The sequence below is a fragment of the Variovorax sp. W2I14 genome (assembly GCF_050435205.1).
GTDB classification, from domain to species: Bacteria; Pseudomonadota; Gammaproteobacteria; order Burkholderiales; family Burkholderiaceae_C; genus Variovorax; species Variovorax paradoxus_C.
Genome location: NZ_JBNDJX010000001.1, coordinates 1,128,181 through 1,242,353, shown reverse-complemented (window position 1 = coordinate 1,242,353; position 114,173 = coordinate 1,128,181). Strand labels below are relative to the sequence as shown.

Here is a 114,173-nt window from a genome sequence, read left to right as displayed (position 1 = left end):
ACCTGTGCGTGCCAGGCGCCGTCGAGACGGTGACGGCCTTCTACGATGCCGCCGCCGAGGCTGGCGTCGAAAGGGTCGTGCTTCTGTCGGGCCGCGGCGAACCCGAAGCGCAAGACGCCGAGAAGGCCCTGCAAGCCACCACGCTCGACTGGACCATCGTGCGCGCGAGCTGGTTCTTCCAGAACTTCAGCGAGAACTACTTTCTCGATGAGATCGTCGCCGGTGCGATCACCTTGCCCGAAGGGCTGGCGCCGGAGCCTTTCATCGACGCCGACGACATTGCCGACATCGCCGCCGAAGCACTGGTCGACAGCCGCCACAGCCGCAAGCTCTACGAACTGACCGGGTCGCAGGCCTTCACCTTCCCGGAAGCCATCGCAGAGATCAGCCGCGCGACGAATCGGCGGATCGACTGCAACATCATCCCGATGGACGACTACGCCAAAGCCTTGTCCGAAGCCGGCCTGCCGCCAGACCTTTCGTGGCTCGTCATCTACCTGTTCACCACCGTCCTCGATGGCCGCAACACGCCCGTCGCCCATGGCGTGGAACAGGCGCTGGGCCGCCCGCCGCGCACCTTCGCCGACTACGTGGCACGCACGGCCCCGACCGGCGTGTGGGGAGCGAAGTGATGATGGGCAAGACGGCCACTGTGCTGATCCTCGTCAGCGCCTTTTCCACGGCAATGGTCGCTGGCATCTTCTACGCGTTCTCCTCGTTCGTGATGCCCGCGCTCGCGCGCATCCAGGACAGCGAAGGCATCCACGCGATGAATTCGATCAACGTCACGGTGATCACGCCGAGCTTCATGCTTTTGTTCGTGGGCAGCGCCGTGCTGGGGATCGTGCTCGGCGGCTGGTCGCTGTTCTCCATTTCGCAACTGGATTCGCAACTCGTCCTGCTCGCAAGCCTGCTCTACGTGGTCGGCTGCTTCGGCGTGACGATGGTCCTCAACGTGCCGCTGAACAATCAGCTCGCCGCGACCTCGCCCACCGACGGCCATGTGTTCTGGCAGACCTATCTCAAGACCTGGACGCTGTGGAACAGCGTGCGAACCGCCTCTTCGGCGCTCGCCGCGATCGTCTTCATTGCGGCTGCGTTAAAGCGCGCTGCCGCGTAGCGCTTTGCAGCTTGCGCCTGCGCGCGGAACATGGTTTCATCCAAACGAAACAGGGAGTAAATAGAAGACCGATTCAGGAGAGGATCGAGATGAAGCACCATGACTCGCGCGTGCTCGCGGCACTGGCATTGCTGACCACCTGCATGGCATCGATCGATGCGCACGCAGCCGACGGCACCATTCATTTCACGGGCGAAATCGTCGCAGCCCCCTACGAGATGCGCCTCGCGGCGCACGCGCCGGCACCGGCGCCAACGGTGGCCCACCGCAAGAGCGGCCTGGGCCCCGTCGCCGAACTCTCCTTCGTGCAGCAACGCGTGGACCGCCCCAGCGGCACCGTGCGCATCGAGGGCCTCGGCGCCCTGCCCCTGCGCACCGTGTTCACCGATGCCCAGGGCCGACAGCATCCTTTCGATCCATCACAGGCGCAAGCACTCGGCCTGGACGGGGGCAAGCTGTCCATTGCGGCGCTGCGGCAGCCGCCTGCAGGCCGCGTGGCGGCCGCGATGGTGACGGTCAGCTACAACTGACCACGCACCGGCGCAACCTCAAGCTGCGCGAAGCTGTTCGCGCAGCTTCTGGCCGATCTCGGGCCGCTCGAGGAACGGATCGGCCGGGTTTTCGATCGCCACGATGTTCTCCATCCGGGCGCGCACGTTGCCCAATGCCTTGGGGTGGCTGAACACGTAGAACTGGTTGCCGCTGATGGCGTCGAACACCTTCGCCGCGACTTCGGCCGCGGTGATCTTGCCGCTGCTCACCGCCTTGTTGCTCATGGCCTGGCCGATGAGCTGGCTCTTGGTGAGCTCGCTGTCCTTCGGCGCATTCGGGCGGTTGCGCTCGCTGCTCGTGATGCCGGTCGGCACGAAGTACGGGCACAGCAGGCTCGCGCCGATCTGGTCGGTGACCAGCGTCAGGTCTTGGTACAGCGTTTCGGTGAGGCTCACGACCGCTGCCTTGGCGGCGTTGTAGATGCCCATGTTGGGCGGCGTGAGGAGGCCCGCCATGCTGGCGGTGTTGGTGATGTGGCCGCGGTAGGCCGGGTCTTTGGCGGCCGCCTCGAGCATCATCGGCGTGAACAGGCGCACGCCGTGGATCACGCCCCAGAGGTCCACGCCCAGCACCCATTCCCAGTCGGACACCGTGTTCTCCCACACCAGCCCGCCCGCGCCCACGCCGGCGTTGTTGAACACGAAGTGCGGCGCGCCGAAGCGCTCTTTGACGGCGGCGGCCAGTGCTTCCATCTGCGCGGCATCGGACACATCGACCTTGCGGGCCAGCACCTGCGCGCCGGCGGCTTCCATCTCGGCTGCGGCCTTGTCGAGCGCGTCCTGCTGCACGTCGACCAGCACGAGGTTCATGCCGCGCGCGGCGCCGATGCGAGCGCATTCGAGGCCGAAGCCCGAACCCGCGCCGGTGAGAACGGCGGTCTTGCCCTTGAAGTCCTGAATCATTTGCCGGTGTCCTTCTTGCGTTGAATGTCTCTGACGGTGGAGCCGCTATTGAAGTACGGAACGCGCCGCCGCGCAGTCACGAAGGTGCCCCGGCCGCGTGCGTCTCATACGGAAACGCGTTCAAAAATATCAATCCGTTCACGCTGAGCGTGTCGAAGCGACGCGCGAGACTTCGACAAGCTCAGTCCGGACGGTTCTTGTTGATTGGCCGCCAACTCGTATCAGGCCTCGGCTTTCTTCAGCACATAGCCGATGCGCGGAAAGTGCACATGCACCGTGCCGATGCGATCCTCGCTGCGCTCCAACGTGTAGTGCGTGCGCGTCGCGGCCACCAGCGTGCCCGCCGTTTCTTCCAGGCCGAAGCTCTCGGCCCGGATGGTCACGGCGCTGCCGAGCGCGATGCCGTGGTCGTCCTGGAAGGTGCTGTCGGTCAGCAGCGTGTGCGGCGTCGCAGCCTTGGCCACGGCGATGGCTTCGTCGGCGCTGAACTTCTCGGGCGCACCGTGGCCGATGGCGGCCATGCGGTCCATCCAGTCGACCACCGCGGGCGTGAGGTCGAGGATGGTGCGGACCGATTCGATGCGGCGCGTGTACCAGAGCGGGTGGTAGGCAGCGAAGTCGGTGATGCTCGGCACCTCGCCCAAGAGGTAATGGCGATCGTCCAGCATGTCCGACAGGCGGCGCAGGTACGACTTGTAGGCGCTGGTGGCATCGGCCGGACGCAGGCGCGTCATGTTGCCGGCGCTCATCTTGCCCCGGTCTTCACCGAAGGCCTTGGCGGCTTCGGGCGGCGCCTTGGCGAACACTTCGGCCGCACCCTTGGGCTGCAGGTTCCAGGCCATCGCAGCCCAGAACAATGTCGTGTCGGCCCACTGCGCGAGGATGCGCGACAGGCCCTTCTCGGGTTCGGGGTACAGCGTGGGCTCGGGCTGCAGGTGCTCCAGCACGTCGGCGATGAGCGCGCTGTCGCAGTACATGTCGGCGCCGATCTGCAGGAACGGCGTCTTGCGGTAGCCGCCGGTGAGCAGCTCCACATCGGGCTTGGGCATGATCGGCGGAATGAACACCGACTTCCACGGCAGCTGCTTGGCGCCGAGGATCAGCCGCACCTTTTCCGAGAACGGCGAGGTGGTGTAGTGGTGGAGGATCAGGTCGGCCATGGGTTTCGGTTCCTTGTAGTCGTGAGGCTGAATCCACCCCCAACCGTTCGGGCTGAGCTTGTCGAAGCCGCGCGCGGCACTTCGACAAGCTCAGTGCGAAGGGATTCGCGGGGTGGCGTGAATATCTATAGCGGACTTGCGCGCCGGATGATCGAATCGAAATCGGTGCCCGCGCCCAGCGTGCCGAAGGCATTGCCCCAGTCTCCGCCCAGGCGCGATGCGCAGAACGCACCGACCACCGCGGGCGGTGCGGTCTGTGCAAGCAATGAAGCCTGCACGGCCAGCGCCACGTCCTGTGCCAGACGACGCGCCTCCACCTCGGAGGCCATCGCCTCGATGCGCGCCGGCAGTGCATCGGCCAGCCGGTCGAGCGCGGCGTGTTGGCCACGTGCAGGAGCAAGCTCCTTCGTGAGCGCCACCACTGCATCGCCCTTGCGCAGGCCGCGCAGCAGATCGAGCGCCATGATGTTGCCCGCGCCTTCCCAGATCGAGTTGAGCGGCATCTCGCGGTAGACGCGGGCCATGATGCCTTCGCCACCCTCTTCCACGTAGCCGTTGCCGCCGAGGCATTCCATCGCCTCCTGCGCAAAGTGGCTGCCGCGTTTGCAGATCCAGAACTTGGCGACCGGCGTGAGCAGGCGCGCCATCAGCCGCTCGTGTTCGTCGCCCGGGTGATCGAAGGCACGGGCCAGGCGAATGGCCAGCGCGGTCGAGGCTTCGCTTTCGAGCGCGAGGTCGGCCAGCACGTTCTTCATCAGCGGCTGCTCGATCAGCGGCTTGCCGAAGGCATTGCGCTGCGACGCGTGGTTGATGGCGATGCTCAACGCCTGACGCATCAGGCCGCTCGTGCCGAGCGCGCAGTCGAGCCGGGTCATCGTGCCCATCTCGAGGATCTGCGGAATGCCGCGCCCCTCCTCGCCCACGAGCCAGGCGCTGGCGCCGTGGAACTCGACCTCGGAGCTCGCATTGGCCTTGTTGCCGAGCTTGTCCTTCAGGCGCTGGATGTGAATGGCGTTGCGCGTGCCATCGGGCAATACGCGCGGCAGAAAGAAACAGCTCAACCCGGCCGGCGCCTGCGCGAGCACCAGGAAGGCATCGCACATCGGCGCCGAGAAGAACCACTTGTGGCCGGTGATCGCGTAGCGTTCGCCCCACGCATCGCTGCCGTCGCGCACGGCTTGCGTGGTGTTGGCCCGCACGTCGGAGCCGCCCTGCTTTTCGGTCATGCCCATGCCCATGGTCACGCCGGGCTTGTCCTTGAACGACTTGAGTGCCGGGTCGTACCAGAGGCTGGTGAGCTTCGGGCCCCAGTCGGCGTACACGGCCGCATTGCTGCGCAGCGCGGGCGTGACCGCATAGCTCATCGAGATCGGGCAGAGCATCGACGGCTCCAGCTCGGTGAAGAGCATGAAGCCCGCCGCGCGCATGACGTGTGGCGAAGCCGAGGTGCCGGCCCACGGCGTGCCATGCAGACCGGCGCCCACGGCAGCGGACATCAGCACGTGGTAGCTCGGATGGAACTCCACCTCGTCGATGCGCCGCCCGAAGCGGTCGTGCGTGTGCAACTCGGGCGTGTGGATGTTGGCCAGCCGCGCATGCGTCTGCATCTCGGCCGAGCCGATGGTCACGCCCAGCTCCTGCAACGGCGCCACCTGCAGCTGCGGCGCATTGAATTTCAACGCATCGCGCAAAGGCCGGTTGGTTTCGAACAGGTTGTAGTCCGCCATCGGTGCGGGCTGGTTGAACACCTCGTGCGTCGTTTCCATGGTCGGCTCCTTTGCCGTGCGCTCAGTTCATTTCAGATCAGCTTGACGAGTTGCTTGCCGAAATTCTTGCCCTTCAGCAAACCCAGGAAGGCCTCGGGGGCGGATTCGATGCCCTGCGCGACCGACTCGCGCGGCTTCAGCTTGCCGGTGCCCACCAGCGTGCCGAGCTCGGTCAGCGCCTCGGGTCACACTTCCATGTGCTCGCTGACGATGAAGCCCTCGATCTTCAGCCGGTTGATGAGAATCAGCGCCGGGTTCGCCAGCGGCAGCGGCGCGCCGTCGTAGCCCGCGATCATCCCGCACAGCGCCACGCGCGCAAAGGCGTTGCAGCGCAGCAGCACCGCGTCGAAGATGTAGCCGCCGACGTTCTCGAAGTAGCCGTCGATGCCGTCGGGGCAGGCTTCCTTCAACGCCGCGCTCATCGACTTCACGTCGGGGTGCTGGCGGTAGTCGATGCAGGCGTCGAAACCGAGTTCGTCGGTCACGTACTTGCACTTGTCCGGGCCGCCCGCGATGCCGACCACGCGCAGGCCGCGCGCCTTGGCCAGCGCACCGAAGGCGCTGCCGACCGCGCCGCTGGCCGCCGTGATGACCACGGTTTCGCCGGCCTTGGGCGCAATGATCTTCACGAGGCCATACCACGCGGTCACGCCCGGCATGCCGACCGCACCCAGGTAGTGCGACAGCGGCACATGCGTGGTGTCGACCTTCTTCAGCGCGCCGGGCTGCGAAGCATCGACCACGCTGTACTCCTGCCAGCCGCCGAAGCCCACCACCTTGTCGCCGACCGCGTACTTCGGGTGCTTGCTCTCGACCACTTCGCCGACGGTGCCGCCCTGGAACACCTGGCCCACGGGCTGGTTGGCGGTGTAGCTCTTCGAGTCGTTCATGCGGCCGCGCATGTACGGGTCGAGGCTCATGTAGTGGTGGCGCACCAGCACCTGGTTGTCGGCGAGCGCGGGCGTCTCGACGGTCACCAGCTTGAAGTTGCTCGCGGTAGCTTCGCCTTCGGGGCGGTTGTCGAGGTGGATCTGCTTGTTCGTGGGCATGGGGTTCTCCTGGGGAATTCGTTCGTTCGGACAGTCAGTCGGTGGAAGGCGGCCGCATTTCGTTCGCGCTGGCGGGGCCCGTCGGCAGGCGGCGCTTCACGTACTTGAAGGTGCCGGTGGCATGGGCGCATACACGCTCCTGCTCGTCGTAGATCTTGGCTTCGGTAAACGCCAGCGTCGCGGTGCGATGGATCAGCGTGCCGCGCGCATGCAGCGGGCCGACCGAAGGCTGCATGAAGCTGGTCTTCATCTCGATGGTGACCACGCCCGTCTCGGGCGCCACGCTGCGCGCGGCCGCGGCCATGGTGATGTCGAGCAGCGTCATGCAGGCGCCGCCGTGCGTCACATCGAAGGTGTTCAGGTGCTCGGGCTTGGCGGTGTAGATGATCTCGGACTCGCCGCCCTCGAACTTCGTGAGTTCGAAACCGAGGTGGCGTGCGAACGGAATCTGGCTCGTGTACGAGCGGATGTTGATGTCGGTAGAAGGCTGAGTTTCAGTGGTCATGGATTCCATTCGTGAGACACCGCGGAACCGGCTTCGCCGGGCCGCCGGTGTCGCCCCGGCGAGGGGGTTGGCGCGCGCGACACGAAGTGCGCGCAGCCTGGGGGAGAGCCTTACGCTGCGCCGAGAACAACGCTCACGCCGCCGTCCACCGCCAGCCACTGGCCGGTGATGTGCTTGCCGGCATCGCTCGCGTACAGCAGCGTCAGGCCCTTCAGGTCTTCGTCGTCGCCCAGGCGGCCCAGCGGCGCCTGCGCGGCCATTTTTTCCTCACCCAGCGACTTGATGAGGCCGGCCGCCATCTTCGTCATGAAGAAGCCCGGGCAGATCGCATTCACCGTGATGCCGTACTTGCCCCACTCTGCCGCCAGCGTGCGGGTGAAGCCGATCACCGCCGTCTTCGAGGTGTTGTAGGCCAGCGTCTGCATCTCGGGCGGGTTGCCGTTCAGGCCGGCGATCGAGGCGATGTTGATGATGCGGCCCGTCTTCTTCGGGATCATGTAGCCGTTGGCGACCTGCTGCGACAGGATGAAGTAGCCGCGCACGTTGAGGTTCATCACCTTGTCCCAGGCCTCGACCGGGTGGCTCTCGGCGGGCGAACCCCAGCTCGCGCCGGCGTTGTTGATGAGGATGTCGACCGCGCCCATGCGCTGCAGCGTCTCGTCCGCCAGGCGGCGGGTGTCTTCTTCCTTGGAGCAGTCCGCGGCGATCCAGCGTGCGTCGATGCCGGCGGCCTGCAGCTCGGCGGCGGCCTGCTCCAGATCGTCGGCCTTGCGCGAACTCAGCATGATCTTCGCACCGGCCTCGCCAAGCGCATGAGCCATCTGCAGGCCCAGGCCGCGCGAGCCGCCAGTGATGAGGGCGGTCTTGCCCTTGAGGTCGAAGAGCTGTTGGGTGGTGCGAGCGGTCATGGGTTGTCTCCGGTGTTCTGTGAGAGGTAGGTCGATCAGATTTCGTAATCCATGCACTGGCGGGCTTCGCGGACAGCGCCGATGAAGGGCTTGAGCGCGACGTGCTGCGGATGGTCCGCATAGGCCGCGAGCGCGGCCGCATCGGTGAATTCCGAGTACAGCACCAGGTCGTAGGTGGCCTCGAGTCCGGGCTGGGCAATCGCCACTTCAAAGCGGTGCGTGCCCGGCGAGAGCTTGGCGCAGGCATCGAGCAGCGCCTTGGCCTTCAGCAGGTTGGTCGCCTTGTCGGCACCTTCGGCGTGCTCCTTGAACTTCCACATCACGATGTGCTTGAGCATGGTGCGGGCGCTCCTGCCTACTTCTTGCCGTCGTCCAGGCGCGAGCGCACGTAGATGAGCACGACGCCCACCAGCGCGATCACGCCGCCGGGCACGGCCATCGACCATCCGAGCGTGGCATCGGTGCGGCCCGTGGCGATGCCGAGAATCAGCAGGAACAGGCCGCCGTAGATCAGGATCCAGATCCACTTCTCGAGCCGCGCATGCGGCTTCGGGGGTTTGACGGGGGTGGGAGTGTTGGGGGCGGCGTTGGCCATTGTCAGAAAGCGTCCTCGGGCAAAGCGGTACAGGTCGGATCACGGCTCTCGACCACGTTGAGCCAGGCACCGATTTTCGGCAGCTCGTAGTGGAAGAAATAGTCCGTGGCGCCGATCTTGCCAGCTGTTACCGCCCTCGCCTTGTCCGCGTCGATCTCGAGCGCCCGCCGCGCCACGTCCAGCCAGAGCCAGGCGAGCACCGTGTGGCCGAAGGCCTGCATGTATGGCACGGCATTGGCCAAGGCGTCGGCCGGGTCGCCGGTGGACCAGGCGGCCCTCGGTGGCGCTGCCGATGCGCTGCAGCGCGGCGCCCAGTGCCTTGGCATGCGCCGCAAGCGCCGGCACCTTGGCCGTGCGGGCGATGGTCTCGGTGATGCGGCCGGCCAGCAGTTGCAGGCCGCGGCCCTTTTCCATCAGCACCTTGCGGCCCAGCAGGTCGGCCGCCTGGATGCCGTGCGTGCCCTCGTGGATCATGTTCAGGCGGTTGTCGCGCCAGTACTGCTCCACCGGAAAGTCGCGCGTGTAGCCGTAGCCGCCGTGCACCTGGATCGCTAGCGAATTGGCTTCGAGGCACCATTCACTGGGCCAGCTCTTGGCGATAGGCGTGAGCACTTCGAGCAGCAGGCGCGCGTCGTCGGCCGCCTGCGCGTCGCCGGTCTTCTGCGTGTCGACCAGCCGGGCGCAATACAGCTCCAGCGCCAGCGCGCCTTCGCAATACGCCTTCTGCGCAAGCAGCATGCGGCGCACGTCGGCGTGTTCGATGATGCGCACCTGCGGGCTGGCGGAGTCCTTCACAACCTGGCTGCCTGCACCCGCCTCGGGCTTCTTCACGAGGCGGCCCTGCGGCCTGCTCTTCGCGTATTCGAGCGAGGCGTAGTAGCCCGCCATGCCGAGCATGGTCGCGGCCGTGCCGACGCCGATGCGGGCCTCGTTCATCATGTGGAACATGCAGTGCAGGCCCTTGCCGGGCGCGCCGACGAGGTAGCCCACTGCGCCCGCCTTGTTGTCGACGGGGTACTTGCCCTCACCGAAGTTCAACAGCGTGTTGGTGGTGCCGCGCCAGCCCAGCTTGTGGTTCAGGCCCGCCAGCGCCACGTCGTTGCGCTCGCCGGTCAGCTCGCCCTTGGTGTTGACCATGCGCTTCGGCACGATGAACAGCGAAATGCCGCGCGTGCCCGGCACCAGCTTGCCGTTCTCGTCGGGGATCTTGGCGAGCACGATGTGCACGATGTTCTCGGTCAGCTCATGGTCGCCGGACGAGATCCACATCTTGTTGCCGGTGAGCCGATAGCGCGGGCCGAGCGGATCGTTTTGATAGTCGGCGCCGTCGGGCACGGCGCGCGTGGCCACGTCGCTCAGCGACGAGCCGGCCTGCGGCTCCGACAGGCACATGGTGCCCGCCCAGCGGCCCGAGAACTCGTTCTTCGCGAACACCTCTTTCTGCATCTCGGTGCCATGCACCATCAGCAGGTTGGCGTTGCCGCTGGTGAGCATGTTGGAGCCGATGCTCACCGAGGCCATCGCGAAGAAGCTGTTGGCCGCGGCCGACAGCGTGTAGGGCAGCTGCATGCCGCCGATGTCGTAGTCCTGCGCGGCGCTCATCATTCCCGATTCGACGAAGGCCTTGTGCGCATCGTGCGTAGCCTTCGGCAGGATGACTTTCTCGCCGTCGAAATGCGGCTCCTGCGTGTCGACCGTGCGGTTGAACGGCGCGTACTTCTCGCGTGCGATGCGCTCGCAGGTGTCGAGCACCGCATCGAAGGTTTCGCGCGAATGGTCGGCAAAGCGCTCGCTCTTGTTGAGCGACTCGGCATCGAGCCAGTCGTAGAGCAGGAAGTCGAGGGTGGGACGCAGGCTCATGGGGTGTCTCTTCTGGCTACTTCTTCGAGGATTCGGGCAGCTTCGCGATGGTGCCCTGCGCGAGCGCGCAGAGCTTTTCCATACCGCCGGTCACCGCGAAGATCTCGCAGGTGCAGACGGCTTGCGAGCTGCCGGTGTGCACGGCCTTCGCGCGGGCGATCAGACGATCGCCGACGGCCGGCCGCACGTAGTTGATCTTGAATTCGGAGGTCACCACCGGCACGCGCAGTGCGGTGCCGCCGGCGAAGGTCAGCGCGTTGTCGGCCATGTAGCTCACGATGCCGCCATGGGCGAAACCGTTCTGCTGCTTGAGCTGCCCGGTCAACGGCAGCTGGAGGTCGACTTTTCCCGGCGACAGCGCATGCATTTCCGCACCGATCAGCACGCTGAAGGGCTGCGAGGCGAGAACGCCCCGCCCCATTTCGAGCATGGCCAGGAAGGCTTCGGGCGAGACCTGGGTGTCGCCGCCCGACATGATTACAAGACCTCGAACACGCCCGCGGCGCCCATGCCGCCGCCGATGCACATCGTGACCAGCACCTTCTTCGCGCCGCGGCGCTTGCCTTCGATGAGCGCATGGCCCGTCAGGCGCTGGCCGCTCACGCCGTAGGGGTGGCCGACGGCGATGGCGCCGCCGTCCACGTTCAGGCGGTCGGCCGGAATGCCCAGCTTGTCGCGGCAGTAGATCACCTGCACCGCGAAGGCTTCGTTCAGCTCCCACAGGTCGATGTCGTTGACCGTGAGGCCCAGGCGCTTGAGTACCTTGGGAATCGCGAAGACCGGGCCGATGCCCATCTCGTCGGGCTCGCAGCCGGCCACGGCAAAACCGAGGAAACGGCCGAGGGGCTTCAGGCCCTTTTGCTGGGCGTACTTCTCGTCGACCACCACGCAAGCGCCGCCGCCATCGGAGAACTGGCTGGCATTGCCGGCCGAGATCAGGCCGCCGGGCATGGCCGAGCGGATGCCGCTGATGCCTTCCTTGGTGGTGCCGGGGCGAATGCCTTCGTCGTTCTCGACCGTGACTTCCTTGGTGCGCAGACCCATCACCGGGTCGGCCACGCCGGCCAGTACGGTGATCGGTGCAATTTCGTCCTTGAAGCGGCCGGCTTCCAGCGCGGCAGTGGCCTTCTGCTGGCTGGCTGCGCCGTATTCGTCCATCGCGTCGCGGCCGATGTTGTAGCGCTTGGCGACCTGCTCGGCCGTCTGCAGCATGTTCCAGTAGATCTCGGGCTTGTGCTTCACGAGCCAGGGGTCGGCCAGCATGTGCTTGTTGGCTTCGTTCTGCACGCACGAGATGCTCTCGACGCCGCCGGCCACGTACACGTCGCCTTCGCCCGCGATGATGCGTTGCGCGGCGGTGGCAATGGTCTGCAGGCCCGAGGAGCAGAAGCGGTTGATCGTCATGCCCGAGGTGGTAACGGGGCAGCCGGCGCGCAGTGCAATCTGGCGCGCGATGTTGGAGCCGGTGGCGCCTTCGGGCGTGGCGCAACCCATGATGACGTCATCGACTTCGGCGGCTTCGATGCCGGCGCGCGAGATGGCGTGCTGAACGGCGTGGCCGCCGAGCGTGGCGCCGTGCGTCATGTTGAAGGCACCCTTCCAGCTCTTCGCGAGCGGCGTGCGGGCGGTGGAAACGATGACGGCGCTGGTCATGGTGAGGTCCTTTGAAGATGGAAGGGAAAAGAGGGTGTGGTCGTCATTGCGCCGGAGCAGCGTTGGTGTTGCTCAGGAGCTGGTGATAGAAGCCGATCATCTCGCCGTAGTTGGAGATGGCCAGGCGTTCGTTGTTGCCGTGAAAGCGCGCGAGGTCTTCGCCCTTCACGCGGAACGGCGAGAAGCGGAAGACGGCGTCGCTCACGAGGCTGAAGTGGCGCGAGTCGGTGGCGGCGGTCATGAGGCCCGGGGCCACGACGGCATCGGGAAAGGTCTGGCGCACGGCCTGCTGGATCGCGCGGTAGCCGGTGCTGTCGGTCGGCGACACGGGCGACGGCTCGGAGTTTCCTGGATAGCGCTTGATCTTGATGTCGTCGTTGGCCAGGGCCTTGCGCAGATGCGCCTCGACGCTGTCGATGGTGTCGCCCGGCAGGATGCGGAAGTTGACGGCCGCCTCGGCGCGGCCGGGCAGCACGTTGTCCTTGTTGCCGGCGCGCACGATGGTGAGCGCGGTGGTCGTGCGCAGCATGGCGTTGCTGCTCGGGCTCTTCTCGAGCTGGCCGCGCACCAGCGGCTCGGTGAGCCACAGGTTGGAGAGCATCACGCGGTTGACGCCGCTCATCTCGGGCGCGAGCGCACCGAACATCTGGCCCGCCACGCCCTTGATGCCGCCGGGCATCGGGTTGGCTTCGAGCCGCGCGAGTGCCGCGCTCATGCTGCCGATGGCGCTGTGCTGCGGCGGCATCGACGAATGGCCAGGGGCCGTGTCGAGCGAAAGGAAGAAGGTGCCGTAGCCTTTCTCGGCCAGGCCGATCAGTGCCGCGGGCTTCGAAAGTCCGGGCAGCACGCCGTCGAGCACCAGGAGGCCTTCGTCGAGCACCCAATCGAGGCGCACGTTGCGCGACTTGAGCAGTTCGGCGATGGGCAGCGCGCCGCGTAGGCCGCTCACTTCCTCGTCGTCGCCCATCACGAGGTAGACGGTCTGCTTCGGCTTGAAGCCGGCGCCGATGAGCAGCTCGATGGCTTCCATCTGCGCGAAAAGATTGCTCTTGTTGTCGAGCGTGCCGCGACCCCAGACGAAGCCGTCCTTGATCTCGCCCGCGAAGGGATCGACCGTCCAGGCCTTCTCGGTGCCGGGGGCGATGGGCACCATGTCCTGGTGCGCCATCAGCGCGATCGGCTTGGCCGACGGATCGGTGCCGGCCCATGTGTAGAGCAGCGCCTTGTTGCCCACCACCTCCTTCTTGAGGGTGGCGTGGACCTTCGGGTACTGCTGCTCTAAATAGGCGTGCAGCTTGTCGAACTCGGCCGCGTTGGCGGCCGGGTCATCGAGGCCCGACACCGTGCGGAACGTGATCGCCGTCGACAGCCGCTTGGCGGCGGCCTGCAGGTCGATGTCCAGCTTGGGTGCGGGCGCCACCGCCAGTTGCTGCGATGGCGTGGTCCAGGTCTTGACCGCCACGGCGGCCACCAGCAACACGATTGCCAGCAGCAGCCCGAGGAAGATGCGTTTCAACATAGGCGGTCAGGACTTTCGGATCAGCTGAAGGACTTGCCTTCGGCCACCAGCTTCTGGATCAGCGGCGCGGGCTGCCAGAACTCGGCGTCGTCGCGCGGGTTCTTCGCAAAGCGCTTCATCGACTCGGCCACGTTGTAGAGGCCCACTTGCGATGCGTAGTGCATCGGGCCGCCGCGCCAGATCGGGAAGCCGTAGCCGGTGAGATACACCATGTCGATGTCGCCGGACTTCGAGGCAATGCCGTCTTCCAGGATGTGCGCGCCTTCGTTGACGAGCGCATAAACGAGTCGCTGCACGATCTCTTCGTCGGAAATCTTGCGCGGCGTGATGCCCAGTTCCTTGCGGTGGTCCTCGATCATCTTGTTGACCAGGTCCGAGGGAATCGCATCGCGCTTGCCGGCCTGGTAGTCGTACCACCCTGCCCCGGTCTTCTGGCCGAAGCGGCCCAGTTCGCAGAGCTTGTCGGCCGTGCGGCTGTACTTCATGTCGGCACGCTCGGTGGCGCGGCGCTTGCGAATGGCCCAACCGATGTCGTTGCCGGCCAGGTCACCCATGCGGAACGGACCCATGGCAAAGCCGAACTTCTCGATGGCCTTGTCCACCTGCTGCGGCAGCGCGCCTTCGTCCAGCAGGAAGCCGGCCTGGCGCGAGTACTGCTCGATCATGCGGTTGCCGATGAAGCCGTCGCACACGCCCGAGACCACCGAGGTCTTCTTGATCTTCTTGCCGATGGCCATGACCGTGGCGAGCACGTCCTTGGCGGTGGCCTTGCCGCGCACCACTTCGAGCAGCTTCATCACGTTGGCCGGGCTGAAGAAGTGCATGCCGACCACGTCCTGCGGACGCTCGGTGAACGAGGCGATCTTGTCGACGTCGAGCGTCGAGGTGTTGGAGGCCAGGATCGCGCCCTTCTTGGCGACTCGGTCGAGTTCCTTGAAGACCTTTTCCTTGACGCCGATTTCCTCGAACACCGCTTCGATGATGAGGTCGGCATCCTTCAGGTCGTCGTAGCTCAGCGTGGTGCTCAGGAGCGCCATGCGCTGCTCGTACTTGTCCTGCTTGAGCTTGCCCTTCTTGACCTGGGCTTCGTAGTTCTTCTTGATGGTGGCGACGCCGCGGTCGAGCGCCTCCTGCTTCATCTCGAGGATCTTCACGGGGATGCCCGCGTTCAGGAAGTTCATCGAAATGCCGCCGCCCATGGTGCCGGCGCCGATCACGCCCACGGCCTTGATCTCGCGCTTGGGCGTGTCTTCGGGCACATCGGGAATCTTGGAAGCGGCGCGCTCGGCCATGAACAGGTGGCGCAGCGCCAGCGATTCGGGCGTGAACATCAGCGCGGTGAAGATGCGGCGCTCCTCGGCCATGCCTTGGTCGAACTTCATCTTCGTCGCGGCCTGCACGGCGTCGATGCACATGAGCGGCGCCGGGTAGTTCTTCGACATGCCGCCCACCATGTTCTTGGTGAACTGGAAGTAGGCATCGCCTTGCGGATGCTTGCACGGCAGGTTGCGCACCAGCGGCAGCGCTTCACCCGTCTTGCCGGCCACGCTCTTGGCGAAGGCCACGGCTTCGTCGAACACCGACTCGGCCGATGCGGCGAGCTTGTCGAACAGCTTCTGGCCCGGCAGGCTCGCGAGCAGTTCGCTCTTCACCGGCTCGCCGCTCACGATCATGTTGAGGGCGGTTTCCACGCCGATCACGCGCGGCAGACGCTGCGTGCCGCCGGCACCGGGAATGAGGCCGAGCTTGACTTCGGGCAGCGCGATGCTGGTACCCGGCGCGGCCACGCGGTAGTGGCAGCCGAGCGCCAGTTCGAGGCCGCCGCCCATGCACACGGAGTGGATGGCTGCGACGATGGGCTTGGGGGAGGCTTCGAGCGTGAGGATCACGCTCAGGAGGTTGGGCTCTTGCAGCGCCTTGGGCGTGCCGAATTCCTTGATGTCCGCACCGCCGGAGAACGCCTTGCCGGCGCCGGTGATGACGATGGCCTTGACGGCGTCGTCGGCATTGGCCTTGGCCAGGCCATCGGTGATGCCGATGCGGGTCGAGAAACCGAGACCGTTGACCGGAGGGTTGGTCAGTGTGATCACGGCGACATCGCCGAGCACTTTGTATTCAGCCGTCATGCTGCGTTCCTTGGTGTGTGAAGAAAAAGAAGAAAAAGCACGAGTGTTCTTTTTCGGAAGATTCTAGGCTTTTGTCGCGACGCAACAATGGCATGCAGTCGCTGTCGAGACAAGGCCCCCAACCGTTCGGGCTGAGCTTGTCGAAGCCTGCGCGCGCCCTGGCGGCCCTTCGACAAGCTCAGGGCGAACGGGGTTTGCTCAAACCTCCAGCCACTCTTTGCGAGTGGTGGCGTCGGCGCGGAGGCTGTCCGGCGTGCCGTCGAACACGATGCTGCCGTGGCCCATGACGAGCGCACGGTCCGAAATTTGCATCGCGATGGTGAGCTTCTGCTCGATCAGCAGCACCGAAATGCCCTTGTCCTTCAGCGTGCGCAGGTACTGCCCGACCAGTTCGACGATCTTGGGCGCAAGGCCTTCGGTGGGCTCGTCGATGATGATGAGATCGGGGTCGCCCATCAGTGTGCGGCACAGCGTGAGCATCTGCTGCTCGCCGCCCGAGAGCACGCCCGCTTCGGTGTGCTGGCGCTCCTTCAGTCGCGGGAACATGTTGTACATGTCGTCGAACTGCCAGCGGCTGCCCTTCCCGTTGCCCTTCTGCCCGAGCAGCAGGTTCTGGTGCACCGTGAGCTTGGGGAAGATGTCGCGGTTCTCGGGCACGTAGCCGATGCCCAGGTGGGCGATCTCGTAGGCCTTCTTGCGCAGGATGTCCTGGTCCTTCCAGCGCAGCGTGCCTTCGGCATGCACCAGGCCCATGATGGCCTTGGCGGTGGTCGAGCGGCCCGAGCCGTTGCGGCCCAGCAGCGCGACGATTTCGCCGGGACCGACGTCGAACGAAACGCCATGCAGCACATGGCTCTTGCCGTAGTAGGCGTGGATGTCGTGAAGCTTCAGCATGTCAGTGTCCCGCCTGTGCATCGGCCACCGAGGACCCGAGATACGCCTCTTGCACCCGCGCATTTGCGCGAACTGCAGCGGGCGTGTCGAAGGCGATCACCTCGCCGTACACCACCACCGCGATCTTGTCGGCAAGGCCGAAGACCACGCCCATGTCGTGCTCCACCGTGAGCAGCGTCTTGCCGACCGTCACGTGCTTGATGAGCGAGATGAAGTGCGAGGTCTCCGTCTTGCTCATGCCGGCCGTGGGTTCGTCCAGCAGGATCACGCCGGCACCGCCTGCGATCGTCACGCCGATTTCCAGCGCGCGCTGCTCGGCATAGGTGAGGTTCACCGCATGCACGTCGCGCTTGCGCTCCAGGCCGATCTGCTTGATGAGCTCCTCGGTGCGCGCGTTGGCGTCGTCCAGGTTCGAGAGAAAGCGCAGGAAGGTGTACTTGTAGCCCAGGCTCCAGAGCACGCCGCAGCGCAGGTTCTCGAACACGCTCAGCTTCGGGAAGATGTTGGTGATCTGGAAGCTGCGGGAGAGCCCCAGCCGGTTGATCTCGTAGGGCTTCTTGCCGTCGATGCGCTCGCCGTTCAGCAGCACCTCGCCGCTGGTGGGCGTGAGGCGGCCGCTGATGAGGTTGAACAGCGTCGACTTGCCCGCCCCGTTCGGGCCGATGATGGCCACGCGTTCGCCGGCGTTCACCGCCAGGTCCACGCCGCGGATGATTTCGGTCTTGCCGAAGTTCTTCCGCAGCGCCTTCAATTCCAATGCGTACGCGCTCATTTACGCCGCCTCCCGACGTTTGATTTCTGCTTCTATTTCTTCCTGCGCGCGACCCCAGACGCGCACGAAGCGGCGTCGCGCCACTTCCAGCGCAGCCAGGCCGATCGCCAGGATCACCGCCGCGCCGAGCCAGCTGCCCACGCCTGCCGTGTCGAGCGCCACGCCGAAGAAGTTCAGCGTCGGGCCCATCGCCGCGTTGAGCTGGATGTGATAGATCATCTCGATGAGCGCAGCCGCGCCGATGACCACCGGAACCAGCGCCACCGCGATGGCGAGGTACAGCAGCCAGAAGCGATCGAACTTGCCGAACTTGGCCACGCGCAGGTTCATCATGATCAGGCTCGCGATGCCGCCGGGGGCGAACATCACCATGAACACGAACACCAGGCCGAAGTACAGCTGCCAGGCCTTCGACAGCTCCGACAGCAGGATCGATGCGAACACCAGCAGCACCGCGCCGATGATCGGCCCGAAGAAGAACACCGCGCCACCCAGGAAGGTGAACAACAGGTAGCCGCCCGAGCGGATGGCGTTGAGACTGTCGGCCGCGTTCACGATCTCGAAGTTGATCGACGCGAGACCGCCGCCGATGCCGGCGAAGAAGCCCGCGATGATGAACGCGAAGTAGCGCACGCGCTGTGTGTTGTAGCCGATGAATTCGACGCGCTCCGGGTTGTCGCGCACCGCATTCAGCATGCGGCCGAGCGGCGTGCCGGTGAAGGCATACATGAGCGCGGTGCAGACAAAGCAGTACGCGGCGATCAGGTAGTACACCTGGATCTGCGAGCCGAAGTTGAAGCCGAAGAAAGTCGGGCCGTACACGCGGTCGGTGGTGATGCCGCCCTCGCCGCCGAAGAAGCTCGGGAACATGAGCGCCATCGAGGCCACCAGTTCGCCGATGCCCATGGTGATCATCGCGAAGGTGGTGCCCGACTTCTTGGTGGTGACGAAGCCGAGCAAGATCGCGAAGAACATGCCGGCCAGGCCGCCCACCAGCGGAATGAGCACCAGCGGAATCTGCATGCCGCCCTTCGCGCCCATGTTCATCGCATGAATTGCGAGGAACGAGCCGAGGCCCACATACACCGCATGCCCGAAGCTCAGCATGCCGCCCTGCCCCAGGAGGATGTTGTAGCTCAGGCAGATGATGATGAGATAGCCCATCTGCGAGAGCATCGTGAGCGCCAGGCTGCTCTTGAAGAGCAGCGGCGAGACGATCAGCACGACGGCGAACAGCGTCCAGATCAGGTAGCGCCCGATGTTCCAGGGCTTGAAGCGGTAGTACTGCGTAGAAGTTGCTGTGGTCATGGGGTCAGTCCTCCCGGGTTCCAAGAAGACCCTTGGGCCGGAAGATGAGGATCAGCACCAGGAACAGGTACGGCAGGATCGGCGCAACCTGCGAGATCGTGAGCTTGAGGAGCTCGTAGCCGAAGGTCTGGTCGGTCACCGTCATGCCGATGGCGCGAAGGCCCGTGGCGAGTGACTGGTCCATGGCGACCGCGAAGGTCTGGATGATGCCGATCAGGAGCGACGCGAGGAACGCACCGGCCAGCGAGCCCATGCCGCCGACCACCACGACCACGAAGATGATCGAGCCGACCGAGGCCGCCATCGCGGGCTCGGTGACGTAGGTGTTGCCGCCGACCACGCCCGCAAGACCCGCGAGCGCGGCACCGCCGCCGAACACCAGCATGAAGACGCGCGGCACGTTGTGGCCCAGCGCTTCCACCATGTCGGGGTGCTTGAGCGCCGCCTGGATGACCAGGCCGATGCGCGTGCGCGTGAGCAGCAGCCACACAGAGATGAGCATCAGCACCGCCACCAGCATGATGAAGGAGCGCGACTTCGGGAACTGCGTGCCATAGAGCGAGAACAGCGGTCCTTGCAGTTGCGTAGGCAGGCCGTAAGGCACGGTGGAGCGGCCCCAGGCCAGTTGCACCAGTTCGAGGATGAGGTACGAGAGGCCGAAGGTCACCAGCAGCTCGGGCACATGGCCGAACTTGTGGACCCGGCGGAGGCTATAGCGCTCGAACGCGGCACCCAAGAGGCCCACCAGCAGCGGCGCAATGAACAGCGCCGGCCAGAAGCCGATGATGTTCGACAGCGTGTACGCAATGTAGGCGCCGAGCATGTAGAAGCTGGCGTGCGCGAAGTTGAGCACGCCCATCATGCTGAAGATCAGCGTAAGGCCAGAGCTCAGCATGAACAACAGCAAGCCGTAGCTGACGCCGTTGAGCAGCGAGATGACGAAGAATTCGACGTTCATCGGTCTTTCGAATGCGTGAAAAAGAAAGAGGCCCGAGTGTTGAAGTCGGGCCTCGACCAGCTAGACGACAGATCAGGAAGCCGCGGCGCCGGGTCGCTTCATCTGGCACGTCGTCGGGGTGCTCGAGACGTAGGGCTCGTAGTACTTCACCGGGGCCAGCGTGTAGCCGGTGTTTTCGGGGCTGTACGGGTTCTTGGCGTCGGCCTTCTGCCAGCGCGTGATCCACAGGCCCTGCTGCAGCTGGTGGTCGGCCTTGCGCATCTCGACGTCGCCGTTGAAGCTCTTGAACTTCATGCCTTCCATCGCGGCCGCGACCTTCACGGGCTCGGTCGACTTGGTGCGCACGAAGGCTTCGCTCAGCATCGCGTACACCGTGTAGATGTCGGTGGTGTACAGGTCGTCGTTGAACTTCTTCTTGAACTCGTTCATCAGCGGCTGCACCGGGCCCGGCGCGTTGTAGTGGCTGTAGCCCACCTGGTAGACCTTGCCGTCCGAGGCCGCGCCCATGGCGGTCGGCGTGCCGTTCGTCACGGCGTAGTAGGTGTAGAACTTGACGTTCAGGCCCGAGTCGTTGGCCGACTTGATGAGCAGCGCGAGGTCGGAACCCCAGTTGCCGGTGATGACCGTGTCGGCGCCCGACGCCTTGATCTTGGCGATGTACGGTGCGAAGTCGCGCACCTGTGCGAGCGGATGCAGGTCGTCGCCGACGATCTCGACGTCGGGGCGCTTGGACTTGAGGTTTTCCTTCGCGAACTTGGAGACCTGCTGGCCGTGCGAGTAGTTCTGGTTGATGAGGTAGACCTTCTTGATGTCGGTCTGGTCCTTCATGAAGGTGGTGAGCGCCTCCATCTTCATGGAGGTGTCGGCATCGAGGCGGAAGTGCCAGTAGCTGCACTTGCTGTTGGTGAGGTCCGGGTCGACCGCCGCGTAGTTGATGTACAGCACTTCCTTGCCCGGATTGCGGGCGTTGTGCTTCTCGAGCGCATCGATGATGGCGAGCGCGGGGCCGGAGCCGTTGCCCTGCACGACGTAGCGCGCGCCCTGGTCCATGGCCGAGCGCAGTGCGCTGGTGGTTTCCTGCGGGCTCAGCTTGTTGTCGATGCCGATGACTTCGAACTTCACGCCGGCCGCGTTCTTCTTGTTGAATTCTTCGGCCAGGAACTGAAAGGTCTTGAGCTGGTTCGTGCCCACCGCGGCCATGAGGCCCGAGAGCGGGTCCAGCCAAGCGATCTTGACGGTTTCACCCTTCTGGGCCAGAGCACCGGTGGCACTCGCGGCAAGGATGGCGGCGGTAGCGATTTTCAGAGCGAACTTCACGATCTATATCTCCTGGTCAAACCGAATCAAAAAGCCTTGCACGAGCGTACAAGCGTTCGCAGCCCCTCCCCTCAGGGAATGCCCGTAAGGGGGTGGCCGCAAAGGCCCGTTTCTATCGCGCAGGCGACAGCGCATTTCTCCAATTGCTACCCGGCGGTAGATCATTGCTACCAGCGAGTAGGAATGCGTTTACAAAGACGCTTGGTACGCCGGGCCGGCGTACTAAGGGCGCTTCATCTGGCAGGTCGTCGGCGTGCTCGCCACATACGACTCGTAGTACTTCACGGGAACGTTCGTGTAGCCGGTGTTCTCGGCGTCGTAGGGATACTTGGCGCTCGCCTTCTCCCAGCGCGAGATGTACAGGCCCTGCTGCAACTGGTGGTCGGCCTTGCGCATCTCGACCTCGCCGTTGAAGCTCTTGATCTTCATGCCCTCCAGCGCGGCCGCGACCTTGACCGGATCGGTCGACTTGGTCTGGACGAAGGCTGCATCGAGCAACGCGAACGTGTGATAGATCGACGACTGCGTGAGGTCGTCGTTCATCTTCTTCTTGTAGCCGGCGAGCAGCTTCTGGATCTCGCCGCCCATGTTGTAGTGGGCATAGGCCACCGTGTAGACCTTGCCGGCCGAGGTGGCGCCCATGGCCGTCGGCGTGCCAGCGCCCGGTGCGTAGTAGGTCAGGAACTTGACGTCCAGCCCCGAGTCGTTCGCCGCCTTGATGAGCAGCGAGAGGTCGGAGCCCCAGTTGCCGGTGATGACCGTGTCGGCGCCCGAGGCCTTGATCTTGGCGATGTAGGGCGAGAAGTCGCGCACCTGGGCGAGTGGGTGCAGGTCGTCGCCCACGATCTGGATGTCGGGGCGCTTGACCTTCAGGTCTTCCTTGGCGAACTTCGACACCTGCACGCCGTGCGCGTAGTTCTGCCCGAGGATGTAGACCTTCTTGATGTCGGTCTGGTCCTTCATCCAGGTGGTCAGCGCCTCCATCTTCATGGAGGTGTCTGCATCGAGGCGAAAGTGCCAGTAGCTGCACTTGCTGTTGGTGAGGTCGGGGTCGACCGCCGCGTAGTTCAGGTAAAGCAGTTCCTTGCCGGGATTGCGCGCGTTGTTCTTCTCGATGGCATCGATGATCGCCAGCGCCGGGCCCGAGCCGTTGCCCTGGGTGATGTAGCGCGCGCCCTGGTCCTGCGCCGAGCGCAGCGCGGCGGTGGTTTCCTGCGGGCTCAGCTTGTTGTCGATGGCGATGATCTCGAACTTCACGCCCGACGCATTCTTCTTGTTGAATTCTTCCGCCAGGAACTGCGTGGTCTTGAGCTGGTTGGTACCCACGGCGGCCATCAGCCCCGACAGCGGGTCGAGCCAGGCGATCTTGACCGTCTCGCCCTTCTGGGCAAAGGCGGCCGTCACGCTCACCAACATGGCACAAGCAGCGACTGACTTGAGAGCAAATTGCATGAAGAGTCTCCTGGATGAATGGCGGGTATGAGGCGGGATGCCAGCGTACAAGCGCCCTTTTCTTCGCCGCACAGGGATTGCCCGCAAGGAAGCCCGCCGGAGCGGTCTTCCTATCGCGTGCGCGACAGTGCGGCGGGGCCTTGGCTGCTTCAGAGCGTTGGCAACTTGTAGTCCTTGAGCAGTTCGCGCAGCTTCGTTTTCAGGATCTTTCCGGTGGCGCCGATCGGAATGGCCTCGACGAAGACCACGTCGTCGGGGATCTGCCACTTGGCGGTCTTGCCTTCGTAGAACTTGAGCAGTTCCTCGCGCGTGACTTCGGCGCCGGGCTTCTTCATCACGGCGATGATCGGCCGCTCGTCCCACTTCGGATGGAACACGCCGATGCAGGCGGCCATGGCCACGGCCGGGTGCGCGACGGCGATGTTCTCGATCTCGATGGAGCTGATCCACTCGCCGCCGGACTTGATCACGTCCTTGCTGCGGTCGGTGATCTGCAGGTAGCCCTCGGCGTCGATGGTGGCGACGTCGCCGGTGGGGAACCAGCCGCGGCCCTGCGCATCGGGAATGAGCGGATCGCCGCCCTCGCCCTTGAAGTACTCCTTGACGATCCACGGTCCCTTGACCAGCAGGTCGCCGTAGGCCTTGCCATCCCAGGGCAGCTCGTTGCCGTCGCCGTCGACGATCTTCATGTCCACGCCGAAGATCGCGCGACCCTGCTTCATGCGGATCTGAAGCTGCGCCTCGGGCGACAGCGACTCGTGCTTGTTCTTGAGCGTGCAGAGCGTGCCCAGCGGGCTCATCTCGGTCATGCCCCAGGCGTGCAGCACCTCCACGTTGAACTTCTGCTGGAACGCCGTGATCATGGCCGGCGGGCAGGCCGAGCCGCCGATGACAGTGCGGTTCAGCTTGCTGAATTTCAGGTCGCCCGCCTGCATGTGGCCGAGCATCATCTGCCACACGGTGGGCACGCCGGCGGCGAAGGTCACGCCTTCGGACTCGATCAGCTCGAACACCGACTTGCCATCGAGCGCAGGGCCGGGGAACACGAGCTTGCAGCCCACCAGCGCCGCCGAGTACGGAATGCCCCAGGCGTTGACGTGGAACATCGGCACCACCGGCAGCACCGAGTCGCGTGCCGACAGGCGCATCACGTCGGGCAAGGCCGCGGCGTACGCGTGCAGCATGGTCGAGCGGTGGCTGTAGAGCGCGGCCTTCGGGTTGCCCGTGGTGCCGCTCGTGTAGCACATGCTCGAAGCGGAGTTCTCGTCGAAGCTGGGCCATTCGTAGTCGGTCGACTGCGCGCCCATCCAGCTTTCGTAGCTCACCAGATTGGGGATGCCGCTGTCGGCCGGCAGCTTGTCGGCATCACAAAGCGCAATCCATTTCCGGATCGTGGGGCACTTGGCATGCACCGCCTGCACCAGCGGCAGGAAGGTGAGGTCGAAGCACAGGATCTGGTCTTCGGCGTGGTTGGCGATCCAGGCGATCTGGTCGGGGTGCAGGCGCGGGTTGATGGTGTGCAGCACGCGGCCGCTGCCGCTCACGCCGTAGTACAGCTCCAGGTGCCGATAGCCGTTCCAGGCCAGCGTGGCGATGCGGTCGCTGAAGAGCAGCTGCTCGCCGTCGAGCGCATTGGCCACCTGCCGGGCACGCGATGCGATCCCGCCCCATGTCGTGCGGTGAATATCGCCTTCGACACGGCGCGAGACGATCTCGCCATCGCCGTTGTGGCGCTCGACGAACTCGATCAGCGACGAGATCAAAAGCGGTTGGTCTTGCATCAAACCCAGCATTTACGGATTCCTTTTTTTTCAACAGAAGTCAGCGGTTTCAGAACTACGGCGATTCACGCAATTTATGTGCGTTCGCACAATGACAGAAACCCGCAGTCTTCTGGGCACCGATCTGTCGTCCGGACGACAGCCCACGGTCGTCGGGGCACGCAGGACCGGGTCGCGCCTTGTCCCCCGCGGGACTCCCGCCCCCCCGCGGCGGCGATCGCCGCGGGGGTGAGCCGTTGCCGACGCGCCGGTGTTCGATCAAGGTGCGCTGTTCTGCAGTTGCGTCTTGCTGGCGTCCAGCAAGATCTTGCGTGGCCAGTGGGGCCAGGTCACGCCCAGGCCCGGGTGGTTCGGATTGCCGGTTCGCGCGAACGCGGACAGGCTGCCGACCATCGCATCCGAAAGCGCCTCGCGCCCGGGCCGGTTCGCCTCGCCGAACGAGGGCGAGAACAGATTGGGTCCAAAGTTGTGGAACATGAACGCCGTGTCGAGTCCATGGGTGGCGCCATAGACAGTGTCGAATGGCGCCACCTGCTGGCTCCAGTCGAAGCGGTAATACCAGGTTTGGGTCGGCAGGTGCCTGGCCACCGAGTCGATCTGGGGGAACAGGCCTTTCAGGAAGACCGTTTGTGTGCCCAAGTCCGATAACGCCTTCCAGCCGTCCCGCGCCCTGTCTGCTGGCAGGTAGGGCGCGCTGATCAGGTCCGCCACAGTGAGGGTCGCGGCCGCGTCGGGGTCGAAGCTGTACTCCATGCCGAATTGCTCGTAGGCGCTGAGTTTGAAGCCGCTCCCCCAGCCGGTGAGTTCCCCGAACGTACGACCGAACAAGGTGCCCTCGTCCCGGGTATTGCCGATCAGCAGAGGCATCTTGTTGAACCTTCCGGCATCCACTTCGTCCGGCGAGTTCCGCGGCAGCATGGCGCCGTCCTCGATCGGCCCCGGCGCATAGTGCAGCGCCGGGTCAGCGAGCACGATGGTCAGCAGCCGGTCCGCAGCTACGCCGCGCACATAGGCGGCGATCTGCGCATCGGTCTGCGAAGCCACCCAGGCCTCGAACGTGACGCCGGTGGCTTTGCCTTCGGCGATGGCGATCGCTTTGAGCAGGTCTTTCGCGTAGGTCTGCGCATCGGCGCGCGAGGCAAAGCTGATGCCGCCGCTCAGGGGCACCGCCTTGTGCAGCAGGCCGGTCGACGCCGGCGAGACCACCAGCCCCCAGGTATTGACCGCGCCGGCCGACTGCCCCATCACCGTGACGTTGCCCGCATCGCCGCCGAATGCGCCGATGTTGGCCTGAACGAATCTCAGCGCCTGCATCTGATCGAGCAGCGCGAAGTTGCCCGAGTCGTTCCTCGCATCGCCGGTCTTGAGTTGCGGCAGGTCGAGCCATCCCAGCGCTCCCAGGCGGTAGTTGATCGTGACGACGACGACATTGCCGCGTTTGGCGAGTTGCGCGCCATCGTAGGTCGGATCGGCCGTGTAGCCCGAGATGTTGCTGCCGCCGTGGATGTAGACGATCACGGGGAGCTTGGCAGTGTCGCCGGCCGGGCGCCAGATGTTGAGCGTCAGGCAGTCCTCGTTGCCCACCGGCTTGCCGAAGCCCTCGCGCACCGCCATGCCGAAGGGCGCGTCGTCGGGGGCGGGGCTGAAGTAGCGCCCGCCCTGGGCGCAGGAGTGGCCGAACTTGCCTGCGGCGCGCACGCCCTCCCAGGGCTCGGGATCGGCTGGCGGCGCCCAGCGCAGGCTACCGACCGGCGGCTTGGCAAAGGGAACGCCCTTCCAGGACCAGGTGCCGGTATCGGCACTGTCGTCGACGCCCTCGATCTTGCCGGCGGTGGTCTGGCGCACCATCGGGCCTTCGGCGGCCGATGCTGACGGAGGTGGAGGTGGAGGTGACGGCGCAGCGGGCGGAGGCGGCGGGAGCGCCACCGGGGAGATCCCACCCGGGTCCGATGAGCCGCCGCATGCCACGAGGCCCGTGCTGGCGGCTGCGATCACGGCCATCGCGATGGCGCAGGCCACCCTTGCCTTCTGCCCGGCTGCACCCCGGCCTTGCACCGTTGCCGTTTTTTTCATGTGCTTGTCTCCCCTTGGTTGATCGGAATTCCTGTGGCGGCGCCCGACAGCCACACACCGACTGGCTGGTCCCCGAAAAATTCTAGGAACGGACGCCCTTTCGATCGCTATCGCAAGCGAGCCAATCGAATGACTTCAGGAGCCGATGCCCCTTGCGCACGGGAGCCCACGCGGTCGAGCAGGCGTGCTGCAATGCGGCAGCCATGCGGTACGCCTGCCCGTCCGCATGGCTCGAAGGTGTCCCCGTCGATGCTCGACGCCTGCCACGTCCGGGCGGTACGGCCATCCGCCGCTCCGGACCGGCAAAAGGCTCCTCAAGGCGCGTAAACCGGCGTGGTCCTTTTGGCCGTGAGCGTGGCATCAAACAGCATCTGCGACGGCCACTGCTCCCATGTCGCTCCAAGTTCGGGCGTGTTCGGATTGCCGCTGCGCATGAATGCGCCGACGCTCGCCATGACGGCCTTGGAGAGCGCCAGCCGGCCCTGCTCGTTGGCCTTGCCGCCCATCACATTGCTCAGCCCCGTGCCTTGGAAATTGCCGAACACAAATGGCAGTTCGAAGGCGTGCGCCGCGCCGAAGACATCATTCCAGGGCGGCGGCTCCTGCGCCCAGTCGAAGCGGAAGCTCCAGACGCCGGGCCCGTCGCCGGGCGGCTGCCGTTTACGCAACGTATCGAGCAAGTGGTCGCGACTGAGCTCGAAGCCGAGCTTCGTCATGAGATTCGTGGCTTCGTTGTAGCCTAATGACTTGCCGACCGGGAGATAGTCACCATGGATGATGTCTTTCACCGTGAGTCTTGGCGCCGCATCCGGATCGAAGTCGAACATCATCGAGAAGCGTTGGGCGCCTTTGACCTTCCAGGGGTCCTTTAGATTCAAGCCGATCGTTGCCAGCTGTGACGCAAATAGCTTGCCTTCGTCGCGCGTGGTAGCCGCAAGCACCGGCACCTTCTGGTACTTATCGGCCGCGATGGCGCCGATCAGATCGGGCGGCAGCAGAGTGTTGTCCAGGATGGGCCCAACCCCTCCCAGCTTGGCATTGTTCACAGCGGTCAGTAGCGCCGCCCCGTCCATCGAACGCAGATGCTCGGCGATCTGCGCCGGCGTCCTGACTCCGATCGGGGCCGAGGCCGCATCGAAGGATGTGTCGCCAGCACCGAGCAGCGCCTTCAGGATCGACTCGTCTTTCTTGAGTGAGGCCTCGGCCGACGAAAGCACCGTCAGGCCAAGCGAGGACAGCGGAGGGTCCGAGCGCCAGGTCAGCCATGCCAGCGAGGGAGGCAACACCGAACTCATCGTACCTGTGTAATTTTTTGGAAGCGAGATGCTGCCGCTCATCTCGAAGACCTTGTGGAACAAGCCCTTGGCTCTGGGCGCGGCCATCAGCGCTAGCAGGTTGACGGCGCCAGCCGATTGGCCCGAAAGCGTGACATTGCCCGGATCGCCGCCGAAATTCGCGACGTTGTCACGGATGAATTGCAGCGCCGCCATGTTGTCCAGCAGCGCGAAGTTGCCCGAGTCCTCGCCCGCCGCCCCCTCGGCGCCCCCGAGGCGCAATTGCGGCAAGTTGATGAAGCCCAGGACACCCAGACGGTAGCTGGCGGTGATGACCACCACACCCGCGGCCTTGGCGAGCGCGGCTCCGTCGAGCATCGGGTCGGCGGTGTAGCCCGAGACGTTGCTGCCGCCGTGGAGGAAAAGCAGCACCGGCAGGTTCTTGTCGGCGGTCGCCGGTCGCCAGATGTTGATGTACAGGCAATCCTCGCTGCCGACCGGCTTGTCCAGGCTGGTGCCAATGGCCGCGTCGTAAGTGTTGTTGGTGCCGGGTCCAAAGATCGTGCCGATCTGCAGGCAGGCATTGCCGAACTTTTTGGCGGAGCGAATGCCCCCCCAAGTCTCGGGCTCGACGGGCGCACGCCATCGAAGCTGACCGACGGGCGGCTGGGCCAGGGGAATTCCCTTCCAGAACCAGGTGCCAGTGTTGGCGCTGTCATCCACGCCCTCGATGTTTCCGGCCGCGATCCTACGAACCATGGGGCCGTCGCCGAGCGGCATGGCCGACGAGGTCGTCGGTACGGATGGTTCTGTTGGCGGCACTTCCACCGTGGGCCCCGGCACCGATGAAAAGCCGGAGTCCGCCCCCCCACCGCAGGCCGAGAGCGCAACACAAGCCATTGCCGCCATTGCTCTCGCCACAGTACTTGCCGCCTTCTTTTGCTTCTGGCCCGTATTCACCATTGTTTCTTCAATTTTCATTGTTTGCCTCCCATACCGGGTTAATCGGAATTCCTGCATCGGTGCCCGCTCGCCATACTTCGTCGCCCGGACCCGCCAAAAAATTCTAGGAAGGGACCCGGCTTCAACAGCTATCGCAAGCGAGCCAATTTCATGACTTCAGGAGCCCCCTTAATCCATGTCCAGCGCCGATCGCAGCGCAGACCAGGCTGCACTTTCCAGCCGGACCTTCGGACCAGCTCGGCCGCATGGCTCCAGGGCGTGCTCGCGATGTTCGAAGCCGAGGGTCTGGATGTGCCCTCGCTTCTGCGCGAGGCCGGCTTCGACCCCGGCTCGCTGCAACGTCAGAACGCTCGCATACCGGTGGACGAGATTTCCGTGCTTTGGCAATTGGCCGTGGCGCGCGCCGGCAAGCCCACTCTCGGCCTGCAACGCCACCTGGCCGCCACGCACAGCAAGCTGGGCACGGTTGGGCATGCGATGGCCTGCTGCGCCGACCTGGGCGGGGCACTGGCTCGCGTCACCCGCTACATTGCGGTGATCTCGGACGCGACCGTCCTGTCGATGCACCACGAGGCGCGCGGCTGCTGGATGGTGATGGCGCACACGGGCGGCAGCCTGCCCATTCCGCGGCAGCGCGTCGAATACGCCATCTTGACTGCCTTCATGCAATGCCAATGGCTCACGCGGCGCGCGTTGCAGCCCCTGGCATTGGAATTCGTCTACCCGGCGCCGGCCGACGACCGATCGCACCGCGAGGCCTTCGATTGCCCGATCCGCTACAACGCGCCCGCCAACCGCTTTCTGATCTCGGCGGCCGACATGGCCTTGCAGCTGCCCACCCACCATCAGGCCCTCGGCGAGATGCAGGCGCATCTGCTGGACGACCACTTGAGCCTGCTGGGCCAGGCCACTACCAGCAGCCTTGTCTGCGCCGAGATCGCTCGCCGGCTGCCGCACGGCGAGCCGCGCCGTCATGACGTCGCTGCCGACCTCGGACTCGCCGAGCGCACGCTGCAGCGGCGGCTGCAGGAGGAGTCGGTGTCGTTCCAGTCGCTGCTCGACCGCACCCGCCGCGAACTGGCGCAGCAGTACCTGGCGGAAGACCGCCACACCTTGACCGCCGTGGCCGACATGCTCGGCTTCGTGGACAGCAGCAACTTCTTCCGGGCCTGCAAGCGCTGGTTCGGCCTGCCGCCCGCGCAGTACCGGGCCAGGATCTGGGACACGGACACATCAGCGCTGGCCCACTGAAGCCTTCCGGGCTCCGATGGCCCGCACGGCAAGGGGTTACGCCCGGTGCCGGACAATCCGGACATGAGCCTGCTTGCTGAAGACATGGACGTCGCGGACCTGGGATTGCGCTGGAAACCTGGTTTCCAGTCACTCGGCCCCGCCTTTTTCACCCACCTGCGTCCCACGCCCCTGCCCGATCCGTACTGGGTGGGCCATAGCGAGGCGGTGGCGCGCGAACTGGGGTTGCCAGCCGATTGGCGGCAATCGGACACCACGCTCGCGGCGCTGACCGGCAGCCTGCCGGTCGCCGGTACCAACCCGTTCGCCACGGTCTACAGCGGACACCAGTTCGGCGTGTGGGCCGGCCAGCTCGGCGATGGCCGGGCGATCATGCTGGGCGAAACCGAAGGCGGGCTCGAGGTGCAACTGAAGGGCGCGGGCCGCACGCCCTATTCGCGCGGCGGCGACGGCCGCGCCGTCCTGCGCTCCAGCATCCGCGAATTCCTCTGCAGCGAGGCCATGCACGGCCTTGGCATTCGGACCACCCGCGCGCTCTGCGTGACCGGCTCCGACGCCCGCGTATTCCGCGAAGAGCCCGAGAGCGCCGCCGTCGTGGCCCGCGTGGCGCCGAGCTTCATCCGCTTCGGCCATTTCGAGCACTTCGCGGCCAACCAGCGCGAAGACGAGCTGCGCGCCCTCGCCGACTACGTCATCGATCGCTACTACCCGGCCTGCCGCACCACCGAGCGCTTCAACGGCAATGCATATGCCGCCTTCCTCGAAGCCGTGAGCGAGCGCACCGCCGCCCTGCTCGCCCAATGGCAGGCCGTGGGTTTCTGCCACGGCGTGATGAACACCGACAACATGAGCATCCTCGGGCTCACCATCGACTACGGGCCGTTCCAGTTCCTCGACGGCTTCGATCCGCGCCACATCTGCAACCACAGCGACACCAGTGGCCGCTACGCCTTCAACCAGCAGCCGAACGTGGCGTACTGGAACCTCTTTTGCCTCGCGCAAGCGCTGCTGCCGCTGATCGGCGACCAGGAAATCGCCGTCGCCGCGCTGGAGTCGTACAAGACGGTGTTCCCGAACGCGTTCGAGGCCCGCATGCGCGCAAAGCTCGGCCTCGCCGATGCGGCCGAGACCGACCGGGCGCTGATCGAAGGCGTGCTCAAGTTGCTGGCGGCAGGCAAGGTCGACTACACGATCTTCTGGCGCCGCCTCTCCAACTACATGGCCGACGGCAACGCGGAGCCGGTGCGCGACCTGTTCCTGGACCGCGCGGGCTTCGACGCCTGGTTGCTCTCATTTTCAGAGCGCCATGCGCAGTCGGTGCGTTCGGAAGCCGCCGATCTGATGCTTCGGTCCAACCCGAAATACGTGCTGCGGAACCACCTGGGCCAGCAAGCCATCGAAGCGGCTGCGCAAAAAGACTTCTCGGGTGTGGCAACCTTGCTGGCGCTGCTCGAAACCCCATTTGAAGAACACCCCGGTGCCGACGCATACGCCGGCTTCCCGCCCGACTGGGCTTCCACGATTGAAATCAGCTGCTCATCATGACCACTCCCGTACAGAAAACCGACGCCGAATGGAAAGCCCTGCTCGCTGAAAAAGGCGCGGAACCCGCCGCCTTCGAGGTGACCCGCCACGCCGCCACCGAACGCCCGTTCACCGGCAAGTACGAAGCGCACTGGGACGACGGCACCTACCACTGCGTGTGCTGCGGCGCCAAGCTGTTCGAGTCGGGCACCAAGTTCGATGCCGGCTGCGGCTGGCCCAGCTTCTCGGAAGAAGCGGTGCCCGGCGCCATCAAGAACATCGTCGACCGCTCGCACGGCATGGTGCGCACCGAGAATGTCTGCGCCAATTGCGGCGCCCACCTCGGACACGTGTTCCCCGACGGCCCGACGGAAACGGGCCTGCGCTATTGCATGAACTCCGCGTCGCTCGATTTCCAGAAAAAATAAATGAAGCTGATCCTCGACTTCTTCCCGATCCTGCTGTTCTTCGGCGCCTACAAGCTCGCCGACATCTACACCGCCACCGGCGTGCTGATGGCCGCCACCGTGGTGCAGATGGCCATCATCTATGCGATGGAGCGCAAGCTGCAGGCGATGCAGAAGGCCACGCTGGTGCTGATCCTTCTGTTCGGCACGCTCACGCTGGTGCTGCACGACGACCGCTTCATCAAATGGAAACCCACCGTGCTCTACGGCGCGATGGCGATCGCGCTGGCCGTGGCGCTCTGGGCGCTGAAGAAGAACTTTTTGAAGATGCTGCTGGGCTCCCAGCTCGAACTGCCCGATCGCATCTGGGGCCGCCTGAACGTCGCGTGGATCGGCTACTGCCTCTTCATGGCGCTCATCAACGGCTACGTGGCGGCCTACTTCACCACCGAGGCCTGGGTCAACTTCAAGCTCTGGGGCTATGTGTTCCCGATCGTCTTCCTGGTGGCGCAGGGCCTGTACATCGCGCCGCACCTGAAAGAAGACAAGCCGACCGCATGACGAGCACGACCACTCCCTTGCCGACGCCCGCCGCGCTCGAAGCGGCATTGCGCGAAGCGCTGGCTCCAACGCAGCTCGAAGTGATCGACGAAAGCGCCGCGCACGCAGGCCACACGGGCGCCAATGCGGAGGGCTACGGCACGCATTTCCGGGTGCGCATCGCCTCCCCACTCTTCGAGGGGAAGCCTCGCGTGGCGCGACATCGCCTTGTGTATGATGCCCTCCAAGTTTTTATCGCACAGGGTCTGCACGCCATCGCCATCGAGGTGCTCTGAGTCGTCCGTACTGGTTGCACGGGGTTGCACGCGGTCTTCGCCGCGATGCCCCAGCCCCTCTTTCTTCCCCGTTTTGTTCGTCTCTCTCCGCTTTCTTTCACGCGCCTTTTCCTACACGCGCACTTTCTCCCCAGCCTGATATTCATTCCATGAAAAAACACATCTTGCAGGCCGTCGCGGCCGCAGCGCTGATCGGTGCCATTCCCATGGCGGCTCTGGCGCAGAACGCAGCCATCGTGAACGGCAAGCCGGTGCCCAAGGCCCGCATGGACGTTCTGGCGCAGCAACTGGCCGCCGCAGGCCGCCCGGTGACGCCGGAAATGCAAAGCCAGCTGCGCGAGGAAATCGTGGCCCGCGAAGTGTTCATGCAGGCAGCGCAGAAGCAAGGCCTGGACGCCAACGACGACTACAAGAACCAGCTCGAGCTCGCCCGCCAGGCCATCCTGATCCGCGCGCTGTTCGACAACTACCGCAAGACCAACCCGGTCTCGGACGCCGACGTGAAGGCCGAGTACGACAAGTTCGTCGCGGCCAACGGCGGCAAGGAATACAAGGCCCGCCACATTCTGGTGGAGACCGAGGACCAGGCCAAGAAGATCATGGCCGACCTGAAGAAGGGCGCCAAGTTCGAAGACATCGCCAAGAAGCAGAGCAAGGACCCGGGATCGGGCGCCAACGGCGGCGACCTCGACTGGGCCAACCCCGCGAGCTTCGTGCCCGAGTTCTCGGAAGCGATGATCAAGCTGAAGAAGGGCGAGACCACGCCGGCGCCCATCAAGACGCAGTTCGGCTATCACATCATCCGCGTCGACGACATCCGCCAGGCACAACTGCCGAAGCTGGAAGAAGTGAAGCCGCAGGTCACGCAGCAGCTGCAGCAGCAGCGCCTGCAGAAGTACCAAGAGGAACTGCGCGCGAAGGCCAAGGTCGAGTAAGCCTCGCGCTTCTCTCCCCCATAAAAAAACGGCCTGCGGGCCGTTTTTTTATGGGGCTGCCGCAGCAGCCTTCAGGTGATCAACCCACCCACTTGCGCGCATTGCGCCAGATCTGCATCCAGGGGCTCAGTTCGCTCCGGTCGCCCGGCGTCCAGCTCATCTGGATGTTGCGGAACACGCGCTCCGGGTGCGGCATCACGGCGGTGAAGCGGCCATCCGCCGTAGTCACCGAAGTGAGGCCGCCGGCGCTGCCGTTCGGGTTGAACGGGTACTGCTCGGTCGCGTTGCCGTGGTTGTCCACGAAGCGCATCGCCGCGATGGCTTTGGTCGCGTCGCCGCGGTGCTTGAAGTTCGCGTAGCCCTCGCCGTGCGCCACCGCGATCGGCAGGCGGCTGCCGGCCATGCCCGCGAAGAAGAGGCTCGGCGATTCGAGCACCTCGACCATCGACAGGCGCGCCTCGAAGCGCTCGCTCTGGTTCGTGGTGAAGCGCGGCCAGGCTTCGGCGCCCGGGATGATGTCGGCCAACTCGGCGAACATCTGGCAGCCGTTGCACACGCCAAGGCCGAAGGTGTCTTCGCGGCCGAAGAAGGCCTTGAACTGCTCGGCCAGCTTCGGGTTGAAGGTGATGCTGCGCGCCCAGCCGATGCCGGCGCCCAGCGTGTCGCCGTAGCTGAAGCCGCCGCAGGCGACCACGCCCTTGAAGTTGGCGAGGTCCGCCCTGCCCGTCTGCAGGTCTGTCATGTGCACGTCGTAGGCCTCGAAGCCCGCTTCGGTGAACGCATAAGCCATCTCGACATGCGAGTTGACGCCCTGCTCACGCAGGATCGCGACCTTGGGACGCGACTGCAGGATGGCGGGTGCCGCAGGCTGTGCGTTCGGCAGGAACACATGCATGCCGGGGTCCGAAACTTCGCCAGCCGCGGCGTGCTCGGCATCGGCGCAGGCCGGGTTGTCGCGCTCGCGGGCGATCTTCCAGCTCACCGAGTCCCACACCTGATGCAAGTCATGCAGCGATGCGCTGAACACCGACTTGGCATCGCGCCAGACTTCGAGCTTGCCCTTGCCCGCATCCATGGTCGAGCTGGCAGGCCGCGTCTTGCCGACGAAGTGGCTGTGCGCGCTGAGGCCGTGCGCGCGCAGCACCTGCATCACATCGTTGCGCTCTGCGGTGCGCACCTGCAGCACCATGCCGAGCTCTTCGTTGAACAGCGCCTTGAGCGTGAGCTCCTCGCGCCGCGCGCTGACCTGCTGCGCCCAGTTCTTGGCGTCGCCGGTTTCCATGCGGCTGTCGGAAATGCCGTCGCCTTCGGTGACCAGCATGTCGACGTTGAGCGCCACGCCGACGTGGCCGGCGAAGGCCATCTCGCAGGCGGTGGCGAACAGGCCGCCGTCGCTTCGGTCGTGCATCGCGAGGATCTTGCCGTCAGCACGCAGTGCGTTCACGGCGTTGACCAGTGCCACGAGCTGCGCCGGATCGTCCAGGTCGGGCACGGTGTCGCCGCTCTGGCCGAGCGTCTGCGAGAGGATGCTGCCGGCCATGCGGTGCTGGCCACGGCCCAGGTCGATCAGCACGAGCGTGGTGTCGGCTTCTTCCGCGTCCAGTTGCGGCGTGAGCGTGCCGCGCACATCGGCGAGCGACGCGAAGGCGGTGACGATCAGGCTGACGGGCGAGGTGACCTTCTTGGCCTCATCGCCGTCCTTCCACTGCGTGCGCATCGACAGCGAATCCTTGCCGACCGGGATCGACACGCCGAGCGCCGGGCACAGTTCCAAGCCCACGGCCTTGACGGTCTCGTACAGCGCGGCGTCTTCGCCGGGCTCGCCGCAGGCGGCCATCCAGTTGGCCGACAGCTTGACGCGCGAGAGTTCGATCGGCGCGGCCAGCAGGTTGGTGATCGCCTCGGCCACCGCCATGCGGCCCGAGGCCGGCGCGTCGAGCGCGGCCAGCGGCGTGCGCTCGCCCATGCTCATGGCTTCGCCGGCAAAGCCCTTGTAATCGGCCAGCGTCACGGCGCAATCGGCCACCGGCACCTGCCACGGGCCGACCATCTGGTCGCGGTGGCTCAGGCCGCCCACGGTGCGGTCGCCGATGGTGATGAGGAAACGCTTGGAAGCGACGGTCGGGTGCGCGAGCACGTCGATGGCGGCCTTCTGCAGATCGACGCCCGTGAGGTCGAGCGGCTTGAAGGTGCGGGCGACGGTCTTCACGTCGCGGTGCATCTTGGGCGGCTTGCCGAGCAGCACGTCCATCGGCATGTCGACCGGCTGGACCGCGGCGCCTTCGTCGGCCACCAGCAGCTGGCGCTCTTCGGTCGCCACGCCGACCACCGAGAACGGGCAGCGCTCGCGCTCGCAGAAGGCCTTGAACTGTTCGAGCGACTCCGGCGCGATGGCCAGCACGTACCGCTCCTGGCTTTCGTTGCACCAGATTTCCTTGGGTGCCATGCCCGACTCCTCGAGCGGCACCGCGCGCAGGTCGAAACGCGCGCCGCGGCCGGCGTCGTTGGTCAGTTCGGGAAAGGCATTGCTCAGGCCGCCCGCGCCCACGTCGTGGATCGCCAGGATCGGGTTGGCCGCGCCCTGCTGCCAGCAGTGGTTGATGACCTCCTGCGCGCGGCGTTCGATCTCGGGGTTGCCGCGCTGCACCGAGTCGAAGTCGAGCTCGGCCGCGTTGGCGCCGGTCGCCATCGAGCTGGCGGCGCTGCCGCCCATGCCGATGCGCATGCCGGGGCCGCCGAGCTGGATCAGCAGCGAGCCGGCCGGGAACTGGATCTTCTTGGTCTGGGTGGCGTCGATGCTGCCGAGGCCGCCCGCGATCATGATGGGCTTGTGGTAGCCGCGCTGCACGGTGTCGAGGTCGCTCGTCACCGCCTGTTCGTATTCGCGGAAGTAGCCCAGCAGGTTGGGCCGGCCGAATTCATTGTTGAACGCGGCACCGCCGAGCGGCCCCTCGGTCATGATTTGAAGCGGACTGGCGATGTGTTCGGGCTTGCCGTAGTGGCCGTCTTCAGGCCAGAGCTTGGAGACGGTGAAGCCAGTCAGGCCCGCCTTGGGCTTGGAGCCGCGGCCCGTGGCGCCTTCGTCGCGAATCTCGCCGCCCGCGCCGGTCGAAGCGCCGGGGAACGGCGAAATCGCGGTCGGGTGGTTGTGCGTCTCGACCTTCATCAGCACATGGCTCAGGGCGCTATTTTTCTGATAGCTCTGCGAACCGTCGGCCGGAATGAATCGCTCGATGGTCGCGCCTTCCATCACCGAGGCGTTGTCCGCATAGGCGATGACCGTGTGCTGCGGGTTCTGTTTCTCGGTGTGGCGGATCATCGAGAACAGGCTCTGCGGCTGTGCCTTGCCGTCGATGGTGAACTGAGCGTTGAAGATCTTGTGGCGGCAGTGCTCGCTGTTGGCCTGCGCGAACATCATCAGTTCGACGTCGCTGGGGTTGCGGCCCAGGCGGGTGAAGGCTTCGACGAGGTAGTCGATCTCGTCCTCGGCCAGCGCCAGGCCGAAACCGGTGTTGGCGGCGACCAGGGCTTCGCGGCCGCCGGTTTGCACATCGACCTGCGCCATCGGCTGGGCCGGCAGTTCGCTGAAAAGGCTCGCGGCCTGCTCGACGGTGGCGAGCACCGATTCGGTCATGCGGTCGTGCAGCGGGCCGGCCACGGCGGCGAGCGTGTCGCCCTCGATGACGGGGGCCTTGCCGATCAGCGGCGACTTGAGCTTCAGGTGGTATTGCGTGACCCGCTCGACCCGGCGCAGCGCCAGGCCGCAGTTGTGGGCGATGTCGGTGGCCTTGGAGGCCCAGGGCGACACGGTGCCCAGGCGCGGCGTGACGACCACCGAAGTGCCCGCCTTGGCCGGCGCCTCGAAGGGCTCGCCGTAGGTCAGCAGTGCGGCGAAGCGGTCACGGCCGGCCGCGTCGAGTGCGGCATCGGTGACCACCAAGTGCACGAAACGGGCCGAAATGCCCTCGATGCGCGGTTCGATGGCCTGCAGCTTCGGCAGCAGTTGCCGTGCTCGGAAATCGCTGAGTGCGCTGCCGCCCTCGAACAGGGTTACGACGGGAAGGGCTTGAGGTGCGGGCTGCGTCACGGTCGATGTGGGGCCTCGGGGGCCGCGTTGGGAATCAAGAAATCGAGGGCGGATGGCCGCTGACTGGGGTCATCCGCGTTAACCCGGGATTTTAGGCCAACGCCGGGCCACCCCAAGCGGGCCGCGCTCTCGGTGGCAGCGGGAACACGAAGTGTCCCGCGTTGGGGGCAGGCTCGTTCTCCGATGGGATAATTCGGGCCATGAGCATTACCTACAAAGACGCTGCAGGCATCGAAGCCATGCGCGTCGCCTGCCGCCTTGCCTCCGAGGTGCTGGACTACCTCACGCCCCTCATCAAGCCCGGGATCACGACCAACGACGTGGACCGGCTCGCCGCCGAGTACATGGTCAAGCAGGGCACCACCTCGGCCACGGTAGGTTACATGGGCGCCAGCAGCGTGCCTTTTCCGAAGTCGCTCTGCACCTCGGTGAACCACGTGGTGTGCCACGGCATCCCGAACGACAAGCCCCTGAAGAAGGGCGACATCATGAATGTTGACGTCACCGTCATCAAGGACGGCTGGTTCGGCGACAACAGCCGCATGTACGTGATCGGCGACGCCTCCATCGCCGCAAAGCGCCTGTGCAGCATCACCTTCGAAGCCATGTGGCACGGCATCCTGCAGGTGCGGCCCGGCGCCCATTTGGGTGACGTGGGCCATGCGATCCAGAAGTTCGCCGAGGGCCAAGGCTTCTCGGTGGTGCGCGAGTTCTGCGGGCACGGCGTGGGCCAGCGTTTCCATGAAGAGCCCCAGGTGCTGCACTACGGCCGCCCGGGCACCATGGAAGAGCTCAAGCCCGGCATGATCTTCACCATTGAGCCGATGATCAACGCCGGCAAGCGCGACGTGAAGGAAGACTTCAAGGGCGGCCAGTACGACGGCTGGACCATCGTCACCCGCGACCATTCGCTGTCGGCCCAGTGGGAGCACACCGTGCTCGTCACCGAAACCGGCTACGAAGTGCTGACGCTCTCCGAAGGCAGCCCCCCGCTGCCCTCCTTCGTCACCTCGACAAAAACCTGACGCGCCGAAGCGCGCCCCCGCCGTGATCGAAGCAGCCAAGATCGATGTGGCGACGCTGCGCGAAGCCTATCGCGCGAAGAAGCTCGCCCTCTTCGACACCCTGCGCTTTGCGCGCGCCCCCACGCGCAGCGTCCACACGGTGTTGCGCCAGCTATCGGCGCTGGCCGACCAGACGCTGTGCAGCCTGTGGCAGGAAGCCAGTTTCGGCGATTCGCTGACCTTGGCTGCCGTTGGCGGCTTCGGCCGCGGCGAGCTGTTCCCGTATTCCGACGTCGATGTGCTCCTGCTCCTGCCGCCCGAAGGCCACGAGAGCGAGATCGACCCGGCCCGCATCGAGGCCTTCATCGGCCACTGCTGGGATGCGGGCCTGGAAATCGGCTCCAGCGTGCGCACCGTCGAAGAGTGCCTGGCCGAGGCCGAGAAAGACGTCACCGTCCAGACCTCGCTGCTTGAGTCACGGCTGATCGCGGGCAACAAGAAGCTCTTCGTCGCTTTCCGCCGCCGCTTCACGCGCGCCATCGACCCGCAGGCCTTCTTCGTGGCCAAGTCGCAGGAAATGCGGCACCGCCACCAGAAATTCGACAACACGCCCTACGCGCTCGAACCCAACTGCAAGGAATCGCCGGGCGGCCTGCGCGACCTGCAGACCATCCTTTGGATGACCAAGGCCGCCGGCTACGGCAGCCGCTGGGACGACCTGGCGAAGAACGGCCTGGCCACCTCCTTCGAGGCGCAGCAGATCAAGCGCAACGAGGCGCTGCTCTCGCTGATCCGCGCCCGCCTCCACGTGATCGCCAACCGGCGCGAAGACCGCCTGGTGTTCGACTTGCAGACCGCCGTGGCAGCCAGCTTCGGCTACGAGAGCGAATCGCAGCGCAAGTCCAGCGAGGCGCTGATGCGGCGCTACTACTGGGCGGCCAAGGCCGTGTCGCAGCTCAACCAGATACTGCTGCTCAACATCTCGGAACGCCTGCAGCCCAGCGACGAGCAGCACACGCCGATCAACGAGCGCTTCTACGAGCGCGCCGGCCTCATCGAGATCGCGAGCGACGACCTCTACGAGCGCGAGCCGCATGCGGTGCTCGAGACCTTCCTGCTCTACCAGAAGACCATCGGCGTGAAGGGCCTGTCGGCGCGCACGCTGCGGGCGCTCTACAACGCGCGCCATGTGATGGACAGCAAGTTCCGCAACGACCCGGTCAACCACGAGACCTTCATGCGGATCCTGCTGCAGCCCTACGGCATCACGCATGCCTTCCGGCTGATGAACCAGACCTCGGTGCTCGGGCGCTACCTTCGCGTGTTCCGCAGCATCGTGGGGCAGATGCAGCACGACCTGTTCCATGTGTACACGGTGGACCAGCACATTCTGATGGTGCTGCGCAACGTGCGGCGCTTCTTCATTGCCGAGCATGCGCACGAGTACCCGTTCTGCTCGCAGCTCGCGGCCGGTTGGGACAAGCCCTGGATCCTGTACGTGGCCGCCCTCTTCCACGACATCGCCAAGGGCCGCGGCGGCGACCATTCCACGCTGGGTGCGCGCGACGTGCAGCGCTTCTGCAAGCAGCACGGCATCGCGCGCGAAGACTCCAAGCTCATCGAATTCCTCGTGGCAGAACACCTGGTGATGAGCCAGGTGGCCCAGAAGCAGGACCTGAGCGACCCCGAGGTGATCGGCGCCTTCGCCAAGCGCGTGGGCAACGAGCGCTACCTCACCGCCCTGTACCTGCTCACCATCGCCGACATCCGCGGCACCTCGCCGCGCGTGTGGAATGCGTGGAAGGGCAAGCTGCTCGAAGACCTGTACCGCTACACGCTGCGCGCCCTGGGCGGACGCATGCCCGACCCGGACGCCGAGGTCGAATCACGCAAGCGCGAGGCGTTGGTGCAGCTCGCCCTGCATGCCCAGCGCTTCGAGGCGCACAAGGCGCTGTGGGACACGCTGGACGTCGGCTATTTCATGCGGCACGACGCCACCGAAATCGCATGGCACGCCAAGCAGCTCTCGCGCTTCGTGCCGCCGCCGAACGTGCCGATCGACCCGAAGGCGCCGCCCATCGTGCGCGCGCACCTGTCGCCGGTGGGCGAAGGCCTGCAGGTGGTGGTCTACACGCCCGACCAGCCCGACCTGTTCGCGCGCATCTGCGGCTACTTCGACCAGTCGTCGTTCAGCATCCTGGATGCCAAGGTGCACACCACGAGCAACGGCTATGCGCTCGACACCTTCCAGGTCGTGACCACCTTCCTGCCCGACCACTACCGCGACCTCATCAGCATGGTGGAGTCGGGCCTCGCGCAGACGCTCACCGAGGCCGGCGCCCTGCCCCCGCCGAGCATGGGCCGGGTGTCGCGCCGGGTGCGGAGTTTTCCGATCAAGCCGCGCATCAGCCTCTTGCCCGACGACAAGGCGCAGCGCTGGCTGCTCAACATCTCGGCCAGCGACCGCGCGGGTCTTCTGTATTCGGTAGCGCGGGTGCTCGCGCGCCATCACCTCAATCTGCAGCTCGCCAAGGTCACGACCCTGGGCGAGCGCGTGGAAGACACCTTTTTGATCAGCGGCCCCGAGCTCCAGGGCCAGAAAACGCAGCTGGCCATCGAGAAGGACCTGATGGAAGCGCTGGCCTGAAAGCAGTCAACCTGGGTCGGCATCGCCGCGTTTTCATCAATTTCTGCAAACAAAAAGATTCATTTTGAGTCTTTGACCGTTCAGAATGGCCTTCATGGACCCCTTGCTGCTTCAGCTTTCCGACTCGGTTTCTTCCGCCAGGACCCTGGAAGACCTGACGCGCCCCATGCTCGAGATGCTCGAGGCCGTGAGCGGACTGGAGTCGACCTATCTCACGATGATCGACCTGGACAAGGGCCTGCAGCACGTCCTGTATGCGCGCAACGCAAGGCAGATGCAGATTCCCGAGGGCCTGAGCGTCCCCTGGGACGACACGCTCTGCAAGCGCGCCCTCGACGAGGGCCGCTCCTACACCGGCAACGTCGCCGAGTGCTGGGGCGATTCGGATGCGGCGCGGGACCTCGGCATCCAGACCTATGTCAGCATGCCCGTGCGCACCGACAGCAGCGGCCTCTACGGCACGCTGTGCGCGGCCAGCGCCGCGCAGGTGCCGCTGCCTCCCAATGCAGAGAACGTGCTGGGCCTGTTCGCCAAGCTCATCGGCCAGCATGTGGAGCGCGAGCTGCTTTTCGCGCGCCTCACGCAGGCCAACTCCGAACTGGCCAGCCACGCCGCCACCGACACGCTCACCGGCCTGCCGAACCGCCGCTCGCTCGACGAAGCACTGGACCGCCTGCTCGCGCAGGGCCAGCGCAACGGCACCTGCGTCCTGGTGGCCTTCATCGACCTGGACGGCTTCAAGCAGATCAACGATGCGCACGGCCATGAGGTGGGCGACGAGTTCCTGCTCGCCATGGCCACCCGGCTCAAGACAACGTTGCGCGCCGGCGACATGCTCGCGCGGCTGGGCGGCGACGAGTTCGTGGTGATCGGCGCCGGTCCCGCCTGCGACGCGGCAGGCGATGCGCCGGCCGCCGCGGCCGAAGCGCTCGCCCAGCGCATCATGGCCGCGGCCGTGGGTAAGTTTCAACTGCCGGCGCTGGTCATCGACTACGGCGGTGCGAGCGTGGGGGCGGTGGCGGCCGATCCGCGCGTCACGTCGGCCCGCGACGCCCTGCGTCAGGCGGACGCCGCCATGTACGACATGAAACGGGCGCGCCGCGCGCTCTCACGGGAACGCAACCTGCACGCCTGACCGGCCCCGCCGGCCGCGGCTGCCCCACGCCTCTCCCGCGGTCCACCCGATCGGACCACCCGACCCGGTTCGGCGCCGCTGCGCCAGACCTCAGGTCGGCCGTTTCCACGCGGCCTCTCTTGCCACATTGCGCTCACGCATCACCGATGCGCCGGGCTGGGTACCCACGCGCCGAAAAACTCTTCTCATCCTGAATCCAATCCCGCCGCAGCCACGTATGCGTCGCCAATGGTTTCCATTTTTAGAAACATTGTTTGACATGTGTTGTCGATCGTTATCTGCTCCAACACAATGCCCCAATATGGACATCGAAGAGAACGTTTTCCAGTACTACGAACGTCGGGCATGCAGCGCCCAGTGGCTGGCATTCAACCGGGGCATGGCCGCCGAATTGAGCGCCGGCTTGCCGCCTGAAGACATTCGGCAGCTTTTCTTCCGCATCGGCCAGCGGGTGGCCGATGCCCTCCCCGTCGCGCCCTGCGAGACCCTGGCCGACCTGCAGTCGCAGTTCAATGCGCACTGGCACGGCATCGACTGGGGCTTCAGCAGCCTGCGCGAGGAGGCCGACTGCGTCGCCATCACCCACGCCTGCAGCCTCATCGCGATGGCCTTCGGTCCCGAAGCGACCGGCTGGAGCACCGGCTTCTTCGAAGGCGTCTACCAAGCGTGGTTCGATGCCCAGCGCATGCCGCCTTCGCTGCGCGTCATGGCGCTCGAGGGCGGCGCGCCGGCGGGCCCGGTGGTCGAACTGCGCCTTGGCAGGAGTTCGCCATGAGCCGCGACGACCGCTCCGCCGAAGACGTCGCCGGCCTGTTTCGCAAGTTCGGCGGGGACGCGCACAACTACAGGGAGTTCAGCGCACCGGAGGCGGACGCTCAGGCCGCCGGCAACTGGCCGCTGCTCTCGGGCGGGCCGATCGATCGCCCGCCGGTGGCACCGCCTGCGCCCGCCATTGCGCCGGTTGCGCCAGTTGCAACGGCCGCACCGGCCGTATCGATTGCCTCGTTCGCGCCGTTGATACCGGCAGTGGCCGCCGCTACGCAATCCGCTCCCGCTCCGTCGGCCGGAGCCGCGCCCAGCGAACTGCAGGCGCTGTTCGCCCGCCTCGCGGAGCCTCAGCGCCCCGCAGCGGCGCTGGGCCCCATGTCACGCTGGCGACGGCCGACGTGACGATGGTTGTCGTTCCTGTCATTTCCTCCAAGGGCGGCGTCGGCAAGACAACGGTTGCCGCGAACCTGGCCACGACCCTCGCAGCACGAGGACGCCAGGTGCTGGCCATCGACCTCGATCCGCAGAATGCGCTGCGCTTCCATCTGGCGAACGATCCGCGCGGCTGCGAAGAAGGCCTGGTCGCCGCGGCGAGCGGCCAGTTGCCCTGGACGCAGGCGATGCGCCCCGCGCGTGGCGGCGTGGTGCTCTTGCCCTTCGGCACGGTCGACGACGAGCGGCAGATCGGCTTCGAGCACGACCTCTCGCGCCATCCCGGCTGGCTGGCCGACACGCTCGCCCGCTTCGGCCTGCCGCCCGACATGCTGGTGGTCGTCGACACCCCGCCCGGCCCCACCGTCTACCTGCAGCAGGCCCTGCGCGCAGCCGACCTCTGCGTGATCGCGGTGCTGGCCGATGCGGGCTCGTTCGCCACGCTGCCGATCGTCGAGCGAATGGTCGACAAGTACTGCCGGTCCCGTGCGGATTACCGCGGCAGCGCCTATGTCATCAACCAGGTCGATCCCGGCCAGCGGCTGAACCACGACGTTCTGGCGGTGCTGCGCGCGCGCCTGCAGCCCGAGCTGCTGGGCGTGCTGCACCTGGACGCCTCGGTGTCCGAGGCGCTCGCCTCCGCCCTCCCGGTGCAGCGCTACGCACCCTTGAGCCAGGCGGCCGAAGACGTCTCGGTGATCGCCGACCGGCTCCTCGCGCGCCTCGCCGCCCCAGCGCCTTCGCCAACATCCGCGCACGCCTCGCCGCTGCGCCAGGAAACGACCCGATGAAAAGCAATACCGGCAACTCCGGGTACGTGCCCCGCGAAGCGCCCGGCTTCCTGCGCCTGTGGCCGGTGCGGCTGGTCGGCTGGCTCATCGCGCTGGCCGTGCTGCCGGCGCTGATCATCGCGCCGATGACCTTCGAGCAGCAGCTGGTGCTCTCGATCGGCATCTTCGCGGCGGCGCTGGTGGCGAACCGTTTCCAGGGCCGCTTTGCCGGGCTGGTGATGATCGTGCTGTCGGTCGTCGTGTCCTCGCGCTACACCTACTGGCGGGTGACCGAGACGATGTACATGGACAACCCGCTGGACCTGGTGCTGGGCGCGGGCCTGCTGATGGCCGAGCTCTACGCCTTCGTGGTGCTGCTGCTGGGTTATGTGCAGACCGCCTGGCCGCTGGAGCGCAAGCCGGTGCCGCTGCCCGAAGACACGGCGCTTTGGCCGACCATCGACCTCTTCATTCCGACCTACAACGAGCCGATATCGGTGGTGCGGCCCACGGTGCTGGCGGCCCAGTCGATCGACTGGCCCCGCGACAAGATCAAGATCTTCGTGCTGGACGACGGCCGGCGCGAGGAATTCCGCGTGTTCTGCGAAGAGGTCGGCGTGACCCACGTCACGCGCGACAACAACCGCCATGCGAAGGCCGGCAACATCAATGCGGCATTGAAGAACACCACCGGCGAGTTCGTCGCGATCTTCGATTGCGACCACATCCCGACCCGCTCGTTCATGCAGATCGCCATGGGCTGGTTCGGCCGCGACCCGAAGCTGGGCATGGTGCAGCTGCCCCACTATTTCTTCTCGCCCGATCCGTTCGAGCGCAACCTGGACACCTTCGGCACCGTGCCCAACGAAGGCGAGCTGTTCTACGGACTCATCCAGGACGGCAACGACCTCTGGAACGCCACCTTCTTCTGCGGTTCGTGCGCGGTGCTCCGGCGCACCATCGTCGAGGAAGTCGGCGGCGTCGCGGTGGAAACCGTGACCGAAGACGCGCACACCGCCCTCAAGATGCATCGCCGCGGCTACAACACCGCTTATCTCGCGCTGCCGCAGGCGGCCGGCCTGGCCACCGAAAGCCTCTCGAGCCACGTGGGCCAGCGCATCCGCTGGGCGCGGGGCATGGCGCAGATCTTCCGCATCGACAACCCGCTCTTCGGTCGCGGGCTGCACTGGGCGCAGCGGCTGTGCTACCTGAATGCGATGCTGCATTTCCTGTATGGCCTGCCGCGCCTGATCTATCTCACCGCGCCGCTGGCCTACCTGTTCTTCGGCGCGAGCGTGATCCACGCCTCGGCCTCGATGATCTTTGCGTTCGCGCTGCCGCACATCCTGCATGCGAACCTTACCAACAGCCGCATCCAGGGACGCTTTCGCTACCTGCTGTGGAACGAGGTCTACGAGGCGGTGCTGGCCTGGTACATCTTCCGGCCCACGCTGGTGGCGCTGATCAACCCCAAGCTGGGCAGCTTCAACGTGACGGCCAAGGGCGGCCTGGTGCGCGAGGAGTTCTTCGACACCCTGATCGCCAAGCCCAGCCTGGTGCTGCTGCTGCTGAACTTCCTGGGCGTGGGCGCGGGCCTGTGGCGGCTGACCTGGGTCGATCCGCAGAACATCGCCACCGTGTGGCTCAACCTGGCGTGGACCTTCTACAACCTGATGATCCTGGGCGCCTGCGTGGCGGCGGCCAACGAGTCGCGCCAGGTGCGGGGCGCGCCCCGCGTGGCGCTGCAGGTGCCGGCCACCCTGTACTTCGCGGATGGGCATTCGGTGCGCTGCACCACGTCCGACTTCTCCGCTGGCGGACTGGGCGTGGAGCTGCCGACCGACATGCAGCTTGCGCAGGACGCGAATGTCGTGGTGGCGCTCTACCGCGGCGAAGCCGAGTCGCGCTTCGCCACCACCGTGCGTTTCAGCAAGGGGCGGCGCGTCGGCCTTCGCTTCGCGCCGATGACCCTCGCCCAGGAACGCGCCCTGGTGCAATGCACGACGGCCCGCGCCGACATCTGGGCCGCGCGGTGGGGCAACCACCCGCGGCAGGGCATCCACCGGGTGCTCGGCCACATCGTGAGCATCAGCGGGACCGGCTTTCGCAACATGTTCTCCCATTACTACCGCGCCGCCACCTCCCGGCTGCGCCCCACCGCGGCTTCGTCGTCGAAGCCGCCCGTCGAAGCGAAGGAACCCGTGTGACGACCTCCCTGCAAGCGCCCGGCCGCGATGCACCTGCCCTGCGCCCGGCGCCGAACCGCGGAGCCACTGTGCTGGCGTTCGCCCTGGCCGCCGCAACAACGGGCGGCGCGTGGGCGCAGCCCCAGCCTCAACTCCAGCCCCAACCCCAGGCCCGGCCGGCCATTCCCGTGGCCGCGGCCGCCACACCCGGCGGTGCGGTCCGCGAACTCAACCTCACGCAACTGGGCATCGACTACGCGGTGCAGCTGCGCGGCATCAGCGGCACCATCGGCATTCCGTTCAACGTGCGCGCCGACGAGCTGGTCACCGCCGCGTCGCTCAAGCTGAACTACGCCTACTCGCCCTCGCTCATTCCCGAGCTCTCGCACCTGAAGGTCACGGTGAACGACGTGCTCGTCGCCACGCTGCCGGTGAACCGCGCCGAGGCCGGCAAGCCGCAGACGCAGGACATCCCGATCGACCGGCGCCTGATCACCGAGTTCAACCGCATCAACGTCGAGCTGGTCGGGCACTACACGCGCGAATGCGAGGACCCGGCCCACACCAGCCTCTGGGCGCGCATCGACGCGTCGAGCACGCTCAAGCTGACGGTGTCGCCGCTCAAGCTCACCAACGACCTGGCCACGCTGCCGCAGCCCTTCTTCGACCGCCGCGACGTGCGGCGCGCCCGCATCCCCTTCGTGTTCGGGGGCGCCGAGTCGCCGCCGCTGCTCGAGGCGGCCGGCATCGTCTCTTCGTGGTTCGGGGCGCTGGCGGACTACCGCGGCGCCACTTTCCCGGTCACGCGAGGCGAGCTGCCCGCCGGGCATGCAGTGGTGTTCGTGCTGCCCGACACCCAGATCCCGAACCTTGCGCTGCCGTCCATCCAGGGCCCGGCGCTGGCGGTCGTGGACCATCCGCAGGACCCAGCCTCCAAGCTGCTGCTGGTGATGGGCCGCGATCCGGCCGAACTGCGCACCGCCGCGGCCGCGCTGGCGCTGAACAGCCGCGCGTTCTCGGGCGATCGCAGCAGCATCGCCTCCTTCCAGGAACCGCCGCCGCGCAAGCCCTACGACGCGCCGCGATGGGTGCCGAGCGACCGTCCGCTGCAACTGGGCGAGCTCACCGACGCCGCCGGGCTTTCGGTGTCGGGCTACACGCCCGACGTGGTGCGCGTGAACCTGCAACTGCCGCCCGACCTTTTCACCTGGCGCAGCCGCGGCATTCCGCTCGACCTGCAATACCGCTACACGCCGCGCGTGCGGCCCGACCAGTCGACGCTCAACCTGAACGTCGACGACAACTTCATCGGCGCGCTGCCGCTGCGCTCGGCGAACCCGGCGGGCGACCGCTGGTGGAACCCGCTGGCCGTGAAAGTGATGCCCGACGGCACAGTGGCCGAGAACCGGCAGGTCATGCTGCCGCCGCTCGCGCTGGGCCCGCGCAGCCAGTTGCGCATGCACTACTACTTCGAGCCTTCGGGCGGACGCTGCCAGCCGCTGCTGGACAACGTGCGCGGCGCGATCGACCCGACCTCGAAGATCGACGTGTCCGGGTTCCCGCACTACATCGCGATGCCCGACCTGGCGGCCTATGCCAACGGCGGCTTCCCGTTCTCGCGCATGGCCGACCTCTCGGAAACCGCGGTCATCCTGCCGGACCAGGCCGATCCCGCGGACACCGAAACCTACCTGGGCCTGCTCGGCCAGATCGGACATGCCACCGGCTACCCCGCGCTGCGCGTGAAGGTGGGCCGCGCCGCGGAGGTGTCGCAGTGGGCCGACAAGGACCTGCTGGTGATCGGCAACCTGCAGAACCAGCCGCTCTTCGCGCAATGGGCGGCAAAGATGCCGCTGCAGCGCAACGGCACTTCGCCGCAGCTGAAGCTCGGCAGCTGGCTGGACACCGCCATCGACTTCGTCATCGGCGCGCGCAAGCGCGAAGACCTGGCCGGCGGCATGCAGATCGCGGTGAGCGAGGACGGCCGCGACGCGGTGCTCGCGGGCTTCGAATCGCCGCTGCGCAGCGGCCGCAGCGTGATCGCCGCCGTCACCAATCCGGCCTCGAAGGAAGCGCTGCTGAGCGCGCTGATGACGCCCGAGCGGCTCAAGCGCATCCAGGGCAGCATGGCCATCGTGCGCGACACGCAGGTGCACAGCGTGCTCGGCGAGGACACCTATTACGTCGGCCGCCTGCCGCCGATGGCCTGGCTGCAGTGGAACCTGTCGCGCAGCCCGCTGCTGCTCGCCGGGCTGGTCGTGGCGCTGGCACTGCTCGGCGCGGCGGTGGCCTTCGCCAGCCTGCAATTGCGCGCACGTCGCCGCCTGCGTTGAAAGCGGTCTTCGCCATGCCACCTGCCGCATCGCCGCCATCCATCGAAACGCGCATCGGCAGGCGGCCGCTGCTCGCCGCGGCGGCGCTGGGCTGGGCCGCATCGCGCCCGGCCTTCGCGGCAACGCCGGCCGCCGCGTGCCATCCGGCGTCCGACTGGGCCGCGTTCGCCGCGCGCCACATACAGCGCGACGGACGCGTGATCGACTTCAACACGCCGCAGCAGCAGTCGACCTCCGAGGGGCAGTCGTACAGCCTCTTCTTCGCGCTGATCCACGACGACAAGCCGACCTTCGCGCGCGTGCTCGCGTGGACCGAAGCCAACCTCGCGCAAGGCAGCCTGGCCAGCAACCTGCCGGCCTGGCAATGGGGCAAGAAGCCCGACGGCGGATGGGGCGTGCTCGATGGGAATGCCGCCTCCGATGCCGACCTGTGGATCGCCTATGCGCTCATGGAAGCCGGCCGTCTCTGGAACGAGCCGCGCTACGCGAAGCTCGGACGCAGCCTGCTGGCGCTGGTGGTGCGCGACGAAGTGGTGGCGCTCCCCGGCCTCGGCCGCATGCTGCTGCCCTGGCCCGCGTCGGTGGCGAGCGATCCGGTCTGGCGACTCAACCCGAGCTACATGCCGCTGCAGTTGCTGCACTACTTCCAGCATGCCGATCCACGCGGACCGTGGCGCGAGGTGGCGGACAACACCCTGCGCCTGCTCGACGCCGTCGCGCCCAAGGGCTTCGCGCCCGACTGGTGCGGCTGGTCGCAGACGGCCAATGCCTTCGTCGCCGATCCCGAGAAAGGCACCGTCGGCAGCTACGACGCCATTCGCGTCTATCTCTGGGCCGGCATGCTGTCGCCCAGGGCGCCGGAACACAAGGCATTGATGCAGCGCCTGAACGGCCCGCGCCAACTGCTTGCGGAGCATCGCCCGATGCCCGAATCGGTGGACACGGCCACCGGTGCCGGGCGCGGCACCGGGCCGCTCGGCTTCACCGGTGCGCTGCTGCCTTATCTGAAAGCGCAGGCGCTGCCCGATGTGCTGGCCACCGAGTCGGCCCGGCTCCCGGGCGGACGCGCCGAAATTTCATCGGCGGCGGCTCCGGGCGCCCCGATGCCTCCGATGCCTTACTACGAGCAGGTGCTGTCGATCTTCGGACAGGCCTGGCTGGACGGCCGCTACGAATTCGATCGCAACGGCCAGTTGCAAACCTCATGGAGACTGCTATGTCGACCCGCCCGAGCGGCATGAAGCCGCTGTGTCCACCCTGGCTGCGCCGCGGCCCGGGCCGCATTCCCGCCTCGCAGTGGATGGCATGCCTCGGCCTCCTCGCAGCCGTTTGCGCGAGCAATCCCGCGCGGGCGCAGGCGGATGCCAGCGCCGCACTCGTCGAGCAGGGCAACTACTGGCAGACACAGGGCCGCGCGGACCTCGCGGAAGAGAGCTGGCGCAAGCTGCTGCGGGTCGATCCGCAATCGGCCGATGCCATGTACGGCATGGCGCAGGTCGAGCTGTCGCGCGGCAACGCGGAGCCGGCGCGCAGCTGGATCTCGCGGCTGCGCGCCGCGCACCCGAACGACGGCCGCCTCGCGCGCCTGCAGCAGCAGGCCCAGCAACCCGGCCAGGGCAGCACGCTGCAACGCGCACGCGCGGCGGCGCGCGCGGGCCGCGGCGCGGAAGCGGTCGAGCTCTATCGCAGCCAGTTCGACAACCGCCCGCCGCCCGAAGCCCTGGCGCTGGAGTACTACCAGGTGCTGAGCAGCACGCCGCAAGGTGCCGACGAAGCGCGCAAGGGCATCGAGCAGCTGGTGAAGGACCATCCCGACAACGCGAACTACAAGCTCGCGCTCGCGCAACTGCGCACCTACAGCGAATCGACGCGGCGCGAAGGCATCCGCAGCCTGGTCGAGCTGGCCAAACAACCCACCGTGGGCACGGCCGCGCGCACGAGCTGGCGCCAGGCGCTCATCTGGCTCGATGCGCGCGCGCCCGACATTCCGCTCTACCAGGACTACCTGGCAAGCAACCCGAACGACGCCGCGGTGTCGGCGCGCCTGGAGACGCTGACCTCCGGCAAGACCGCGGCCGCCGCCTCGCCCGGCGTGCCGCTCGGCGAAGGATTCCGGGCGCTGGACCGCGGCGACCCGGCCACCGCCGAGCAGCGCTTCCAGCAGGCGCTGCGCACCAAGGCCGACGATCCCGAGGCGCTCGGCGGCCTCGGCCTGGTGCGGCTGCGCCAGGAACGTTTCGGCGAAGCGCAGGAACTGCTGGAACGCGCCGCGCGCGGCTCTGGCGGCAGCAAATGGAATTCGGCGCTGCAGAGCGCCGCCTACTGGAGCCTGGTCGGCCAGGCCCGCGCGGCGCGCGAGAAGAACGACGCGCGCGGCGCGCAGGCGCTGCTCGAACGCGCGGTGCGCATCGACCCGCGCGAGAGCGTCGGCCAAGTCGCGCTGGCGGACCTGCGCGCCGCCGCCGGCGAACTGCCGCAGGCCGAGCAGGGCTACAAGCGCGTGCTCGAAAGCAAGCCCTCGGACACCCAGGCATTGCGCGGCCTCATCGCCGTGTACGGTCGCCAGGGCCGCGCCGACGAAGCGCTCGCGCTGGCCCGGCAGCTCACGCCCGAACAGGCCAGCCAACTCGGCGGACTGCGCGACATCCAGGTCGAGCAGGCGCGCGCCAAGGCCCGCCAGCAAGCCGATGCGGGCGATGCGCCCGGCGCGCAGCGCACGCTCGAAGATGCGATGCTCGCCGCGCCCGACAGCCCGTGGGTGCGGCTCGACCTTGCCAACATCTACCGCCGCCAGGGCCTGGTGGCCGAGGCGCGCGGCGTGATGGAGGGCCTCCTGATGTCGCAGCCCGACATGCCCGATGCGCTCTACGCGAGCGCCCTGCTCGCCTCCGAGACCGGCGACGCGGCCGGCGGCATCCAGTACCTGGAGCGCATTCCCGCGGCCTCGCGGACGCGCGACATGGCGGCGCTGCAGCGCAGGCTCTGGGCGCAATCGCAGGCGCAGCGCGCGCAGGCGTTTGCCCGTCAGGGCCAGGTGGACGCGGCACGGCAGGTGCTCGGCCAGGCCGAGGCGGCGCTCAGCAGCGACATGCCGACCGAACTCTGGGGCCAACTGGCCGGCGCGTATGCGGAAATCGGCGATGCGCCCCGCGCGCTCGCCATGAGCCGGCAGCTGCTCGCGCGCAGCCCCAACCCGGGCATCGGCGACCGGCTGCTCTATGCGTCGGTGCTGCTCAAGACCAAGCAGGACGTGGAGCTCTCCGCGGTGCTGCGCCAACTGCAGCCCGCGGGCATGACCGCCGCGCAGCGCAGCGACTTCGACAGCCTGCGCATCGCCTTCGCGCTGCGCCAGACCGATGCGCTGCGCGAGGCCGGCAACCTCGAGGCCGCCTACAACGCCATGGCGCCGGTGCTGGCCGAGCGGCCGGACGATCCGCGGGCGATGGCGGCGCTCGCGCGGCTCTACTCCGCCGCGCGCGACGAAACCCAGGCGCTCGCGCTCTACCAGCGCGTGCTGCAACGCAGCCCCACCGACCTGGACGCCCTGCTCGCCGCGGCCGCCAGCGCCAGCGCACTGCGCCAGCACAGCGAGGCCGAGAACTACGTGATGGCCGCGCTGAAGCAGGCGCCCGACCAGTCGCGCGTGCTGGCCGCCGCCGGCCGCGTCTACCGGAATGCCGGCGACAGCCGCAAGGCGGAGCAGTACCTGCGCGCCGCGGTGGAGGCCGACAGCCGCGTCGCGACCGGGTTCGCGCCCGGCGTCGCGCCGGGAGGGCTGCCCGCGGCGAATCCGTTCGCGGGCATGACCGGCGGTGCCCCGGGCACGGCCGCGCCTGGCGCTTACCCCGGCGCGGCCGGCAATCCTTTTGCGCAGGCACGCATGCAGCCGGTGGCCTACGCGGCTGCACCGGCCTATGCACCGGCCTATCCCGCGGCACCACCTGCGTATCCGGTCTATCCCGGCGCCCCCGCGAACCCGGGCTATCCCGTCGCGGGCGCGGCGCCCGGAGCGCTTCCCTGGGCCTCCGGCTCGGCGCCGGCTCCGGCTGCGAACAGCAAGGGCCGGCGCACGGCGACGGCCACGGCTTCGTCGCGCAACGCCGCCGCCCGCAACACGCCGCAGGCTTCGGCCTATGTCGCGCCGCCGGCACCGCAGCAATACCCCGTCGCCGGCATGCAGCCGGTCGCGCCGGTCTATGCACAGGCGCCGCAGGCCGGGAGCTATCCGCAGGCGTATCCGCCCGCCTACCCGTACCCCCAGGCGGGCGGCGCCCCGCTGCCGGTTCCCGGTGCGGGCAACACCGGTTGGAATGCGCCGCTGCGCGCCGCGGCGCCCGCCGATCCGGTGGCCGCCGAACTGCGCGAACTGCAGGCGCAGCGCTCCGTCAGCCTGACCGCCGGCACCGTCTACCGCAACCGCGCCGGCGAAGCCGGGCTCAGCCAGCTGTCGGACTTCCAGATTCCCATCGAGGCGCGGTTCCCGGTCGGCGAAGGCAAGATCGTCGTGGGCGTCACGCCGACGGTGCTCGATGCCGGAACGCCCTCCGCCGACTACCCCACCGGCAGCCGCTTCGGCGGCGGTCCGGGCGCGGCGATCACCGGCCTGCAGAACGGCACCAGCGCCGGCCAGCAGAACGCCTCAGGCGTGGGGCTGAGCGTGGGCTACGAAGGCAAGAACTTCGGCGCGAGCATCGGTACCACGCCGCTCGGATTTCCCGAGACCAACGTGGTGGGCAACGTGTCGTACGCGGGCTCGTTCGGCGATTCGTGGAACGCGAAGGTCGACGTGTCCCGCCGCGCGGTCACCGACAGCCTGCTGTCGTTCGCAGGCGCCAAGGACCAGCGCACCAACGAGCGCTGGGGCGGCGTGGTCGCCACCGGCGTACGCGGCGACCTGGGCTACGACGACGGCACCTACGGCGTCTACGGCTATGCCGCGATGCACGGCATCACCGGCAAGAACGTCGCGAGCAACAGCCGCTTCGAGACCGGCGGCGGCGCCTACCTGCACTTGGTCAACAACCCGAACTCCAAGCTCACGCTGGGCATGAACCTCGGGCTCATGGGCTACGACAAGAACCTGAGCTACTACACCTTCGGGCAAGGCGGCTACTTCAGCCCGCAGAGCTTCGTGAGCGTGGCCTTCCCGGTGGACTGGAGCGGACGCAGCGACCGCCTGTCGTGGCGCCTGAACGCCTCGCTGGGCGTGCAGTCGTTCACCCAGAAGGAGTCGCCCTACTTCCCGACCGACAGCCGGCGCGCGGGCGATGCGGGAAGCGCAGCCGCCTATGCCGCCTCGCTGGGTCTGAGCAGCGCGCCCTTCACCGGCATGTACCCGAAGACCTCGAAGACCGGCCTGGCCTACAACCTGGCCGCGATCCTCGAATACCAGCTCGCGCCCAAGATGTTCCTGGGCGGCTCGATCGGCCTGAACAACGCGCAGAACTACCGCCAGCTCACCGGCGGCCTGTACATCCGCTACGTGTTCGACGGCGCGAGCTCGCTGGGCGTGCCGAGCGGCACCACGCTGCGCCCGCTGGTTTCGCCCTACACGCCGCTGCTTTGAGGCAGCGGCGCTGAAGGCGCGGAGCCCGGAGCGCCGGGCGCCGCCTGCGAGCCCTGGGGCGGCTCCTTGCGGCCCCACGGCGGCGCACGCTCGAACCCGGCCACCCAGCGCTGCATCTGGTCGGCCGCCATCGGCTTGGCGATGCCGTAGCCCTGGGCCAGCGTGCAGCCCATGGCGAGCAAGGCCTCGCCGTGGGCCAGGGTCTCGACGCCTTCGGCCACCGCGGTGCGCCCGAGCGCCTTCAGCAGCAGCAGGATGCCCTGGACGATCGCGCGGTCCGGCTCGCTGTCGAGCATTTCGCGGATGAAGGACTGGTCGATCTTGACCGACGACACCGGCAGCTGGCGCAGGTAGGTGAGCGACGAATAGCCGGTGCCGAAATCGTCGATGGCCACCGCCACGCCGAGCGCGCGGCAGGCCTCCACGAAGCGGGCGACCGTGGCGAACTGGCTGATCGCCGTGGTCTCCAGGATCTCCAGCTCCAGCGCGCCGGCGCCGAGCTTCGGATACTGCGCGAGCTGCTCGGTGAGCCGGTCGACGAAGTCGTGGCGCATCATGTGCAGCGGGCTCACGTTGACGCTCACCGACATCCGAAGGCCCGCCTCGCGCCAGTCGTAGAGCTGCCGAAGCGCGGTGCCGATGACCCACTGGCCGACCTGCTCGGCGAGCATTTCATCCTCCAGCAGCGGCACGAAATGAATGGGCTGCAGCAGTCCGCGCTCCGGATGCCGCCAGCGGATGAGCGCCTCCGCGCCCACGACGACGCCGCGGCGCATGTCGACCTTGGGCTGGTACTCGAGGAAGAACTCGTCCTGCGCCAGCCCCTCCTGGATGCGCTGGCGCTGGCGCACGACCTGTGCGTCGGCCTTGGCCTGCGGCGCATCGAAGTAATGCACCTTGCCGTCCGCTGCGCGCTTGGCGAAGAAGGCCGCATGCTGGGCATCGCGCAGCGCGATTTCGGGGGCCGGACCAGTGCTGTCCATCAGCCGCGCGCCGAGGCTGCCCCCAAGGTTCGCGGTGAGGCCGCGCCATTCCCAAGGCTCGGCCAGCGCCAGGAGGATGCGCTCGAGCACCTCGTGGCATTGCGGAAACCCGAGCCCGGCGAAGACGGCGCCGAACTCGTCGCCGCCGATGCGCGCCATGACCGATTCGCGCGGCAGCTGCGCCTTGATCCGGCGGGCCGCCTCGACCAGCGCGGCATTGCCGCCGGCCATGCCCAGGCGCTGGTTGACTTCGGCGAAGCGGTCGAGGTCGATGTCGCAGACGATCGCCAGGCGCTTGCCCGCGCGCGCCCAGTCGTCGATGAGCGGAGACAGAACCTCGTCGGGAGGAAGGCGCTTCAGCTCTTCGTCCGGCGGCAGGGAAACCAGAGCGTGCTTGTTCGGCAAGTGAATCGGGCTCCGGAAGATGCGGGCTGGTGTTTTCCGGATTCAGCCTGTCCGCTTCCCCGATGGCAAGGGATTTTTCGCCCGCCGTGTGTGCCGATCAAAACCCTGGATTTTTTCCTACGACGAAAGAACTCCTGGCCGGCAGGAGACGGCCAGTTCCGGCCTAGCCGCAATAGACGCCGACGATCCGGCCCGTGGGTTCGACCTGCAGGTTGAGGCGCGCGGGGTCTTGCGCAGTGCTCGCGGTTTCCGTCGCCGGCACCGTGCGGCCAGTCTTGGCGCCCGCACGCTGCATCATTTCCTGCAGCAGGGCCTGGGTCGCCTGCAAGCCGAGCCCGAAGCGAACGGCCGAGGCCTGGCAGGTTTCCGGCGGCGGCGCGAAGCTGGGCGGCTCGGGCACCTCGGAGGTCAGCGGACGGTCCTTGGGCGGGGCTTCGCAGCCCGCCACCAACAGGGCCACGACCGACAGGCACAACCAGCTTCGACCATTCTTCATGCGCATACTTTCTTGCTCCTTGAACTGGACGAAAGCTTAGTCGCCAAAAGCGACATGCCGTCTACAGGTTAATCCGGCCGAACACAAAGCATCAACTAATTCACGATCGTATCGGGGACGCCTTTTCGATGGCGTATCCTGAACGCGATGCATGCAGCCAAGGCCCGATGGGCACCCCCTTCATGACACAGCAGCCCGACACCATGTTCCTGATCGACGTCGACAACACCCTGCTAGACAACGACGGCGTCGTCGGCGACTTGCGTGCCCACCTCGAAGACGCCTTCGGCACCGAGAGCGCGAACCGCTACTGGACCGCCTTCGAGGCATTGCGCAACGAGCTCGGCTACGTCGATTACCTCGGCGCATTGCAGCGCTACCGGGCCGAGGAAAGCAAGCGCGGCATGAGCGATTCGCGGCTGCTGCTGATGTCGGGCTTTCTCATCGACTACCCGTTTGCCGACCGCCTCTACCCCGGCGCGCTCGATGCGCTGAAGCACCTGCGCCGCCACGGCCCGACGGTGATCCTGTCCGATGGCGACGTGGTGTTCCAGCCGCGCAAGGTGCAGCGCTCGGGCCTGTGGGATGCGGTCGAGGGCCGCGTGCTGATCTACGTGCACAAGGAGCAGATGCTCGACACCATCGAGGAGTGCCACCCCGCGGCGCACTACGTGATGGTCGACGACAAGCTGCGCCTGCTCTCGGCCATGAAGGCGATCTGGGGGCCGCGGCTCACCACCGTCTTCGTGCGGCAAGGCCACTACGCGCTGGACGAACAGGCCATTGCCGCCTACGCGCCCGCCGACATCACCATCGAACGGATCGGCGACCTCATTCAAATCGACGACTGGGCACCCAAGACATGAGTCAAAAAACCAATCCCCTCGCGGGCAAACCCGCTCCCCTCGAACTGCTGGTGAACGTGCCGCGCCTGATCTCGGCGTACTACACGGGGCGGCCCGATCCGTCGGTGCCCGCGCAGCGCGTGGCCTTCGGCACCTCGGGCCACCGCGGCTCGTCGTTCGACGACGCGTTCAACGAATGGCACGTGCTGGCGATCAGCCAGGCGATCTGCGACTACCGCAAGCAGAAAGGCATCGACGGCCCGCTGTTCCTCGGCATCGACACGCATGCGCTCTCCACGCCCGCGTTCAGCAGCGCGGTCGAAGTGCTGGCGGCCAACGGCGTCGAGTTGATGCTCTCGAAGGACGACGAATACACGCCGACGCCCGCCGTGTCGCATGCGATCCTGGTCTACAACCGCGGCCGCACGAGCGGCTTGGCCGACGGCATCGTCATCACGCCCTCGCACAACCCGCCCGAGAGCGGCGGCTTCAAGTACAACCCGCCGAACGGCGGCCCCGCCGGCACCGACATCACCTCCGCCGTCGAAGCCGCCGCCAACAAGATGCTGGCGAACAAGCTCGAAGGCGTGAAGCGCATGCCGCTCGCGCAAGCGCTGAAGGCCTCCACCACGCACCGGCACGACTACCTGAACACCTACGTCGAAGACCTTGCGCAGGTGCTCGACATGGACGCGATCCGCGGCGTGGAGATCGACCTCGGCGTCGATCCACTCGGCGGCGCCGGGGTGCACTACTGGCCGGCCATCGCCGAGCGCTACAAGCTCGACCGTCTCATCGTTCTGAACCAGGAGGTCGACCCGACTTTCCGCTTCATGTCGCTCGACTGGGACGGCCGCATCCGCATGGACCCGTCGTCGCCCGACGCAATGCACAAGCTGATCGCGCTGAAGGACCGCTTCGGCATCGCCTTCGCCTGCGACACCGACCACGACCGCCACGGCGTGGTCGCGCGCAGCGCCGGCCTGATGCAGCCGAACAGCTACCTCGCGGTGATGATCGACTACCTCTACACGCACCGCCCGCAATGGCCAGCAGGTGCGGCCGTCGGCAAGACGGTGGTGAGCAGCCAGATGATCGACCGCGTCGCGGCCCGCCTCGGGCGCAAGCTCCACGAAGTGCCAGTGGGTTTCAAGTGGTTTGTCGATGGGCTCGTCGAAGGATCGCTCGGCTTCGGCGGCGAGGAAAGCGCCGGCGCCACCTTCCTGCGCCACGACGGCTCGGCGTGGACCACGGACAAGGACGGCATGGTGCCCGCCCTGCTCTCCGCGGAGATCGCCGCGCGCACCGGGCGCGACCCGGGCGAGCGCTATTCGGAGCTGACGCAGGCGCTCGGACAGCCGGTGTCCGACCGCGTGGATGCGGCGGCGACGGTCGAGCAGAAGAAGAAGCTGTCGAACCTGTCGCCGCAGCAGGTCAGCTCGACCGAGTTGGCGGGCGACAAGATCGAGGCCGTGCTGAGCCATGCGCCCGGCAACGGCGCGGCCATTGGCGGCGTGAAGGTCGTCACCGCCAACGGCTGGTTCGCTGCGCGCCCCTCGGGCACGGAGAACATCTACAAGGTCTACGGCGAGAGCTTCAAGGGTGCGGAGCACCTTGCGCGCATTCTTGAAGAAGCGCAGCAGTTGGTGGACAAGGCGCTGTCGAGCTGAGGGAGAAGCAGCCGGACATGGAAGCCCACGCGCTGCGATTGAACCCGGGCGATGACCTGCGCGGCGCGCTCGATGCGGCGCTCAAGGCGCGTGGCGCCGAAGCGGCTTTCGTGGTCTCCGGCATCGGCAGTCTCCGCGGTGCGCGCATCCGGTATGCCGGCTTGGAAAGCGCTGCGGTGCTCGATGGCGATCTTGAAATCCTCACGCTGTCCGGCACGCTTTCACCGGATGGCGCCCATCTGCACATCAGCGTGTCGGATGCGACGGGCCAAGTGCGCGGCGGGCACGTCGCACCGGGCTGCATCGTGCGCACCACCGCTGAAATCCTGATCGCCTGGCTGCCCGAATGGCGCTTCGCCCGCGAGCACGACCCGGCAACTGGCTATCCCGAACTGGTGCCGCGTCCCAAGGCCTGAGCAGGTTCAGTGCGGCTCTTTGTTCAGGTCGTACTTCATCACGCGGCCATGCCGGCCCTCGATGTCGCGCTCGACCGCATACACATCGCCGCTCGGCGGCTGACGCTGCGCCAGCACGGTATCGAGTGTGGCCATGTCCTCGGCATCGAGCCGCAGCGACAGCACCTTCAGGTGGTCCGCCAGATGGTCGCCACGCCGCACGCCGACGATCACGCCTGCCACCTGCGGCTGCTGCAGCACCCAGCGCATCGCCACGGTGGCGATCGACGTGCCGTGCCGCTCTGCCACCTTCAGCAGTTGCAGCAGCAACTGCTGGAACAGCTCCCATCCGCCGAAGTCATCGATGACGAGCTTGTACTTCACCAGCGACCGGTTCTCGTAAGGCTCCCGCGGCTCGCTCGCACCGAGCCAGCGCTCCGAGAGAAATCCGCCGGCCACGCTGCCGTAGCACAGCAATTGGATGCCCGATGCCGCGCAGTACGGCGCCAGCGTTGGCTGCGGCCGCTGGTCGAGCAGCGAGTACTGCACCTGCATGCAGCGCAACGGCACATCGGCATCGACCAGTTCTCGCACCCGCGCGGTGTCGAAATTGGTACCACCCAGCAATTCGATCTTTCCGGCGCGCTGCAACTCCTGCAGCCAGTGCGCGACCTCGACGTAGCGCGGCACGCCGTAGTCCCACCAGTGGAATTGCACGAGGTCGAGCCGCTCCACGCCCAGGCGCTGCAGCGACCGGTCGATGGTCTGTTCGACCTGGCGCTTGTCGATCTGCGCGAGCGTCGCGAGGTCGGGCACGAACTTGGTGTGCACGCGCAGTTGCGAGAGGCTGTCGCTGCCGTGGCGGGCGATGTGCTCGCGCCGGAAGTCGCCGATCAGCTCTTCCACGCCGGTGTAGATGTCGGCGCAATCGAAGGTGGTGATGCCGGCTTCGTAGTACGCCGCCATGTCGGCGATGGCCGCGGCGCGGTCGATGCCGCCATGGCCGCCGGCCAGTTGCCAGCCGCCCTTGAGCAGGCGGGAGATCGAATAGTTCGGCGCGAGGTCGATGCGTTGCGGTTGGCTCATGGGTTCTGCTTGGAAGCCTTGGAAGGGTGGACCACGGCCGTGGTGTCGGCGTGGCGGAAAACGCGCGTCGCGGTGCGCGTGATGCGAAAGCGCGACGGGCAATGCGGATCGGGGCACGCCACTTCGGCGTCGGTGCTCATCCAGTCGTTGGCGTCGGTGGGCCGCTGCTTGGCCGCGAGCAGCGGCAGCAAGGCGCCCAGCGAGTAGATCGAGAAGCCCTGCCCCTCGGGCAGGTGCAGCATCTCGCCGCGCAGCTCGAAGTAGTCGCCGACCTTGGCGTTGCAGAAGAGCTTCGCGCCTTCGGGCGCGACCACTTCGACGCGCAGGTCGTAGAGCGTGAAGGCGCCGTCGTCCGGCGTTGTCGTGGTGTTCATGCGTCAGGGATTCGGTGGGGTGACGGACAGGATGATTTCGGTCGGTGCCTGCGAGGCGTTGATGTAGCGGTGCGGCAGCCGCGCATCGAAGGAGATGCTCTCGCCGGCCTTCACCGCGTAATCGACGCCCGCCACCTGCGCCACCAGTGCGCCCGCGACGACGTAGACGCATTCGGCGGATTCGTGGCCGCGCGGCTCGTCGGCCGACATCTGGCCCGGTTCGAGCACGGCGCGCAGCACTTCGAGCTGGCCCGCGCCGGCCGTGAGCCGTTCGTAGGCCACCTGGCCCTTGGGCGCGGTGAGCATCACGCGCTGGCTCGGCCGGCTGATCCAGACGGTGGGCGGTGTCGGCTCCGAGAACAGCGAGGACACCGATTCGCCGAACACGCCCGCGAGCCGGCGCAGGGTTTCGAGGCTGGGATCGGTCACGGCGCGCTCGATCTGGCTCAGCAGCGTGGCGGAAACGCCCGCCTGCGCGGCCAGTTCGCGCAGCGACAGGCCGCGGGCCGTTCGCAATTCCTTCAGTCGGTCGCCGATCATGAACTGGGTCTTTCTCTTTTCTTTGGTTGTGCAGTGAAACAGCACAATAGCGGGATGGTATGTACGGTTATGGTGCACGTCAAGCATCTAAATACGCTCGAACCCATCCGGTTAGAAAGCTAGTTTCGCTGTCACCCCTACTTGTGCTCTGTGCATTTTCTCTGCACACTCCGCGCCCAGATCGTGCAGTAATACTTTACAGGAGCATCGAGATGGCCAACCCGCCTCCCCCTACACGCCCCACCCGGCGACGCCTTGGACACCGCTGGCTGCTGGTCTTTCCGTTCATCTGGCAAGCCTGCCTCGCACCGGCCGTGAACGACATCGCGCTCACTCCGTTCGGACTGCCCTTCCCCATGTTCTGGCAGATGGCGGGCATCGTGCTGACCAGCGTGGTCATCGCGATCGTGTTCCGGCTCGATGCCAAAGCCGGTGTGGAGGCCGAGGAAGCCGCCTTCCTCGCCCATAGCCTGAAGACGCATGAGGACGGCGCACCATGAAGCTCGCCATCGTCCTGGCCATCCTGCTCGCGACCGTGGCCGGCGCCATCGCCTATGGCCGCCGCACGCGCCGCGCCAACAACTTCGCCGACTGGGCCGTCGGCGGGCGCAGCCTGGGCACGCTGATCTTCTGGTTCATGAACGCGGGCGAGGTCTACACGACCTTCGCGGTGCTCGGTATCTCGGGCTACGCCTGGGCGCTGGGCGCGCCGGCGTACCTCGCGTTCTGCTCGGTGTCGATGAGCTACGCGGTCGGCTACTGGCTGATGCCGCGGATCTGGCGCGCGGGGCGCATCGGCAAGCTGCTCACGCAGTCCGACTTCTTCGCCGCGCGCTACGAAGCGCCGTGGCTGGGCGTGCTGACCGGCGTGGTCGGCATCGCCTCGCTGGTGGTCTACGTGCAGATCCAGTTGGTGAGCCTCGGGTTGATCGTGCAGCTCACGCTGGGCAACAGCATCACGAGCGAAGCCGCAACCATCGGCGCAGGCGTGTTGATGATCGCCTTCGTGTTCGTCGCGGGCGTGCGTTCCGCCGCCTTTGCCGCTGGCGTGAAAGACGTGCTGATGGTGGTCGTGGTGGTGCTGCTCAGCGTCACCGTCGCGAGCAAGGTGGGCGCGGCTTCGCTGCTCGACCTGTTCTCGATGGCCGAAGCCAAGCACCCGGGCATAGGCAAGTTCCCCGGGCTGGACGCCACTTCGCCGACCACCGCGATCTGGCTCATGACCTCCGCCATCAACATCGCGCTGGGCAACTGGGTGTTCCCGCACCTGTTCCAGATGTCGTACACGGCGCACAGCGCGACGGCGATCCGGCGCAACGCGATCTGGCAGCCGCTGTATTCGCTGGCTTATTTCTTCATCATCCTGCTGGGCTTCGCGGCGCTGCTGGCGCAGACGCAGCCGCCGGGCGGCAACCTCAACGCGGCGCTGCTGCAGTTCGTGTCCGACCGCTATCCGGCGTGGACGGTCGGGCTGCTGGCGGGCACGGGCTTCCTGCTGGCGTTGGCGCCCGGGTCGCTGCTGTTGCTGACGGCCGGGTCGATCTTCACGCGCAATGTGGTGCGGCCGTTCAAGGCCGGATTGAGCGAGCGCGCTTCACTGGCGTTGTCGCGCGGCTCGCTGGTGGTTTTCGCGGCGATCGCCGTGTGGCTGTCGGTGAGCCAGAAAGGGTCGCTGGTGAAGATCCTGCTCGATGCGTATTCGGCCATCGGCATGCTCGCGCCCGGTGTGTTCCTCGGATTCCTCTGGAAGCGCACGAGCGCTGTCGGCGTGCTGGCCGGGCTGGTGGCCGGCTTCGTCGCGCTGCTGGCGCCGTTCGCTGCGAAGTTCTGGGCGGCGACGGTGCCGCAATGGGAAGCGGGCCTGATCGCGATGGCCATCAACGCCGCAGTCGTTGTCGTCGTGAGCCTCGTGACGAAGGCGCCGCAACCCAGGGCCATCGCACTTGGACTGCAGGAAGACAGTCCGCAGAATGCGGCTCAGGTCGGCGCGCTCGCCAGCCTGCGCTCCAGCCACACGCTGTAGCGCGAGAGCCCGAAGCACAGCACCCAATACACGGCGGCGATGAAGAGATAGCCCTCGAGGTAGAACGGCCGCCAGACCGGATCGCCGCCGAGCGCAAGGCCCAGCGCGCCGGTCAGCTCGAAGAGGCCCACGACGGTGACGAGCGAGGTGTCCTTCAACGTGCCGACGACGCTGTTGGTGAGTGCCGGCACGACGAGGCGCAGGGCCTGCGGCAACACGATGTCGCGCTGCACCGGCCAGCGCCCGAAGCCCAGCGCCATCGCCACCTCGGTCTGCCCGCGCGGCACGGCCTGCAGGCCGCCTCGGATGATCTCGGCCAGGTACGCCGCGACGAACAGCGTGAGGCCCGCGAGCACGCGCACCAGCACATCGGGCTGCCAGCCCGCAGGCCACAGCAGCGGCAGCAGGAACGAGGCCATGAACAGCACCGAGATCAGCGGCACGCCGCGCACCAGCTCGATGTAGCTCGCGCTCAGCGTGCGGACCACGGGCCAGCCGGAGCGCCGGCCCAATGCGAGCAGCAGCGCGAGCGGAAAGGACAGCGCCAGTCCCACCACCGCGAGCCCGATGGTGAGCGGCAGGCCACCCCAGCGGCTTGTCGGCACATGGCTCAGCCCCATGACGCCGCCGCGCATCAACAACACGAACAGCACCAGCGCCACGACCCACAGCGGCACCAGCCACCAGCGCCAGCTGCGCGGCCACGCACTCAGCACGGTGACGGCGGACAGCACGACCACAGCGATGGCGGGGCGCCACTGCTCCTCATACGGGAAGCGCCCGAACAGCATCGGCCGCCACTTCTCGGCCACCACGCCCCAGCAGGCGCCGTGCTGCACTGCGCGGCAGGCCTCGGCATCGGCGCGGAACACCGCGTGAACCACGGCCCAGTCGACGATGTGAAAACCGACCCACGCGAGCAGCACGATCAGCAGCACCGTCGCCAGCGCGCGCAGCGGCGAACCCCAGAGTTCGCTGCGCCACGCAATCGGGCCTTGCGACACGTTTCTCATCGCCACCCCCGCAAAGCGACGCGCGCGTTGTAGCGGTTCATGCCGAAGGAGATGGCGAGCGACAGCAGCAGGTACACCGCCATGATGATCGCGATGCACTCGAAGGCGCGCCCGTTCGATCCGATGGTGGTGTTGGCGACCGACACCAGCTCCGGATAGCCCACGGCCACCGCGAGCGACGAATTCTTGACGAGGCTCAGCAACTGGTTGGTGAGCGAAGGAACGATCACACGCAGCGCCTGCGGCAGGATCACGATGCGCAGCTGCTGCACCGACGACAGGCCCAGCGCCTGTCCCGCCAGCACCTGCCCCTGCGAGACCGAGAGGATGCCGGCACGCACGATCTCCGCGACGAATGCCGCCGAATAGAACGACAGGCCCGCGACGATGGTCACGTACTCGGGGCTCAGCGCTGCGCCGCCGCTCACGCCGAAATCGCCGCGCTTGGGCCACTCGAAATGCGTCGGCCACCAGCCGCCCTCGCCCGCCACGGGCCAGGGCACGCTGAGCCCGCCCTTGCTGAGCCACACGCCCGGCAAAAGGCGCACCGGTTCGGTCGGATCGGGCAACAGGTTCGCCATCGCGAAGGCCAGCATCAGCAGTTGCACCAGCAGCGGCACGTTGCGCAGCAGCTCGACATACGCGGTGCAGATACCGCGCAGCAGCACGTGTGGCGCCAACCGGCCGATGCCGATGAGCGTGCCGAGGACGACCGAGAAAATCGCCGCCGGCACCGCCGCCCGCACCGTGTTGATGAGGCCCGCGAGAAAGGCGCGCCAGAACGGCTGGCTGGCGTCGAAATCGAGCCAGCCCTCGCTGATCGAAAAGCCCGCGGGCTCGGTGAGAAAGTCGAAGCCGGACCGGACGCCGCGTGCGCGCAGCACGTCGAGCGCGTGGTGCACCACCCAGAAAGCACCGGCCACGACGGCCAGCACCAGCAGCGCCTGGACGGTCCAGGCCAGCCAGGCGCCGCGGCGCGAGGCCCCCTGGCTCATCGAACCGGTGGTGCGTAGATCAGGCCGCCCTTGCTCCACAAATTGTTGGAGCCGCGCGGCAGCTTGAGCACCGACTTGGGTCCGACGTTGCGCTCGAACACCTCGCCGTAGTTGCCCACAGCCTTGATCGCGCGGAACGACCAGTCCTTGTCCAGGCCCAGCAGCTTGCCGAGGTCTTCGCCGGTGCCGACCAGGCGCTGCTGCGCCGGGTCCTTGCTGCTGGCCTTGAGCGCGTCGGCGTTGGCCTGCGTGACACCAGCTTCTTCCGCCTCGATGAGCGCGTTGGGCACCCACTTCGCGATGGCGAACCACTCGTCGTCGCCGCGGCGCACCAGCGGCGCGAGCGGTTCCTTGGAGATCAGCTCGGGCAGGATGATGTAGTCGTCGGGGTTAGGCGCTTCCTTGTTGCGCAGGCCCGCGAGCGCCGAGGCGTCGGTTGTGAAGGCCTGGCAGCGGCCCGAGAAGAAGGCCTTGAACGAGGCCTCGAAGCTCTCGAAGACGACAGTCTTCACCGGGATGTTCTGGGCACGGAAGTAGTCGGAGACGTTCTTCTCGTTGGTGGTGCCCGACTGCGTGCAGATGGTGGCGTTCTTGAGCTGCTTGGCGCTCGTCACCTTGAGCTTCTTCGGCACCAGGAAGCCCTGGCCGTCGTAATAGGTGATGGTGGTGAAGTTGAAGCCCAGCGAGGCGTCGCGCGTGAGCGTCCAGGTGGTGTTGCGCGCGAGGATGTCGATTTCGCCGGCCTGCAGGGCCGAGAAGCGCTGCTGCGAATTGAGGGGCACGAAGTCGACCTTCTTCGCATCGCCGAGCACGGCCGCCGCAATGGCGCGGCAGGTGTCGACATCCAGGCCCGACCAGTTGCCCTGGGTGTCCGGTGCGGAGAAGCCCGCCACCCCGTTGGTCACACCGCACTTGACGGTACCGCGCTGCTTGACCGCATCGAGCGTCTTGCCCGCGAAGGCCGGCGCGGCGGAGGCAAGGGCGAGCAGGGATGCGGCGGCGATCAGGGCCGGGCGGAATCGATTTTTCATGGGGGTGTTTCTCCTCAACAGACAACAAAAGCCAGTGTACGGGGCGTCGCGCGGCCGCGCCAAAGACAGGTCGGTTGGATGCATATGCCCTTTGCAGCGCCAATACCGCAATACCATACGGCCCTTTATCAACTCTCCCGAACAGGAATCACACAATGTTCAAGTCCGACGACACCGGCAAGCTCGTTCTGCGCCTCGCGCTGGGCATCCTTATCCTGCTGCACGGCGTGGCCAAGGTCACCAAGGGCGTCGATGGCATCGGCGGCATGCTGGCCTCGCACGGCCTGCCGGCGTTCCTGGCGTACGGGGTCTATGTCGGTGAGATCCTCGCGCCCGCGCTGCTGATCGTCGGCCTGTTCACGCGGCCGGCCGCGGTGATCGTGGCGATCAACATGCTGGTGGCGATCTGGCTGGTGCACCGCAAGGACCTCGGCGCGATCAACGGTCAAGGCGGCTGGGCGCTGGAGCTGCAGGGCATGTTCCTGTTCGCGGCGATCTCGCTGGCCTTCACGGGCGGCGGCCGCTTCGGCCTCAGCAACAAGTAAGCGCGACGGCTTAGGCTTCAGTCGTCGTCGGCTGCATCGAGTCCCGGGAACAGGACCTCGGTGTAGCCGAAGCGCGAAAAATCGCGCACCCGCATCGGGTACAGCTTGCCCAGCAGGTGATCGACTTCATGCTGCACCACGCGCGCATGAAAACCGCTGGCAACCCGGTCGATCGGGTCGCCGTACGGATCGAAACCGGTATAGCGGATGTTGGCGAAGCGCGGCACCACGCCGCGCAGGCCCGGCACCGAAAGACACCCTTCCCAGCCCTCCTCCTCGTCCTCGCCAATGGGCGTGATGACGGGGTTCAGCAGCACAGTGCGGGGCACCGGCGGCGCGTCGGGATAGCGGGGGTTGACGATGTCGGTGCCGAAAATCACCAGTTGCTGGTCCACGCCGATCTGCGGGGCCGCAAGGCCGGCGCCATTGACCGCATGCATGGTCTCGAACATGTCGCGCACCAGGAGGTGCAGTTCGTCGGTATCGAAAGCGGCGACCGGCTGCGCAATGCGCAGCAGCCGGGGGTCGCCCATCTTGAGTATTTCGCGAATGGCCATCGCGGGATTATCGCGATGGCCTTAAGCCAGGATCACGGAGGGGCCTGGTTCGAGTTCTTCGAATCCGGCGAGGTCCACAGCCGCGCCCGGCCTTGGGGCATCTGCTGCGGCTGCGAGGGCGTGATGCCCGGAATGCCACCGCCGGCGGTTCCGGGCCCCGTACGACCACCGCCCCAATCGGCCCGCGGAGGACGTGCGGCGGGATAGCTGGGCCTCACCGCCGGATAGCTCGGACGCACGGCCGGATAGCCGGGGCGGCCGTAGTACGGACGGCGGTCGTAGTAACGGCCACGGTCGTAATAGCCCCCGCCCTGGATGTAGACCGGCGCTGGCGAAACGACCACGGGCGAGGGATCGGAGTAGTACGGCTCGGAATAACCGCCGGAGTAGCCGCCCGAGTAATACGGATCGCCGGGAACCGCAACGCAGCCCGTCAGCAGCGCAACGCCACCGAGGGCAATGCTGGCACCAAGAACGCGAATTTTTTGCATGAGGGGCTCCTTGTTGGCCTTCAGTTGTCTTTCAACGCCAGGTTGTAGACCCTGTTGACTGCGCTCCGATGAAGCTAGGTAACGGCCGGTAAAGAGGCCGCCGGTGGCGCTCTCATTCCGTGATGCCGTTCTCGAGAATCTCCAGCATACGCGCCTCGTCGATCACCGCCACCCCGATTTCCCGGGCCTTGTCGAGCTTGCTGCCGGCATCTTCGCCGGCCACGAGGTAATGGGTCTTCTTGCTGACGGAGCCGGCGACCTTGGCCCCGGCTGCCTCCAATTTATCCTTCGCCTCGTCGCGGCCCAGCGTAGGAAGGGTGCCGGTGATCACGAAGGTCAGGCCCGCCAAAGGCTTGGGCGCGCGGGCCGCGGGCTCGCCCTCTTCCCAGGTCAGCCCGCAGGCGCGCAGTTGCTCGACGACCTCGCGGTTGTGCGGCTGGTCGAAGAAGGTGCGCAGGCTCTGCGCCACCACCGGGCCCACGTCGTTGACCTCGAGCAGCTGCTCTTCGGTCGCGTCCATGATCGCGTCGAGCTTGCCGAAATGCTTGGCCAGGTCCTTCGCCGTGCTTTCGCCCACGTGCCGGATACCCAGCCCGAACAGGAAGCGCGGCAGCGTGGTTTTCTTGGACGCTTCGAGTGCGTCGACGAGGTTCTTGGCCGACTTCTCGGCCATGCGGTCCAGTCCCGCGAGCGTGGTGAAGCCGAGCTTGTAGAGATCGGGCAAGGTGCGGATGAGGTTGGCATCCACCAGTTGCTCGACCAGCTTGTCGCCCAGCCCGTCGACATCGACCGCGCGCCGTGCCGCGAAGTGCAGGATGGCTTCCTTGCGCTGCGCCGCGCAGAACAGGCCGCCCGTGCAGCGGTAGTCGACTTCTTCCTCTTCGCGCACGGCTTCCGAGCCGCACACAGGACACTGGTGCGGCATGGTGAAGACCGGCCCGCGTTCGCCCTCCGGCTTGGCGAGGCTCTCGGGCACCACGCCGACCACTTCGGGGATCACGTCTCCGGCACGCCGCACGATGACCGTATCACCCACGCGCACGTCCTTGCGGCGGGCCTCGTCCTCGTTGTGCAGCGTGGCGTTGGTCACGGTCACGCCGCCGACGAACACCGGCGCGAGCTTGGCCACCGGCGTGAGCTTGCCGGTGCGGCCGACCTGGATCTCGATGCCGAGCACGTCGGTCAGCTGCTCCTGCGCCGGGTATTTGTGTGCCACGGCCCATCGCGGCTCGCGCGATACAAAGCCCAGTTGCCGCTGCAGTTCGATGTTGTCGACCTTGTAGACCACGCCGTCGATGTCGTAGGGCAAGGCATCGCGCTGCCGGCCGATGTTCTCGTGGAACGCGATCAGCTCGACGGCTCCGGTCGCCCGCGCGGTCTGCGTGGCCACCGGAAAACCCCAGGCATGGAACTGCTGCAGCCAGTCGAACTGGGTCGGGCATTCCGGCCCGCCCTCCGTGGCCGGCGTGACTTCGCCCAGGCCGTAGGCAAAGAAGCTCAGCGGTCGCGCTGCGGCAATCGCCGGATCGAGTTGCCGCACCGCACCGGCCGCCGCATTGCGCGGATTCACGAAGATCTTCTCGTTCTTCTGGCCGGCCGCGATCTTCTCGCGCTGGCGTTCGTTGAGTGCGTCGAAATCGGCACGCTTCATGTAGACCTCGCCGCGCACCTCGACCACGGGCGGCGCCTTGCCGCTGAGCCGCAGCGGAATCTCGCGCACCGTGCGGATGTTCTGCGTGACGTCTTCGCCGACCTCGCCGTCGCCGCGCGTCGCGGCCTGCACCAGCACGCCGTCTTCGTAGCGCAGGTTCATGGCGAGGCCGTCGAACTTGAGCTCGCACACGTATGACACCTGCGGCCCGTCCTCGGCCAGGCCCAACTCCTTGCGCACACGCGCATCGAAGGCACTGGCGCCGCCGGGCGTGATGTCGGTCTCGGTGCGGATCGACAGCATCGGCACCTTGTGGCGCACCTTGGTGAAACCGTCGAGCACCTTGCCGCCCACGCGCTGCGTCGGCGAATCGGGCGTGCGCAGTTCGGGAAATTCCGTCTCCAGGTGCTGCAGGCGCTGGAACAGCTTGTCGTACTCGACGTCGGGCAGCTCGGGCGCGTCGAGCACGTAATAGAGGTGGGCGTGCTTGTGAAGCTGTTCGCTCAGTGCGGCGGCTTCGCGTGCCGCTTCGTCGCGCGTCGTCATGTGGGTGTCTCCCGAAGGTCGGAGTTAGCTGAAGAGGCGCCGTGCGAGCGGCGAGCCCGCCGCGAGATCACGCGCATCGAGCGTGTCGTAGAGCTGCTCGAGGTCGTTGCCGATGACGTCCATCGTCTCGTCGCGCAGCAACTGGCCGTCGCTGTCGGTCACCACGCCGTCCATCTCGCGCGCGAGCGTCGCGGCTGCTTCGCGCATGCGGCGGAACGGCTCTTCGGCGCGATCGACCTGCGGCACATCGAGGCTCAGGCTGAGTTCGCGGATGGCCGATTGCGCCGGATCGTCGGCCAGCGCTGCTTGCGTATCGAAGGCCAGCCCGAGGACCGGCGGCAGGCCGACTTCGCCGGTCGGCAGCACCATGCGCCCCGGGATGATGCCGGCCACGAAACCAAGCCGCGCGGCATTCTGCTGCACATAGCCCGGGCTCCAGGCCGCGTGCAGCGCACGCAGCACGAATCCGAGTTGCGCGTCGTGCGCGCTTGCGAACTGGTCGAGCTCGCGGGCCCGCGCCACTTCGTCGAGCATCTCGGGAAATTCGGGCGAGCCGTTGACCGCATCGGCGAAGGCCTGTGCCTTGACCACGAATTCGGAGTATTCGATTTCGTTGAGCGCGCCCGTGCGGTTGGCCAGTTGCACGCCGACCTGGAACGCGCTGTAGCGCTGCCCGGCCACGGGCGGCTCCCATTGGCCGGTGTGCTCGTTGAGGCCTTCGATCGCGACCGGCTTGCTCCCCGCACGCCGCGTCGGCGGCATGGCCGCGATGGCGGCGTCGCCTGAGGCGAGGCCGTCCAGCGACACGGGCGCGATCACGTCGATCAGCGGATCGAGCCCGCCGCGCCGCTCGCCGGTGGCGACCGGAACGCCGCTGGGCGCCGGCAGGTCGGGATCGAACAGCGGCTCGTGGCGATCGTGCGCCGAGCGCTGGTTCGGATCGACGTGCAGCATCGGCTCCGCGCCGTCGCCCGACGACGACATCGAGCGCTCCACGTCGGCCAGCGCGGTATCTACCGCATCGGGCTGGCGCGGCGCATTGCGGCGCGACATGAAGGTTTCGTAGCCGACGACGGCCGCGAGGACGAGGCCTCCAAGAATGGAGAGAGCGAGAGTGAGATTGCTCATGCGCGCCGCCAGCTCAAGCGGCCTCGACCATCGAGGCCGCGGCCTCCATGTCCACCGCGACGATGCGCGAAACGCCCTGCTCCTGCATCGTGACGCCGATCAACTGCTCGGCCATTTCCATGGCGATCTTGTTGTGGCTGATGAAGAGGAACTGGGTTTCGCGGCTCATGGCGGTCACGAGTTTGGCATAGCGTTCGGTGTTGGCGTCGTCCAGCGGCGCGTCCACTTCGTCCAGCAGGCAGAACGGCGCCGGGTTGAGCTGGAAGATCGCAAACACGAGCGCAATCGCCGTGAGCGCCTTCTCGCCGCCCGAGAGCAGATGGATGGTCTGGTTCTTCTTGCCGGGCGGCTGGGCGAGCACCTGCACGCCGGCATCGAGGATTTCGTCGCCCGTCATCACGAGCCGCGCATTGCCGCCGCCAAAGAGCTCGGGGAACATGCGGCTGAAATGCTCGTTGACGATCTTGAAGGTGCCGCCGAGCAGGTCGCGCGTTTCGGCGTCGATCTTGCGGATCGCGTCTTCGAGCGTGCCGATGGCTTCGTTCAGGTCGGCCGACTGGGCATCGAGGAAGGTCTTGCGCTCGCTGGCAATCGCAAGTTCGTCGAGCGCGGCGAGGTTCACCGCACCCAGTGCGACCACTTCGCGGTTGAGGCGGTCGATTTCGCTCTGAAGTCCGGTCAGGCGCACCTTGTCGGTCTCGATGGATTGCGCGACGGCCTCGAGGTCGGCACCGGCGTCTTCCAGCAACTGCTGGTACTGCTCGACGCCCAGGCGCGCGGCCTGCTCCTTCAACTGGAATTCGGTGATGCGCTGGCGCAGCGGATCGAGCTCACGCTCCAGCTGCAGGCGGCGCTCGTCGCTGGCGCGCAGCTTGAGCGTGAGGTCGTCGTACTGGCTGCGCGCTGCGCCGAGCGAGGTTTCGCGTTCGAGCTTGAGCGACAGCGCGTCCTGGAGGCCAGCCTGCGCCGCGGCATCGGAGAGCCGGCTCAGCTCGGCGCGGGCGCGCTCGTCTTCGTCGGTGAGCGCCACGACCTGCTGCGAGGCGGTCTCGATGGCGCGATTCAGTTCGGCACGGCGGGCTTCGAGCGTGCGCTGCGAGAAGGTGGCCTCCTGCGCCTGGCGTTCGAGGCTGCGGTGCTGCTCGCGGCTGGCATTGAGCGCCCGGCCGGCTTCGATCACGCGCTCGTCGAGTTGCGCATGGCGCTCCTGGCTGTCGGCCAGTTGCATGTCGAGCTCTTCGAAGCGGCCTTCGGCGGCGATGCGCTTCTCTTGCAGTTCTTCAAGCTGCGCATCGACTTCGCCGAGGTCGGAAGCCAACTGCTGGCTGCGCGCACGCGTCTGCTCGGCAAGCTGGGTCATGCGCAGCGTCTCGACCTGCAATTCGTGGGCGCGCGATTGGGTGTCGGCGGCTTCGCGGCGTGCGGTCACGAGGCGTTGCGCTGCGTCGCCGTAGGCCGCTTCGGCGCGGATCAGCGCGGTGCGCGCCTCTTCGTTGATGAGGGTCTGCGCACGGAGCTGGCGCTCCAGGTTTTCCATTTCCTGCTGGCGGGCCAGAAGGCCGGCCTGCTCGGAATCGGGCGCGTAGAAGTTGACGCTGTGCGAGGACACGGCATGGCCGCTCTGCACATAGATGACTTCGCCCGGCTGCAACGTGGCGCGCTGCGCCAGTGCTTCTTCGAAACTCGCTGCGGTGTAGCAGCCGTGGAGCCAGTCGTTCAGCAAGGCTTGCTGGCCGGCATCGTTCAGGCGCAGCAGGCTCGACAGCCGAGGCAGCGTCGCCGCGCCCTGCGGCGCACCGGCCGACGGCGGGCTGTAGAACGCCAGCTTGGCCGGCGGCGCGTCGTTGCCGAAGGCGCGGACCATGTCGAGCCGGCTGACTTCGAGCGCGCCCAGGCGCTCGCGCAGCGCCGCTTCGAGCGCGCTTTCCCAGCCCTGCTCGATGTGTATGCGGCTCCACAGGCCCTGCAGGCCGTCAAGGCCATGCTTGGCGAGCCAGGGGGCCAGCTTGCCGTCGGTCTTGACCTTTTCCTGCAGCGCACGCAGCGCTTCGAGCCGCGCCGAGAACTCGGCGTGGCGCGCGCCTTCGGTGTTGACGGCCTGCTGCTTCGCGCGGCGGTCGTCGTCCAGTTGCGGCACGGCTTCCTGCAGCTCGTGGAGGCGGGCCTCGGCTTCGCTCGCGGTTTCCTGTGCAGCGGCGAGTTGCTCCTGCATGTCGAGCAGCCTGGCCTCGTCGGGCGCGGCCAGCGCGTTCTGGTCGGCGCGCAGGCGCTCGCTGCGCTGCGTGAGCTGGCGGCTCTGGTCTTCGATGTTGCGCTGGTCGGCGGCCAGAACCTGGATCTGCTGCTGCACCTGCGACACGGTCGTGCGCTGGCTGTTGGCTTCGTTCTGGGCGCGCTGCACGGCTTCTTCGAGCTCGGGCATGCGCGCGTCGTGTTCCTCGAGTTGGGCGGCCAAAAGGATCGCCTGCTCTTCGGCATCGACGCCCTTCCCGGCCAGCGTCTCAATCTCGGCTTCGGCTTCTTCACGGCGGGTGCCCCACTGGCCCATCTGCTCGCGCAACTGCACGAGCCGCTGCTCGACACGCTGGCGGCCTTCGACCACGAAACGAATTTCGCCTTCGAGCCGGCCGACTTCGGCGCTGGCCTCGTAGAGCTTGCCCTGCGCCTGGTTGACCTGGTCGCCGGCCGCGTAGTGGGCCTGGCGCACGGTCTCGAGTTCGGCTTCGATGTGGCGCAAATCGGCGGTGCGCGATTCGAGGTCGTTGATCGCGCGCTCGGAATCGGCCTTGATCTTGGCCTGGTCCGCATCGCTCTCACTGCGCTTCAGGAACCACAACTGGTGCTGCTTCTTCGTGGCCTCGCCCTGCAGCGTGTTGTAGCGCGCGGCCACCTCGGCCTGCTTCTCGAGCTTTTCAAGGTTGGCGTTGAGTTCGCGCAGGATGTCTTCGACGCGCGTCAAGTTCTCGCGCGTGTCGCCCAGGCGGTTCTCGGTCTCGCGGCGACGCTCCTTGTACTTGGAGACGCCGGCGGCTTCCTCGAGGAACAAGCGCAGTTCCTCGGGCTTGGACTCGATGATCCGGCTGATCGTGCCCTGGCCGATGATGGCGTAGGCACGGGGTCCGAGGCCAGTGCCGAGGAACACGTCCTGCACGTCGCGGCGGCGCACCGGCTGGTTGTTGATGTAGTAGCTGCTGGTGCCGTCGCGCGTGAGCACGCGCCGCACCGCGATTTCGCCGAACTGGTTCCACTGGCCGCCGGCGCGGTGGTCGGCGTTGTCGAACACCAGTTCGACGCTCGAGCGGCTGGCCTGCTTGCGGGTGGTCGTGCCGTTGAAGATCACGTCCTGCATCGACTCGCCACGCAGTTCGGAGGCGCGCGATTCGCCGAGCACCCAGCGCACCGCATCCATGATGTTCGACTTGCCGCAACCGTTGGGCCCGACCACGCCGACCAGTTGGCCCGGCAGCAGGAAGTTGGTGGGTTCGGCGAACGACTTGAAGCCCGAAAGCTTGATGGAATTGAGACGCACGACTTGTCGGCCTGCCTAGGCGTTAACGCCAAGGTATTGATTTGTAAGGAAAATTGCACGGGCTCGCTGCTCGAAGCGAGCCGCCGCCCCAGCCGTGGATGATAACGTCAGGGCATGAGTGTTTCTCCGGTTTTACCCCCTTGCGGCGCGACGCACCTGCCTCTTGGCAGGCGCCGCCTCCTTGCTCGGCCTGGCGGGCTGTTCCTCGTTCCGTTCGACCGACCGCGCCGAGCCCTATGCCAACCAGGAATGGCTGCAGTCCGGCGCCAACCGCATCGCGAATCTCTCGCTGCGCGACAACCTGCAGTCGATCCGGCGCGTGCAGACCACGCTCTACCGGCGCAATCCTCGGGAATGGCGCAAGGCGGCCGCGAGCATCGACGAAGCCATCCAGCGCACCTGGGACGCGGTCCTCAAAGGCCCCGACCTGCCCGAACTGCGCGGCGCCAACGGCATCGAGGCCATCCGTCTGGCTTTCGAGACCGGCCCGCAGGCCTACCAGGGGGACCGCGTCGCCGCCCTGGTGGTCGGCTGGGCCGCGATGCTCAAGCAGGCGAACGGCGGCACCTGGGAGCAGACCATGATCGACGGCGTCGACGCCGAGAACAGCTACCGGGCCGCGCGCAATTTCGAGATCTCGCTCTGGCTGATCTCCTCCAAGACCGGTCCTGACGGCCAGCCGCTGCTGCTGGCCACCGAGATCAGCGAGCGCGGCCGCAACCTCGTGGCCGACCGCGAGCTGTCGAAGGTGGTGGCCCGGCTCGACCTGCTGGCCGCGCAGGCCGACGAGAAATACCGCCGCGCGGCACTCGACTTCGGCCAGAACTGGGTGATGGGCGTGGTCATGCCTTTGTTCACCCTGGTGCCCAAATAAGCCGGATAGCCGCGACGTCACCCAGGAAATATATTTCCCAAACTGGCGTTTCCGGTATTATCTTTCCGTGAACAGGCAAGAGCTCATCAACACCCTGGTCGCACGGCGCGATGCGTCGGGCCTCTCGACCGCCGAGATCGCGCTGCGCTCCGGGCTCACCGAGCGCTCGGTCCGCAATGCCCTGAGCCTTCAGGGCAATCCGCAAATGTCCTCGCTGCTCGCGCTGGTCGATGCGCTCGGGCTGGAACTGCAGCTGGCGCCCAAGGGCTTCGGTGAAACCGCAGCCACCGATCCCGGCTACCGCCCTGTCGCCACCCGCGTGGGCCACGCGGTCGCGCAGGCCCCGGCCCCGCCGCCTTACACCGCCACCAACAAGCGACGCTCGCCATGAACGTCAAGATCCTGGAGATCTCGCTCGGCACACGGCGTTTCGGCAAGCTCTTCCAGTACGCCGACCTGTGCCGCTTCGTGGCGGAGCCCGAGCTGATCGCCGCGCCGCCGCAGGAGGTGCTCTCCCTCTCGATGGTGGCGAGCGACCCCGCCACGCAGGCCGCTCTCTGGAGCGACGTGAAGAACCCGCTCTTCAACGCCCAGGGCGGACAACTCCCCCGTTTCTTCCAGAATCTGCTGCCCGAGGGCGTGCTGCGCAGCCACATCGCGCAACTGCGCGGCTGCCGCGAAAACGATCACTTCGAACTGCTCGCGGCCTGTGGCGGCGACCTGCCCGGCGCGGTGAGCGCCAAGCCGGTGTCGGTGGACCGGGGCACGCTGCAGCGGCTCATCACCCAGGACCAGGACGCACTCGAAATGTCCGTGGTCGAACTGCCGATGCCGCAGGGCATTTCGGTCTCGGGCGTGCAGCCCAAGCTCGGCTTGCGCCGCCAGGGCGGCCGCTACGTGGCGCGCACGCGGGCCGGCGCGAGCACGCGCGTGATCGCCAAGCTGCCCGTGGCCGGGCGGCCGCACATGCCGCAGCTCGAAATGCTCTCGCTGCAGATGGCGGGCGCCGCGGGCGTCACGGTATGCGAGGCCGAACTGGCACCGCTCTCGGCCATCAAGGCCGAGCACAGCTACGCACTGCCCGACGAGCCCGACTTCCTGGCCGTCACGCGCTTCGACCGCGACGGCGCGCGCCGCATCCACTTCGAAGACTTCGCGCAGGTGCTCGCCGTCGACCCGATGCACAAGTACAGCGCCAGCTATCTCGACATGGCGCTCGCGATGCAAGCGTTCCCATCGCTGGGCGAAGACGCGGTGCTCGAGCTCGTGCGGCGCCTCGCGGTGAACGACTTGCTCGGCAACCCCGACGCCCATCTGAAGAACTTCGGCGTGCTGTATGCCGACGGCATCGCGCCGCGGCTGGCCCCGGCCTACGACATCGTCGCCTACGCAGCGCTCCAGGGGGTCGACGGCCATGCCCTGCCACTGCTACCGAATGCAGCCGCCACAGCCAAGCGCACCGCCCTCTTCACGCCCACCAATGTGCGTGCCTTCTGCTTCTCGACCGGACTGCACGAACCGCTGGTGCGGCGCGTGGTCTCCGACACGGCACGCCTCGCGCGCAGCCTCTGGCCCGAAATGATCGACGCCTCGACACTGCCGGCGCCGTGGAAAAAGCGCCTGCAGCAACGCTTGCAGGCACACCCCTTGCTGCAAGGCATGGCCAAGCGTGGCAAATAGACAAACAGAAAAACACGCCCCCTAGAATGATTCAGCCCTTCACCCCTCAACCCATTCGAGGCAGCAGCAACTCATGAGCTCCATCAATTTCATCGGCGGCGAAAAAGGCGGTGTCGGCAAGTCGGTCACTGCGCGCGTCCTGGCGCAGTACTTCATCGACCGCAGCCGCCCCTTCACCGGCTTCGACACCGACCGTTCGCACAGCTCGTTCACCCGCTTCTACGAAGGCTTCGCCTCGCCCGTCGTGGTCGACAGCTACGAAGGACTCGACACGGTCGTGAACGGCTTCGAAACCAACCCGAAGCAAAGCGTGATCGTCGACCTGGCGGCCCAGACGCTGGCCCCGCTGTCGCGCTGGATCAAGGAGTCGGACCTCTTCGATGTGTTCGCCGAAATCGGCGTGACCGTCAATTTCTGGCACGTCCTCGACGACGGCAAGGACTCCACCGACCTGCTCGGCACGCTGATCGACACCTTCGGCAACCGGCCGAACTACATCGTGGTGCAGAACTACGGCCGCGGCAGCGATTTCGGGATGCTGCTGGCGTCGCAGTCGCTCTCCAAGGCGAATGCGAATGGTGCGCGGGTCATTGCGTTGCCGCGTCTGCACGAGGCCAGCATGCGCAAGATCGATGCGCAGAACACGAGCTTCTGGAAGGCCGTGAACGACCGCGAAGGCGCGCATGCCTTGGGCCTGCTGGAACGCCAGCGCGTGAAGTCGTGGCTGGCTACAGCCTACGCGGCGTTCGACACGCTGCCGCTGTAACGCCCAGCCACACGCCTCAGATCATCCCGCCGTTGATCGAGATCACCTGCCCGGTGATGTAGGCCGCTTCGTCGCTGGCCAGGAACGAGGCCAGCGCGGCCACTTCCTGCGGCGTTCCCGCCCGCTTCACCGGCACCATCTGGTTGATGACCGCGGGATCGAACACCGCATCCGCCATCGGCGACGCGATGATCCCCGGCGCGATCGCATTGACCGTCACGCCGCGCGACGCCACTTCGAGCGACAGCGCCTTGGTCGCGCTGTTGAGCGCGCCCTTGGCCGCGGCGTAGTTCACCTGCCCCCGGTTGCCCGTGATCGCCGACACCGACGAGATGTTCAGGATGCGCCCCCAGCGCGTGCGCATCATCGGCAGCAGCAACGGCTGCGTCACACGGAAGAACCCGTTGAGCGACACGTCGATCACCTTGTGCCACTGATCGGCGCGCATGCCCGGCAGCACCGCGTCGTCGTGCACGCCGGCGTTGTTGACGAGGATCTGGACCGGCCCGCCTTCCAGGATGCGCGCGCACGCGGCCGCCGAGGCCTCATCGCCGCGCAGGTCGAACACATGGCATTCGGCCTTGCCGCCCGCCGCGGTGATCGACGCGGCCAGTTGCTCGACCGCCTCGGGCCGCGAGTTGGCATGCAGCAGCACCGTCGCGCCGTCCCGCGCGAACCGCTCGGCCATGGCCGCGCCGAGTGCGCCGCTGGCACCTGTGATCAGCGCGCGTTTTCCTTCGAGACTCATGCAGTGCTTTCTGTTGCGAGCGGTGTGTTCAGAACCACCACGGCCCGCCCCTCGGCGAGCGTGCGGCCGTCGTCGGCGTTCACCGCGAATTCGTAGAGGACCTGTCGCTCGTCGCCCGACAGGCGCCGGGCCTGCACGTGCAGCTCGCCTTCAACGTCGTCGAACCGCGCGACGGCCAACCGCACATTGCGCGCGCTCGCGAGAAAACCCGCCGACGGCGTGCTGCCCTCCGCGGCCAGCAGCCCGCCATGCAGCGCCATGGCCTGTGCCGCGTATTCGATGGCATTCGGAGCGAGCAATCCGCCGGTCGTGCGCAGCGGGTTGTCCAGCAAACGGTGCGTGGTCGTGCTGCAGCGGATCACTTCCGCATCCCAGCCGTCCAGCCGCTCCAGCAGGCACATGCTGCCGCTGTGCGGAATGCGCGCGGCGATGCCCGCGCGGTCGAGCGTCTGCGGTGCCGTCAAGCGGCGGCCTCCAGATCGGCGACCAGCAGCACGTTGGCGAACGGGGTGCCTTCGCTCATCGGAATGCTCTGCACGCGGAAACCCAGGCGCTGCAGCAGCGCCGTCCATTCGGCGAGCGGACGGCCCCAGGTCGGCGAGACCTTGTGGCCGCGGATGCGCGTCACCGTGCGGTCGACCCACTGGCTGATCGCGAAACCGCGGCGGCTCGATGCGTCGCCGACGCGCAGCAGCAGCCGCGCCTTCGGGTTGCCGCCGCGCTCGAGCGCATCGCGCACGCGCGTCAGCACGCCTTCTTGAGCTTCGAGGTCCACGTAGTGCAGCACGTCGAGGATCACGACCAGGTCGCAGTCGGGCAAGGCGGCCGAGCACATGTCGGCGCACACCAGGCGCGGCGTCGGCTGCAGATGGCCGACCGATGCCTCGGCGCGGGCCACGTCCTTGGGCATCAGTTCGATGCCGGTGTAATCCGCGGCGGCCGGTGTGGCCGGCCACGCAGCGGGCCAACGCCCCTGCTGCTGCATGGCGCTCATCGACGCCAGCAGGCTCACGAAGAGCCCTTGTCCGCAGCCGATGTCGACCACGCGCCGATGCTGCGCGTCGATCAGCCCGCGTTCGAGCAGGCCACGGAACACCGGGTCGCGCCCGAGCTTGCCGCGGGCGAACTGCCAGGCGAAGGTGCCGCCCTTCTTGTAGGGAACGGTTGCGGCTTCATGCAGTTCGCGCCATGCGTTGTCGGTCGACAGCGACGACATCACGGCACTCACAGCTTCAGCCCTTCAGGCAGGGTCACGGCGCGCAATCCATCGGCGCGCAGGCGTTCGAGCAACAAGGGCAGTACCTCCAGCAAAACGGGTTTTCCTTCGGCGGTGCGCGCGGCGTTGCCGTCGTGCAGCAACAGGATGTCGCGGGCCTGCAGGTTGCGGGCGAGGCGCGCCATCACCTTGGCAGGGTCGCCTTCGCGCGTGTCGAAACCGCGCCGCGTCCAGCTCACGAGCGAGAGGCCCAGGCGATGCAGCACGGGTTCGAGAAACGGATTGCGCAGCCCGGCGGGCGCGCGAAAACAGGTCGGGCGCTGGCCGGTGACCTCGGTCAGGATGTCCTGCGCCCGCGCGATCTCGCTTGCAAAGCCGCGCGGTCCGAGGAACGAGAAGTTGTGGCGGTGCCGCGCCGTGTGGTTTTGGATGCTGTGGCCGCGCGCCACGATCTCGCGCGCCAGTTCCGGATGCGCCAGCACGCGCTCGGCGATGCAGAAGAAGGTGGCGCGCTGGCCGTGCGCGTCCAGCAGGTCGAGCACGCGGGGCGTGACTTCGGGCTCGGGCCCGTCGTCGATGGTGATCGCCACTTCGCGGCGCGCAGCCGCCGCTTCGGGCAGCCGCGTGACGTTGGGTCCCAGCAGGTTGCTGCGCGGCGTGAGGCCGGCGCCGGTGATCAGTGCATGGTTGAGCACGATTGCGCCGACGGCCCACGGCCAGGCGCCCGGCACCAGCACGCCCGCGCCGATGGCGGCCACATGCAAGGCCGCGCTGGCGCGCATGGCTGGCGGCCAGGGCCAGGATTCGGAAGCAGTGACGGCTGCGGAAGACATGGCGGCAGATTTTCCCATCAGGTGCGCCGTGCGGACGGCTTCACCTGCCGGGCAAACGCCGCTGACAGCAGCAGCGCCAGCAACGCCCCCGGGGCCACCACTCGACCGATTGACGACAGCGCCGGGATATCCGATATCGCGATCAAGCCAAAAGACACCACCGTCGTGAGGTTCGCCAGCATCAGCGAGGCCAGCGTGTCTTCATCCGCCCGTCCCGTCGTGCGCAGCTGATCGAAGAACAGCGCGTAGTTCGAACCCACCGCCACGATCAGCAGCAGCCCCACCAGATGGAGGATGCCGAGCGCGGCCTGCGCCAGTGCCATGCCGCCGAGCGTGAGCATCACTGCGAACACCAGCGGCTGGCACACGGCCAGCAGGCGGCGCCACGACCGCAGGTAGATGCCCAGCAGCACCACGACCGCCAGCGCCCCGAGCAGCACCTGCACGAAGGCTTCATGCAGATAACGCTGGTAGAGGCTCGCGAGCTCGCGGCCGACATCGACCACCTGCACGTCGGTCGTGCCCGCGAGCGCGGCTTCGAGCCGGCCCTGGTCGAATTTCGTTCCGGGATGCAGCACCAGCAGCGTCGCCCATCCGCCACCCGGGCGCTGGTACATCAGCGTGTTCAGCACGGAGCCGAGCGGGCCGCCGGCCAGGTCGGCCCGCTGCACGGGCGATTGCTTTCGCGCCGCCTCGACGTCGGCCAGGAACGGCCCGAGCCGCGAAGCCGGCAGCGGCAGGCCCTTCGTCGCTTCAGCCAGGCTGGCTTGCAGCGTGGCCGCGTCAGGCAGGCTCGCGATGCGCGCACGCTGCGTGGCCGCGCTCGGCAGCACGCGCGTGACGGCCTCGTAGCCGACGAGTTCGCCCGTGTCGACCAGCGCATCGAGCTTCGCCGCCGCCGCTTCGGTGTTCTGCAGCGCAGTCTGATCGTCGTCGCCGTAGGCCACGACCAGCACGCCGCCGTCGCTCGCGCCGATGTCGTTGCGCAGCATCTCGTCGAGCTGCTGGGCCGACTTGGGCACCGGGCTCATCGCGCCCAGGTCGGCGCGCCAGAGGTGTCCCCCCTGCCACAGCACCAGACCCAGCGCCGCCACGCCCAGCGCCGCCAGCGGCCAGCGCAGGCGCGGCAGGCCGCGCACCAGCATGCCGGCGAGCTGCGCCATGTACTTGCGCATGCCCATGCCGGTCGCGCCATCGGGCGCAAGCATCGGCAGCACGTAGCGCGTGGCCAGCGCGGCGGAGACCAGGCCGGCGATGGAGAACACGCCCAGTTGCGCCAATCCCGGAAAGCCCGAGAACACCAGCGCCGCGAAGCCGCACACCGACGTCAGCAACCCGAGCCGCACGGTGGGCCAGTTCAGGTCTCGCCAGCGCTGCCAGCCGGTCCCGGCCACGTTGGCGCCGCGCGCCTGGATCAGGTAATAGATGGCGTAGTCCACCGTCTCGCCGATCAGCGTGCTGCCGAAGCCCAGCGTGAGGCCGTGCACCGAGCCGAACACCAGACTCACGCTCGCGGTGCCGATCACCACGCCCGTCGCCACCGGCAGGAAGGCGATGAGCAGTGCGCGGGGAGACGCAAAGGCCAGCAGCAGCAATACGCCCATCACGATGCCGCCGACGATCGCGAGATGGATCGCTTCGGTCTTGATCTTGTCGCGGCTCATCACCGAGAACACCGGGGGGCCGCTCAGCAGCAGCTTGGGCTTGGCCTCCCCCATCTCGCGCGTGGCGGCGTCGAAGGCCGCGTGCACCTTCGCGATGGCCACGGCTTGCGCGTCAAGGTCGCTGCCAGCGGCGCGTGTGGTGGCGATCATCAGCGCGCGCGGCGCACTGCGCGACATCCACACGCCGTCTTCGCTGCGCGGCGCGCTCGCCGGCACCAGCTCCATCGCGATGCGCTGGGTCTCGCCGGTCGGGTCGCGATCGAGAAAAGGCTTGATCACGTTGCCCGCCGGCGTGCCCAGCATCGACAGCGTCTCGTTGATCGCGTCGCGCAGGCCTTCGGCGGTGAAGTGCCCCGGCATGGCCGCGGGCGAGAGTTGGTAGCGGTGCTGGAACACCCAGGTGCCCGCCTCGCTCCAGTCGCCGACGTCGCCGTTCTGGATCAGGTCGAAGAGCTGGCTCTCGCGCATGACCTTCGCCGTGGCACGCGAGGCCGCGGCGCGCTGCTCTGCGCTGCCGCCCTCGATGCCCAGCATCAGCGTGCGCGAGGCGACGCCGCTTTGCAGTTGCTCGATCAGCACACGCTGGCGCAGGTCCGGGCTCTTGGGCAGGAAGGCCGAAAGATCGGCACCGATCTGCGTGCGCGCGATGACGACGGCACCGCACAGCAGCACCAGCAGCCACGCGATCAGCACGACGGCCCTCTGCCGCCAGCCCGGCGGACCGCCGGCCTGCGGCGCCGCATTCACGGTGGTCACGGTGTGGTGCGTCCGGCCGCGCCGGACGGGGCCGCGTTGGTGGCCGGGGCCGCGGGCGCGTTCGGCGAGATGGTCATGACCGAGCGGTCGCCGCCGATGAACTCCATCTCCAGCCCCAGCACGTCGCTCGCGCGGCCGCTGATGCGGATGCTGCGCACCTGCGCGGCCAGCCGGCTGTCCATGGGCGTGAGGTCGAGCGTCCACTTGCCCGGCGCGCCCGTCACCGTGCTCTTGAAATAGCGCTGCAGCGTGGTGCCATCGCCGCTCAGCGTGCCGCGCATGGCTTCGACCAGGCCGAGCAGCTCGGGCATGCTGTCCAGCGCCAGCGTGCGGTTGCGCCCGCCGCGCGACAGGGTCAGCGTGTTGCCGTCGACCGCCATGGTCTCGGTGCGCGGCGACAGCGTGCGGCGCACGAGCTTGTCGGGTGCATCGAAGCTCAGCGTGCCGCTCGCATCGAGCGGGCCTTCCAGGCCGTGCACGAAGCGCTGTTCGGTGAAGCGGGCCTCGCCGCTCTTCTGCTTGGCCAGGAGGCCCATCAACTCGGGCAGGTCGAACGCCCACGCCGGCGCGGCACAGAAAGCCACCGCCAGCACCACCACCTTGCAAAGCCGGTCAAGCCGCATCTTCGAGCCAGAAATCATGAAAATTGAACCAGTTGTACGGATAAGCGCGGCACAGCGCCTCCAGGCGCGCGACGTAGGCCTCGACCGCGGCGCGGATGCGCCGCTCGCGGTCCGCGGCGTCGACCGGCGGCTCGGCAAAGTCGGCCAGCGGATCGAACCGGACATCGTAGCGAGCGCCGCCGCCATAGAGGCCGGCCATGAAGAACACCTTGCGGCGCAGCAGCGCTGCCAGGCGGAACGGCCCATCGTTGAAAGTGGCGGGCTGCCCGAGGAACGGCAGCACGATGCTGTTGCCGCGGTGGTGCGAGGGCTGGTCTTCGCTGCCCGGCAGCGTGCGGTCGGCCAGCATGCCGCCCAGGCCACCGTCGTCGAGCCAGTCGCGCAGCGCGAGCATCGAATTCGGCCGGCCTAGCGCGATCACGTGGGGCCGCATCTCGGGCACCGCGATGTGGTTGAGGATGGCCGTGATGCGCTGTGCGTTGTCCGGGTACATCAGCATCGCGAGGCGCAGGCCCTGCTGCTGCGTGCGGTGCTTGCAGGCACCCATCACCTCGAAGCTGCCCACGTGCGCACCGAGCAGAAAGGCGCCCCGCCCTTCGGCCGCTTCGGTTTCGAGCGGTTCGTTGCCTTCGATCGTGATCTTGAAAAGATCCATGCGGCCGCGGAGGAAATACACCCGGTCGAGCACTGTCGAAGAGAACGCGTGCAGCAGCCGGTATCCGTCGATCCAGCCCGCGTGCGGGCCGATGGCCCTGAACAGGTAGCGCTTGATCTGCCGGCGCGGCGCCGGTGCGAACAACAGGAAGTAAAGACTGATCGGCGGCAGCAGCAGCCGCGTGACGTGGCGCCCGCACACCAGCGCCATGAAGCAGATGAAGCGCAGCGCGAGCATGTTGCTGCGCTCGGGCGCCTGGGTCCAGCCCCCCTTCTGCGTGGTCTGCGCAGACTGGGCAGCCTCGTTGAGGGCGCGCGTTTCAGCGTCGGTGTGCTTCATCACGCGGACTCTTGCACGGCAGTCCAGCGGCCGGTGACAGCCACCACGCCGTCGCAGCGCACGTCGAAGCGCACGCCGCGGCCGGCACCGGCTTCCGGTTGCAGTTCGATGGACAGCGTGCTGCCGGGCCGCACCGGCGCCAGGAACTTGGCCGCTGCGAGCGTCGGACTCACCCCAAGGCGCGCGACCAGCGCCGGCACGCGCTGGATCGCTTCCATGACCTCGGCCAGCACCAGCGCGCCGGGCAGCAGCGGCTGGCCGGAGAAATGGCCGGCGAAAGAAGGATGGTCGACGGGCACGGTGTGTGCGATCTTCACCGGCGTGTCGTCTTCAGCGAGCTGCGCCAGCGCGAATTCGCGCAGCGCCCGTACCGTGAGCTTGCCGGTGCCTTCGCGCGGGAAAGACTTCACCTGCACCACGCGCCGCGGCACGAACACCGGCTCCAGGCGCTGGCGCAGCGCGGCGATGATCTCGCCCGCCGCCAGCGTGGGTGCCACCACGAAGGCCACCGGACGCACCACACCGTCGGCCACTTCGTCGGGCAGCCAGAACGCGCCGTCGTCGACGCCGGGAATGCTGTTGAGGTGGTAGTTCAGGTGCGCGAGCGAACTGCGTCGGCCGGCCACATGGATCAGGTCGTTTGCGCGGCCGAACAGGCGAAACCGCCGGTCGTCCAGGAGCTCGAGCACGTCGGCCATGGGCGTCGGCTCGGGAATGAAGTCGCCCTCGAAGATGAAGCGCTCGGGCCCGTCGCCCTCGCCCGGTTCCGCATGCACGCGGATCTGGCCGAAGTTTTCCCAGATGTCGCTTTCGGTCGTGCGGCGGGTGGCAACCTGGCCCGATTCGGTGCTGCCGTAGATCTCGAGCAGCACCGCGCCCATGGCCTGCTCGGCCTGGAGCGCGAGCTGCGGCGACAGCGGCGCGGTGGCCGAGAGGATCAGGTCCACCGGCGGCAGATCGATGCCCGACAGCAGCAGCGTCTTCAGGTGAAACGGCGTGGTCACCAGCGCGCGCGGGCGCGGCACCGAAGCCAGCGTCTGCGCCACGTCGGCCGGGAAAAAGGGCCGCCCGCTTTCGAACATGGCACCGCCCAGCATCGCCAGCAGCACCGACGATTCGAGGCCATAGCTGTGCTGCACCGGCACGGTCGCGACCAGCGTCAGGCCTTCGAGCGACGGACGGCCGAGGACGCGGCTGAGCCGCTCGACCGCGACAGCCACGTCGCCCACCAGCGTGCGCCAGTTCTTGGCATGCGGTTGCGGCGCGCCGGTGGAGCCCGAGGTGAGCAGGCTGGCCGCGTGCATCGCGCCGTCGAATGCGGGCACGGTCGCGTCCGCGTCGCCTTCGAGGCTGGAGCGGTCTTCGATCAGCACGCGCTGCATGCCGGGCGTCTGCTGCTTCGTGTCGTCGGTGAGCGCGAAAAGGCGGGTGCCGTGGCTTTCGACCAGGCGCGCCAGCGTGTCGGGGCGCGCATCGGGCGGCAGCAAGCTCGCGTGGCCGCGCATCAGCGCGGCACCCAGGCTCACTGCGAAGGCGTAGCGGTCGACGCACAGGTTGACTGCGGGGCCTTCGGCCGGCAGCACCGGCGCGAAGCGAGCCACGTCGGCCAGGAACTGGCGGGTGCTCACAGGCTCGCCTGCACGCCAGGCCAGGGGGGCGTCGGGGTCGCGGTCCGCGAGCAGGGGCAGGAGGGGGTTGTCTGTCGTCACGCGGGCTGCGCCTGTGTCACCGGGGGCCGGCGCCGTTGTCGATCGTCGAGGTGCCGTAGAAAGCACGCACCGCATCGACAAGCCGGGTGCGCTCGAACTCGGGATGCAGCCTGTAGCGCACCAGGTGCTCGCCGACGAACAACAGGGCCACCGACACCGGCGACAGCACATTGGCCAGCAGCGACCAGGCCGAGAACGGCATCGTCAGGTAGACCACGATCGAAGACACGACCACCACCGCGAAATACACGGTCCAGACCCGCGTGAGATGCGTCGTGTAGGACAGCATGTGCCCCTTGAGCGGATGCACGCGCTGCGCGAACTGCGTGATCAGCGGCAGCCCGCGGCCGCGCAGCGTGGAGCCGAACCAGCCGCAGAGCGCGCCGTTGATACCGACGTGCTGCAGCACATAGAGACGGTTCGGATCGCCCGCTTCACCCAGGAAGACCAGCGAGAAGCCGCCGATGCCCAATGCCATTGCGGCCGCAAAGCCCCAGCGGCCGAACCAGCTGGCGGCGAAACCCATGGCCGCAAGCCACAGCGGGCCGAGCAACACCACCACCGCCCACGGCTCGGTGGCGTGGAACAAGGTCATCCAGTGGGAAAGGCCGGCATAGGCCACTCCCACCATCAGCAGGAGTGCTATTCGCCATCGTGACATGGGATTCAGGGGGCGGCGCGGTGCTGGGCGACGTGCGTCGCGAGCGTGCGCAGCGACTGGAAGATCTGCTGGTTGCGTTCGTCGTCCGAACGCAGCTGGAAACCGTAGCGCCGCGAGACTTCGAGCGCGACTTCGAGGATGTCGATGGAGTCAAGACCCAACCCTTCGCCGTACAACGGCTCGGTGGGAACGATGTCCTCGGGCGCAACCTCGAGATTGAGGGCGTTCACGAGCAGCACGGCGAGTTCTTTTTCGATCGGCGACTGTTCTGACGCATCGCCAGCGGCGGGAATGGGGGGCTGAGCAGTCGATGACAAAAAAACCTCCTGAAAACTTTTTCCTGAACCTATCGTGCGGCCGTGGATTATAGGAGTGCAGACTGGGGCCCGTTCACCCTCTGCGGGGGCCCTAGACTACCGGCTTCGATACGACCCGGAGCGCCCCATGGCCGACCCCCTTCTGATCGCACGGCACGACACCATCGAGTGCGCCCTCCTCCCCGGCTTTGCCAATCGCCACGGCCTCATCACCGGCGCCACCGGCACCGGCAAGACCGTCACGCTGCAGACCATCGCCGAGAAGCTCTCCAGCATCGGCGTGCCGGTGTTCATGGCCGACGTCAAGGGCGACCTGACGGGCATCAGCCAGAAAGGCACCATCGGCGGCAAGCTGGCCGCCACGCTCAAGGAACGCGGCATCGACGTGCCCGAGCCCTCCGCCTGCCCCGTGACGTTGTGGGACGTGTTCGGCGAACAGGGCCACCCGGTGCGGGCCACCGTGTCCGACATGGGCCCGCTGCTGCTGGGCCGCATGCTCGATGTGAACGAAACGCAGGCCGGCGTGCTGAACCTGGTGTTCAAGATCGCCGACGACAACGGCATGCTGCTGCTCGACCTGAAGGACCTGCGCGCCATGCTGCAGTACGTGGGCGAGAACGCGAGCCAGTTCACCACCCAGTACGGCAACATCAGCGCCGCCAGCGTGGGCGCCATCCAGCGCGGCCTGCTGCAGATCGAGACCCAGGGCGGCGACAAGTTCTTCGGCGAGCCAATGCTCAACATTGCTGATTTCATGCAGACCGTGGGCGGCAAGGGCGTGGTCAACGTGCTGGCGGCCGACAAGCTCATGAATTCGCCGCGCCTGTACGCGACCTTCCTCTTGTGGATGCTGTCGGAGCTGTTCGAGCAGTTGCCCGAAATCGGCGACCCCGATCAGCCCAAGCTCGCCTTCTTCTTCGACGAGGCGCACCTGCTCTTCAACGAGGCGCCCAAGGCGCTGGTGGAGCGCATCGAACTGGTCGTGCGCCTCGTGCGCTCCAAGGGCGTGGGCGTGTATTTCGTCACCCAGAACCCACTGGACATTCCCGACACGGTGCTGGCCCAGCTCGGCAACCGCGTGCAGCATGCGCTGCGCGCCTTCACCCCGCGCGACCAGAAGGCCGTGAAAGCGGCCGCCAGCACGATGCGCCAGAAGCCCGGCCTCGACATCGAAACCGCCATCACCGAACTCGCCGTCGGCGAGGCGCTCGTGAGCTTCCTCGATGAAAAGGGCCGTCCGAGCGTGACCGAGCGCGTGTTCGTGCTGCCGCCGGGCAGCCAGCTCGGGCCGATCACGCCCGACCAGCGCAAGGCGTTGATCGCCAATTCGCTCGTCGCCGGTGTGTACGAGAAGACGGTGGACCGCGAATCGGCCTACGAAAAGCTCAAGGGCCGCGCCGAGTCCGCACCCGATGCGCCCGCGGCCAAGGCGCCCGCCGGCAAGACCGGCACCGAGGAAGCCGGCTCCGGCATGGGCGGCATGCTCAACGACATGATCTTCGGCAGCACCGGCCCGCGCGGCGGCAAGCGCGACGGCCTGGTGCAGACCATGGCCAAGTCGGCGGTGCGCACCATGGGCACGTCGGTGGGCAAGGAGATTTTGCGGGGCGTGCTCGGCGGGATCTTCGGCAGCAAGAAGCGCTGAAGCCCGGGGGCAGGCTTACCAGCGCAGCAGGCGCGGCCCCAGCGCGGCGCCGACCAGCACCGGCACGGCAATGCCGCTCACGTACCAGATCGCCAGGAACGGCGCGGTGAGCTCCATGCAGTGCAGCGCGTAGACCGCTGCGCCGACACCGCCTGCGAGCGCGCCCGCCGCGGCGCCCGCCAGCGCGGGCCGCGTCGGCGCAAGCCCCTTGAGCGCCACCATCGCGGCCGCGAAAACCGGCAGTGCCATCAGCCCGATGCTCAGCGCGCAGATGCGCCACGACTGCCCCATGAGCGACGGCATCCTGTCCTCGGCCGGCAGGGTGAACCAGGCGATGGCAGCCAGTGTCCAGACGCCGAGCACCGGCAGCACCGCACCGGCCCACGCATGCCGCACCGCGACACCCGGCCGCGCAAGCCGCTGCACCATCACGAAGCCGGCCGCCGCGATGCACAGCGGAAACAGCACCTTGACCCAGAACATCGGCCAGAACATGGCCTGCACCAGGTCGCGCCTGAGGCCGTACTCGGCGAACAGGATCACGAACGACAGCGGCATGCCGACCAGCAGCGCCAGCCACAGCCGCCGGCTCGCCGCGCGGCGCGGCGCCGCGACGGGACCGTTCGCGAGCATCGCGACCAAGTCGTCGGTCTTCATGCGGCAGCGCTCCAGTTGTGGCCGAAGCGCGCAGCCAGTGCCTTGAGCCCGCGGTGGATGCCCACCTTCACCGCCGACTCCGACATGCCCGTGAGGCTCGCGGTCTCGGCGACCGAGAGGCCCTCGATCTTCACGTGCACGATCGGCAGGCGCTGGCGTTCGGGCAGCGTCTGGAGCAGGCCGCCCAGGTCGCGCTTCGCGTCGCTGGCCTCGGTGGCGGAATCGGCGAACACCGCGAGATCGTCGTCCAGCGGGTCATGCAGGTCTTCGCGGACCGACTTGGCGCGCAAGAGGTCGATCATCTTGTAGCGCGCAATCGCATGCACCCAGGCCGTCAGCGGCTGATCGCTCTGGTAGGTGTGGCGCTGGTTGTGCATGGCGAGCAGGCATTCCTGGACAAGGTCTTCCACTTCATCGGGCCAGCCAAAGAGGCGCTTGCCCAGAAAAGCGCGCAGGTGCGCGCTGAGTTTCTGCAGGAATTCGCGGTAGGCGTTCGCATCGCCATCGAGCCCCCGAAGGAACAGGCTCCGCAGCGCCGCTTCCGCGTCGCCCATCTGCATCCTGCTGCTTATAGGGGTTCGTGCCATCGGGCTGGCTGGTTACAGCCGGGTCGAAAAATAGTGCGTTGGATTGTGCCGCGACACGCAAAGTGCCCGCGCCCGCAGGCCCTTCGCGCGCACCTTGGGCTAAGCTGCGCCGATGTTCCGCGGACTCGTCTCGCACCCCTGGGCCTACCCGGCGCTGGAGGTGGTGCACATCGTCGGCATCGCGCTGCTGTTCGGCGGGCTGCTGGTGTTCGAGTTGCGCGCGCTCGGCATGGGCCGCGAGCTGCCCGCACCGCTGCTGGCACGTCTCACGCTCCGCCCCGCGCTCGTCGGCTTCGGGCTGTGCGCGGCCACCGGGCTCACCATGTTCTCGGGCCAACCCGACGAACTGCTCGCGAACAACGCCTTTCGCATCAAGATGCTCCTGATCGCCCTGGCGGGCGCCAATGCCGCGCTCTTTCATTTCCGCAGCGGCGTCGCCGCCGTCGACCGCTTCGGCAAGGCGCAATGCCTTCTGTCCTTGGGGTTTTGGCTCGCTGTCATCATCTGCGGGCGCTGGATCGCCTACCTCTGAACCCTCTCTGAACCGACTGAACCGAAGGAGACCGAGATGATGCAAAGACGCCTCTTCACTGCCGCCTCGTTGGGCCTTGCCCTGCCCGCCTGGGCGCACCACGGATGGAGCAGCTTCGACCAGGAGCGGCCGCTCTACCTTGAGGGCCGCGCGACCAAGGTGCTGTGGCGCAACCCGCACGGCGAACTGGAGCTCGAACTGCCCGACAACCCGGCGCTTCCCGCCGACCTGAAGCAACGCGCGCTGCCCAAGCAGACGACGTCCGTCGATGGCCCCGGGCTCCTCGCCAAGGCGCAATTGCCGACGCGGCGCGACCGCAAATGGCAGGTCGAGCTGGCGCCCCTCACGCGCCTGCAGGCCTGGGGCGTCGAAGAGATCAAGCCCGGCACCCAGGTGGGCGTGCTCGGCTTCACTTTCACCGGCGAGAAAGGCGATGCGGTGCTGCGCGCCGAATACCTGTTCGTCGACGGCAAGGCCTACGGCCTGCGGTCTTCGCCAGCCTGAATGCCGCGGGCGGGGCATGGTCCGCCCCGGCTTGCCAGCCGCACAAGTGATCGGTACATTGCATTTTTTGAGGGCCTGCAATGTCCGTAGATAGCACCCAGATCCCTTCCGCACTCCCGGCCGGCACCACGCCCCTTTCGCCGCTCTCGCCGCTTTCTCCCGTCCCGCCGCTCCTACCGCTGCACCCCTCCTCGTCGACCGGCCACATCCGCCTGACCTCGCATGCCGGCGGCTTCGGCGCCCTGCCCATCCAGTGGGGCGCGGCCACCGCCACCGAGCGCGGCCCCGTCGTCGGCACGACCACAAAGCGCGCGCACCGCAACGTCATCGGCACGCACAGCGGCTCCTACAGCGTGTACCGCGCGCTCGCGGTGGCATCGGGTGCCTTGAAGCGCGAGCACAAGGCCGACCTCACCAACACCGCGCCCACCGACGTGATCGGCCCGTACCCGCAATGGGGCGAGCCCGGCCGCATCGTCTCGCTCGACCCCTGGGGCGCACTCGTGGCCGATGTGTTCTCCACCGAGCTGGCCGCGGGCTACGACATCCGCCCGACCATCGCGATCACCAAGGCGCACGTGATCCTGCCCGAGGTGATCGAGGCGCTGCAAAGCGGCCGCCTGAAGGCCGACGGCCACTTCCTTACGGCGGGCGGCGCCGCGATGGTGACCAAGGCGGCCATCGAGCCCGTGTGGTACCTCCCCGAGGTGGCGCGCCGCTTCGGCTGCTCCGAGACCGACCTGCGCCGCACGCTCTTCGAGGAAACCGGTGGCATGTACCCCGAGCTTGTCACGCGCTCCGACCTTGAAGTGTTCTTGCCGCCCATCGGCGGGCAGACCATCTACATCTTCGGCAATCCGCGCGACCTGGCCAACCCGGAGGTGGAACTCACCGCGCGCATCCATGACGAGTGCAACGGCTCCGACGTGTTCGGCTCGGACATCTGCACCTGCCGCCCCTACCTCACGCACGCGATCGAGGAATGCATCCAGGGCGCGCAGCGCGGCGGCGTGGGGCTCATCGCCTACTCGCGCAAGGAAGGCCGTGCGCTCGGCGAAGTGACCAAATTCCTTGTCTACAACGCACGCAAGCGCCAGGTGGGCGGCGACACGGCCGACCAGTATTTCGCGCGCACCGAGTGCGTGGCCGGCGTGCAGGACATGCGCTTTCAGGAGCTGATGCCCGACGTCTTCCACTGGCTCGGCATTAGGAAGATCCATCGGCTCGTGTCGATGAGCAACATGAAGTTCGACGCGATCGCCGGCTCGGGCATCGAGATCGGCGAGCGCGTGAACATTCCCGATGAACTGATCCCGGCGGACGCCCGCGTCGAGATGGACGCCAAGATGGCCGCCGGCTACTTCACGCCCGGCCCGGTGCCGGACGCCGAGGAACTCAAGAAGGCCAAGGGCCGGGGATTGAGCGAATGAGCAGCAGCAACAGAAACAGCAACGACGAATTTCCGAACATGCCCGCCGATGGCTCGGGCAGCCTCGCGCCCGGCGGTGAGGGCACGGTCGATCCGTCCATCGAATTCGCCGTGGACACGGCGCACCCTGCCGGCGCGGCCTCGCTGCTGCGCACCACCGCCGCCATCCGGGAGCGCGCGGCCGCCCTGCTGGCACGCGCGCGGCGCGGCGAATCGCAGTGGTTCCGCATCGGCAGCGACGACGCGCTCGAAGACGCGGCGCGCACCGTGGCCGAGGTCACGCGCGAGCGCTACCCGTGGGACACCATCCCGTATCACAGCCGCTGGCGCCACTTCGAGGCTGGCGGCATCGACCGGCTGAAGCAGTTGGACGAGCTGCTGGGCAAAGGCATCGACGCCCGGCAGCGCGCCCGCGCGCACATCGACCTCGTGCTGGTGAGCGTGCTGCTCGATGCCGGCGCCGGTGCCGACTGGCACTACACCGAGCCCGCCACCGGCGAGCGCTACACCCGCTCCGAAGGGCTGGGCGTGGCGAGCTTCCACGCATTCACGAGCGGGCTTTTCTCGTCGGACCCCGACCATCCGCTGCAGGCCGACGCGGCCGGCCTCAAGGGCCTTGTGACCGACCGGCTGGGCGACGCCTTCCAGGTGAGCGATGTCAATCCGCTGGTGGGCCTCGCGGGCCGCGCCATCCTGCTGCGCCGGCTTGGCGAGGCGATGAGCGAACAGCCCGAGACCTTCGGCGAAGACGGCCGGCCTGCCGGCATGTTCGATGCACTGGTCGCGCCTTTCGGCGCCGCCTCGCCGCCGACGGCCGAGATCACCGCGCACCAGATCCTGTCGCTGCTGCTCGAATCGCTCTCGCGCATCTGGCCCTCGGCCAACGCGGTGGACAGCATCGCCATCGACGGCAGCGACAACGCCGGCGGCATCCCCTCGGGCGACCCGGCGCTGGCGCTCGGCGACTGCTGGCGCCACAGCGCGGTGCGCGGCCCCGGCCTCACCAACGGCTGGATGCCCTTCCACAAGCTCTCGCAGTGGCTCACCTATTCGCTGCTCGAGCCCTTCGAATGGGCCGGAGTGAAGGTGCGCCAGCTCGATGCGCTCACCGCCCTGCCCGAGTACCGCAATGGGGGCCTCTTGATCGACAGCGGCGTGATCGTGCCGAAAGACCCGGCCTTCCTCACCCGCCGTTGGAAAGCGGGCGACGAATTCATCGTCGAATGGCGCGCCCTCACCGTGGCGCTGCTCGACGAGGTCGCGCCGCGCGTGCGCAAGGTGCTCGACCGCACCGAGGAAGAACTGCCGCTGGCCTGCGTGCTCGAGGGCGGCACCTGGGCGGCGGGCCGTTCACTGGCACAGCGCTTGCGAGACGGAGCGCCACCGCTCCTGATCGAGAGCGACGGCACCGTCTTTTAGACTCGCGGGTTCACTTTTGCAGCAACGGCATAAAAAATTCCAATGAGCAACGTCCACCTCGTCGACCACCCCCTCGTCCAGCACAAGCTCACGCTGATGCGCCGCAAGGACGCGTCCACCAACAGCTTCCGCCGGCTCCTCAATGAAATCAGCATGCTCATGGCCTACGAGGTCACGCGCGACATGCCGATGCAGGACATCGAGGTCGAGACGCCGCTGGAGACCATGCAGGCCAAGGTCATCGACGGCAAGAAGCTGGTGCTGGTGTCGATCCTGCGCGCCGGCACCGGCATCCTGGACGGCATGCTCACGGTGGTGCCGGGCGCCCGCGTCGGCCATATCGGCCTGTACCGCGACCCGAAGACGCTCACGGCCGTCGAGTACTACTTCAAGATGCCCGGCGAGATGGAGAACCGCGACGTGATCGTGGTCGACCCGATGCTGGCCACCGGCAACTCGGCGGTGGCCGCGGTCGAACGGTTGAAAGAGCTGAACCCGAAGTCGATCAAGTTCGTGTGCCTGCTGACCTGCCCCGAAGGCGTGGCGACGATGCAGAAGGCGCATCCGGATGTGCCGATCTACACCGCGGCCATCGACCGCGAACTCAACAGCCACGGCTACATCCTGCCTGGCCTCGGCGACGCCGGCGACCGCATCTTCGGCACGAAATAGGCTCGCCCCCAGAAAAATAGGGCTCGCCCCCAGGCTGTGCGGCACTTCGTGTCCGCTTCTCCTTCCCCCTACCGGGGGCAACACCAGCGGCCCGGCAAAGCCGGTTCCGCGGTGTTTCGCGAAGGACCCCGGGGCCGGGTGGGCACGGAGGTTGCAGGACTTGAATTTTTTACGACCGAGGAGAAGACCGTGACAGCACGCCGTCAGTTGATCATTCGTTCCGCCGCCATCGCCGCGGCACTCGCGGCCGGTGCGCCGGGCATCGCGCTTGCGCAGGCCAAGCTCAAGGTGGCGGCGGTGTACACCGTGCCCTTCGAGCAGCAATGGGTGGGCCGCATCCACAAGGCGCTCAAGGCCGCCGAGGCGCGTGGAGAAATCGAATACAAGGCCACAGAGAACGTGAGCAATGCCGACTACGAGCGCGTGATGCGCGAGTACGCGACCGGCGGCAACCAGCTGATCCTGGGCGAGGTGTTCGGCGTGGAAGCGGCGGCGCGCAAGGTCGCGAAGGACTTCCCGAAGGTCGCCTTTTTGATGGGCTCGTCGCTCAAGCCGCAGGCACCCAATTTCAGCGTGTTCGACAACTACATCCAGGAGCCGGCCTACCTGAGCGGCATGGTGGCGGGCGGCATGACCAAGAGCAACCGCATCGGCATGGTCGGCGGCTTTCCGATTCCCGAAGTCAACCGCCTGATGAACGCCTTCATGGCAGGCGCGAAGGAAACGAACCCGAAGGTGGAGTTCAGCGTGAGCTTCATCAACAGCTGGTTCGATCCGCCCAAGGCCAAGGAAGCGGCCTTCGCGATGATCGACAAGGGGGCCGACGTGATGTACGCCGAGCGCTTCGGCGTGTCGGATGCCGCCAAGGAAAAGGGCAAGCTTGCCATCGGCAACGTGATCGACACGCAGAGCCAGTACCCCGACACCGTGGTCGCCTCGGCCCTGTGGAACTTCGAACCCTCGGCCGACCGCGCAATCAAGCTCGTGAAGGAAGGCAAGTTCGCTGCCGAAGATTACGGCGTCTATTCGCAGATGAAGCACAAGGGCTCGGAACTCGCCCCGCTCGGCACTTTCGAGAAGAAGGTGCCGACCGACATCGTTGCCAAGGTGAAGGCCAGGCAGGCGGACATCCTCTCGGGCAAGTTCACCGTGAAGGTGGACGACGGCCAACCCAAGTCCACCGCAAAGTGAGCAAACAGATGACGATGCGCTGGCGCACCCTTCTCGCGGCCGGCGCGCTGGCCTTCGGTCTCTCGGGCTGCGTCGGCGTCTACAAGGGCACCGGCGTCAGCATCAACAGCAGCACGCGGCTGGACGACACGCCGCGCATCGCGGTGATCTCCGCCTTCGAGCCCGAACTCAAGCTGCTGCTCGCGCGCCTGCAGGGGCCTGCCAAGCACAGCGTGAACGGCGTCGAGTTCACCACCGGCACGCTCGAAGGCAAGCCGGTCGTGCTGTTCCTCTCGGGCATCAGCATGACGAACGCGACGATGAACACGCAACTCGTGCTCAACCGCTTTCGCGTCACCAGCATCGTGTTCAGCGGCATCGCGGGTGGCGTGAATCCGTCGCTGCACGTCGGCGACGTGACGGTGCCCGCGCAGTGGGGCCAGTACCTCGAAGTGCTGATGGCGCGCGAAACCGCGCCCGGCAAGTACACCGCGCCGCCCTTCATCAAGGACGCCACGTTCCCCAACTTCGGAATGGTGCATCCGCGCCCGGTCGAGGTCCGCTCGGCGGCCAAGCCGCAGATCGAGCGCAAGTTCTGGTTCGAGGTCGATCCGAAGATGCTCGAGGTGGCACGCAGCATCCGCACCGTCGACCTGGCGAACTGCAGCGCCGGCAAGTGCCTCGCGCGCAAGCCGCAACTGGTGATCGGCGGCAACGGCGTCTCGGGCCAGGCCTTCATGGACAACAAGGCCTTCCGCGAATACACCTTCAAGACCTTCCAGGCCAACGTGCTCGACATGGAAACCGCGGCCGTGGGCATGGTGGCCTACAGCAACGGCGTGCCGTACATCGCCTTCCGCTCGCTCAGCGACCTCGCGGGCGGCGGCAGCGGCGAGAACGAGATGGGCACCTTCATGGGCATTGCGGCCGACAACTCGGCCAAGGTGATGCTGGCGTTCCTGGCTGCGTGGAAGTGACCCTGCATCCTCTCCCTCCCCTTCCGGGGGAGGGTTGGGGCGGGGGCACGCGGCCTTCGATCGATCGCAGCGGTGCAGCAAGCGCCGCTTGCCCCCATCCCAGCCTTCCCCCGGGAGGGGAAGGAGCAAGACCTTCATGACCAGCACGACCGTTCTTCGCCTCCAAGGCATCACCAAGCGCTTCGGCACCCTCGTCGCCAACGACGCCATCTCCCTCGACCTGCAAGCCGGCGAAGTGCTCGCGCTGCTCGGCGAGAACGGCGCGGGCAAGTCGACATTGATGTCCATCCTGTTCGGCCACTACGTCGCCGACGAAGGCGGCATCGAGGTGTTCGGCGCGCCGCTGCCGCCGGGCAACCCCAAGGCCGCGCTCGCCACCGGCGTGGGCATGGTGCACCAGCACTTCACGCTGGCCGACAACCTGAGCGTGCTCGACAACGTGTTGATGGGCACCGAGCCGCTGTGGCGCCCGGTGTCGCGCCGTGCCGCGGCGCGTGCCCGGCTGCTCGACGTGGCGCAGCGCTTCGGACTGCCGGTGCAGCCCGACGCGAAGATCGGCAGCCTCTCGGTCGGCGAGCGGCAACGCGTGGAAATCCTCAAGGCGCTGTATCGCGGCGCACGCATCCTGATCCTGGACGAGCCGACCGCCGTGCTGACGCCGCAGGAGAGCGAGGCACTCTTCGCCACCCTCGCGCAGATGGTGGCGCAGGGCCTGTCGGTGATCTTCATCAGTCACAAGCTGGGCGAGGTGCTGCGCGTGTCGCACCGCATCGCGGTGCTGCGCGGCGGCAAGCTCGTGGCCGAGGCGCGCACCGCCGACACCACGCAGGCGCAGCTTGCGCTCTGGATGGTCGGCCATGCGGTCGAGGCGCCGCAGCGGCGTCCCGCGAAGTCAGTGGGCGATGCGGTCTGCGTGCTCGATCACGTGAGCACCGCATCGGCAAAGGACGGCGGGCAGGACCGGCTGCGCGAGGTGTCGCTGACGCTGCGTGCCGGCGAAATCACCGCCATCGCGGGCGTATCGGGCAACGGGCAGGTCGCGCTGGCCGAACTGCTCTGCGGCACGCGCCGCGCCGTCTCCGGCACGGCGCAGCTGATGGGCCGCGCGCTGCCGCCCTCGCCCGCCCGGCTCGTACAGCGCGGCGTGGCGCGCATTCCCGAAGACCGGCATGCGGTCGGCGTGGTGGGCGATCTGCCGGTGTGGGAGAACGCAGTGTCCGAACGATTGCGCAGCCCGGTGTTCTCGCGCTGGTCGGTGTTCGTGCGGCGAGCGGCTGCGCGCCTGCACGCGCGGCGCATTGAAAAGGCATTCGACGTGCGCGGCGCCGGGCTCATGGCGCCGGCTCGCTCGCTCTCCGGCGGGAACATGCAGAAGCTGATCCTGGGGCGCGCGCTGCTCGCACCCGAACAGGTGGAAGACATCGACAACAAGAAATACCCGAACCGCGCGCCGCGCCTGATCGTTGCGCACCAGCCGACCTGGGGCCTGGACATCGGCGCGGTCGCCTACGTGCAGCAGCAGCTCATCGCCGCGCGCGATGCCGGCGCGGCGGTGCTGGTGATCTCCGACGACCTCGACGAAGTGCTCACGCTCGGCGACCGCGTGGCGGTGATGCACGGCGGTCACCTCGGCGAAGCGCGCCCTGCCGCCGCGTGGACGCGCGAAGCCATCGGCCTCGCAATGGCCGGCGCCACGAAAGGCGCGCCATGATGCGGCTCGAACGACGCCACGAAACCTCCCGCGCCGCGCTGGTGCTGGCGCCCATCGGTGCGGTCGTGTTCACCATGGTGGTGAGCGCGCTGCTGGTTCTCTGGGCCGGCGCACCGGTCGGCCGTACCTACGCGCTGCTGCTGCAGGGCGGCTTCGGCTCGGTGTTCGCCTGGAGCGAGACGCTCACGCGCGCGATCCCGCTGATCCTCACCGGCCTGGCCGCGACGGTCGCTTTCAAGGCGCGGCTCTTCAACATCGGTGCGGAGGGGCAGCTCTTCGCCGGCGCCCTCGCCGCCGTGGCCGTGGGCGGCATGCATGGCGGCACGGGCTTCGAGCTTTCGCCGTGGGTGCTGTTCCCGCTGATGATGCTGGCCGCCGCCGTTGCCGGCGCCCTGCTGCTGCTGGGCCCGGCGCTCATGAAGAACAAGCTCGGCGTGGACGAGGTCGTCACGACGCTGCTGATCAACTTCATCGTGCTGCTCGGCGTCTCCGCGCTGCTCGACGGGCCGATGAAAGACCCGACCGCCATGGGCTGGCCGCAAAGCGTGTCGCTGCAGTCCGACCTCGAACTGGGCAAGCTCATCGCCCAGACGCGCGTGCACACCGGGTTGCTCTGGGCCGTGTCGCTCGCGGTGATCGTGTGGGCGATCTTCAAGTACACGGTGCTGGGTTTCGACATCCGCGCAGTGGGCGCGAATGCCCGTGCCGCCGCGTTCGCCGGTGTGCCGGTCACGCGCACCGTGGTGATGGTGGCGCTGCTCTCGGGTGCGCTGGCCGGGCTCGCCGGCGCCATCGAGGTGGCGGGCCGCACGAGCTACGTCACGCTCGACATGTCACCGGGCTACGGCTACACCGGCATCGTGATCGCGATGCTCGCCGGCCTGCATCCCCTGGGCGTGATCGCCGCGGGCGTCTTCGTGGCCGGCGTGCTGGTCGGCGCCGACACCATGAGCCGCGCGGTGGGCGTGCCGACCTACATCGCCGACGTGATCGTCGCGGCCTCGCTGATCGCGGTGCTGGTGGCGACGCTGCTGACGCAATACCGCGTGCGGATGACGAAATAAATGACCGATCTCCTCGACATCCTCGCCAACCCCGCCTTCTGGGTCGCGGTGCTGCGCATCGCCACCCCGCTCATCCTCGGCACGCTGGGCGTGCTGCTGTGCGAACGCGCGGGCGTGCTCAACCTGGGCATCGAAGGGATCATGGTCGCGGGCGCCTTCACCGGATGGCTCGCGGTGTATGCCGGTGCGCCGCTGTGGGTCGGCGTCGGCGTGGCGGCGCTCACGGGCATGGTGTTCGGACTGCTGCATGCCTTTCTCACCGTGGGCCTTGCGCTCTCGCAGCACGTCTCGGGCCTCGGCATCACGCTGCTCGCGACCGCGCTCAGCTACTTCGGCTACCGCGTGAGCTTTCCGAAGGTGAACACGCCGCCGACCATCACGCCCTTCGCGCCGATGGACTGGCTGCCCGTGCCCATCCTCAATGCACAGACCGCACTGACGCTGTTCGCATTGCTGCTCGTGCCTGCGGTCGGCTGGGTGCTGTACCGCACGCCGCTCGGCCTGGCGCTGCGCATGGTCGGCGAGAACCCGCAGGCGGCCGAGAGCCAGGGCGTATCGGTCGCGGCCACGCGCACGGGTGCGATCGTCGCGGGCTCGGCGTTGATGGGCATGGCGGGCTCGTTCCTCACGCTCTCGGCCTTCAACGCCTTCTTCTTCAACATGGTGAACGGCCGCGGCTGGATCTGCGTGGCGCTGGTAGTGTTCGCATCATGGCGGCCCGGCAAGGCCCTGCTCGGCGCGCTGCTGTTCGCCTTCTTCGACGCACTGCAACTGCGGCTGCAACAATCGGGCGACGCCGTGCTGCCCTACCAGCTCTACCTGATGCTGCCGTACCTGCTGTCGATCCTCGCGCTGGTGCTGGTGGCGCGCAAGGCGAGCTATCCGCAGGCGCTCATGAAGCCGTACCGCAAAGGGGAACGTTGAGATGATGAAGACGACCGCTGCAACCCTGCTCGCCACGCTGCTGGCTTTCGGCAGCACCGGCGCCCAGGCATTGGGCAGCGACTACAGCTACGACACCTTCAAGACGCCCGATGCGGTCAGCTGGGTGCAGCTGTGCGGCACCTGGGGGAAGGGCAAGGCCCCCCAGGGCACCTACCGCGTGGTCCACGCGGACCAGTACGCGCAGTCGTTCCTCTATGTGCAGTGGATGGCGCGCGATGCCAACGGCGGCCTGCATGCCGAGCACACGGTGGCGATCGCCGAACTCGACAACGACCACGCCGAGATCGCACTCACCGACCTCACCTGCCGCGCCTCGCCGCGCGGCATCGTGGTGACGGCGAAGGCGGCTTCCGGACATGACGACAAGCTGCGGCGGGTGACGATCGAGGTCGGGCCTGCGGCAGGCCAGTATCGCTATCGGGCGCAGCGCACGCGTTGAACCCAGACAGTCCAGGAACTTCCACGATGCTCGACCTCCTCATCACCAACGCCACCCTCCCCGACGGCCGCACCGGCATGTCGATCGCCGTGCAGGACGGCCGCATCGCCGAGGTCACCGAAGGCCTGGATGCCTCGGCGCACGAGAAGCTCGATGCACAAGGCATGCTCCTCGCGCCGCATTTCGTCGACCCGCACTTCCACATGGACGCCACGCTGAGCTACGGCCTGCCGCGCGTCAACGAAAGCGGCACGCTGCTCGAAGGCATTGCGTTGTGGGGCGAACTCAAGCCGCTGCTCACCGCCGATGCGTTGATCGAACGCGCACTGGCGTATTGCGACTGGGCCGTGGCGAAAGGCCTGCTGGCCATCCGCACGCATGTGGACACCAGTGATGCGAGCCTGCTCGCGGTCGATGCGCTGCTGGAGGTCAAGCGCCAGGTCGCGCCCTACATCGATCTGCAGCTCGTCGCCTTTCCGCAGGACGGCGTGCTGCGTTCCGAAGGCGGCGTCGAGAACCTCACGCGCGCGCTCGACAAGGGCGTGGACGTGGTTGGCGGCATTCCGCATTTCGAGCGCACCATGGCCGACGGCGCCGCGAGCGTGAAGCTGCTGTGCGAGCTGGCCGCCGAGCGCGGCAAGCTCATCGACATGCACTGCGACGAATCGGACGATCCGCTCTCGCGCCACATCGAGACGCTGGCCTTCGAAGCGCAGCGCCTGGGCCTGCAGGGCCGCGTGACGGGCTCGCACTGCACCTCGATGCATTCGATGGACAACTACTACGTGAGCAAGCTGCTGCCGCTCATCGCGCAGAGCGGCGTGGCGGTCATCGCCAATCCGCTCATCAACATCACGCTGCAGGGCCGCCACGACACGTATCCCAAGCGCCGCGGCATGACGCGCGTGCCCGAGCTGATGGCCGCCGGCGTGAACGTCGCGTTCGGCCACGACTGCGTGATGGACCCCTGGTACGGGATGGGCTCGGGCGACATGCTCGAAGTGGCGCACATGGGCCTGCACGTCGCGCAGATGACGAGCCAAGCCGGCATCCGCCAATGCTTCGAGGCGGTGACGACGAACGCCGCGCGCGTGATGCACCTGCAGGGCTACGGCATCGAAGCGGGCTGCGATGCGAGCTTCGTTCTGCTGCAGGCGCGCGACGCGGTCGAGGCGATCCGTCTGCGCGCGACGCGGCTCAAGGTGTTCCGCAAGGGGAAGCTGCTGGCGGAAACGCCGACGGCCACGGCGACGCTGCATGTGCCGGGGCGGGTGCAGGCGACCAGTTGGATGAATCCCAAGGCCTGAGTCCATGCAGGGCCTCGCGTTCCGGCCGATGCAGGCGTCCGACCTGCCACTGCTGCGCGAATGGCTGGGCCGGCCGCATGTGACCGAGTGGTGGGGCCCCGCGCCTTCGCAGGCGGAGGTCGATGAAGACTACGCGCCGATGCTGTCGCCGGAATCGACCGACCGCGCCTACATTGCCCTGCTGGACGAGGCGCCCATCGGCTACATCCAGTCCTACGTCGTCATGGGGTCGGGCGACGGCTGGTGGGAGGACGAGCGCGATTCGGGTGCGCGCGGCATCGACCAATTCCTCGCGCATGCCGAACAGTTGAACCGCGGCCTCGGCAGTGCGATGGTCCGCGCATTCGTGGACCAGTTGTTCGAGGACCCGGCGGTGACGAAGGTGCAGACCGATCCTTCACCGACCAATCACCGCGCGATCCGCAGCTACCTGCGCGCCGGTTTTCATGAACAGGGCGAAGTGGCCACGCCCGATGGTCCGGCCCTGATGATGGTGCGAACCCGATGAATCATCCCTGGAGACAAACAACATGAAAGTCCACGGCAGCTGCCATTGCGGCCAGATCACCTACGAGGCCGAAGTCGATCCCGACAAGGTGAGCCTCTGCAACTGCGCCGATTGCCAGGTGCTCTCCGGAACGGCCTATCGCGTGTCTGCGCCCGTGCCGGCCGAAAACTTCCACCTGCTGACTGGCGAGCCCAAGGTCTACGTGAAGACCGCCGAAAGCGGAACGCGCCGCCGCCAGAGCTTCTGCGCGCACTGCGGAACGCCGATCGCTTCGAGCCCCGACATCGATCCGCCGCCCGCCTACTCGCTGCGCATCGGCAGCATCGCGGAGCGCGACCGATTGCCGCCGCAGAGGCAACAGTGGTGCCGATCGGCACTCGGCTGGTCGCAGGACCTCAGCGGGCTGCCAGCCCAGCCGACTCAATAGAGTTCATCCGCGCCCTGCCCCTTCGAGGTCGCACCACATGTGCACCTTGGCCAGCAGCGCGCCATCGAGCGCAATGGCCATCGGCTCGACGCCGAAGACCTGGAAGCCGCAGCTTTCGTACAACGTCTGCGCGGGCGCATTGCCCTCGGTCACCGTGAGCTGCACGAGCCGCAACCCGCCGTGTGCGCGCGCGTGGTCGAGCACGGCCTCCACCAGCCGGCGGCCGAAGCCCGCGCGGCGCGCCGACGCCATCACCGACATGCCGAACAGCGTGGCCTTGTGGCGCGCGCGCTCGCGGTCCTCGAAGCTCAGGCCCGCGGCACCGACCAGCGCGCCCTTGTCGTCGAACGCACCGAAGACCACGCTCGACGCATCCGCCTCGGCGCCCAGGCGCTTCTCCCACCAGCTCAGTGGCAGGCTTCCGCGCTCGCCGACCGTGGAGGTGAAGGCACTGGGATGCGTGGCGTAGGCATCGAGCATCACGGCGCGACAAGCGGCGGCATCCGCGGCTGTCAGGCGGCGGACGATGTTGCTGTCCTTCACTGTGTTTTCTTCAGGATCTTCAAAAGCGGACACAGACGGATTGCCTTTCCTGCAGCACGGCCTCCTGGCCGAAATTCTTGCGGTACGTGTCGATGATGTTGGCGATGGCGGCGGCGTCCTTTGCGTTGCGCGGATGCAGCAGCACGACGAGCTTGGAAGGCTCGCGCACCACGCCGCCCGAGGCACCGCGCCATTGGCCGACGGCGTCGAGCACCGTGAGCCCTTGCGGGAACGCGGGGGTCACGATGGTGTCGAGGAAGCCGGCCCACTGCGCATCCGACACCTGCCCGCCGGCCGGTATGGCACGGCCGAAGAAGAGCGTGTCGCGCTCGAAGGCGTCGAAGCCGGGGCCGCAGGCCTTGCCGGCCGTCGATGTGGAAGGCATGGCGCCGCAGCCTGCGAGCGCGCCGATCATGACGGCCGCGAATGCCAATCGGGCGCGGGAAATACTTGTCATGGCGTTCGCCCTCGCGATCAGCCTGGTCGAAAGAGGAGCGGCGCAGGCGCCCCTTCTTTTTCCGGCGTACCGAAATCGAGCAGCCGCCATCCCGGCTCCCACCGCTGCACGCGCCCCTCGGCGATGGCGGCTTCGAGCACGGTCTGGGCTTCTTCCGGGTGCTGCCAGTCGAGCGCCAGGGCGCGCAGGTCCCAGTCCCACCACGGGCAGGCCCGGATGCGTTCGATGAGCGCATCCGGAAAGCGCTGGCGAATCACCCGCGCCGGCACGCCGCCGACGATGGTGAAAGGCGCAACGTCCTTGGTCACGATGGCCCCGGCGCCGATCACCGCGCCATCGCCGATGGTCACGCCGCCGCGGATGCTCACGCGCGAGCCGATCCACACGTCATGCCCGATGTTCACGCTCGAATGCGACCAGAACCCGCCGACCGGTTGATGCCGGTACGGCTCGGGAAAATTCGGCGCGAAGCTCAGCATGTGCGTGGTCAACCAGTCGGACGGGTGGTCCGACAGCACCTGCACGCCGTCGCCGATCGAGCAGTAACGCCCCACATGCACCGCGTTGAGCGCAGCGCCCGGCGAGAGCGTGGTGTACGCGCCCAGCGACCCGCCGATGACGCGCACCGCATGCCAGATGCGCACCGGCGTCTCGAAGCGGAACGGTATCGACAGCTGGACACCCACCGAAAGGAACAACCCGTGTTCCTCCAGGCCCGTGGAAAGCTCGGGAGTGATGGTGAGGTTCTTGTCCATGGGCGGGTGTGCGTGAATGTTCAGGCTTCGGGCGCAATGGCTTCGGCGTATTCGTAGAGCGCGCCGAGAATCTCTTCGCCGCGTTCGTCCGCCGTTTCGGACAGCGCATCCACTTCGCTGAACAGCTGCTCGATGGTGCGCGCCCCGCCCTCTCCGTGGAACAGGCGCGCCACGCGCAGCGCCTCCCAGCGTTCGGTCTCTTCGGGCGCGAGCGATTCGGGCCAGTTGCGAGCGCGGTAGCGGAACACGATCTCTTCGAGGCGGCCATCGTCGAAACCGGTGCGGTCCTTGGCCAGCTCGCCGGCGGAAAGACCACGCAACTGATTCAGGCGCCGACGGTCGGCGTTGCCGACGAAGCCGCCGTAGAGGTCTTCATCGACATCCGGCGTGGCCTCCTTCGGCCGCGCGTACACCTGCGACCAGATCGCGCTCATGTCGGGCAGGTCGCGTGCGATGGCGGCGTGACGCATCGCAGTGTCGAGGTCGATGCCCCAGCGCTCGGCCATCGGTGGTGCGAGCGTGCGCAGGTTGCCGACCACCATTGGCGACTTGTTGAGATGGATGCCCTTCACAGGCAAGCGCAGCACGCCTTCGGGCAGGTCGGCGGTGCGGGTGAAGAGCCGCAGGCGCAGCGTTTCGACATCGAGGTCGCGCAGCTCGCTCGGATCGTGGGCGAGGTCCCAGGCAAGCAACTCGTTCTTGTTGGTCGGATGGCTCGCGAGCGGCCACATCACGGCGATACAGCCGCGCTCCACTGAGAACATGCCTGAGACATGCAGGAAGGGCTTCGCGGTTTCACGCATCGCGGGCAAGCCGAGCTCGCTCGCCACGCGGTCCTTCTTGTGCAGGCCGAATGCAAAGTCGAACAGCTTGGGCTGCTTGTCGCGGATGAGCCGGGCCAGTGCGATGGTCGCGCGTACGTCGGAGAGCGCATCGTGCGCCGACTCGTGCAGCAGGCCGTTGGCGCGCGCCAGGTCTTCGAGCTTGAAGCTGGGCTTGCCGTCCTCCTTCTTCGGCCACTGGATGCCATCGGGGCGCAGCGCGTACGTGAGGCGCACCACATCGAGCAGGTCCCAGCGGCCGCAATCGTTCTGCCACTCGCGCGCGTACGGATCGATCAGGTTGCGCCAGAAGAGGAAGCGCGTCACCTCGTCATCGAAGCGGATCGTGTTGTAGCCCACGCCGATGGTGCCGGGCTGCGAGAACGCACGCTCGATCTGCGCGGCGAAATCGTGCTCGGGGATGCCGCGCTCAAGGCACACCTGCGGCGTGATGCCGGTGATGAGACAGGCCTCGGGGCTGGGCAGGTAGTCCGGCGCGGGCTTGCAATAGATCATCAGCGGCTCGCCGACCTCGTTCAGCTCGGCATCGGTGCGGATGGCGGCGAACTGCGAGGGGCGGTCGCGACGCGGCACGGCGCCGAAGGTTTCGTAGTCGTGCCAGAGAAAGGTGTGGTTCATTCAGAGCAAGGGTGAAAACAAGCGCGCAATGGAATCGCCGAGGCGACGCCAGAAATTCTGTGGCCGGTTGGCGCGCACCGCGCCGGAGCTGTGCAGGTCGGTCTCGAACTGCGCCGCAAGCGGCTTGGTCAGTTCGGGGCCATAGACCACCGCGCTGACCTCGAAGTTGAGCCGGAAGCTGCGGTTGTCGAAATTGGCGGTGCCGATCATCGCGCAATGGTCGTCCACCACCAAGGTCTTGGAGTGCAGCATCCGCGCCTTGTACTCCCAGACCTTGACGCCCGCGGCGATCAGCTCGTCGAAGTACGAGCGTGCGGCGGCGCTCACAATGGCCGAGTCGCTGCGGCGCGGCACGAGCAGGCGCACGTCGACACCGCGAAGCGCGGCGCTCGTGAGCGCCATCAGCGCGGGCTCGCCGGGCACGAAGTAAGGCGTGGTGAGCCAGGCACGGTGCGTGGCCGAATGGATCGCCTCCACATGCATGCGGTGGATGGGCTCGAGCATGTTGTCGGGACCGCTCGTCACGATCTGCACCGGGATGTCGCCGGCATCCAGTTGCGGCAGCATCGCGGCCATCGCGTCGTCCATGCCGCGCGGGTCTTCGCCGGTGGCATAGGTCCAGTCTTCGAGGAAGGTGGTCTGCAGCCAGCGCACCGCGCTGCCCTCGATGCGCAGGTGCACGTCGTGGTACGCGTCGGGGTTGGTGCGCTTGTCTTCCTCGTCGGTGATGTTCACGCCGCCGGTGAAACCCACGCGGCCGTCGCACACCACGATCTTTCGGTGGGTGCGGTAGTTGGTCACCGGGCGCAGGCGCCGGCCGATCTTGGTGTCGTGAAACAGCGCGACCTTCACGCCCGCCTCCAGCATCGGCGCCATGAACTTGCGTCCGACGCGCTTGGAGCCGAGCGCGTCGAGCAGCAGGCGCACGGTCACGCCCTCGTTCGCGCGCTCGACCAGCAGGTCGCGCAACGCGGTGCCGATCTTGTCGGGCTCGAAGATGTAGTACTCGAGATGGATGTGGTCCTTCGCCGCGCGTACCGCATCGAAGATGGCGTCGAAGGTGCGCGCCCCGCCCGAGAGCAATTCAACGTCGGACGCGCTCGACACCGGCAACCCGCAAGCCGCGGTGCCCAGCCGCGCCATCTGCTGCAGCGCCGGCGGTGCGTTCTCCGCCGCATCGCGCAACCGGGCGACATCAGCCTGCGCCGACGCTCCGGCGCGGCTGCGCAACCGCTTGATGCGCTGTTTGCGAAGGCGCTGCGGGCCAAGGAAGTAGTAGATGACGAAGCCCGCGAACGGCAGCAGCGCGAGCGACAGGATCCAGCTCATCGTGGACACCGGCGCGCGCTTCTGCATCACGATCCAGATCGACAGCACGGCGATGTAGCCGCTCCACGCGAGGGAGAGGCCGGTTTTCCATTCGGGGCTGAGGACGGGGAGGATCAAGGCGGAAAGTGCGAGCGGTTGAGCGTGCGGGGTTCGGGCCGCGCAAAGAAAAAGGCCGGCAGCGCGATGCTACCGGCCTTTGGAGGCGGTTCCGCGGCCTCATTGGCCACGGAATGCCCGGTTGGTTAGCCTGCGGCGGCCTCTTCGGCCTCAGGCTTGGACTTGCCTTCCTTCTTCGGCAGCGGCTGGATGTCCAGCAGCACTTCGTCCTTGTCGTCGAGGTCGACTTCGAGGCGTCCACCGTCGGTCAGGCGACCGAACAGCAGTTCGTCGGCCAGTGCACGACGGATCGTGTCCTGGATCAGACGCTGCATCGGACGCGCGCCCATCAGCGGATCGAAGCCCTTCTTCGCCAGGTGCTTGCGCAGCTTGTCGCTGAAGGTGACTTCCACCTTCTTCTCGGCCAGCTGCGTTTCGAGCTGCAGCAGGAACTTGTCGACCACGCGCAGGATGATGTTCTCGTCCAGCGCCTTGAAGTTGACGATGGCATCCAACCGGTTGCGGAATTCGGGCGAGAACAGGCGCTTGATGTCGCCCATTTCGTCGCCTGCCTGACGCGGGTTGGTGAAGCCGATGGTCGCCTTGTTCATGGTCTCGGCACCCGCATTGGTCGTCATGATGATGATGACGTTGCGGAAGTCGGCCTTGCGCCCGTTGTTGTCGGTCAGCGTGCCATGGTCCATGACCTGCAGCAGCACGTTGAAGATGTCCGGATGCGCCTTCTCGATTTCGTCGAGCAGCAGCACCGAATGCGGCTTCTTCGTGACGGCTTCGGTCAACAGACCGCCCTGGTCGAAACCAACGTAGCCCGGAGGCGCGCCGATCAGGCGACTCACCGCGTGGCGCTCCATGTACTCCGACATGTCGAAGCGGATCAGCTCGATGCCCATGATGTAGGCAAGTTGCTTGGCCGCTTCGGTCTTGCCGACGCCCGTGGGACCGGAGAACAGGAACGAGCCGATCGGCTTGTCGCCCTTGCCCAGGCCCGAACGCGCCATCTTGACCGCGGAGGCCAGCACTTCGAGTGCCTTGTCCTGACCGAACACCACGCTCTTCAAGTCGCGCTCGATCGTCTGCAGCTTGCTGCGGTCGTCGTTGCTGACGTTGGCCGGGGGAATGCGCGCGATCTTCGCGACGATTTCCTCGACTTCGGTCTTGCTGATGGTCTTCTTGCGCTTGCTCGGCGGCAGGATGCGCTGGGCGGCACCGGCTTCGTCGATGACGTCGATCGCCTTGTCGGGCAAGTGACGGTCATTGATGTACTTGGCACTCAGCTCGGCCGCAGCCTGCAGGGCCGCCACCGCGTACTTCACGCCGTGGTGTTCCTCGAAGCGCGACTTCAGGCCCTTGAGGATATCGACGGTTTCCTGCACCGACGGCTCGACCACGTCGACCTTCTGGAAACGGCGCGACAGGGCCGCGTCCTTCTCGAAGATGCCGCGGTATTCGGTGAAGGTGGTCGCACCGATGCACTTGAGCTGGCCGCTCGAGAGCGCGGGCTTCAACAGGTTCGACGCATCGAGCGTGCCGCCCGAAGCTGCGCCCGCACCGATCAGCGTGTGGATTTCGTCGATGAAGAGCACCGCGTTCGGCTTGTCCTTCAGCGACTTGAGCACGCCCTTCAGGCGCTGCTCGAAATCGCCGCGGTACTTGGTGCCGGCCAGCAATGCGCCCATGTCGAGCGAGTAGACCTGCGCCTCCGCGAGAATCTCGGGCACATCACCCTGGGTGATGCGCCATGCCAGGCCTTCCGCAATCGCGGTCTTGCCGACACCGGCCTCGCCCACGAGCAGCGGGTTGTTCTTGCGCCGGCGGCACAGGATCTGGATGACGCGCTCGACCTCGTATTCGCGGCCGATCAGCGGATCGATCTTCCCGTCCTTGGCGAGCTGGTTGAGGTTTTGGGTGAACTGCTCGAGCGGCGATGCCTTCTCGTTTCGCTCGCCGCCGCCCTCCTCGCCTTCACCTTGAGGCGCTTCGCCGCTGCCCTTGACGGCTTCGGGCGGATCGCTCTTCTTGATGCCGTGGGCAATGAAGTTCACCACGTCGAGGCGGGTCACGCCCTGCTGGTGGAGGTAATAGACGGCGTGCGAGTCCTTCTCACCGAAGATCGCGACCAGCACGTTGGCGCCGGTGACTTCCTTCTTGCCGTTGCCGGTGGACTGCACATGCATGATGGCGCGCTGGATCACGCGCTGGAAACCCAGCGTGGGCTGGGTGTCTACATCGTCGGTACCCGCCACTTGCGGCGTGTTGTCCTTGATGAAGTTGGTGAGCGACGCCCGAAGGTCGTCGACGTTCGCCGAGCAGGCGCGCAGAACCTCTGCGGCGCTCGGGTTGTCCAGCAAAGCGAGCAGCAGATGCTCCACGGTGATGAACTCGTGGCGCTGCTGCCGGGCCTCGACGAAGGCCATGTGCAAGCTGACTTCCAGTTCCTGGGCAATCATGTGATTTCCTTTTGCCTTGCTGTAAATAAGTACTCAGATGGGTTGGAGCTTGCGCAATTCAACAGGTTCACGCAACTGGCTCACTGACACATTGCAGCGGGTGCCCAGCCTGCTGCGCGGCCTCCATGACCTGATTCACTTTAGTGGCTGCCATGTCGCGGGAATAAACCCCACAGACGCCGCGGCCATCGAGGTGGATCTTCAACATGATCTGCGTCGCGGTTTCGCGGTCTTTGCTGAAGTATTCCTGCAGCACCACGATCACGAACTCCATGGGGGTGTAGTCATCATTCAGCATGACCACCTGGTACATCTGGGGCGGCGCAGTTTTCTGCGGCCGGCGCTCCAGAACGACCGAATCTCCGTCATCCCCGGCCGGTTTTTGGGCCGGAGGGGTTGGGGGAGTCTTGGGAATTCTCGTTGCCATGAAAAAGATTCTATAGAGCGTGCAAGCACCGTGCCGACGCGAGAAGACTTGGTGGCGCATATTCGACAAATCAAGGGCCTTGCGCCGCGCACGACAGCACGGGCACGAAATAAATCGGCGAATTGCCGACCTGCTCAGATATTGCGCAGGATTGGCTTATTTGGCGCTGAGATTTTTCTGCCTCGCGACCGGACCGGAGGCGGTAAATCGGGCGGCAATGCGTCGATTTCTTCGTCGGTGAGCTCTCTTTCGAGCTCCTCTGCCACAGCGACAGGCACCGGCTGCGGCCGGTGGACGCTCGTTGCTTCATGCGCATCTGCAGGAGTCGGGGGTGGCACAGGTGCAGATTTTTTTCCCGGCTCATGACCCGATGGCTGCCCCGCGTTCGGCTTCGGAGGCGTGGTGGGCCTGGGAGTAGTAACAGGCTCAAGCAGCAGCGCGCGCCATTCGGCTTGCCTCTGATCTTCCTGTTCCGCCTGCCAGCGCTTCTGTTCGCGCAGCAGCTCCCTGTGGCGCTCCGTGTGCTGCCGCCCCAGAAGCTCCAATTCGATCCGAGCTGCCTTCTGGACCCATTGCGGCACGCACAGCAAGGCCTGCTGCAAGTCCCTCTGGACTTTCTCGCTGGCGAGTTCGAAGGCCCGCCGCTGTGCCTTCAACTGCGCGCGAGCCGTCTGCGAAAAGACCCAGGCGCCCAAACCCGCGCCGAGCGCTCCCAGGACGATGCAAGCCAACAGAAAGCAGATCTGCATCTCAAGCCTCATCAAACACGTTCCCCCTCTGAATCCCATTTCTGCAACAGATCGAGCGGAATGGCATTGGCCACCAGCGCGAAACGCTGGCCGACCATGCGCTCGGCCTGCTTGAGCAACACCGCCACCGGGCTGCTGGGTTCGTGGTTTTCGAACCACTGGCGCGCGCTGCGAATCGCCTGAAGCACGTCGTCGCGTGGAACGAGACCGGAAACACTCGGGTGCGGGACGCCTTCGCGAGATGAGACGGGCTCGGCGCGGTGGATCGCGACGATTTCGTCGAATGGTTTCAGGAGATCGATCAGCGCCTGGAGCGAAGGCGCGTCCCCACCCAGTTGGCGTACTGCCCAGTCAGCGATCTGCCGGGTTGCCCGCAGTGCCTGCGACAACAGGTTCACCGGCGCATCGGCATCTCCATTCGCAGCCAGACGCAGTTGGCCGAGTTGCTGGGCGACCGATTCAGGACTTGGCGCGTCGGACAGTCGCGGTACCGACCACGCACGCTCGATTTCGCGCACCGTCAAATGCCTCACGGCATTGGCCGCGACAACGATCTCCCGCACATCGCCCAGCAATCCATCGGGGTCCGCCAGCGCCGCCAGGGCGTTGGCGCGCACGGCCGGATCGGACTCCCCCTCGACGACGAGCTGCGGATGTACCGCATCGGGCCAGCGCTCCAGCACCTCGGACAGCACTGCCAACGACTGCGCAAGCCCCGCGGCCTGCGCCACCCTTGTGCGTGCCCGGCACAGCCAGACGAAGAGGTTGATGTCCCGGGTCCGCAGCAGCAGGCGACGGCAATCACGCTCGATCTCGGCCCAGTTCGGCGCTTCCGGCGTTCCGACGAACTGCCCGTATTGCGCATCGCCGCGCGGTGACATGCGCGAGAGCAGCACGGCGTACTCCGCGTCGTATTCGAGGCTGGGGCCGCAAGGATCGCTGGCGTTCAAGGGCCGGAGCTCGACGGCTGGCACGAGGGGGCTGTCAACGTAGGTCATGGATGGCGGGGAAAAAAGTCAATGAACGGCCTGGGTGGCCTGGGTGGCTTGGGTATCGCTGCGATGGCGCGAGCTGATGTATTGCTCCGGCTCGAACACCATTCCCACGGTGAAGCCGACGACTTGCGCAGCCTGGCCCTTCGAACCGCCGAGCCATGTGGACCACCCGAGCTTTTCCGAATCGTCGAGCTGGGCGGGCGGCGTGCTGTCGTTGCGCAGGCGCAGCTCGACCTCCCAGACAAACTCGTGGCCGATGAAGCCCCGAACCCATTCGACGAGCAACGGGAGATCTCGCCCGTGGGGGGTGAAGCGCAGGTACTGGTCGAGCGTCAATGGACCGATCACCAGCCGGAACTTGTTCTGCCGATCGGCCACGACCTCCCCCGCAATCGCCCCCACTGCCATGACGCTGGACGCGCGGGCCTGGCCCAGCAGGCACTGGTCTTCGTCGTCAATGCGAATCCAATGCAGCACGAACTCCTGGAGCTGCACGGGCACCGCGAAGAAACGAGCCAGCGTGGCAGCCAATCCGTCGGGGTTGCGTGCCTCCCGGGTCAGGTGCGTCGAGGCCGCGAGGCGCGCATGCGTTGGCAATGCCGAGTCGCGGATCTCCAGCGGGTCATGCCCCGTGAGGCGAGCTACGTAGCGACTGAAGGCCTCGTCCTCAGCACGGTCCAGCCCCGCCGCAGCCTGGCTCTGCGCCCATGCGCGGTACATGTGCGTCAGGTAGCGGTGGTGGAAAAGGTCCAGGAAATCCGCCAATGTGCTGTCGTTGTAGTTCTCGACACGGTCGCGGATCAGCTCCGTGTAATGCAACGGAAGTGGTCCGTTGGGACCCAGCAGGCCCAGACCGTACACGCGCACCGTAGGGACGTTCGGGTTGTTTCCCGAGCGTGGCAGCGCCGCTCCCGGAAAGGCTGGTTGCTGCTCGCCCGGCAGCGCCGCGCCGGCGATTTCGCGCGGTGCGAATATCAATGCCGCCGCCTGTCCCAATCGGAAGGACTCCTGTTGTGGCCGGCTGGCAAGCCCTATTGGAGGCTGTGACGAGCAAGCGGCACCGATGCGCCGCAATACAGCGAAGAAACCGAACTTCCACGGCGCGTCGCGCAATCGCACGAACATCTCCTGCAGCGCGGGTCTTGCAGGCAACTCCTTCACAGAACGCTCTCGCGATCGTTGCCGCCATGGCTGGCACCTGCGCCGGCTGATCCGATCCGGATATGGCTGTCCGGCGAGAGGTCGTGGTGCTCGCGCCGCGTCAGGCTGGGCAGCGGGACCTTGGCCTCGCGGGCGAGCTCCGGCGCAAACATGCCCAGTAGCTCCTGCGAGGGCTCCACATCGAGGAGCCCCGATCTCGCGAGCGGTT

General features: G+C 67.0%; 101 protein-coding genes and 2 pseudogenes (2 of these 103 only partly in view). 44 read left to right on the top strand and 59 right to left on the bottom strand.

What is annotated here, in order from left to right:
• The 3 genes from QF040_RS05825 to QF040_RS05815 all read left to right on the top strand — a co-directional run.
• A protein-coding gene (locus QF040_RS05825) for an NAD(P)H-binding protein (RefSeq protein WP_429610199.1) crosses the window boundary here: on the top strand, window positions 1-632 show its 3' portion. The gene continues 220 nt to the left of window position 1, outside the view; the window shows 632 of its 852 coding nt (coding positions 221-852); its start codon lies off the left edge, out of view; it ends in the stop codon at window positions 630-632.
• The gene (locus QF040_RS05820) at window positions 632-1,120 is read left to right on the top strand and encodes a DUF1772 domain-containing protein (RefSeq protein ID WP_429610198.1); all 489 of its coding nucleotides are present in this window, start codon (window positions 632-634) and stop codon (window positions 1,118-1,120) included. The genes QF040_RS05825 and QF040_RS05820 overlap by 1 nt, the downstream gene beginning before the upstream one ends.
• A gap of 89 nt (window positions 1,121-1,209) precedes the next feature.
• Complete coding sequence (locus QF040_RS05815; protein ID WP_429610197.1) at window positions 1,210-1,650, top strand: hypothetical protein; 441 nt, start codon at window positions 1,210-1,212, stop codon at window positions 1,648-1,650.
• A gap of 18 nt (window positions 1,651-1,668) precedes the next feature.
• Here the strand turns inward: QF040_RS05815 and QF040_RS05810 are convergent, their stop codons facing one another.
• From QF040_RS05810 to QF040_RS05705, 22 genes and pseudogenes are all read right to left on the bottom strand, one after another.
• Window positions 1,669-2,574: an SDR family oxidoreductase gene (locus QF040_RS05810; RefSeq protein WP_429610196.1), complete on the bottom strand. Its 906-nt coding sequence runs from the start codon at window positions 2,572-2,574 to the stop codon at window positions 1,669-1,671.
• Window positions 2,575-2,795: 221 nt separating this feature from the next.
• Window positions 2,796-3,734, bottom strand: coding sequence for a glutathione S-transferase family protein (locus QF040_RS05805; protein ID WP_429610195.1), 939 nt, complete (start codon window positions 3,732-3,734; stop codon window positions 2,796-2,798).
• Window positions 3,735-3,859: 125 nt separating this feature from the next.
• Window positions 3,860-5,500, bottom strand: a complete 1,641-nt coding sequence (locus tag QF040_RS05800) for an isovaleryl-CoA dehydrogenase (RefSeq protein WP_429610194.1) — start codon at window positions 5,498-5,500, stop codon at window positions 3,860-3,862.
• Window positions 5,501-5,532: 32 nt separating this feature from the next.
• Window positions 5,533-6,549 (bottom strand): annotated as a pseudogene (locus QF040_RS05795) (NADP-dependent oxidoreductase).
• 34 nt (window positions 6,550-6,583) lie between these two features.
• Window positions 6,584-7,054: a PaaI family thioesterase gene (locus QF040_RS05790; protein ID WP_306879542.1), complete on the bottom strand. Its 471-nt coding sequence runs from the start codon at window positions 7,052-7,054 to the stop codon at window positions 6,584-6,586.
• A gap of 110 nt (window positions 7,055-7,164) precedes the next feature.
• Complete coding sequence (locus tag QF040_RS05785) at window positions 7,165-7,962, bottom strand: SDR family oxidoreductase (protein WP_429610193.1); 798 nt, start codon at window positions 7,960-7,962, stop codon at window positions 7,165-7,167.
• Between the two features lie 35 nt (window positions 7,963-7,997).
• Window positions 7,998-8,300: a Dabb family protein gene (locus QF040_RS05780; RefSeq protein ID WP_013541594.1), complete on the bottom strand. Its 303-nt coding sequence runs from the start codon at window positions 8,298-8,300 to the stop codon at window positions 7,998-8,000.
• A 17-nt stretch (window positions 8,301-8,317) separates the two neighbouring features.
• Complete coding sequence (locus tag QF040_RS05775) at window positions 8,318-8,557, bottom strand: hypothetical protein (RefSeq protein ID WP_429610192.1); 240 nt, start codon at window positions 8,555-8,557, stop codon at window positions 8,318-8,320.
• Between the two features lie 2 nt (window positions 8,558-8,559).
• Window positions 8,560-10,417: pseudogene (locus QF040_RS05770) on the bottom strand (acyl-CoA dehydrogenase).
• 16 nt (window positions 10,418-10,433) lie between these two features.
• The gene (locus QF040_RS05765; RefSeq protein ID WP_429610191.1) at window positions 10,434-10,892 is read right to left on the bottom strand and encodes a PaaI family thioesterase; all 459 of its coding nucleotides are present in this window, start codon (window positions 10,890-10,892) and stop codon (window positions 10,434-10,436) included.
• Between the two features lie 2 nt (window positions 10,893-10,894).
• Window positions 10,895-12,070: an acetyl-CoA C-acyltransferase gene (locus QF040_RS05760; protein ID WP_307599827.1), complete on the bottom strand. Its 1,176-nt coding sequence runs from the start codon at window positions 12,068-12,070 to the stop codon at window positions 10,895-10,897.
• A gap of 43 nt (window positions 12,071-12,113) precedes the next feature.
• Window positions 12,114-13,589, bottom strand: a complete 1,476-nt coding sequence (locus tag QF040_RS05755; protein ID WP_429610190.1) for a M20 family peptidase — start codon at window positions 13,587-13,589, stop codon at window positions 12,114-12,116.
• A 20-nt stretch (window positions 13,590-13,609) separates the two neighbouring features.
• Window positions 13,610-15,715, bottom strand: coding sequence for a 3-hydroxyacyl-CoA dehydrogenase NAD-binding domain-containing protein (locus QF040_RS05750; protein WP_429610189.1), 2,106 nt, complete (start codon window positions 15,713-15,715; stop codon window positions 13,610-13,612).
• Window positions 15,716-15,913: 198 nt separating this feature from the next.
• Window positions 15,914-16,609: an ABC transporter ATP-binding protein gene (locus QF040_RS05745; RefSeq protein ID WP_429610188.1), complete on the bottom strand. Its 696-nt coding sequence runs from the start codon at window positions 16,607-16,609 to the stop codon at window positions 15,914-15,916.
• A gap of 1 nt (window position 16,610) precedes the next feature.
• The gene (locus QF040_RS05740; protein WP_429610187.1) at window positions 16,611-17,381 is read right to left on the bottom strand and encodes an ABC transporter ATP-binding protein; all 771 of its coding nucleotides are present in this window, start codon (window positions 17,379-17,381) and stop codon (window positions 16,611-16,613) included.
• Window positions 17,382-18,689, bottom strand: coding sequence for a branched-chain amino acid ABC transporter permease (locus QF040_RS05735; protein WP_307507236.1), 1,308 nt, complete (start codon window positions 18,687-18,689; stop codon window positions 17,382-17,384).
• Window positions 18,690-18,693: 4 nt separating this feature from the next.
• Window positions 18,694-19,647: a branched-chain amino acid ABC transporter permease gene (locus QF040_RS05730; RefSeq protein WP_176657545.1), complete on the bottom strand. Its 954-nt coding sequence runs from the start codon at window positions 19,645-19,647 to the stop codon at window positions 18,694-18,696.
• A 72-nt stretch (window positions 19,648-19,719) separates the two neighbouring features.
• On the bottom strand, window positions 19,720-20,964 hold the full coding sequence (locus QF040_RS05725) for a branched-chain amino acid ABC transporter substrate-binding protein (protein ID WP_429610186.1): 1,245 nt from the start codon (window positions 20,962-20,964) through the stop codon (window positions 19,720-19,722).
• A gap of 222 nt (window positions 20,965-21,186) precedes the next feature.
• Window positions 21,187-22,416: a branched-chain amino acid ABC transporter substrate-binding protein gene (locus QF040_RS05720; protein ID WP_013541606.1), complete on the bottom strand. Its 1,230-nt coding sequence runs from the start codon at window positions 22,414-22,416 to the stop codon at window positions 21,187-21,189.
• Window positions 22,417-22,565: 149 nt separating this feature from the next.
• Window positions 22,566-24,209, bottom strand: a complete 1,644-nt coding sequence (locus QF040_RS05715) for a 3-(methylthio)propionyl-CoA ligase (protein WP_429610185.1) — start codon at window positions 24,207-24,209, stop codon at window positions 22,566-22,568.
• 246 nt (window positions 24,210-24,455) lie between these two features.
• On the bottom strand, window positions 24,456-26,045 hold the full coding sequence (locus QF040_RS05710; protein WP_429610184.1) for a carboxylesterase/lipase family protein: 1,590 nt from the start codon (window positions 26,043-26,045) through the stop codon (window positions 24,456-24,458).
• Window positions 26,046-26,584: 539 nt separating this feature from the next.
• Window positions 26,585-28,525, bottom strand: coding sequence for a carboxylesterase/lipase family protein (locus QF040_RS05705; RefSeq protein ID WP_429610183.1), 1,941 nt, complete (start codon window positions 28,523-28,525; stop codon window positions 26,585-26,587).
• A gap of 132 nt (window positions 28,526-28,657) precedes the next feature.
• Here QF040_RS05705 and QF040_RS05700 point away from each other — a divergent pair, with 132 nt between their 5' ends.
• The 6 genes from QF040_RS05700 (at window position 28,658) to QF040_RS05675 (ending at window position 33,460) form a co-directional block, all read left to right on the top strand.
• Window positions 28,658-29,758, top strand: a complete 1,101-nt coding sequence (locus tag QF040_RS05700) for an AraC family transcriptional regulator (RefSeq protein ID WP_429610182.1) — start codon at window positions 28,658-28,660, stop codon at window positions 29,756-29,758.
• A gap of 63 nt (window positions 29,759-29,821) precedes the next feature.
• Complete coding sequence (locus QF040_RS05695) at window positions 29,822-31,303, top strand: protein adenylyltransferase SelO (RefSeq protein WP_429610181.1); 1,482 nt, start codon at window positions 29,822-29,824, stop codon at window positions 31,301-31,303.
• The gene (msrB, locus tag QF040_RS05690; protein ID WP_306879563.1) at window positions 31,300-31,710 is read left to right on the top strand and encodes a peptide-methionine (R)-S-oxide reductase MsrB; all 411 of its coding nucleotides are present in this window, start codon (window positions 31,300-31,302) and stop codon (window positions 31,708-31,710) included. The genes QF040_RS05695 and msrB overlap by 4 nt, the downstream gene beginning before the upstream one ends.
• Complete coding sequence (locus tag QF040_RS05685) at window positions 31,711-32,250, top strand: septation protein A (RefSeq protein ID WP_042581657.1); 540 nt, start codon at window positions 31,711-31,713, stop codon at window positions 32,248-32,250.
• Window positions 32,247-32,525 carry a BolA family protein gene (locus QF040_RS05680; RefSeq protein WP_013541613.1) on the top strand — a complete coding sequence of 93 codons (279 nt, stop codon included), beginning with the start codon at window positions 32,247-32,249 and terminating at the stop codon, window positions 32,523-32,525. The genes QF040_RS05685 and QF040_RS05680 overlap by 4 nt, the downstream gene beginning before the upstream one ends.
• 149 nt (window positions 32,526-32,674) lie before the next feature.
• The gene (locus QF040_RS05675; RefSeq protein ID WP_429610180.1) at window positions 32,675-33,460 is read left to right on the top strand and encodes a peptidylprolyl isomerase; all 786 of its coding nucleotides are present in this window, start codon (window positions 32,675-32,677) and stop codon (window positions 33,458-33,460) included.
• Between the two features lie 79 nt (window positions 33,461-33,539).
• Here QF040_RS05675 and purL read toward each other — a convergent pair whose 3' ends face one another.
• Complete coding sequence (purL, locus tag QF040_RS05670; RefSeq protein ID WP_429610179.1) at window positions 33,540-37,547, bottom strand: phosphoribosylformylglycinamidine synthase; 4,008 nt, start codon at window positions 37,545-37,547, stop codon at window positions 33,540-33,542.
• Window positions 37,548-37,747: 200 nt separating this feature from the next.
• Here purL and map point away from each other — a divergent pair, with 200 nt between their 5' ends.
• From map to QF040_RS05620, 10 genes are all read left to right on the top strand, one after another.
• Window positions 37,748-38,572 carry a type I methionyl aminopeptidase gene (gene map, locus QF040_RS05665; RefSeq protein ID WP_013541616.1) on the top strand — a complete coding sequence of 275 codons (825 nt, stop codon included), beginning with the start codon at window positions 37,748-37,750 and terminating at the stop codon, window positions 38,570-38,572.
• 22 nt (window positions 38,573-38,594) lie between these two features.
• Window positions 38,595-41,198, top strand: coding sequence for a [protein-PII] uridylyltransferase (locus QF040_RS05660; protein WP_429610178.1), 2,604 nt, complete (start codon window positions 38,595-38,597; stop codon window positions 41,196-41,198).
• A 94-nt stretch (window positions 41,199-41,292) separates the two neighbouring features.
• Window positions 41,293-42,333 carry a sensor domain-containing diguanylate cyclase gene (locus tag QF040_RS05655; RefSeq protein ID WP_429610177.1) on the top strand — a complete coding sequence of 347 codons (1,041 nt, stop codon included), beginning with the start codon at window positions 41,293-41,295 and terminating at the stop codon, window positions 42,331-42,333.
• Window positions 42,334-42,634: 301 nt separating this feature from the next.
• Complete coding sequence (gene bcsD / locus QF040_RS05650; RefSeq protein ID WP_429610176.1) at window positions 42,635-43,108, top strand: cellulose biosynthesis protein BcsD; 474 nt, start codon at window positions 42,635-42,637, stop codon at window positions 43,106-43,108.
• Window positions 43,105-43,503 (top strand): BcsR/BcsP family cellulose biosynthesis protein, encoded by a 399-nt coding sequence (gene bcsR, locus QF040_RS05645; RefSeq protein ID WP_429610175.1) that lies wholly within the window; start codon window positions 43,105-43,107, stop codon window positions 43,501-43,503. The genes bcsD and bcsR overlap by 4 nt, the downstream gene beginning before the upstream one ends.
• A 2-nt stretch (window positions 43,504-43,505) precedes the next feature.
• On the top strand, window positions 43,506-44,324 hold the full coding sequence (gene bcsQ, locus QF040_RS05640) for a cellulose biosynthesis protein BcsQ (protein ID WP_429610174.1): 819 nt from the start codon (window positions 43,506-43,508) through the stop codon (window positions 44,322-44,324).
• The gene (gene bcsA, locus QF040_RS05635; RefSeq protein WP_429610173.1) at window positions 44,321-46,510 is read left to right on the top strand and encodes a UDP-forming cellulose synthase catalytic subunit; all 2,190 of its coding nucleotides are present in this window, start codon (window positions 44,321-44,323) and stop codon (window positions 46,508-46,510) included. Before bcsQ ends, bcsA begins: the two co-directional genes overlap by 4 nt.
• Complete coding sequence (gene bcsB / locus QF040_RS05630) at window positions 46,507-48,822, top strand: cellulose biosynthesis cyclic di-GMP-binding regulatory protein BcsB (protein ID WP_429610172.1); 2,316 nt, start codon at window positions 46,507-46,509, stop codon at window positions 48,820-48,822. Before bcsA ends, bcsB begins: the two co-directional genes overlap by 4 nt.
• Before the next feature lie 14 nt (window positions 48,823-48,836).
• Window positions 48,837-50,063, top strand: a complete 1,227-nt coding sequence (gene bcsZ, locus QF040_RS05625) for a cellulose synthase complex periplasmic endoglucanase BcsZ (protein ID WP_429610171.1) — start codon at window positions 48,837-48,839, stop codon at window positions 50,061-50,063.
• On the top strand, window positions 50,039-54,388 hold the full coding sequence (locus tag QF040_RS05620; protein WP_429610170.1) for a cellulose synthase subunit BcsC-related outer membrane protein: 4,350 nt from the start codon (window positions 50,039-50,041) through the stop codon (window positions 54,386-54,388). The genes bcsZ and QF040_RS05620 overlap by 25 nt, the downstream gene beginning before the upstream one ends.
• Here QF040_RS05620 and QF040_RS05615 read toward each other — a convergent pair.
• Window positions 54,370-55,776: a putative bifunctional diguanylate cyclase/phosphodiesterase gene (locus tag QF040_RS05615; RefSeq protein WP_429610169.1), complete on the bottom strand. Its 1,407-nt coding sequence runs from the start codon at window positions 55,774-55,776 to the stop codon at window positions 54,370-54,372. The two genes, QF040_RS05620 and QF040_RS05615, sit on opposite strands and share 19 nt — an antisense overlap.
• A gap of 163 nt (window positions 55,777-55,939) precedes the next feature.
• Window positions 55,940-56,272: a hypothetical protein gene (locus QF040_RS05610; protein ID WP_429610168.1), complete on the bottom strand. Its 333-nt coding sequence runs from the start codon at window positions 56,270-56,272 to the stop codon at window positions 55,940-55,942.
• 167 nt (window positions 56,273-56,439) lie between these two features.
• On the opposite strand from QF040_RS05610, the gene QF040_RS05605 reads away from it, so the two are divergent.
• From QF040_RS05605 to QF040_RS05595, 3 genes are read left to right on the top strand one after another with little or no spacing between them, the layout of a single operon-like run.
• Window positions 56,440-57,138, top strand: coding sequence for an HAD family hydrolase (locus tag QF040_RS05605; RefSeq protein WP_429610167.1), 699 nt, complete (start codon window positions 56,440-56,442; stop codon window positions 57,136-57,138).
• Window positions 57,135-58,787, top strand: a complete 1,653-nt coding sequence (pgm, locus tag QF040_RS05600; RefSeq protein WP_429610166.1) for a phosphoglucomutase (alpha-D-glucose-1,6-bisphosphate-dependent) — start codon at window positions 57,135-57,137, stop codon at window positions 58,785-58,787. Before QF040_RS05605 ends, pgm begins: the two co-directional genes overlap by 4 nt.
• A gap of 17 nt (window positions 58,788-58,804) precedes the next feature.
• Window positions 58,805-59,203, top strand: coding sequence for a PPC domain-containing DNA-binding protein (locus tag QF040_RS05595; protein WP_429610165.1), 399 nt, complete (start codon window positions 58,805-58,807; stop codon window positions 59,201-59,203).
• A 6-nt stretch (window positions 59,204-59,209) separates the two neighbouring features.
• On the opposite strand, the gene QF040_RS05590 is transcribed toward QF040_RS05595, so the two are convergent.
• Genes QF040_RS05590 through QF040_RS05580 form a run of 3 tightly spaced genes read right to left on the bottom strand, consistent with a single transcriptional unit; the run spans window position 59,210 to window position 61,182 of the window.
• Window positions 59,210-60,268: an aldo/keto reductase gene (locus QF040_RS05590; RefSeq protein WP_429610164.1), complete on the bottom strand. Its 1,059-nt coding sequence runs from the start codon at window positions 60,266-60,268 to the stop codon at window positions 59,210-59,212.
• A complete protein-coding gene (locus tag QF040_RS05585; protein ID WP_429610163.1) occupies window positions 60,265-60,642 on the bottom strand; it encodes a TIGR04076 family protein in 378 nt (125 codons plus the stop codon). The genes QF040_RS05590 and QF040_RS05585 overlap by 4 nt, the downstream gene beginning before the upstream one ends.
• A gap of 3 nt (window positions 60,643-60,645) precedes the next feature.
• Window positions 60,646-61,182, bottom strand: coding sequence for a cupin domain-containing protein (locus QF040_RS05580; protein ID WP_257859700.1), 537 nt, complete (start codon window positions 61,180-61,182; stop codon window positions 60,646-60,648).
• A gap of 212 nt (window positions 61,183-61,394) precedes the next feature.
• Between QF040_RS05580 and QF040_RS05575 the strand changes: the two genes are divergently transcribed.
• Together QF040_RS05575 and QF040_RS05570 are read left to right on the top strand one after the other, a co-directional pair.
• Entirely contained in the window at window positions 61,395-61,682 is a 288-nt protein-coding gene (locus QF040_RS05575; protein ID WP_429610162.1) for a DUF3311 domain-containing protein, read from the top strand.
• Window positions 61,679-63,205: a sodium:solute symporter family protein gene (locus tag QF040_RS05570; protein WP_429610161.1), complete on the top strand. Its 1,527-nt coding sequence runs from the start codon at window positions 61,679-61,681 to the stop codon at window positions 63,203-63,205. The genes QF040_RS05575 and QF040_RS05570 overlap by 4 nt, the downstream gene beginning before the upstream one ends.
• Here QF040_RS05570 and QF040_RS05565 read toward each other — a convergent pair.
• From QF040_RS05565 to QF040_RS05555, 3 genes are read right to left on the bottom strand one after another with little or no spacing between them, the layout of a single operon-like run.
• The gene (locus QF040_RS05565; RefSeq protein ID WP_429610160.1) at window positions 63,160-64,218 is read right to left on the bottom strand and encodes an amino acid ABC transporter permease; all 1,059 of its coding nucleotides are present in this window, start codon (window positions 64,216-64,218) and stop codon (window positions 63,160-63,162) included. The two genes, QF040_RS05570 and QF040_RS05565, sit on opposite strands and share 46 nt — an antisense overlap.
• Entirely contained in the window at window positions 64,215-65,213 is a 999-nt protein-coding gene (locus QF040_RS05560) for an amino acid ABC transporter permease (RefSeq protein ID WP_429610159.1), read from the bottom strand. The genes QF040_RS05565 and QF040_RS05560 overlap by 4 nt, the downstream gene beginning before the upstream one ends.
• The gene (locus QF040_RS05555) at window positions 65,210-66,244 is read right to left on the bottom strand and encodes an amino acid ABC transporter substrate-binding protein (RefSeq protein ID WP_429610158.1); all 1,035 of its coding nucleotides are present in this window, start codon (window positions 66,242-66,244) and stop codon (window positions 65,210-65,212) included. The genes QF040_RS05560 and QF040_RS05555 overlap by 4 nt, the downstream gene beginning before the upstream one ends.
• 155 nt (window positions 66,245-66,399) lie before the next feature.
• Between QF040_RS05555 and QF040_RS05550 the strand changes: the two genes are divergently transcribed.
• A complete protein-coding gene (locus QF040_RS05550) occupies window positions 66,400-66,789 on the top strand; it encodes a DoxX family protein (protein WP_176657565.1) in 390 nt (129 codons plus the stop codon).
• A gap of 17 nt (window positions 66,790-66,806) precedes the next feature.
• Here QF040_RS05550 and def read toward each other — a convergent pair whose 3' ends face one another.
• The 5 genes from def to smc all read right to left on the bottom strand — a co-directional run bounded on the left by def (window position 66,807) and on the right by smc (window position 74,691).
• Window positions 66,807-67,346: a peptide deformylase gene (gene def / locus QF040_RS05545; RefSeq protein ID WP_013541635.1), complete on the bottom strand. Its 540-nt coding sequence runs from the start codon at window positions 67,344-67,346 to the stop codon at window positions 66,807-66,809.
• 32 nt (window positions 67,347-67,378) lie between these two features.
• A complete protein-coding gene (locus QF040_RS05540) occupies window positions 67,379-67,837 on the bottom strand; it encodes a hypothetical protein (RefSeq protein ID WP_429610157.1) in 459 nt (152 codons plus the stop codon).
• Window positions 67,838-67,949: 112 nt separating this feature from the next.
• Complete coding sequence (ligA, locus tag QF040_RS05535; RefSeq protein WP_429610156.1) at window positions 67,950-70,034, bottom strand: NAD-dependent DNA ligase LigA; 2,085 nt, start codon at window positions 70,032-70,034, stop codon at window positions 67,950-67,952.
• Between the two features lie 24 nt (window positions 70,035-70,058).
• Window positions 70,059-71,162 carry a cell division protein ZipA C-terminal FtsZ-binding domain-containing protein gene (locus QF040_RS05530; protein WP_429610155.1) on the bottom strand — a complete coding sequence of 368 codons (1,104 nt, stop codon included), beginning with the start codon at window positions 71,160-71,162 and terminating at the stop codon, window positions 70,059-70,061.
• Between the two features lie 13 nt (window positions 71,163-71,175).
• The gene (smc, locus tag QF040_RS05525; RefSeq protein WP_429610154.1) at window positions 71,176-74,691 is read right to left on the bottom strand and encodes a chromosome segregation protein SMC; all 3,516 of its coding nucleotides are present in this window, start codon (window positions 74,689-74,691) and stop codon (window positions 71,176-71,178) included.
• 163 nt (window positions 74,692-74,854) lie between these two features.
• Here smc and QF040_RS05520 point away from each other — a divergent pair, with 163 nt between their 5' ends.
• The 4 genes from QF040_RS05520 to QF040_RS05505 all read left to right on the top strand — a co-directional run bounded on the left by QF040_RS05520 (window position 74,855) and on the right by QF040_RS05505 (window position 78,011).
• Window positions 74,855-75,565 (top strand): hypothetical protein, encoded by a 711-nt coding sequence (locus tag QF040_RS05520; protein ID WP_429610153.1) that lies wholly within the window; start codon window positions 74,855-74,857, stop codon window positions 75,563-75,565.
• 67 nt (window positions 75,566-75,632) lie between these two features.
• Window positions 75,633-75,956, top strand: a complete 324-nt coding sequence (locus QF040_RS05515; protein WP_429610152.1) for a helix-turn-helix domain-containing protein — start codon at window positions 75,633-75,635, stop codon at window positions 75,954-75,956.
• Entirely contained in the window at window positions 75,953-77,245 is a 1,293-nt protein-coding gene (locus QF040_RS05510) for a type II toxin-antitoxin system HipA family toxin (protein ID WP_429610151.1), read from the top strand. Before QF040_RS05515 ends, QF040_RS05510 begins: the two co-directional genes overlap by 4 nt.
• Window positions 77,246-77,318: 73 nt before the next feature.
• Window positions 77,319-78,011, top strand: coding sequence for a mobilization protein (locus QF040_RS05505; RefSeq protein ID WP_307507321.1), 693 nt, complete (start codon window positions 77,319-77,321; stop codon window positions 78,009-78,011).
• A gap of 16 nt (window positions 78,012-78,027) precedes the next feature.
• Here QF040_RS05505 and fabG read toward each other — a convergent pair whose 3' ends face one another.
• Genes fabG through QF040_RS05455 form a run of 10 tightly spaced genes read right to left on the bottom strand, consistent with a single transcriptional unit; the run spans window position 78,028 to window position 87,532 of the window.
• Window positions 78,028-78,759: a 3-oxoacyl-ACP reductase FabG gene (gene fabG / locus QF040_RS05500; RefSeq protein ID WP_429610150.1), complete on the bottom strand. Its 732-nt coding sequence runs from the start codon at window positions 78,757-78,759 to the stop codon at window positions 78,028-78,030.
• Window positions 78,756-79,223, bottom strand: a complete 468-nt coding sequence (locus tag QF040_RS05495) for a hydroxymyristoyl-ACP dehydratase (RefSeq protein WP_429610149.1) — start codon at window positions 79,221-79,223, stop codon at window positions 78,756-78,758. The genes fabG and QF040_RS05495 overlap by 4 nt, the downstream gene beginning before the upstream one ends.
• Entirely contained in the window at window positions 79,220-79,975 is a 756-nt protein-coding gene (locus QF040_RS05490) for a class I SAM-dependent methyltransferase (protein WP_429614620.1), read from the bottom strand. The genes QF040_RS05495 and QF040_RS05490 overlap by 4 nt, the downstream gene beginning before the upstream one ends.
• 8 nt (window positions 79,976-79,983) lie before the next feature.
• Window positions 79,984-80,826, bottom strand: a complete 843-nt coding sequence (locus QF040_RS05485) for a polysaccharide deacetylase family protein (RefSeq protein ID WP_429610148.1) — start codon at window positions 80,824-80,826, stop codon at window positions 79,984-79,986.
• Entirely contained in the window at window positions 80,826-83,228 is a 2,403-nt protein-coding gene (locus tag QF040_RS05480; RefSeq protein ID WP_429610147.1) for an MMPL family transporter, read from the bottom strand. Before QF040_RS05480 ends, QF040_RS05485 begins: the two co-directional genes overlap by 1 nt.
• Window positions 83,225-83,869: a LolA-related protein gene (locus QF040_RS05475; protein WP_429610146.1), complete on the bottom strand. Its 645-nt coding sequence runs from the start codon at window positions 83,867-83,869 to the stop codon at window positions 83,225-83,227. Before QF040_RS05475 ends, QF040_RS05480 begins: the two co-directional genes overlap by 4 nt.
• Window positions 83,841-84,845 (bottom strand): acyl-CoA synthetase, encoded by a 1,005-nt coding sequence (locus QF040_RS05470; RefSeq protein ID WP_306879620.1) that lies wholly within the window; start codon window positions 84,843-84,845, stop codon window positions 83,841-83,843. Before QF040_RS05470 ends, QF040_RS05475 begins: the two co-directional genes overlap by 29 nt.
• Window positions 84,845-86,554, bottom strand: coding sequence for an AMP-binding protein (locus tag QF040_RS05465; protein WP_429610145.1), 1,710 nt, complete (start codon window positions 86,552-86,554; stop codon window positions 84,845-84,847). Before QF040_RS05465 ends, QF040_RS05470 begins: the two co-directional genes overlap by 1 nt.
• 16 nt (window positions 86,555-86,570) lie before the next feature.
• Window positions 86,571-87,215, bottom strand: coding sequence for a hypothetical protein (locus tag QF040_RS05460; protein WP_429610144.1), 645 nt, complete (start codon window positions 87,213-87,215; stop codon window positions 86,571-86,573).
• A gap of 5 nt (window positions 87,216-87,220) precedes the next feature.
• On the bottom strand, window positions 87,221-87,532 hold the full coding sequence (locus tag QF040_RS05455; RefSeq protein ID WP_429610143.1) for a phosphopantetheine-binding protein: 312 nt from the start codon (window positions 87,530-87,532) through the stop codon (window positions 87,221-87,223).
• 127 nt (window positions 87,533-87,659) lie between these two features.
• Between QF040_RS05455 and QF040_RS05450 the strand changes: the two genes are divergently transcribed.
• On the top strand, window positions 87,660-89,177 hold the full coding sequence (locus QF040_RS05450) for a helicase HerA-like C-terminal domain-containing protein (protein ID WP_429610142.1): 1,518 nt from the start codon (window positions 87,660-87,662) through the stop codon (window positions 89,175-89,177).
• A gap of 15 nt (window positions 89,178-89,192) precedes the next feature.
• Here the strand turns inward: QF040_RS05450 and QF040_RS05445 are convergent, their stop codons facing one another.
• Both QF040_RS05445 and QF040_RS05440 read right to left on the bottom strand, forming a co-directional pair.
• A complete protein-coding gene (locus QF040_RS05445; RefSeq protein ID WP_429610141.1) occupies window positions 89,193-89,834 on the bottom strand; it encodes an NrsF family protein in 642 nt (213 codons plus the stop codon).
• Window positions 89,831-90,388 carry a sigma-70 family RNA polymerase sigma factor gene (locus tag QF040_RS05440; RefSeq protein WP_429614619.1) on the bottom strand — a complete coding sequence of 186 codons (558 nt, stop codon included), beginning with the start codon at window positions 90,386-90,388 and terminating at the stop codon, window positions 89,831-89,833. Before QF040_RS05440 ends, QF040_RS05445 begins: the two co-directional genes overlap by 4 nt.
• Window positions 90,389-90,533: 145 nt before the next feature.
• On the opposite strand from QF040_RS05440, the gene QF040_RS05435 reads away from it, so the two are divergent.
• From QF040_RS05435 to QF040_RS05370, 14 genes are all read left to right on the top strand, one after another.
• A complete protein-coding gene (locus tag QF040_RS05435) occupies window positions 90,534-90,953 on the top strand; it encodes a hypothetical protein (RefSeq protein WP_429610140.1) in 420 nt (139 codons plus the stop codon).
• 36 nt (window positions 90,954-90,989) lie between these two features.
• Complete coding sequence (locus QF040_RS05430) at window positions 90,990-91,457, top strand: DUF6152 family protein (protein WP_307644945.1); 468 nt, start codon at window positions 90,990-90,992, stop codon at window positions 91,455-91,457.
• 80 nt (window positions 91,458-91,537) lie between these two features.
• The gene (locus tag QF040_RS05425; RefSeq protein WP_429610139.1) at window positions 91,538-92,887 is read left to right on the top strand and encodes a GTP cyclohydrolase II; all 1,350 of its coding nucleotides are present in this window, start codon (window positions 91,538-91,540) and stop codon (window positions 92,885-92,887) included.
• Window positions 92,884-94,305 carry a URC4/urg3 family protein gene (locus tag QF040_RS05420; RefSeq protein ID WP_429610138.1) on the top strand — a complete coding sequence of 474 codons (1,422 nt, stop codon included), beginning with the start codon at window positions 92,884-92,886 and terminating at the stop codon, window positions 94,303-94,305. Before QF040_RS05425 ends, QF040_RS05420 begins: the two co-directional genes overlap by 4 nt.
• 42 nt (window positions 94,306-94,347) lie before the next feature.
• Window positions 94,348-94,977 (top strand): uracil phosphoribosyltransferase, encoded by a 630-nt coding sequence (gene upp / locus QF040_RS05415; protein WP_013541661.1) that lies wholly within the window; start codon window positions 94,348-94,350, stop codon window positions 94,975-94,977.
• A gap of 189 nt (window positions 94,978-95,166) precedes the next feature.
• A complete protein-coding gene (locus tag QF040_RS05410) occupies window positions 95,167-96,168 on the top strand; it encodes a BMP family protein (protein ID WP_429610137.1) in 1,002 nt (333 codons plus the stop codon).
• Window positions 96,169-96,176: 8 nt separating this feature from the next.
• Window positions 96,177-97,124 carry a 5'-methylthioadenosine/S-adenosylhomocysteine nucleosidase gene (locus QF040_RS05405; protein ID WP_429614618.1) on the top strand — a complete coding sequence of 316 codons (948 nt, stop codon included), beginning with the start codon at window positions 96,177-96,179 and terminating at the stop codon, window positions 97,122-97,124.
• A gap of 136 nt (window positions 97,125-97,260) precedes the next feature.
• Entirely contained in the window at window positions 97,261-98,835 is a 1,575-nt protein-coding gene (locus QF040_RS05400) for an ABC transporter ATP-binding protein (protein WP_429610136.1), read from the top strand.
• The gene (locus QF040_RS05395; RefSeq protein WP_307644950.1) at window positions 98,835-99,899 is read left to right on the top strand and encodes an ABC transporter permease; all 1,065 of its coding nucleotides are present in this window, start codon (window positions 98,835-98,837) and stop codon (window positions 99,897-99,899) included. The genes QF040_RS05400 and QF040_RS05395 overlap by 1 nt, the downstream gene beginning before the upstream one ends.
• Entirely contained in the window at window positions 99,900-100,823 is a 924-nt protein-coding gene (locus QF040_RS05390) for an ABC transporter permease (protein WP_013541667.1), read from the top strand.
• A 1-nt stretch (window position 100,824) separates the two neighbouring features.
• Window positions 100,825-101,283 (top strand): hypothetical protein, encoded by a 459-nt coding sequence (locus QF040_RS05385; protein WP_429610135.1) that lies wholly within the window; start codon window positions 100,825-100,827, stop codon window positions 101,281-101,283.
• 26 nt (window positions 101,284-101,309) lie between these two features.
• The gene (locus QF040_RS05380) at window positions 101,310-102,590 is read left to right on the top strand and encodes an amidohydrolase family protein (RefSeq protein ID WP_429610134.1); all 1,281 of its coding nucleotides are present in this window, start codon (window positions 101,310-101,312) and stop codon (window positions 102,588-102,590) included.
• Window positions 102,591-102,594: 4 nt separating this feature from the next.
• A complete protein-coding gene (locus tag QF040_RS05375; RefSeq protein WP_429610133.1) occupies window positions 102,595-103,098 on the top strand; it encodes a GNAT family N-acetyltransferase in 504 nt (167 codons plus the stop codon).
• Between the two features lie 22 nt (window positions 103,099-103,120).
• The gene (locus QF040_RS05370; protein WP_429610132.1) at window positions 103,121-103,525 is read left to right on the top strand and encodes a GFA family protein; all 405 of its coding nucleotides are present in this window, start codon (window positions 103,121-103,123) and stop codon (window positions 103,523-103,525) included.
• A 3-nt stretch (window positions 103,526-103,528) separates the two neighbouring features.
• On the opposite strand, the gene QF040_RS05365 is transcribed toward QF040_RS05370, so the two are convergent.
• From QF040_RS05365 to QF040_RS05315, 11 genes are all read right to left on the bottom strand, one after another.
• Window positions 103,529-104,068, bottom strand: coding sequence for a GNAT family N-acetyltransferase (locus QF040_RS05365; RefSeq protein ID WP_429610131.1), 540 nt, complete (start codon window positions 104,066-104,068; stop codon window positions 103,529-103,531).
• Between the two features lie 19 nt (window positions 104,069-104,087).
• Window positions 104,088-104,525 carry a DUF3574 domain-containing protein gene (locus QF040_RS05360; protein WP_429610130.1) on the bottom strand — a complete coding sequence of 146 codons (438 nt, stop codon included), beginning with the start codon at window positions 104,523-104,525 and terminating at the stop codon, window positions 104,088-104,090.
• 17 nt (window positions 104,526-104,542) lie between these two features.
• Window positions 104,543-105,280: a CatB-related O-acetyltransferase gene (locus tag QF040_RS05355; protein WP_429610129.1), complete on the bottom strand. Its 738-nt coding sequence runs from the start codon at window positions 105,278-105,280 to the stop codon at window positions 104,543-104,545.
• Between the two features lie 20 nt (window positions 105,281-105,300).
• On the bottom strand, window positions 105,301-106,740 hold the full coding sequence (gene sbcB, locus QF040_RS05350) for an exodeoxyribonuclease I (RefSeq protein WP_429610128.1): 1,440 nt from the start codon (window positions 106,738-106,740) through the stop codon (window positions 105,301-105,303).
• Window positions 106,741-108,186, bottom strand: a complete 1,446-nt coding sequence (gene cls, locus QF040_RS05345) for a cardiolipin synthase (RefSeq protein WP_429610127.1) — start codon at window positions 108,184-108,186, stop codon at window positions 106,741-106,743.
• 125 nt (window positions 108,187-108,311) lie between these two features.
• Window positions 108,312-110,633: an ATP-dependent Clp protease ATP-binding subunit ClpA gene (gene clpA, locus QF040_RS05340; RefSeq protein ID WP_042578228.1), complete on the bottom strand. Its 2,322-nt coding sequence runs from the start codon at window positions 110,631-110,633 to the stop codon at window positions 108,312-108,314.
• Window positions 110,634-110,700: 67 nt separating this feature from the next.
• Window positions 110,701-111,060, bottom strand: a complete 360-nt coding sequence (gene clpS / locus QF040_RS05335) for an ATP-dependent Clp protease adapter ClpS (RefSeq protein WP_013541678.1) — start codon at window positions 111,058-111,060, stop codon at window positions 110,701-110,703.
• 134 nt (window positions 111,061-111,194) lie between these two features.
• Complete coding sequence (locus QF040_RS05330) at window positions 111,195-111,809, bottom strand: hypothetical protein (RefSeq protein WP_429610126.1); 615 nt, start codon at window positions 111,807-111,809, stop codon at window positions 111,195-111,197.
• An 11-nt stretch (window positions 111,810-111,820) separates the two neighbouring features.
• Window positions 111,821-112,807, bottom strand: a complete 987-nt coding sequence (locus tag QF040_RS05325) for an ImpA family type VI secretion system protein (RefSeq protein WP_429610125.1) — start codon at window positions 112,805-112,807, stop codon at window positions 111,821-111,823.
• Window positions 112,808-112,825: 18 nt separating this feature from the next.
• The gene (gene tssG, locus QF040_RS05320; RefSeq protein WP_429614617.1) at window positions 112,826-113,929 is read right to left on the bottom strand and encodes a type VI secretion system baseplate subunit TssG; all 1,104 of its coding nucleotides are present in this window, start codon (window positions 113,927-113,929) and stop codon (window positions 112,826-112,828) included.
• 32 nt (window positions 113,930-113,961) lie between these two features.
• Window positions 113,962-114,173, bottom strand: the final stretch of a protein-coding gene (locus QF040_RS05315) for a TagK domain-containing protein (protein ID WP_429610124.1). It continues 763 nt past the right edge of the window; only the last 212 of its 975 coding nucleotides appear in the window; the start codon falls outside the window, past its right edge; its stop codon occupies window positions 113,962-113,964.

What these genes read in the sequence shown, in the direction of transcription:
- QF040_RS05820 (WP_429610198.1), top strand. Translation starts at nt 632, where the DNA reads ATGATGGGCAAGACGGCCACTGTGCTGATCCTCGTCAGCGCCTTTTCC.
- QF040_RS05815 (WP_429610197.1), top strand. Translation starts at nt 1,210, where the DNA reads ATGAAGCACCATGACTCGCGCGTGCTCGCGGCACTGGCATTGCTGACC.
- QF040_RS05810 (WP_429610196.1), bottom strand. Translation starts at nt 2,574, where the DNA reads ATGATTCAGGACTTCAAGGGCAAGACCGCCGTTCTCACCGGCGCGGGT.
- QF040_RS05805 (WP_429610195.1), bottom strand. Translation starts at nt 3,734, where the DNA reads ATGGCCGACCTGATCCTCCACCACTACACCACCTCGCCGTTCTCGGAA.
- QF040_RS05800 (WP_429610194.1), bottom strand. Translation starts at nt 5,500, where the DNA reads ATGGAAACGACGCACGAGGTGTTCAACCAGCCCGCACCGATGGCGGAC.
- QF040_RS05790 (WP_306879542.1), bottom strand. Translation starts at nt 7,054, where the DNA reads ATGACCACTGAAACTCAGCCTTCTACCGACATCAACATCCGCTCGTAC.
- QF040_RS05785 (WP_429610193.1), bottom strand. Translation starts at nt 7,962, where the DNA reads ATGACCGCTCGCACCACCCAACAGCTCTTCGACCTCAAGGGCAAGACC.
- QF040_RS05780 (WP_013541594.1), bottom strand. Translation starts at nt 8,300, where the DNA reads ATGCTCAAGCACATCGTGATGTGGAAGTTCAAGGAGCACGCCGAAGGT.
- QF040_RS05775 (WP_429610192.1), bottom strand. Translation starts at nt 8,557, where the DNA reads ATGGCCAACGCCGCCCCCAACACTCCCACCCCCGTCAAACCCCCGAAG.
- QF040_RS05765 (WP_429610191.1), bottom strand. Translation starts at nt 10,892, where the DNA reads ATGTCGGGCGGCGACACCCAGGTCTCGCCCGAAGCCTTCCTGGCCATG.
- QF040_RS05760 (WP_307599827.1), bottom strand. Translation starts at nt 12,070, where the DNA reads ATGACCAGCGCCGTCATCGTTTCCACCGCCCGCACGCCGCTCGCGAAG.
- QF040_RS05755 (WP_429610190.1), bottom strand. Translation starts at nt 13,589, where the DNA reads ATGTTGAAACGCATCTTCCTCGGGCTGCTGCTGGCAATCGTGTTGCTG.
- QF040_RS05750 (WP_429610189.1), bottom strand. Translation starts at nt 15,715, where the DNA reads ATGACGGCTGAATACAAAGTGCTCGGCGATGTCGCCGTGATCACACTG.
- QF040_RS05745 (WP_429610188.1), bottom strand. Translation starts at nt 16,609, where the DNA reads ATGCTGAAGCTTCACGACATCCACGCCTACTACGGCAAGAGCCATGTG.
- QF040_RS05740 (WP_429610187.1), bottom strand. Translation starts at nt 17,381, where the DNA reads ATGAGCGCGTACGCATTGGAATTGAAGGCGCTGCGGAAGAACTTCGGC.
- QF040_RS05735 (WP_307507236.1), bottom strand. Translation starts at nt 18,689, where the DNA reads ATGACCACAGCAACTTCTACGCAGTACTACCGCTTCAAGCCCTGGAAC.
- QF040_RS05730 (WP_176657545.1), bottom strand. Translation starts at nt 19,647, where the DNA reads ATGAACGTCGAATTCTTCGTCATCTCGCTGCTCAACGGCGTCAGCTAC.
- QF040_RS05720 (WP_013541606.1), bottom strand. Translation starts at nt 22,416, where the DNA reads ATGCAATTTGCTCTCAAGTCAGTCGCTGCTTGTGCCATGTTGGTGAGC.
- QF040_RS05715 (WP_429610185.1), bottom strand. Translation starts at nt 24,209, where the DNA reads ATGCTGGGTTTGATGCAAGACCAACCGCTTTTGATCTCGTCGCTGATC.
- QF040_RS05710 (WP_429610184.1), bottom strand. Translation starts at nt 26,045, where the DNA reads ATGGTGCGCCAGACCACCGCCGGCAAGATCGAGGGCGTCGACGACAGT.
- QF040_RS05705 (WP_429610183.1), bottom strand. Translation starts at nt 28,525, where the DNA reads ATGAAAATTGAAGAAACAATGGTGAATACGGGCCAGAAGCAAAAGAAG.
- QF040_RS05700 (WP_429610182.1), top strand. Translation starts at nt 28,658, where the DNA reads ATGACTTCAGGAGCCCCCTTAATCCATGTCCAGCGCCGATCGCAGCGC.
- QF040_RS05695 (WP_429610181.1), top strand. Translation starts at nt 29,822, where the DNA reads ATGAGCCTGCTTGCTGAAGACATGGACGTCGCGGACCTGGGATTGCGC.
- msrB (WP_306879563.1), top strand. Translation starts at nt 31,300, where the DNA reads ATGACCACTCCCGTACAGAAAACCGACGCCGAATGGAAAGCCCTGCTC.
- QF040_RS05685 (WP_042581657.1), top strand. Translation starts at nt 31,711, where the DNA reads ATGAAGCTGATCCTCGACTTCTTCCCGATCCTGCTGTTCTTCGGCGCC.
- QF040_RS05680 (WP_013541613.1), top strand. Translation starts at nt 32,247, where the DNA reads ATGACGAGCACGACCACTCCCTTGCCGACGCCCGCCGCGCTCGAAGCG.
- QF040_RS05675 (WP_429610180.1), top strand. Translation starts at nt 32,675, where the DNA reads ATGAAAAAACACATCTTGCAGGCCGTCGCGGCCGCAGCGCTGATCGGT.
- map (WP_013541616.1), top strand. Translation starts at nt 37,748, where the DNA reads ATGAGCATTACCTACAAAGACGCTGCAGGCATCGAAGCCATGCGCGTC.
- QF040_RS05655 (WP_429610177.1), top strand. Translation starts at nt 41,293, where the DNA reads ATGGACCCCTTGCTGCTTCAGCTTTCCGACTCGGTTTCTTCCGCCAGG.
- bcsD (WP_429610176.1), top strand. Translation starts at nt 42,635, where the DNA reads ATGGACATCGAAGAGAACGTTTTCCAGTACTACGAACGTCGGGCATGC.
- bcsR (WP_429610175.1), top strand. Translation starts at nt 43,105, where the DNA reads ATGAGCCGCGACGACCGCTCCGCCGAAGACGTCGCCGGCCTGTTTCGC.
- bcsQ (WP_429610174.1), top strand. Translation starts at nt 43,506, where the DNA reads ATGGTTGTCGTTCCTGTCATTTCCTCCAAGGGCGGCGTCGGCAAGACA.
- bcsA (WP_429610173.1), top strand. Translation starts at nt 44,321, where the DNA reads ATGAAAAGCAATACCGGCAACTCCGGGTACGTGCCCCGCGAAGCGCCC.
- bcsZ (WP_429610171.1), top strand. Translation starts at nt 48,837, where the DNA reads ATGCCACCTGCCGCATCGCCGCCATCCATCGAAACGCGCATCGGCAGG.
- QF040_RS05620 (WP_429610170.1), top strand. Translation starts at nt 50,039, where the DNA reads ATGTCGACCCGCCCGAGCGGCATGAAGCCGCTGTGTCCACCCTGGCTG.
- QF040_RS05610 (WP_429610168.1), bottom strand. Translation starts at nt 56,272, where the DNA reads ATGAAGAATGGTCGAAGCTGGTTGTGCCTGTCGGTCGTGGCCCTGTTG.
- QF040_RS05605 (WP_429610167.1), top strand. Translation starts at nt 56,440, where the DNA reads ATGGGCACCCCCTTCATGACACAGCAGCCCGACACCATGTTCCTGATC.
- pgm (WP_429610166.1), top strand. Translation starts at nt 57,135, where the DNA reads ATGAGTCAAAAAACCAATCCCCTCGCGGGCAAACCCGCTCCCCTCGAA.
- QF040_RS05595 (WP_429610165.1), top strand. Translation starts at nt 58,805, where the DNA reads ATGGAAGCCCACGCGCTGCGATTGAACCCGGGCGATGACCTGCGCGGC.
- QF040_RS05590 (WP_429610164.1), bottom strand. Translation starts at nt 60,268, where the DNA reads ATGAGCCAACCGCAACGCATCGACCTCGCGCCGAACTATTCGATCTCC.
- QF040_RS05585 (WP_429610163.1), bottom strand. Translation starts at nt 60,642, where the DNA reads ATGAACACCACGACAACGCCGGACGACGGCGCCTTCACGCTCTACGAC.
- QF040_RS05580 (WP_257859700.1), bottom strand. Translation starts at nt 61,182, where the DNA reads ATGATCGGCGACCGACTGAAGGAATTGCGAACGGCCCGCGGCCTGTCG.
- QF040_RS05575 (WP_429610162.1), top strand. Translation starts at nt 61,395, where the DNA reads ATGGCCAACCCGCCTCCCCCTACACGCCCCACCCGGCGACGCCTTGGA.
- QF040_RS05570 (WP_429610161.1), top strand. Translation starts at nt 61,679, where the DNA reads ATGAAGCTCGCCATCGTCCTGGCCATCCTGCTCGCGACCGTGGCCGGC.
- QF040_RS05565 (WP_429610160.1), bottom strand. Translation starts at nt 64,218, where the DNA reads ATGAGAAACGTGTCGCAAGGCCCGATTGCGTGGCGCAGCGAACTCTGG.
- QF040_RS05560 (WP_429610159.1), bottom strand. Translation starts at nt 65,213, where the DNA reads ATGAGCCAGGGGGCCTCGCGCCGCGGCGCCTGGCTGGCCTGGACCGTC.
- QF040_RS05555 (WP_429610158.1), bottom strand. Translation starts at nt 66,244, where the DNA reads ATGAAAAATCGATTCCGCCCGGCCCTGATCGCCGCCGCATCCCTGCTC.
- QF040_RS05550 (WP_176657565.1), top strand. Translation starts at nt 66,400, where the DNA reads ATGTTCAAGTCCGACGACACCGGCAAGCTCGTTCTGCGCCTCGCGCTG.
- def (WP_013541635.1), bottom strand. Translation starts at nt 67,346, where the DNA reads ATGGCCATTCGCGAAATACTCAAGATGGGCGACCCCCGGCTGCTGCGC.
- QF040_RS05540 (WP_429610157.1), bottom strand. Translation starts at nt 67,837, where the DNA reads ATGCAAAAAATTCGCGTTCTTGGTGCCAGCATTGCCCTCGGTGGCGTT.
- ligA (WP_429610156.1), bottom strand. Translation starts at nt 70,034, where the DNA reads ATGACGACGCGCGACGAAGCGGCACGCGAAGCCGCCGCACTGAGCGAA.
- QF040_RS05530 (WP_429610155.1), bottom strand. Translation starts at nt 71,162, where the DNA reads ATGAGCAATCTCACTCTCGCTCTCTCCATTCTTGGAGGCCTCGTCCTC.
- QF040_RS05510 (WP_429610151.1), top strand. Translation starts at nt 75,953, where the DNA reads ATGAACGTCAAGATCCTGGAGATCTCGCTCGGCACACGGCGTTTCGGC.
- QF040_RS05505 (WP_307507321.1), top strand. Translation starts at nt 77,319, where the DNA reads ATGAGCTCCATCAATTTCATCGGCGGCGAAAAAGGCGGTGTCGGCAAG.
- fabG (WP_429610150.1), bottom strand. Translation starts at nt 78,759, where the DNA reads ATGAGTCTCGAAGGAAAACGCGCGCTGATCACAGGTGCCAGCGGCGCA.
- QF040_RS05490 (WP_429614620.1), bottom strand. Translation starts at nt 79,975, where the DNA reads ATGTCGTCGCTGTCGACCGACAACGCATGGCGCGAACTGCATGAAGCC.
- QF040_RS05485 (WP_429610148.1), bottom strand. Translation starts at nt 80,826, where the DNA reads ATGGGAAAATCTGCCGCCATGTCTTCCGCAGCCGTCACTGCTTCCGAA.
- QF040_RS05475 (WP_429610146.1), bottom strand. Translation starts at nt 83,869, where the DNA reads ATGATTTCTGGCTCGAAGATGCGGCTTGACCGGCTTTGCAAGGTGGTG.
- QF040_RS05470 (WP_306879620.1), bottom strand. Translation starts at nt 84,845, where the DNA reads ATGAAGCACACCGACGCTGAAACGCGCGCCCTCAACGAGGCTGCCCAG.
- QF040_RS05460 (WP_429610144.1), bottom strand. Translation starts at nt 87,215, where the DNA reads ATGTCACGATGGCGAATAGCACTCCTGCTGATGGTGGGAGTGGCCTAT.
- QF040_RS05450 (WP_429610142.1), top strand. Translation starts at nt 87,660, where the DNA reads ATGGCCGACCCCCTTCTGATCGCACGGCACGACACCATCGAGTGCGCC.
- QF040_RS05445 (WP_429610141.1), bottom strand. Translation starts at nt 89,834, where the DNA reads ATGAAGACCGACGACTTGGTCGCGATGCTCGCGAACGGTCCCGTCGCG.
- QF040_RS05440 (WP_429614619.1), bottom strand. Translation starts at nt 90,388, where the DNA reads ATGGGCGACGCGGAAGCGGCGCTGCGGAGCCTGTTCCTTCGGGGGCTC.
- QF040_RS05435 (WP_429610140.1), top strand. Translation starts at nt 90,534, where the DNA reads ATGTTCCGCGGACTCGTCTCGCACCCCTGGGCCTACCCGGCGCTGGAG.
- QF040_RS05430 (WP_307644945.1), top strand. Translation starts at nt 90,990, where the DNA reads ATGATGCAAAGACGCCTCTTCACTGCCGCCTCGTTGGGCCTTGCCCTG.
- QF040_RS05425 (WP_429610139.1), top strand. Translation starts at nt 91,538, where the DNA reads ATGTCCGTAGATAGCACCCAGATCCCTTCCGCACTCCCGGCCGGCACC.
- QF040_RS05420 (WP_429610138.1), top strand. Translation starts at nt 92,884, where the DNA reads ATGAGCAGCAGCAACAGAAACAGCAACGACGAATTTCCGAACATGCCC.
- upp (WP_013541661.1), top strand. Translation starts at nt 94,348, where the DNA reads ATGAGCAACGTCCACCTCGTCGACCACCCCCTCGTCCAGCACAAGCTC.
- QF040_RS05405 (WP_429614618.1), top strand. Translation starts at nt 96,177, where the DNA reads ATGACGATGCGCTGGCGCACCCTTCTCGCGGCCGGCGCGCTGGCCTTC.
- QF040_RS05400 (WP_429610136.1), top strand. Translation starts at nt 97,261, where the DNA reads ATGACCAGCACGACCGTTCTTCGCCTCCAAGGCATCACCAAGCGCTTC.
- QF040_RS05395 (WP_307644950.1), top strand. Translation starts at nt 98,835, where the DNA reads ATGCGGCTCGAACGACGCCACGAAACCTCCCGCGCCGCGCTGGTGCTG.
- QF040_RS05390 (WP_013541667.1), top strand. Translation starts at nt 99,900, where the DNA reads ATGACCGATCTCCTCGACATCCTCGCCAACCCCGCCTTCTGGGTCGCG.
- QF040_RS05385 (WP_429610135.1), top strand. Translation starts at nt 100,825, where the DNA reads ATGATGAAGACGACCGCTGCAACCCTGCTCGCCACGCTGCTGGCTTTC.
- QF040_RS05380 (WP_429610134.1), top strand. Translation starts at nt 101,310, where the DNA reads ATGCTCGACCTCCTCATCACCAACGCCACCCTCCCCGACGGCCGCACC.
- QF040_RS05375 (WP_429610133.1), top strand. Translation starts at nt 102,595, where the DNA reads ATGCAGGGCCTCGCGTTCCGGCCGATGCAGGCGTCCGACCTGCCACTG.
- QF040_RS05370 (WP_429610132.1), top strand. Translation starts at nt 103,121, where the DNA reads ATGAAAGTCCACGGCAGCTGCCATTGCGGCCAGATCACCTACGAGGCC.
- QF040_RS05360 (WP_429610130.1), bottom strand. Translation starts at nt 104,525, where the DNA reads ATGACAAGTATTTCCCGCGCCCGATTGGCATTCGCGGCCGTCATGATC.
- QF040_RS05355 (WP_429610129.1), bottom strand. Translation starts at nt 105,280, where the DNA reads ATGGACAAGAACCTCACCATCACTCCCGAGCTTTCCACGGGCCTGGAG.
- sbcB (WP_429610128.1), bottom strand. Translation starts at nt 106,740, where the DNA reads ATGAACCACACCTTTCTCTGGCACGACTACGAAACCTTCGGCGCCGTG.
- clpA (WP_042578228.1), bottom strand. Translation starts at nt 110,633, where the DNA reads ATGATTGCCCAGGAACTGGAAGTCAGCTTGCACATGGCCTTCGTCGAG.
- clpS (WP_013541678.1), bottom strand. Translation starts at nt 111,060, where the DNA reads ATGGCAACGAGAATTCCCAAGACTCCCCCAACCCCTCCGGCCCAAAAA.
- QF040_RS05330 (WP_429610126.1), bottom strand. Translation starts at nt 111,809, where the DNA reads ATGCAGATCTGCTTTCTGTTGGCTTGCATCGTCCTGGGAGCGCTCGGC.
- QF040_RS05325 (WP_429610125.1), bottom strand. Translation starts at nt 112,807, where the DNA reads ATGACCTACGTTGACAGCCCCCTCGTGCCAGCCGTCGAGCTCCGGCCC.
- tssG (WP_429614617.1), bottom strand. Translation starts at nt 113,929, where the DNA reads ATGTTCGTGCGATTGCGCGACGCGCCGTGGAAGTTCGGTTTCTTCGCT.